Consider the following 115343-nt stretch of genomic DNA (forward strand, 5'->3'; position numbering starts at 1 on the left):
GTGGCCGATAGTACCGACGTTTACGTGCGGTTTGACGCGGTTAAATTTTTCTTTTGACATGACAGCCTCTTAATTTGAACAACTTACTTGGGTTCAACACGTTTATGTATGTATTACGCTAACCGTATACATTGGTGTTTGGCTGGGAGAGAACGTTGAGATTGGACCGAATAAATGGTGCTGATAGGCGGAATTGAACCGCCGACCTCACCCTTACCAAGGGTGCGCTCTACCACCTGAGCTATATCAGCACGACATGTTTTCATGGAGCGGGTAGTGGGAATCGAACCCACATCATCAGCTTGGAAGGCTGAGGTAATAGCCATTATACGATACCCGCTTGCCTTGAATCGGGCCACCTCATACCATTCTGAACTCACCGCATTTAACATCAATGCAAATTGGTGGAGGGGGCAGGATTCGAACCTGCGAAGGCTGAGCCGTCAGATTTACAGTCTGATCCCTTTGACCGCTCGGGAACCCCTCCAGACAAATTTTGAGTTGGTGCCGGCACCAAGAGTCGAACTCGGGACCTACTGATTACAAGTCAGTTGCTCTACCAACTGAGCTATACCGGCACCCCGGTTAGGTGGACGGCATTCTATTGGATCGATTTTATCTATGCAATAGAAAAAGCCATTTTTTTTGCCCTTTGCGGCGTGATCGCTTAATTAGCGAACGGATGCCGCAGAATAATGGTTTCAACGCGGTCTGGCCCGGTTGAAATGATATCCACTGGAACGCCGGTTAATACTTCAATGCGCTTGATATAGGCTAAGGCTTCAATCGGTAAATCTTGATGCCGAGTGATGCCCACCGTGCTCTGCTGCCAACCCGGCATAGTTTCGTAAATTGGCTCGACGTTGTCGTAATCTTCGGCGGCCATAGGCGGGTAATCGGTGACGCTGCCACAGGGTAACTTGTAGCCAGTACAAATTTTCAATTCGGTGAGGCCATCGAGTACGTCTAGCTTAGTCAAACAGAAACCGCTGACGGAGTTGATTTGCACCGCACGGCGAGCCGCTACCGCATCAAACCAACCGGTACGACGTTTACGCCCAGTGGTAGCACCAAATTCGTGACCTTTGACGCCTAAATGCTCGCCTACGGCGTCATCGAGTTCGGTTGGGAATGGGCCACTGCCAACACGCGTGGTATACGCCTTGACGATGCCAAGTACGTAATCGATGTAACGTGGACCAAAGCCAGCACCAGTTGATACGCCACCGGCAGTGGTGTTCGATGAGGTCACGTACGGATAAGTACCGTGGTCGATATCTAACAAGGTGCCTTGGGCGCCTTCAAACATGATGTGCTGACCGTCTTTGCGGGCGTCATCAAGCAATGATGGAATATCGGCAATTAAATCTTTCAGGTATTGGGCGATGCCGCGGCAGTACTCGAGCACTTGCTCGACGTCAACGGCGTCCACTTTGTAGTAGTTGACCAAGGTGAAGTTATGGAAGGCCACCACATCGCGCAGTTTTTCTTCAAACCGCTCAAAATGGCATAAATCGCCAACCCGCAGGCCGCGACGCGCAACTTTATCTTCATAAGCTGGGCCGATACCACGACCGGTGGTGCCAATCGGCTTATCGCCACGGGCTTTTTCACGCGCTTGGTCAAGCGCTACATGGTACGGCAGAATCAGTGGACAGGCTTCGCTAATCAGCAAGCGCTCACGCACTGGCACGCCTTTGGCTTCGAGCATGCCGATTTCTTTCATCAGCGCTTCAGGTGACAGCACCACACCGTTACCGATCACACAGCGCACGTTGTCGCGTAAAACGCCTGATGGGATCAGGTGCAAGACGGTTTTTTGCCCGTCAATAACCAGGGTGTGGCCGGCGTTGTGACCGCCTTGGTAACGCACCACTAATGATGCTTTATCGGTAAGTAAATCAACGATCTTACCTTTGCCTTCGTCACCCCATTGCGTGCCGAGAATTACGACGTTTTTACCCATGATGCTGATACCAGATGTTTGTGACCATTAAAAATGCTAGGTGCTGTTGAAAAAACAGCCGTGGATTTTAGCAGACTATCGCTGTTCACGGTAGCCCGATCAGAGCTGCTGCAAGGCCTTTTTTAGCTGCTGATAATCGCTGGCGTCGTGATATAAGGCAAAGCCAAAGCGCAAGCGGTCACCGCGATAATCGGTTTCAATACCGGCGGCGGCAAGCTGTTGCGCGAGCTCAGTCACCAGCTCAGCAGTTGGTAATTGGTAGGTGAAAAAGTGGCCGTGATCGGCGCCGGCATGATGTAACCGGTTGCTTTCATTGAGTAGCGGGTGATTCAGCTCACTGAGCACCTGTAAACAAGCACGTTGTAGCTGCTGCACATGCTGGTGGATTTGGTCTACGCTGAGGTGATCACCTTGCCACCAATCAAGTACCGCTTGCAGCCGGTACAGCGCGCTGAAATCCATGGTGGCACCTGCAAAGCGATAGCCATCGTTGGCATAACTGACTGGCCCCGCTTGGGGTTTGGCTAAATTGGCAAAATCAGCAAACCAGCCGGTATATTCTGGGCGTAACTGGCAGTGTTTGGGCACCGCCATAAAGCAACAGCCCTCGCCTGCCTGTAAGTACTTATAGGCCCCAGCTAGGTAAAAAACACGGTCGGCCACCGCGCTCAAATCGGTAGGAATAGCACCACAACCATGATAGCCATCAATCACCACTTCGGTACTCGGCTCCACCCATGGCAACCAGTCGCTGACATGGGGTGCAATCACCCCTGAATTGTAAAATACCTGACTGATAAAAATGAGCTGATAACCGCCGGTTTTTACCGCCGCCAGCCAACGCTCAGGAAAACTTGCGAAGGGCTGTGTTGCAATAGTGGTCACGCGCACATTCGGGCGTTCTTGGAGGCGTCGAAGTTGCCGGCTGAAGCTATGAAACTCACTATCGGTGGTCAGTACACGCAAAGGTTGCTCGGCACTGAAACAAGTCATTAAGCGATAGAGTAATTCGTGGGTATTACTGGCAAATACCAATTGTTGCGGGTCAGGGTGGTTCAGCAACTGCGCTAAACCACGCTGCACGGCAGGGATACGCTCGGCAAAAATAGTATCCCATTTGTGGTCAACGCCAGCGGCACTATCGGTCCAATAGTCCAGCTGCGCTTGGCGGGTCACATCAGGCCAATAATGATGGCTGTGTGGCGCCAAGTGCAAGCTGTTTGGATGCTGACTAATAAAGCCCTGATAGTGCTGCTTGTAGCTCACCATGGCCGCTTATCAATTAGCCTTTACCGCTCAACGATTTCAGATAACGGAAGAAATCGCTTTCTGGTTCTAACACTAAAATGTCATTGCCGTTGGCAAAGCTCGCCTCATAGGCTTGCAAGCTGCGCATGAAGGCATAAAATTCAGGGTCGCGATTGTAGGCCTTGGCATAAATACCGGCCGCTTCTGCTTCACCTTCACCACGAATCTGCCGTGATTCACGCTCAGCGTCAGCCAACATCACCGTCACCCGGGCGTCGACATCGGCACGAATGAATTCAGCCTGTTCTTGACCTTCTGAGCGGTGCTCCATGGCTACCGCTTGACGCTCTGCCCGCATACGCTGGAAGATCGATTGACTCACTTCATTCGGCAGGTTGATTTGCATGACCCGCACGTCAATCACTTCGATACCCAGTTCTTGGGCGCTATCAGCACTTTTGATCAGCGCGTCGCGCATCAAGTCATCACGCTCACCAGAAACGATGTCTTTAATGGTACGGTTACCGAATTCAGCACGCAGACCACTGTTAACTCGACGTGTTAACAAGTCTTCGGCTTGACGCTGGTTGCCGCCATTGGTTGATAAATAATAGGTGGCAAAATCAGAAATACGCCACTTCACATAGGTATCAACAATTAAGTCTTTTTTCTCGCTGGTGGTAAAACGGTCGGCTTCGCCATCAAGTGTTTTGAAGCGCGCGTCCATGGCTTTCACTTGCTCAATAAAGGGCAATTTGAAATGCAGGCCTGGCTCAAACACTTTCGGCAAACCGGTATCAGCATCACGCTGTACCTTACCGAATTGCACCACAATAGCGCGCTCGCCTTCATTGACTACAAATAACGATGAAAAGCCAAGTACGGCTGCGACAATCACTAAAACTGCAAATAGATTTTTCATGCGTTAGCCTCTCCCACTGCTACGGTCAACGGTACGACCCATATCGTTCATACCACCACTTTGGGTAGTTGGTTGACGTTGTTGCGGCAGCGTTAAGGGTTGTTCTTTCTGCTGTTGCAACTGATTCTGGGTGGCGCCGCCACGTTGGGTTTCAAGAATTTTATCGAGTGGCAGATAGAGCATATTGTTGCTGCCCTCTACGTCGACCATGATCTTGGCGCTGTTGGCATAGATTTTTTCTAAGGTTTCGATATACAAACGCTCGCGGGTAACCACTGGTGCAGCTTTATATTGCGGCAACAATTGTTCAAAGCGAGCTACTTCACCCTGGGCTTTTAAGATAGTTTGCTCACGGTAGGCTTGCGCATCTTGTTGGATACGGCGCACCTGACCACGCGCTAGCGGCTCGCGCTCACGCGCATAGGCTTCAGCTTCACGAATGTAACGTTGCTCATCTTCTTGTGCTGAAATCGCGTCATCGAAAGCATCTTTAACTGCTTCTGGCGGACGCGCCGGCAGTAAGTTCACGTCAACCACTTGAATGCCCAACTGATAGGGTTGGATCATGGTTTCAAGAAGTTCCAGTGTACGGCTACGCACCACTTCACGGCCAACGGTCAGTACTTCATCCATTGAGCTGTGGCCTACCACATAACGTAAGGCTGAGTCGGTTGCTTGAGCTAAGCTGCGGTCGGCATTTTCCACGGCGAACAAATAATCACGTGGATTAACCACACGGTATTGTACGTCCAGCTCTACCTGCACCACGTTCTCATCCTGAGTCAGCATAAAGCCTTCAGATTGGAACTGCTTGACGTTGTTAACGTCCACCGTTTGTACGCTGTCGATGAACACTGGCCGCCAATGCAAGCCCGACTCGACTAAATCAGAGTACTGACCGAAGCGCAAGACCACGCCACGTTCAGCTTCTTTGACGGTATAAAAACCAGCAATAAACCAGATCGCCACAGCAATAATTGCAATCACACCGAAACCGCGTGATGCCGCACCACCGCTGCTACCGCCGCCATTGGCAGGGCGTTTATTACCGCCACCAAAGCCAAGCTTACTCAGCAAGTTACGAACCGCTTCATCAAGATCGGGTGGACCTTGCTCGCGTCCGCCCTGGTTTTTCCATGGATCACGGTCATTTTGATTGCCGTTTCCCGGTTGGTTCCAAGCCATTGAATACTCCACTTAAGAGTTGATACTACCAGTTAAAAAATCGGGTCTGCTATTCTACAAATGCTTGCAGACTATCGCCATATTCGTCGCTGACCTGCTTACACAAACGCTGCCAGTCTACCTGTGACATACGTACTTGCATGGCCATTTGACCATCATCGCTCGGTTGTTCTGCGGTCACACTGTTTAAGGCGTACAGCTTACCACGTAACTTACCCATTGAGGGCGGAATTCGTAACGACAGATTCACCATCTGCGGCCGCAAGCGTTGTACCAGCGCCTGTTGCACCAGCTCCACGCCAGCGCCAGTTTGCGCCGATAACCACACGCGCATCGGCTTACCTTGCTCATCATAATCAATACGCGGGCTGAGTTCTGGCACTTGGTCAATTTTGTTACAAATGATTAATTGCGGCACTTCATCGGCGCCAATTTCCGTCAATACATCCTGCACTTGCAGCATATTGTCTTGTTGGCGATCGTCGTTGATGTCCATCACATGCAACAACAGGTCTGCTTCTTGGGTTTCTTGCAAAGTAGCCTTGAAGGCAGCAACGAGGTCGTGCGGCAAATGTCGAATAAAGCCAACCGTATCGGCCAAAATCACCGTGCCCACATCAGCAAGTTCGAGCTTACGCAACGTTGGGTCTAGCGTTGCGAACAATTGGTCAGCAGCATACACGCCGGCTTCTGTGATGCGATTAAACAAGGTGGATTTACCGGCGTTGGTGTAGCCCACCAGTGATACCGTTGGAATTTCTGCCCGTTGCCGTGCGCGCCGCCCTTGCTCACGTTGCTTCTGGACTTTCTCCAGTCGGCCAAGAATATTTTTGATGCGGCCACGAATTAAGCGGCGGTCGGTTTCTAGCTGGGTTTCACCCGGGCCACGCAAGCCGATACCACCCTTTTGCCGTTCTAAGTGAGTCCAGCCTCGCACCAGGCGGGTAGAAATATGCTTAAGCTGCGCCAGCTCCACTTGTAACTTACCTTCGTGGGTACGTGCACGCTGGGCGAAGATATCTAGAATTAAGCCAGTACGATCGACCACCCGGCATTGGCAAAGTTTTTCAAGGTTACGTTCTTGCGTGGGGCTTAAGCTGTGGTTGAAGATCACCACGTTGGCACCGAGCAGCTTGACCTGTTCAGCAATTTCTTCGGCTTTACCGCTACCAACAAAATAACGCGAGCTGGGCGTGCTGCGCGAGGCGGTCACCACCCCAAGGGTGGTAACACCGGCAGAGCTCACCAGTAATTTCAGTTCAGAGAGGTCTTCACGATCTATTTCTGCGTGAAAATCAACATGCACCAGGACAGCCTGTTCACCACTTTCAAACCTATCAAACAAGCTATCACTACTCCTGCGTTAGTTAATCAACAGCGTCTTCGCTACCATCTGGGGTCGGCAAATAGTTTGCCGGAATTCGCGCTGGTACAACCGTAGAAATGGCATGTTTGTAAACCATTTGACTGACGGTATTCTTCAATAAGATTACGAATTGATCGAAACTTTCGATCTGGCCCTGCAACTTAATACCATTGACCAAATAAATTGATACTGGAACGCGCTCGCGCCGTAACGCGTTCAAAAATGGGTCTTGTAACGTTTGCCCCTTCGCCATGTCTGCATCCTTTTTTTTGTTGTTATTGTTTGTATCTAGCAGCGATCAACTTCATCCTTTTGCCAGTTCACTATCACTATAGAACAAGCTGCAAAAATTCACAGTGTCGATACAACTATTTTACCAATAGTTTGAATATATGGCTGATTTGCCGCTTTTCAAGGGAGCAAATCGGTAAACTGTTGGCCCGCTTGTTGGCACGCTAACCAAGCTTGCTGCTCGGCATCTGCAGCCAAGCTATCGAGCCATTGCACACCGGGCCATTTGCGTAACCAAGTCAGTTGCCGTTTGGCCAGCTGACGACTGGCAAAAATACCGCGATTAATCATCTCTTCATAAGCGCTAGCGCCGTCACCGTAATCGCCGTCGAGATACTCCCACATTTGTCGATAGCCGACGCTACGAATAGCGGGTAGATCGCGGTGCAGATCACCACGCGCACGTAAGGCTTCAACTTCTGCTTGTAGTCCTGCTGAGACCATTTGCCGAAATCGAAGTTCAATACGTTCATGCAGTAGGGTTCGGCTCACTGGCGCTACAGCCAGCTGTACCACCGGGTACGGCAGGGCGCCATGGCGCTCAGCGGTCAAGCTGGTGAGGCTGCTGCCAGTGGTCAGAAAGACCTCGAGTGCCCGGGTGATCCGTTGCGGGTCATTGGGGTGAATACGCGCGGCGCTAACTGGGTCAACCGCAGCGAGTTGTTGATGTAATAAGGCACTACCCTGCTGGTCGAGGCGCTGCTGTAATTCCGCGCGTATGGCCGGATCAGCAGCCGGTAACTTGGACATGCCCTCGAGCAATGCTTTGAAATACAGCATGGTGCCGCCCACCAACAACGGCGTGCGACCGGCGGCAATAATGGCGTCTATGTGTTGGCGAGCGTCGTGCGCAAACTGTGCCGCTGAATAACTCTCGCTGGGGTCGCAGATATCAATCAGTCGATGCGGCGCCAGCGCCAGTTCTGCCGCGGTTGGTTTGGCTGAGCCAATATCCATACCGCGATAAATCAATGCCGAATCAACGGAAATGATATCCGCCGGTAAACGCTGCGCCAGTGCAATAGCTAAGGCGGTTTTACCCGCCGCCGTGGGCCCGTACAAGCAGATGACTTTGGCGTTAGCGGTCATTTGAGTGGCTCCGCCAAGGTCGGCAGCGTCAGTGCCACGGTATACTGCGGCGGCTGTTGCCACTGCAACCACTGCTGCAACCAATGTTCCGCTTGGGTTGCACTGTACTGCGTAGCGACCTGCAACTGCGCCAACCACAGCCACAAACTTTGCGGCAACTGCTCTTGGTCGGCGGCGCGATCACATAGGCGCGCCAACAACTCCGGCAAGGTCTGATTGATGTTGGTTTGCCGCAGCGCTGAGGGTACTTGCTTCACGATGCACTGTTGCCGTTGCCACTCTAACATTACCCCTAACCGTGCTAGCAATGCTGGTGGAATTTGCTTAGCCTGCGCGATCGCTTCGCTATTGCTCAATTGCACCGGTATCAATAACGGTTGACCGGCTAAACCGGTAGTAAACTGCTCGGCATACTGTGCCGCTAGAGCGCGTTGCTGCACCCGTTGCAAATCAAGTAATAGCAATGGTGCCGACTGCCCCTGCTCGAGTAGCCGTTGTAGCAAGGCAAAACGCTGCTGCACTACGGTCAATACCCGCCACGGCATGCTGGTGTTCGAGCCGAGCGGTACGCTTGCCGGTGGCGTTGTACTTGATGATGCTGGCTCCACTGTGGGCACCGATTTGGGCACCACTGTGGGTTCCATGACGGCCGGCAATGGCGAGCGGTTGAGCGGCTGCAGCGCCTGTAACTGCGCAGCAATATCAGCCGCAGCGGGGCGATACTGATGCTGAGCCCGCTGCCAATCAGGCTGTGCTGTGCTCGCTGCGCTGCTAGTTGCGCTCGTGGTAGCTAATGGCGGTGGCGGTCGCTGCAACAAGGGGCGCAGCGCTTGCATAATAAAGTCATGGATTTGCCGCGCTTGCTGAAAGCGTACTTCGTGCTTAGCCGGGTGCACGTTGACATCAACCTCACTGGCCGGCAGCTCCAAATACAGCACAAAAGTTGGGCTGCGTTCATCGTGCAGTTGATCGCCGTAGGCTTGACGTATGGCATGACCGAGCAAACGGTCTTTGAGCATCCGCCCATTCACGTAAAAATACTGCACATCGGCTTGATGACGACAGGCTTGCGGTGGGCTTATCCAACCCCACAGCCGCCAGCTCGCTGCACTCTCGTCAACATAAGCAGCTTCTTCCACAAAGCCGCTACCACACACCCGCGCCACGCGGTCGGCATAACCGCTGGTGCTTACTGCGGGATACTGACGCACTAATTTATGATTGTGATTGAGGCTAAAACGCACATCAAAACGCGCTAGGGCAAGGCGTTTAACCACTTCATCAATATGCGCGAATTCGGTTTTGTCGGTACGCAAGAACTTGCGCCGCGCCGGGGTATTGAAGAACAAATCTTGCACATCCACAGTGGTACCGTTTGGGTGACTGGCCGGTTGAATATGCGCGGTCATATCGCGCCCTTCTACCCAAGCCTCCCAGGCTTCGCTTTGTGCTGCGGTTTTCGAGGTCAGGGTCAAGCGTGCTACTGAACTGATACTCGCGAGTGCCTCGCCACGAAAACCCATGCTCAGAATGGCTTCTAAATCGGCCAGCGAGCTAATCTTGCTGGTGGCATGACGGCTCAACGCCAGGCTCAGTTCATGCTGAGCAATACCACTGCCGTTATCGCGAATACGAATACGTCGACGACCGCCCTGCTCAATGTCAATAACAATGGCGTCAGCGCCAGCATCTAAACTATTTTCGACCAGTTCCTTGACCACCGATGAGGGTCGTTCGATCACTTCGCCGGCGGCTATCTGATTGGCCAAACTGATGGGGAGTAATTTAATCGGCATAGCGCGCTCCTACCGAGAGCTCGGAATTTGCAGCTTTTGGCCGATACGTACGGTGTCGCTTTTAAGGTTGTTATGTTGCTTGATGGCCGCCACCGAGGTGTTATAGCGCTTAGCAATCACCGACAAACTCTCGCCGCGTTTGACCACATGCTCCATAGAGCGGCTGGTGGCAAACAGGGTACCGTCGGGTGGTTTACGGGTAAAATGCGCGCGCACACCATTATAAATAGCACGAGCAAGTTGCTGCTGATGCTTGTTACTGGCTAATAGCTTTTCTTCATCAGGATTTGAGATAAACCCGGTTTCGACCAGCATGGACGGCACATTACCGGCGGTTAGCACGGCAAAGCTGGCATGCTGCGGTTCGCGTTTGTGCAAGCGAGTGATTTTACCGAGCTCGCTGACCACCTCTTGTGCCGCCTCAAAGCCAATGGTCATGATGCCGTCTAGTTGCACGCCGGCTAAAATACGCTGCAACTGGTTATCTTGATCGGTTTCACTGCTATCGATGCCGGCCAGCACATCACCAAGCCGCTCTTTATCTTCGAGTAAGCGACCTAACTCAGTATTGGCGCGGCGCGTGGATAATACCCACACCGATGCGCCGCGTGGCTGCGGTGAGGTAAAGGCATCGGCGTGAATTGAAATCAACAAATCGGCATTAATTTCTTCGGCTTTGCGTGAGCGCCCGCGCAACCCTACATAATAGTCACCCGTGCGAATTAAATAGGCTTGCATGCCGGGGTCGGCATTGATCATATCGGCTAAGGCTTTGGCGACGCTCAGAACCACGCGCTTTTCTTGCAAGCCGGTGGGGCCAATCGAGCCCGGATCATTGCCGCCATGACCAGCATCAATAGCAATGGTGACCTTGCGCTCTTGCAGTTGATCAACACTCAAGGCCTGTTCGCTGCGTTTGACACTTTGTCCGGGTAAATCCACCACCAGGCGGTGACCAAAGCCATCACCGGGCGGCAACACAAAAAGCGTTGGAGTGAGTTTTTGCGCCAGCTCAAATACCACCCGGGTACCGCCTTTAGTAGCTGGGGTGCTGGTACGAAGTTTATTAATCAGCAACGATTCGGTCGGCACGCTGGCGAGATTCACCGCTAGTTGCGTGGCTTTAAAGTCGATCACCAAGCGGTGCGGCAAATTGTCGTCAATGGTGAAATAGGAATAATCGGGAGCTGCAGATAGGTCAAACACCACCCGCGTTTTGTCTGGCTCTGGGCCAACGCGCACGGCAGCAATACTGGTGCTGCCCCATGCTGGTGACAGGGCTAACAGCAACAGCAGACAAATGAGTAGGCCTAAGCTTCGCTGGTTCACAGTGTTTCGAGTAATCCTCGACCTCGTTCGGTTAGCGCTTCGAGTGTCATTGATCGCGCTGTACCCGCATAATCAATGCTTATGGTTATATCGGCTTTGGGTAACCAGCCGCTACCGCGCTGGGGCCATTCCGCCAAAATGATATGATGTTCACCAAGGTAATCACGAATGCCCATGAATTCAAGCTCTTCTGGGTCGGCCAAACGGTAAAGATCAAAATGATGCAGTTGCCACGGTGGCAGTTGATAACTTTCTACCAAGGTATAGGTTGGGCTTTTGACCTTGCCGCTGTGACCTAAAGCCTGAATAAAGCCCCGACTAAAGGTGGTTTTACCAGCTCCTAGCTCACCATAAAGGTAGAGCGTGAGGGTGGCAGAATTGCCTTGCAGCGACACCTGCTCAGCAAGGCGCGCAGCAATCGCCATTAAGGTTGCTTCATCGAGCGCTAAAAATTGTTTTACGTGCATGCCCTAACCTTTATCACACTTGGTTTACTGGGCTAAGTGTACCATGTTCTGTCAGCTTCGCAGCAGGTGCAGTGCGGCGTTTTGTTTGCTATTTTGTAAGCCTCAATGAGTGGACAGCTAAGGCATGAGCATGGATTTTCAGCAACTCGCAGCAGACATAAAACAGTGGGGTAAAGAACTTGGCTTTCAAAAAGTCGGCATCACTGATCTTGATGTGAGCGCCGAGCAAGCTGCCCTGAAACGCTGGCTCGAGCTCGGCATGCACGGCGAAATGGATTATCTAGCGCGGCATGCTGAGCTGCGCGCTGACCCAGCCTTGCTTCACCCCGGCAGCGTGCGGGCGATTTCAGTACGCATGAATTACCTGCCCGCCGAAGCTGGTTTTGCCCGCACCCTGAAAAATCCACGCTTGGGTTATATCAGCCGCTACGCGCTGGGTCGCGACTACCACAAATTGCTGCGTAACCGCCTCAAACAGCTGGGTCAACGCATTCAACAGGCTTGTGCTGAGCTCGACTATCGGCCATTTGTTGATTCGGCGCCGATTATGGAGCGCCCGCTGGCAGTAAAAGCTGGTCTCGGCTGGACCGGCAAGCACACCTTAGTACTCGATGAACAAGGCGGATCATGGTTCTTTTTAGGCGAGCTGCTGGTTAACTTACCGTTGCCGACGGATCAACCGGTGCAGGAGAAATGCGGTAGTTGCACCGCCTGTATCACCATTTGCCCCACCCAAGCCATTATTGAACCCTATGTGCTAGATGCGCGGCGCTGTATTTCCTATCTGACTATTGAGTTGAAAGGCGCAATTCCCGAACAATTTCGGCCGCTGCTTGGTAATCGTATTTATGGCTGCGATGATTGCCAGCTGGTGTGCCCGTGGAACCGTTATGCCAAGCTTACCGACGAGGGTGATTTTGCTCCACGTAAAGACCTGCATGCACCCGAACTGTTGACCTTATGGCAATGGGATGAAGCACAGTTTTTGCGCCAAACTGAAGGGTCGCCGATTCGCCGCATCGGCTTTGAACGTTGGTCGCGTAATCTGGCTGTGGCGTTGGGTAATGCTACCGCTGCCGAAGATATTATCGCTGCTCTCGAACAGCGCTTGCCGAGTGCGTCTGCACTGGTGGCGGAGCACATTGAATGGGCACTAGCGCGCCAGCGCAGTGGCGTGGCGCAGGTTGAGAAGCAAGTGTTGCGCTTGGTACGGGCGGTGGAGCGTGGCTTACCGCGCGATGCCTAAGCGCACCAGTGCACTACTTGAAACCGCGAGTAAACTGGCGGGTGATGTCAAAGTACAGATCAAACTCGCGCTGCTCATCCTCATAGGTAACGGTCATCACGTCGTACCAACGGTCGTTGTCGCTAATCAGCGCTTGGCTGACCGGTTTAAGCCCCATGAATTCTAGGTAGCTGTATAGCTCTTGCATGTCATAGGTTGTCATGGCTGTAGCAACGGAACTGCCATCGCCGCTGCTATCAATTGACGCCAGCAACCCCCGCACTACCGAATCATGAAAGTCGGCTTGCTGGTTATTACCCAATTCGCGATGGCACACCATGGCCAAAAAATGCCCTTGAAGATGGCCATATTGGCGCGCTAGTACTTTCTCGACGGCCACGAGGCATTCGGCAAACTGCTGTTGCTCGAACAGTTCGATAGCATCATCCACTGAACGCTCGATATAAGGCCTATAGCTAGCAGTGCGGGTAAAGGACTCGCGCAACTTGGCAAAATCAGCTTGGCTGTCTGCGCTTTTAATCCAGGCGATTTGCTGCTCATATTCGGCCGTGGCAGCCAGCTCACTGGCACTCGACGCTGGGTCTTGCACCGACGCACAAGCAGCTAAAAATAGACTGACCGATAGCACTAACCAGCGTTGTATAGGGCGTAATACATTAATCATGGACCTGATTTCCTCCAGCTTTTTTAGCGCGGTACATGGCGCTGTCGGCGTGATGCAATAATGCTTCAGCACTATCACCATGCACCGGGTACATCGCTAAACCAATACTTGCGGGCATCGGTATTCGTTCAGATTTAACGGTAAACGGTTGGCGCAAAGCCTGCACCACTTTATCAGCGATACGGTGAACTTGGTCGCTAGTCTCTACACTATCAATCAGCAATACAAACTCGTCACCACCAAAACGCGCTACGGTATCGGTTTCACGAACCTGATGTTTTAGGCGCTCGGCAACATCAATTAATAACTGATCGCCGACTAAGTGGCCAAACACGTCATTGACCTGCTTGAATTTATCTAAATCAATGAATAGCACAGCCAATTGTCGGGTCTCGCGGCGAACGCGACTCATCGCCATATGTAAGCGATCACGAAACAACTGGCGATTCGGTAGCCCCGTCAACGGGTCAAAAAATGCAATACGCTGCAGTCGTTCTAGGGTTTGTTTTGTGTGTGTGACATCACGCGCTACGGCTACCCGCACTTGATCCGTAGCCGACCATTGCGCCGACCAGAGAATATCCACCACCGAGCCATCTTTACGAATATAGCGATTCTCAAAATCAATCTTGTAATCACCGTGCATAATTTCGCTGGCAGTTTTTAATGTGCGCTCACGGTCATCGGGGTGCACCATGCTGATCATCGGCCGCCCGACCATTTCTTCTGGGCTATAACCGAAAATACGCTCACAACCAGTGCTGACATAAATAAAAATGCCCTCTTTATTGACCACACAAATGGCTTCTAAGAGCACATCTAAATACTGGCTAAGATTAAAGTTTGCTTGTTCCATTAGCTTGGCTGCGACTCCTTCACTGTCTTTAATAATTGCACAAAGAAGTCGGCTCCTTTGCGCCGCGCAAATTCAATATTTCGAGCCACAATATCATCAGCATCATCGGCGTTTTGCATCACTCGGCTGACATCGGCTTCACGCAAAATATGCAGCACCGGGTAGGGTGCGCGATTGGTGTAATTGGCCGGGTCATTGGCGTGGCTACCGGCAAAACAATAGTCAGGATGAAAGCTAGCCAACTGGTAAATGCCTTCGTAACCCTCTAGCGCCAACAATTCGGTGGCCATGTCGAGCAGGTCCAAGTACTGATAAAAGTCATCGTAACCGCTTGGTACTATTAGCAGCGTGGTGGCGGTTTGCGGGTTGTCATCAAGCCACTGACACTCGGCAATGAGCTGCGCTAACACTGACGCTGTATCACTGCTATCCGCTTGCACATAACGAATACTATCGCGCTCTAATTCAGCGCGGGCAAACGGACAAATGTTGTACTTAACAATAACGCCCGCAACCCACGCTTTGGTTTGTGTGATCTCAGCAGACATGGCGGCGGTCTCAGTTATAAAAGTATGTGATAGCCAATAAACTAGCACATAGTCGGCTCAAAATAAGCATTACAACGCAAACTTCCTTTGTAATTTGGCGCTAAAACGAGTAGATTGCGCGCTCAATTTTTGTGCGAGTATCTGTTTGTGATTTCTGCTTCTAATATCACCATGCAATTTGGTGCGAAACCTCTGTTTGAAAATATATCGGTCAAGTTTGGCAATGGCAATCGCTACGGTCTGATTGGCGCCAACGGTTGTGGTAAATCGACCTTTATGCGCATTCTCAGTGGCGAGCAAGAGCCGTCGGCGGGCAATATTTCGGTCGAGCCGAATATGCGCGTAGGTAAATTACGCCAAGACCAGTTTGCCTATGAGCAATACAGCGTCATTGATACGGTAATTATGGGGCACGAGCATCTGTGGCAGGTGAAAGCTGAGCGTGACCGCATATACTCCGACCCAGACATGAGCGAAGAAGACGGCATGAAAGTGGCCGATCTTGAAGTAGAATTTGCCGAGATGGATGGTTACACCGCTGAATCGCGAGCCGGTGAATTATTAATTGGTGTGGGTATTCCAGTCGAACAACACTATGGCTTGATGGCAGCCATTGCGCCCGGCCTTAAATTGCGGGTATTACTGGCCCAGGTGTTGTTCTCTAACCCCGATATCATGTTGCTCGATGAGCCGACCAACAACTTGGACATCAATACCATTCGCTGGTTAGAAGAAGTGCTCAACAGCCGCCAGTGCACCATGATCATTATTTCTCACGACCGCCACTTCTTAAACAGTGTCTGTACGCATATGGCTGACATTGACTACGGCGAATTGCGTGTTTACCCAGGTAACTACGATCAATATATGTTTGCTGCCACCCAAGCGCGTGAGCAGTTACTCAGCGACAACGCCAAGAAACAAGACAAGATTGCTGAGTTGCAGAGCTTTGTGAGCCGCTTCTCGGCCAACGCCTCAAAAGCCAAGCAGGCAACGTCACGCGCTAAGCAAATTGAGAAGATTCAGCTTGCCGAAGTGAAAGCCTCAAGCCGCGTCAGCCCCTATATTCGCTTTGAGCAAGACAAAAAGCTGTATCGTTTAGCACTAGAATTAGAGGGCGTAAACAAAAGCTTTGGTGACTTAAAGGTATTGAAAAACCTCAGCGCCATTATTGAAGTAGGCGAAAAAGTGGCAATTCTCGGTGCCAACGGTATCGGTAAAACCACCCTGCTGAAGTGCCTGATGGGCGATTATCAGGTCGATAGCGGGCTGGTGAAATGGTCTGAGAACGTCAATATTGGCTACTATGCACAGGACCACGCCTACCTCTTCAAAGACCGCATCAGCGTGTTTGATTGGATGGCGCAATGGAAACAGCCATACCATGATGAGCAAGCAGTGCGTGGTGTTCTTGGCCGCATGCTGTTCTCACAAGACGATATCAAAAAGCCGGTGACCATTCTTTCTGGTGGTGAAAAAGGCCGCATGATTTTCGGTAAATTAGCGCTGCAAAAACCCAATGTGCTGGTCATGGATGAGCCGACCAACCACTTGGATATGGAATCGATTGAGGCACTCAACTTGGCGCTTGAGCATTACCAAGGCACCGTGCTCTTCGTCAGCCATGACCGCGAGTTTGTGTCGTCGTTAGCAACCCGAATTATTGAAATTACTGAGCATGGTTTGCGTGATTTCGTCGGCACCTACGACGAATACCTCGCCGCCCAGCAGCGCGCTGGTTAAAACCAATCGCGCTGCATGCTAGCCCAACTGTCATTGAAGCTTTGTAGCTGGGGTAGTTGGGCTTCTGCCAGTGGCAGCTCCCATTCAATTTGGTAGCGGGCAGCGTGCAATTTGCCCTGTAACCATGGGTCATCGGCGCTGCTGCTTGCGAGTGCTTGCTGAGCCATTTCTAGCCATAACCAGCCCACCACATACTGGCTCATTACATCGAGGAATATCGCTGAGTTAGCGAGAGCTTTATCAACCTCACCTTGCTGTAAGGTCTGCCCCAGTGTCAGCACTGTGTGCATAAATTTCTGCAACGATTGACCATACTGGGCGCACAACGGCTGCAACTGCGAATGCTGTTGCGCTTGTTGCAAGGTGGCTTGCATGCGCTGGAACAACAGCTTCTGCCCACGCCCTTGATGTTGCCACAGTTTACGCCCCAATAAGTCCAGCGATTGAATGCCGTGGGTACCTTCGTGAATCGGGTTCAAACGGTTATCGCGATACAACTGCTCCACTGGATATTCGCGAATATAGCCCGCACCGCCAAGAACCTGAATGGCTAAGTCGTTGGCTTTGGGACCGTAATACGACGGATAGGATTTTACAATGGGGGTGAGTAAATCCAATAAGATACCGGCGTCTTCATCGTGGTTGGCTTCGTGATCATCGACTAAGCGCGCCGCCAATAAACACAGTGCAAGGCCGCCCTCCACGTAGGTCTTTTGCTGCAGCAGCATGCGTTTTACATCGGCATGCTCAACAATGGCGAGCGGTTTACTGGCTGGGTCTTTATTGGTTGGAGCACGGCCTTGTGGCCGGTCTTTGGCGTAGGCTAATGATTCGAGGTAGCCACGATAACCAATCATGGCGGCGCCCAAACCCACGCCGATGCGGGCTTCGTTCATCATTTTGAACATATAACTCAAGCCCTGCCCGGCTTCGCCGACTAAATAGCCATGGCAGTCATCTTGCTCGCCAAAACTGAGTACCGTGGAGGTGGTGCCGCGATAGCCCATTTTGTGCAGCAGCCCGGCCAGCTGCACGTCGTTACGCGCCGCCAGCGAGCCATCCTCATGCAGCCGGAACTTCGGCACAATAAACATAGAAATACCCTTCACCCCAATCGGCGCACCCTCAATACGCGCCAGCACCAAATGCACGATGTTCTCGGTGAGATCTTGATCGCCACCGGAGATATACATTTTTTGGCCTTTAATGCGGTAGTTGCCATCACGGTGTTTGATGGCTTTGGTGGTGAGATCACCGAGCGACGAGCCAACGTCAGGTTCGGTCAGCGCCATGGTGCCGGCAAAGCGGCCATCCAGCATAGCGGGAAGATACAGCTGTTGCTGCGCGGAGGAGCCAAAGGCGCGGATCACGTTGGCGGCAGCACTGGTCAAAAATGGGTAGGCCGCGCTGGCGGGGTTGGCCGCCATAAAGTAGGCATTGCAAGCCATATGAACCAGCGCAGGCAACTGCATACCGCCGTGTTCATAGTCTTGCCGTGCTGATAGCAGCCCAGTGTCGGCAAACTGCTGCCAAGCGACTTTCAGCGCTGCAATGGTGGTCACTGTGCTGCCGTCGAACTGCGGCTCGTGGGCATCGGCTTGCTGAAAATGTGGCAGAAAATAATCTTCTGCAACCCCTTTAGCGGTCGCTAAAATCTGCGCGAAACTCTCCCGATCATAATCGCTATAGCGTGGGTATTGGCTAAGTTGCTCAGCACCAAACACCTGATACAACAAAAATTCAAGGTCGCGCTCGGCAACTAGTCGTGACATGGTTAATTCCTTATGTGTTATGGCCGCTGGCTAAGCCGGCCGCTGACTACATCAAATTGATACTGAATAGCTTCTGTTAAGGGCTCACTGCTGCTGGAACGCGCGGAACCGTCATAGTCCAACTCTGCAGTACTGGCAAACTCGAGGGTGTGCCCTTGCCAACCCTGCAGCTCAAAATCACCTGGGTAGGGGTTGAGCTCATGCAGCGCCTGATACACGCCTTGCTCGAGCAACAGGCGTAAATCAATAATTTCCAGCAGCGGGTGCCCTTCGCCAACAGAGATCACCGCCAAATACTGATAATCGCTATTGGCCGCTAACTCGGCAATAAACTGAAAACCGGCCAAATCACTACCGAGCATGCGATTACCGCCATCACCCCCGACCACGTACCAGTGACTGCTGCGATCGGCCAAATTGATCACTAACAGCTCAGCGCTATCGCCCACTTTGGCGGTAATCACGTCATAGCCTTGATTGGTGGCATGGCTACTGCCACTAATAACTAGCCACAAGGCCGCACATAACACAACACAACGGGTCAACATGATGATTCTCCTTGCAGGTTCAGCGCAGGCGCTAAACACTGCTGCAGATGGTGCGCCCAAAACTGCGGCGCATGCGCCATAGTGGCGGTACCAATGGTGATCTCACAACAACTGCAATCGCGCTGCTGTGATCGTGACGGCGGTAACAGCAGAATACCGTGCTGCTCGGCATAATCGACGACCAATGCCAACAATTGCTGCGGCGGAATAGGAATATGCAGATGAAACATTGCCGCTTGGGGTGGCATTGGGTTGATCACCAGCTGGCTGATATCACTGAGTGCTACTGCCAGTCGCTGAGCATAAGCCACCGCCGTGGTCATACTACCCAGATAGAACTGCAACCCTTGTTGCGCTGCTAGCACCAGCGGATACACACTGGCGAGATTACCACCAGCGCGGCGCGCCCAAATCTTCGCCGTGGCAATGAAATCGGCATCAGCGGCCAAAATGGCACCACTAATACCGCCTAAATCTTTATACAAACTAACGTACACGCTATCTGCTAAGGCGGCAATATCGGCTAAACTGCGCTGGTAAAAGCCCGGGCACTGCCACAACCGTGCGCCATCGATATGCACGGCGATACCCTGTTGTTTGGCCCATTGCGCTTGTTGGCACAGATCCTCCCACGGCGGCAATTGGCCACCTATTTCGCGCGCCGGTAATTCCACCACCAGCGCCGCAATAGTCGCGACTTGTGCCGCCGACAGTGCGGTTAAATCGGCGCTCAGAATAGGTCGATCGGCCGCACCTACCCGCTGCGCTGTTAAACCCCACAAGTGCTCCATACCCTGTTGTTCATGCAGCAATAAATGCGAGGTGGCATGCAACGCCACCCCGGTTTGCTGGCGGGCATCGGCATGAATGCGCAGCGCTAACGGCTGCGCTAAAGTACCGCTGGGTAAAAATAACGCTGCCGGTTTGCCTAACAACGCGGCGATATCGTCTTCCAGATCGTTGATCAGCGCACCGCTGCCGTACACATCAGCGTGGCTATAGTGTTCGGCTTGCTGAGCCAGTTGTTTGAGAGTTTCGGCCATACTGCGCCAAGGGTGCCGAAACATGCAGCTACTCGCCTGTTGCTGCGCCTGCTGGTAGCGAGCTAATAACTCCTGGTAGGCACTGTGCTCAAACATTAGTCGGCCAAATCGCAGCTTGATGACTTAAATTCAAGGTCAGGACTTGGACCAACCCAACCACGCGGCATAGTGCTTTTTTTACGCTCAAACTGGACGATGCAGGTTTCGGCATAACGCACCGTGTAATCATCCATCGAGATACTGTTGAGCATATCGCCAACCTCACGGTGTTGGTTGATAAAGTCAATCATCACCTCTAAATCGCGGCGATTTTGCGCATACGGCGGCAATGCGGCTTGGGCGACGGCTATGGTTGCCAAAATTGAGCTCATCATGACCAGTTTGTAACGCATGGGGCGCGCTCCTGTATTGGGTTAGTCTGACGCAACGCTAGTGGATGGCTGTTGACGCTGCCATGAATAGAGGTACAACGCCACTTGCCCAATCACAGTCACGGCGAAGGCTCGACCAAAAAACTCGTTATCGATGAACAACATAATAATGGCAACTACCACAGCTATTGGCATCAACGTAGACCAGTTATGACGCTGATAACGACGCGTCAATACAATAACCGGAGCGCCCAACAACAGCCATCCGATGGCTGATATTGCTGCATAAAATATAAAAAAATAGGGTAGAAACAACAGCCAACCGCCGATTAAATCAGCGAGATCATGGTTCCAGCTCGACACTAAAAAATAGATCAACAAATAGCCGAACCACAGTAACGCGCCCCGGCCGATGGCACCGACCACTGCAACCAATGTTGTACCGCGATCGTTCGCATCAGTGTCAGTCATGGCTTGAAAATACCAATGATGTTGCTGGCGCTGGGTACCGCCTCTGCGGCCTCGGCAGGTTTGCCATCGCGGCCTTCAAAATGGTGACCGCAGGCCACGCAGAGCACCTGCTCATCGCTGCCGCTAACAGTTAATTGCAAGGTATCCGTGGCTTTGCAGGCTGGGCAAGTAGCGCCAGCGATAAAGCGTTTACGTGGTTTACTCATATTCACCTCAAGTGGCTTCGTGTATGATTGTGGCAGATTTTCAGCAAAAGTGTAGCCGCATACGGCAGTTAGGAACGGATATGATCAACATTCGCGCAATGGCGCTGATGCGCGGTGGCAAACCTCTTCTGCAACATACCTCATTGAGTATATTCCCCGGTCATCATGTTGGCCTGGTTGGGCGTAATGGCACCGGCAAATCTTCATTGTTTGCCCTGCTGCGGGGTGAGCTGCAAGTTGAGCAAGGCAGCTGCGACTTGCCCAGCCAATGGCGCATTGCCAGCGTGAAACAAGAAACCCCAGCGCTGCAACGCTCCGCCATTGATTACGTGCTTGATGGAGATACTGAATTGCGCGCATTGGAACAACGTCTTGCCCAAGCTGAAGCTGATCATGACGGCGTGGCGATTGGGGCTCTGCATGACCAATTGGCCACTATTAGTGGCTATGACGCCCATGCCAGAGCCGCCAGCTTGCTCGACGGTTTGGGCTTTAGCCAAGAGCAGATCAACCAACCGGTAGCAGCTTTTTCCGGTGGCTGGCGGATGCGCTTGAACTTAGCCCAAGCGCTGATTGCGCGTGCTGATTTGCTGTTGCTCGACGAACCCACCAACCACTTGGATGTGGATGCGATATTTTGGCTGGAAGACTGGCTAAAACGCTTTCCGGGCACCTTAATTGTGATTTCACACGATCGTGACTTTTTGGATGCGGTGGCCGAACAGATTATTCACATTGACCATCAAACCGCCACCAGTTACAGCGGTAATTACTCCAGCTTTGAGCGCCAACTCAGTGAGCGCTTAGCACAACAACAAGCGCAATTTGACAAAGAACAAGCGCAGCGCAAGCATCTGCAGGCCTACATTGACCGTTTTCGCTATAAAGCCAGCAAAGCACGCCAAGCCCAAAGCCGTATCAAGGCGCTGGAGCGGCTGACTAGTGCGGCGCCATTGCTAGCCGAAAGCGGCTTTCAGTTTAGTTTTCGTGAACCACTGGCGCTACCCAACCCGCTGCTGACCTTAGCCCGCGTGCAAGCTGGGTATGGCGACAAAGTAGTGCTGCGTGACATCAAATTTAACTTAGTGCCAGGCAGTCGCATTGGCTTGCTGGGTCGTAACGGCGCCGGTAAATCCACCTTAGTGAAATTATTAGCCGGCGAGCTCAAAGCTCAGGCTGGTGTGGTGGAGCTTAGTAGCGGCGTGCGCTTGGGCTATTTTGCCCAACATCAGCTGGAATTGCTGGACGTCAACGCCAGCCCCTTGCTGCATTTACAACGCCTTGATGAGCAGGCCAGCGAGCAGCAACTACGCGACTTTATTGGTGGCTTTGGTTTTTCGGGCGATCAGGCCTTAAGCCAAGTAGGCCCAATGTCAGGCGGCGAAAAAGCCCGCTTGGTGCTGGCCTTGATTGTTTACCAACGGCCTAATCTGTTGTTGCTGGATGAACCCACCAACCACTTAGACAGCACCATGCGTGAAGCCTTGGTGTACGCCTTGCAAGATTATCAGGGTGCCATGGTGATTGTGTCGCACGATCGGCACTTGCTGCGCACCACCGTGGATGAATTCTATTTAGTGGCTAATCAGCAGGTGCAGCCGTTTGCCGGTGACCTTGATGACTATCATGATTGGTTGAAACAGCATGTCGCACAACCACTGTTAACTAGCGCCGCGCAAAATGCCAGTGCACCATCACGTAAAGATGAAAAACGCGAAGCGGCGCAGCGCCGGCAAGCATTGAAGCCGCTCAAAGACGCGTTACAAAAAGCCGAGCAAACTATGACCAAGCACGAACAAGCGTTGGCTGTGGTGACTGCGCAACTCGGCGACAACGATATCTACCATGCCGATCGCAAAGCGCAACTGACGCAACTGCTGGCGCAACAAGCGCAGTTACAACAGCAGCTAGAGCAGGCGGAATTAGTCTGGATGGACGCCGCTGAGGCCCTACAACAGGCCGAGGCTGAGTAAATGGAAATTCCATGGCAACAATTAGACCCAGATACCCTCACCAATGTGCTGGAAAGCTTTGTACTACGTGAAGGTACCGATTACGGTGAAGAGGAAAAAACCCTCGCCGAGAAAGTTGCTGACGTACGCGCGCAATTGGCCCGCAACGAAGTGGTGTTAGTGTATTCGGAGTTACACGAAACGCTGACGATTATGCCACGCCAGGGCCGCTAAACACCTGCTGCCATGGCACCTGCTGATCACCGAGCACCATAAAGTTGGGATTGCCCAAGTTGGCTTCTTGGTTGTACGTCAATGGCTTAAATTGGTCGCTGACAATGCGCCCACCGGCTTCGCCGACAATCACTTCGGCGGCTGCGGTATCCCACTCACCCGTGGGGCCAATGCGCATAAAGCAGTCGGCACTGCCCTCCGCCACCATACAGGCTTTGAGTGAACAACTGCCGCGTGCAACTTGCTGATAGCTGCGATTAGGGTTGAGATGGGCGAGCACCTTCTGCTGTGCTTGACGGCGACTGATGGCAACCACGACAGGTTCTTGCTCGGGTTGCTGAAATGGGCGGACCGTCAAACGCTGTTGCCCCTGCTGGTCATAACGCCAAGCCCCCGCTTCACGTTGCGCCGCCCACAAACTATCGTGCACGGGTGCATAGATCACCCCGATAATCGGCTGATGGGCTTCAACCAGCGCAATCACCACAGCAAAGTCGCCACTGCCGGCAATAAACTCTTGAGTGCCATCAATCGGGTCGATCAACCAATAGCGTGGCCACTGCTGCCGTTCGGCAAAGCTTAAGTGACTGCCCTCTTCAGACAATACCGGAATATCGGGTGCCAGTTGCTGCAGGGCGTCGACAATCAGCCGGTTGGCGGCAAAATCCGCACTGGTGACTGGCGAATCATCAGTTTTGGCGAAGGTTTCAAAGCTTTGGTCTTGGTACAGCTCCAGTACCAAGGCACCGGCTTCACGGGCAATTTGCATGGCGCCTTGCAGCCATAATTGACGTTGCGCCTCGGAACTTGGGCTTGCGCTAAACATCAGCGTTGTTGCTCGCGCTGACGCAGCATCAGCAACAACGCGGCAATACTGCGCGCTTCGGTAAAATCGTCTTGCTCCAGCAGCGCCTCTACCTTGTCTAAGCGCCACGGCACTAATTCCAGCGGTTCGGGCTCATCACCGGGCAGCTGCTCGGGGTATAAATTGCGGGCGATATAAATATGCATGGTGGCGGAAAAAAACTGCGGCGCCATGGTGACACTCTTAAGCGGCACTAACTCACGCGCACCGTAGCCAATTTCTTCTTTTAATTCACGGTTGGCAGCTTGCTCTGGAGTTTCGCCCTCATCAATCAACCCTTTCGGGAAGCCGAGCTGATAATTGTGGAGGCCGGCGGCGTACTCGCGCACCAGCAATAAGGTGTCATCATCGAGAAACGGAACCACCATAACCGCACCACGGCCACTGCTTTGCATGCGCTCAAACTGCCTTTCCACGCCATTGCTAAAGCGTAAATCAATGGCTTCGATACGCAATAAGCGGCTGCGCGCCACTACGGTTCGGGTCAATATCTCAGGGATCTGTTTATGCGCCATAATGATTCCGTAATGCTGGCTCAACGGCTGTTTTTAGTGACTGATGTTGGTTACTATAACGACAAAATCAGTGACCGTACAATGATTAACAACCCGAAAAGGATAACCACCATGAGCCAAGCGATAAGCGACTATGATGCAGTAGTCATTGGCAGTGGCCCGGGCGGCGAAGGCGCGGCCATGCAACTGGCCAAAAATGGCCGCCGCGTGGCCATGATTGAGAAATATGAAGCCTTAGGTGGCGGTTGCACGCACTGGGGTACGATTCCTTCAAAAGCCTTGCGCCACTCAGTCAGTCGCCTGATTGAATACAACAATAACCCATTGTTTAGCTTGGATAGAGTTCAGAGAACCATGCCGTTCTCGCAAATTTTGCAACATGCCCAAGGGGTGATCCGTAAGCAAGTGCAGTTGCGCAGCAGCTTTTATGAGCGCAATGGCGTGGTGGTAATGCATGGCACCGCCAGCTTTAATAGCCCGCATGAAATTGCCGTGACCCAAGCAGATGGCACAGTGGAATTGATTCGCACCAAACAGGTGGTGATTGCCACCGGCTCGCGCCCTTACCACCCCGACGATGTCGATTTTAGCCATTCACGGGTGTATGACTCCGACACCGTGCTGAACCTACACCACGAACCGCGCAGCATTATTATTTACGGTGCTGGGGTGATTGGGTGTGAATATGCCAGCATCTTCCGCGGCCTTGGGGTAAAGGTTGATCTGATCAATAGTCGTGAGCGCTTACTATCATTTCTAGATGCCGAAATATCTGATGCTCTGTCGTATCATCTACGCAATAGCGGGGTGGTGATTCGGCACAATGAAGAGTATCAGCGTATTGATGCTCACGATAACGGTGTCACTTTATATACTCAGTCGGGTAAACGTATTGATGCCGATTGCTTGCTATTTGCCAACGGCCGCTCCGGGAATATTGAAGATCTCAAGGTTGAGCGAATTGGCTTAAAGCCAAATCATCGCGGTCAGCTAGAGGTGTCGCACCTTTATCAAACCAGCATTGAGAACGTTTATGCGGTTGGCGATATTATTGGCTACCCATCACTGGCCAGCGCCGCTTACGACCAGGGCCGAATTTGTGCCACTGCAATGCTGCACGGTGAATGTACGCAACGCCTAAATAGTGATATTCCAACCGGTATTTATACCATTCCGGAAATCAGTTCTGTGGGTAAAACCGAAGAAGAGCTGACGGCACAAAAAGTGCCTTATGAGGTTGGCCGTGCACAATTCAAGCATCTAGCGCGAGCGCAGATTTCTAACATGGCGGTGGGTAGCCTGAAGATTCTATTCCATCGTGATAGTAAAGAGGTGCTGGGTATTCATTGTTTTGGTGAGCGCGCGGCAGAAATTATTCACATTGGCCAAGCCATTATGGAACAGAAAAATGGCGGCAATACCATTGAGTATTTCGTCAACACCACGTTTAACTACCCGACCATGGCAGAAGCGTTTCGGGTGGCCGCACTCAATGGTCTAAACCGCATTCGTGGCTGAGGATGTGGGTAATTCTACCCGCACCTCAAGACCACCCAGATAAGCACTACGACCGAAACTGATGCGGCCCTGATGACGCTCAACAATGCGTTTCACAATGGCTAGACCGAGGCCTGAGCCGCGGCTAGCGCGAGCACGATCGCCTTGGGTGAACGGTTGCACTAAGCGTTCAATGTCAGCCGCGGCAATACCCGGGCCGTTATCCGCAACGGTAAACCACACCCGTTTGGCAGCACGGTTGTATCCGCTGATGATATGGATTTTACCCTGACCATAACGTTCAGCATTTTCCAATAAGTTCACCAATACGCGTTTAATGGAAATAGCGCGCACACAGGCTTGTGGAATATCGCCATAATCCACCGCAATGTCACTTTGCCAGGATTCAGGCACATGACCGACCACATCCTCAATCAGGTAGTTAAGGTTTTCGGTGTCATTATCCGATGAGCTATCAATGCGCACATAGTCAATAAACTGGTCAATGATGGCGTTCATATCATCAATGTCATTGATGATACCTTCTGCTAAATAGTCTTCATTGGGAGGCATCATTTCGGTTGCGAGCCGAATGCGGGTGAGTGGCGTGCGCAAGTCATGGGATACGCCAGCCATTAATAGCGCACGATCCTGCTCTAGTTGCTGCACACCCTTGGACATTTGGTTAAACGCGCGGGTTACTGCAATCACCTCAGTAGAACCGCGTTCGGGCAACTGTTCTGGAAACTCGCCTTTACCGATTTGTAGTGCTGCTGCTTGTAACGCTTTCAGCGGGCGGTTCTGCCAGTTGGTAAACACCATTCCGCCGAGCACCGACAGCACACCAATTAGAATGAGATAAAACAACAGCGGAGAAAAACGCGCTTCATCGAAACTATCAAGATCCATGCGCAACCAGTAGTCGGGCATGTTATCGGTGCGGATCCAGACTTGATAATAGGCACCTTGGGATATGCGCACTTCACTGTCGGCATCGAGTAACTGACTCATTTGTGCGGATAAAAAATTGTAACTGACGGTTTGCGCTAAACCTTGCTGCAACGCTTCGGCTTGGTTGAACACTTTAATACCGGCGGCATTACTGTACTTTATCGCGAGGTCGCGTTTTTCCGCCGAGTTAAGACGGCTATTAGTCAGCCATTCATCCAGCAATAGTACGCCCTGCACCTGCCGCGCCACCACCGAGCTAATTTGCTGCATGCTCGGTTTCACCACATACAGGCCAACCATCACATAGGAGATGACTTGGTTAATTAATAATAGGCAGGCAATCAGCGCTACGGTACGAGCAAAGGCCGAGCGCGGCAATATACGCATTTAGCTCTTATTCTCACCATCAGGGACAAACACATAACCTAAGCCCCACACGGTTTGGATATAGCGTGGGTTGACTGGGTCCACTTCGAGCATGCGCCGCAAGCGCGATACCTGCACGTCGATGCTACGCTCCAAGGCGCTATAATCGCGGCCACGTGCTTGATTCATTAGCTTATCGCGCGACATGGGTTGACGTGGGTGGGTGACTAGGGCCTTTAATACTGCAAACTCACCGCTGGTGAGCGGCATCGGTTGATCACCCTTAAACATTTCGCGGGTGCCTAGATTCAGACGAAACTCGCCGAAGCTGACCGTTTCATCGGTACCTGCAGGTGCGCCTGGGATTTCCTTACCACGCCGACGTAATACCGCACGGATACGCGCCAGCAGCTCGCGGGGATTGAACGGCTTGGCTAAATAGTCATCAGCGCCGAGTTCGAGGCCAATAATACGATCGACTTCGTCGCCCTTGGCGGTCAGCATGACGATTGGAATATCATTGTTCTTTTGCCGTAAGCGCCGGCAAATCGATAAGCCATCTTCACCGGGAAGCATCAAGTCGAGCACCATCAAGTGGAAATTTTCGCGCTCTAGCAAACGGTCCATTTGCTCACTTTGCGCCGCTGAGCGAACATAGAAACCTTGCTCGGCAAGGTAGCGCTCAAGCAAACTACGTAGCCGCGCATCATCGTCAACGACCAGCACTTTAAAGGTTTCTTGTGTCATTCCCTGCGCTCCAAAAAGTAGCTCCGATGAGCCTCATGCACCCACTATAAAAGAAGCGTTGCTATTTGCAAACAACGCCTTGTAACAGTGCATAGGAATTTGTATCTAAATGTTGTCTGGTGCAATCCAACGTCAATGCATTAGACGTATTCACTACACTTCCAGCATGACATGAGCTCTGACGTTGTGACTATGATAAAAAAGCAGCATCTGCCAAGCAAGGTATGTGTGGTGTGTGAACGGCCGTTCAGTTGGCGTAAAAAGTGGCAGCGCGATTGGGAGCAGGTGAAATACTGCTCCCAACGCTGTGCCAGTCAACGCAAGAAAGTGACTAGTTCTTAACGAACTCGTCGAGCCAGGTGACGGTTTCCCAGAGCATATGCAACACCGACTCACGAGCGCGGTAGCCATGTGACTCGAGCGGCAACATCACCAATCGCGAGGTACCGCCTAGGCCTTTGATGGCTTGATATAAGCGCTCGCTTTGCATGGGGAAGGTGCCCGAATTGTTGTCGTTCATACCGTGAATCATCAACAGTGGCTCGTTGATTTTGTCGGCGTGGAAAAACGGCGACATGCGCACGTACAAGTCGGCATCATCCCATACTGTGCGTTCTTCACGCTGAAAACCAAACGGCGTCAAACTACGGTTGTAAGCGCCGCTGCGAGCAATACCGGCTTTGAATAAGTCACTGTGAGCCAAAATATTGGCAGTCATAAAGGCACCATACGAATGCCCTCCTAGAGCAACCCGCTCAGGGTCGAGAACACCCCGTTCAACACCGGTCTTAATCACTGCCTCGCCATTTAAGATCAGCTGCTCAATAAAGGTATCGTTGGGCAATGCATCGCCTTCACCAACAATCGGCATAGTCGCACTATCAAATACTGCATAGCCTTGCGTAGCTAAAAACTGCGGCGCCCAATAACTAATGCGATTGAAGCGATACGGTGACCCACTGACTTGCGCGGCGGCGGCAGCACTGCGATATTCACGCGGATACGCCCACACAATACCCGGTAATGGACCATCACGCTCAGCCTCATAACCCGCTGGTAAGTACAAAGTCGCCGACATAGCCAAGCCATCAGCACGCTTGTAGGTGATCAGCTCGCGGCTTATACCTAAGGTATGCGGCATTGGATGTGCGGTTTCGGTTAACGCGCGCAGGCTATTATCCGTCACGCTACGCAGATAAAAATCAGCGGGTTGATCGGTGGCTTCACGCTGGGTCAAAAAATGTAACTTGGTGGCATCTATCAGCGCTATCGCATCTTCATAATACGGCGCTTCTGAACGCCATAAACGCTCGCTGCTACCATCAGCTAGGTTATAGCGATCAATAAACGGACGATCACCTTCGGCTGAGGCGCCATTACCGGTTAACAGCAGCTGCTGGCCATCGAGTTGCAATAACCGACGACCATTGCGCATCACCGTAAACGGCTGGCCGGGGTCGTTATAACGGTCTTCCCATGAGCGCTCCCACACCAATTTCGGTGCTTTTTTACCAGTACTGTCAAGCAACCACAGCTTCTCATTACGATCGGCCCACCAACGCTCCCACACCAAGACATTCTCGGCATCCGCAGCTAATAACCGCGCGTAGCGCTTGCTCATGTCGAGCAGCTTTTGCGGCTCACCGTCGAACGGTGCTGGCAATTGGAACAATTGGTCGCGAACCTCGGCTGCGACAGCTGGGTCGCCGCCATCAGTGGCTTGTGCCCACACTAGGGTAGCATCTGCATCATTGCGCCAGCTAATGCTGCGGCGGGTATCCACCACTGCGTCAAAGGCAATCGGTAAATTGTCGGCTAACGGTTGATCAACCACTTGATATACCGGCTTACCGCGTTCGGTCCAAACATCCGTAGTACGAGCAAAGCGTGAGCTCGGTACCGCGTACGAATACGGCGCTTTGAGGCGCGTAACCAATAAATATTTAGCATCTGGTGACAGGCTGAAATCGTTGATCAACGCCGGTTCACCGATAAAACGCTCTTTCGCATTGACGCTGACATAAGTCAGTTGTGAGGTGAAATAGTGCTCAAATAACGCTTCATCATGCTTGCTTTGCAGCAAGTCTTGATAGGTCCGCCCCGGCGCTGTGCGGCCGCGGCTCTCAGTGATCACTGGCCCTTGTGGCACAGGGTTGGCTTTAGGTTCAGCGGGATAATCTTTCGGAACCCGCAACACGAACATACCTAAGCTGTCGCTGCGCCATTCAATTTGTGCGCCCCAGGTGGCATTCACACTATCACCGCCTAGCTGCCGCGCCCGACCCAACTTAGCATCCACATACCATAAATGCACTGCGGTTGGGTTCATCTGCAAGAATGCGAAACCATTACCGTTGGGAGCCCAAGCTAAACCAATTGCTTTGAGATCTTTGGGTAAACCAGTGATAGCTTTACTGTCGCCGCTAGCTACATCGACCAAACGAAAGTTGTTGATGTAGCGCGCTTGGCTCACGGTAAAGTTAGCCGGGTTAATACGGCGCCCAGCAAGTTTGTACTCACTCACGGCTAAATCAGCAATTTCCGGCAGTGCCGGATAATCGGTGACTAATAAAGTTTTACCATCCGGGCTTAAACTACCGCCTGGCGATGGGGCAGCATCGACGATATCGATAATTTCCTGCGCCGGCTTTTGATAGTCGATCTTGACTGGGTTAGCCGTCGCCAAAGTGGTACTGAGCAATAGTGCGGTGGCACCAAACACAGCAAAAGTTGAACGTAGCATCACAAACTCCAAACGCTGTGGTCAGCGCGTTAAACGGAATACAGCCCTAGGGGCAGATTATTGTACAAGTTTAAGCTACCATAATTTACTCATAAGTCAGCCCTAAAAAGGTCACATAGACCGCAGCAGAGAGGGCATTGACCGCATACCCGCGGTGATCTAGCGCGGCCGATTGTACGTAACCGCCAACACGCAACGATTCAGGACGATTCTGCTATGTCGACGCAATTATTTACCCAAACTGATATTAGCCAACTGCCTTCGCGCTACCGTGCCCATTTCATCAATAGTTTGTCGGGCTTTAAAAGTGCTAATTTACTCGGCACCGTCGACACCCAGGGGCGCACCAATTTGGCGATGATCAGTTCGGTGGTGCATTTGGGGGCTGACCCCGCTTTGATGGGTTACATCACGCGGCCGCACACGGTCACTCGCCACAGTGTCGAGAATATCGTTGCCACCGGCGTGTATACCTTTAATCAAGTCAACAGTCTGATGCTGCCGGCGGCGCATCAATGTGGTGCCAAATACCCACGCGAGCTATCAGAGTTTGATGCGACCGGTCTGAGCGAAGGCTATGTCGCCGGCTTCGCCGCACCCTATGTGCAACAAAGCGCCATTAATATTGGTTTACGACTGGTGGAAAAGGTACCGATCAAACACAACGGCACCGAGTTAGTGATTGGCCAGATTGAGTGGGTTCGCCTACCTTCGGCGGTGGTCGCCGAAGATGGCTACGTTGCGCTGGAACTACTCGACACCTTGGCGGTATCAGGCCTCGATGGCTATCATCGTACCCAGCGCATCGCCCGCTTCAGCTACCCAGAACCTGACCAGCAGCCACAGGAACTGGATTCGCTGTAGACGCTATTACCAGGTGAGATTGGTCTGGCAATTCTGCCAAGAATCGATCCAACCCCATTCAGTAGCGGGCTTCACACGTAAAGTGTTGTGCCCCGATGTCCGGAAGAAAATCGATGCGTAGCCAACCCACGTCTTCTGACCTGGCTCAATACGGTAGATCTCTCGATAATGATAGTTATCGGCGCTAATACTTGCAAAATCTAGTCGAAAGCAAAGTGTCTTTGAGCGATTGTTAGTAACATAAAAGTCAAACTTTGAGCCCACGTGAGCGCCGCTAAAATTGTCATAAGTATCGGTTTGATACTGTTCTATATACATACCGTTGCCTGACGTGCTTGATTGCAGAAAGGTGTTCTCGCTCCAAGCTATATCTTCCATGACTTCACACCCCATCAGAACAATCGAGGAAACTCCAATAATGAACCTACGCCGCATTGCTTCTTCTCCAAAATGAATAATTACTAAAGATATAGTTTATACCGCCCAAAATATACAACTGGTTCATGCACAAATCTTAAGTTTTCGCTAAGAATTCATCGCTACTATCGCCTAACTCCTTAACCCAGCAGCTGCGTGGAGCGCATTTTTTATCGACGATATCTCCACCGCAGTTATTTGTAGCGTTGTGGCATGGCTAATTTTCAATGGTAACACTCATGATAAAACGACCCTTTAACCTGAAAGCTTGGCAAGTAATCATTGTCATTTCGCTGTGGCTGACGTTTACCTACAATGGTGCCTTACTGTACGCCATGCAGGAACACTATCAATTGACCAGCGCCGCCCCAGTGATCGCTTTGACTGCGGTTATGCTGCTGCTCAACGGACTGTTCGCCACCTTGATGATCTGGCCGAAAATTTGGCGATTTAGCGTCGCTGTCGTGGTGTTTTCGTCTGCTCTAGCGCTCTATTTTCAGCAACATTACGGCATCTTGATTGACGCTGATATGCTTATCAATGTGCTTGAAACGGACGCTTCAGAAAGTTCTTCGCTGGTGACTCTGTCGCTGCTATTTACTTGTGTGCTCTGGGGCGTTGTACCAAGCTTGTTGTTGCGCCTGATAACCATTGAATGGCCGTCGAGAAAGCGCCATGTAGTGCTTCACCATACGCTTTTGCTGAGCGCACTCTTGGTTGGCTTGATGAGCGTTATTATGGTCTGGTATCAGCCGCTGGCCTCGCTGGTACGAAATCATCGTGAACTCAAACATCAAGTTATCCCTGTCAATTGGGTCAGTGCCGCGGTCAGTGTGGCTAATTCTCAATTTCATAGCGCTCCCAGTTACATCGACCTGACCGCGACTGCTGAAAAAATATCAACCATGACGGCAACTAATCATCGCGTTTTGGTCTTAGTGATTGGTGAGACGGCCCGCGCTGATCATTTCTCTATCAATGGCTACGCTCGCGATACTACACCACGCTTAAAGCAGCTGAGTGAGCAGCATAAACTCATCAATTTCGGGGCTATAGCTGCTTGTGGCACGGCAACTGCCACCTCGGTGCCGTGCTTGTTGAGCTACCAAACTCGTGAGGCGTTTGATCCTGAAAGCGCTCGCAACTCGTCCAATGTGTTGGATATCGCGCAGGCCGCCGGCTACTCAGTGATTTGGATTGATAACAACTCTGGCTGTAAGGATATGTGTAACCGTGTTGCCACAGTCAACACCAGCGATCACCGTGACGACCCATTGTGCGTAGACTCCGATTACTGCAATGATGGTATTTTGGTCAAACAACTACAACACCAGCTTGCGCACATTAGCAGCGATACGGTGATTGTCCTGCACATGATCGGCAGTCATGGACCCGCCTATTATCGGCGCTCTTTACCGAGCGATAAAATCTTTAGTCCGGAATGCACAAGTAGCAATTTTGAACAATGCAGTACAGCAGAGCTGGTTAATAGCTACGATAATTCATTACGCACCACAGATGATGTTATTGCTGACAGTATTGCCGTGCTAAACAACAGTACCTACGAGAGTGCGCTGCTGTATGTGTCCGACCATGGTGAGTCACTGGGTGAGAACGGAACTTACTTGCACGGAATGCCCTACTGGCTTGCTCCGGCAGCACAGCGAGAAGTACCGATGGTACTATGGTTGTCAGATTCTTACGCCCAACAAACGCAGCTACGGCCTGAATGTCTCTCGCCTAGTGCCGACCAAGCGCTAAGCCATGACCATATTTTTCATAGCTTTTTAGGGCTCTTACAGGTGACAAGCTCGCTGTACCGCGCTAGCTTAGATGTCACTACATGGTGTGGATAGACAAATGCGCATACTACTCGTTGAAGATGATCAGTTGATTGCGATTGGCATTGTCAATGGCCTGACCCAGCTCGGTTATCATGTTGATCATTGTGTGACTGGCAAACAAGCCGAAGCGGCCCTACGTAGCGACCAGTTTCAATTGCTTATTTTCGACCTTGGCTTGCCCGATGGCCTAGCCATACCACTGATCCATCGACTGAAGCAACAGGGGCTCGTAGCGCCTATCTTGGTGTTAACAGCGTGGGATCAAATCGAACGAAAAGTCGCTGCACTAGATGCCGGAGCTGACGATTACATGGTCAAACCATTTGATTTACGCGAACTCGAAGCTCGTATTCGCGTTTTGGTCCGGCGCCAACAAGCTCGCCCAGATGATTTATTAGAGTATGGTGGTGTGGTTATGGATCTCGCCCAGCAACACGTTAGCTACCAAGGTAAAAATATTGTGTTAACGCGACGCGAATGGTTGTTATTGAAGGAATTCTTACTTAATCCAAAGCGAATATTGAGTCGCGAACGACTGGAGTCGGTTTGCTATGGCTGGGATGGTGACGTTGAAAGTAATACCGTAGAAGTTCACATCCATCATTTACGCAAAAAGACCGATAAAAACTTGATCCGTAACATCCGCGGTATGGGCTATATGCTTGCTGCTGAGACTCTTCATGATGACCATTAAATCGTTACGAGCGGCACTACTCATTGGAGTCAATACTGTTGTCATTAGCATTTTGGCCATTACGGCGTGGGCGAGCTATCGCAACACGGTGCACGAGCTAGATGAGCTATTTGATGCTGAACTGGCGCAAACCGCCCGTTTGATTAAAAGCCTGACCCATGACCAACAATTTCTGAATGAGGATCAGCAACTGCTGATTATCGAGCTACCAAAATTTATTGACGATGATCTGTTATCCAACGATGGTGATGGCTATCGAACCTTAGATGGGCACAAATACGAGACCAAACTTGGCTTTCAAGTGTGGCGTGATGCCAACCTAATTCTGGCGTCGGAAAATGCCCTTGGGGAACCGTTGGCACGCTTTAGCCCTGGCTATCAAGAGCATCTGCGAGAGCAACAAACCTGGATTAGTTTTAGCCATTATGACAACACCACCGGGCTGTGGATATTTACTGCGCAACGCGAGGATATTCGTTCGGAACTCAGTGGCTACTTAGCCCGTGATCAGCTCTTGGCATTGTTTATGACCTGGGTACCCATTTCACTTGGCATCCTTTGGTTGGTCAACCGTGTATTACAACCCGTTCGGCGCTATGCCAAGACACTTGGTCAGCGTCGTGCCGATCAGCTGCAGCCAGTGATTGAATCACTACCGGCAGAAATCGAGCCAATTCGCATAGCGGTGAATAGCCTATTGCAGCGCATCACCGAACAACTTGAACGGGAGCGACGCTTTATCAACGATGCCGCCCATGAATTAAGAACGCCATTAGCGGCGTTGAAATTACACGCTGAGCAGTTGCCCGATCGGCAGCACCCAAGTTGCAAAGCAGTTCGTCAAGTATCTCAACGCATGAATCATTTGATTGAACAACTGCTGATCTTGGCTAAGGCAGATTCTCCCAGCGCCCATTTAGGGGCTTTACAGGCGTTTAACCTCGCTGAACTGGTTGAGCAAGTCATCAGTGACTTGCCCATTGACGCGGTGGAAACTGCCGAATGGAATCTGAGTATCTCAAGTCAGCTGAACGGTCGCGGATACCCAACACTACTCGGTTCGGCATTGCGTAACCTGATAGAAAATGCCCTCAAGTACAGTGGCGATCAACCGATGATTAAGATTGTCGCCGAAATCCACGATAATCACTTGCAGATCATGATAGCCGACGACGGCCCGGGCGTAGATGCTGGGCAAATTGCGCATTTAACAGAGCGTTTTTACCGTGCCGAGCAACACCGTCAATTAGCCAATGGTGCCGGTTTGGGTCTGTCAATTGCTGCGCGCGTAGCACATTTACATGGTGGCGAGTTAATCTTTGAGCCCAACCAGCCGCATGGTCTGCGGGCGATTTTATCTATTCCGAATTAAAACAGTGCGATAACCCGTTAAGTTTACCTTAAGTTTACCTTAAGTTTTTAGCGACATCATGAGGCATTCTCTTTCACTAGGAATGCTTCATGACATCATTTCGTGCCGCTATTGCGCCTTATCGACCTCTGCTTACGTTATTAGGGGTGGGTTTAATTATTCTGACCCTCAGTCGCGGCGTACTGTTTACCCTGTATAGCGATCGGGTTAGCGCCGCGGGGTGGTGGCCACTGCTGATGCTGCAGGGTATTCGTGCCGATCTGATCATGCTCGGCTACTGGAATCTGCTGGCATTACTGGTGCTGCCCATTTTTATCCTGCTGAAGGCAGAGCTTGGCTGGCGACAATTTAGCCGTTGGTGGTTGATTGCTGTATTGGGTGTGACGCTTGCCATGGAGCTCATGACACCAGCCTTTATTGCCCAATATGATGTCCGCCCCAATCGTCTTTTTATCGAATATTTGGGCTACCCAGCGGAAGTATTCAGCACCTTGTGGAACGGCTTTCGTGGTTGGTTGCTGATAAGTATTGCCGGTATCAGCGTGGGCTGGTTTAGTTTGCAAAAGCTAGCACAACGAAGCGCTGCCAAAACAACGCTGCGCAACCGTGCTGGCAGCCTCTGGTTATGGCCGGTTGTCGTGCTGCTTACCATCATGAGTATTCGCTCCAGTTTTGATCATCGCCCAGCCAACCCCGCACTATTCGCTGTTACTGCTGATCCACTGGTTAATTCATTGCTATTGAGCTCCACCTATTCGGTGCAATTCGCGCTCTACAATATGCGTCACGAGGCCGATGCTAGCCGTATTTATGGTGAATTATCCGATCAGCAACTTGTCGAATTTGTGCGTCAACTGCCTTACTTTAACGGCGCTCAATTTATTGACCCGGAACTACCCACGTTGCATTGGCAAACACCCAGTCGAAACCGCGACAAGCCACTCAATATCGTCATTATTTTAGAGGAGAGCTTAGGCTATGGTTTTGTTGAGCGTGGTTTGACGCCAAACCTAGCCGCTTTAAGTGAACAGGGTTGGTGGTTCGAACAGATGTATGCCACTGGCACTCGCTCGGTACGCGGTATCGAGGCTGTAGTAGCCGGTTTCCCGCCGTCGCCGGCACGCAGTACGGTGAAATTATCAGGTTCGCAACAAGGCTTCTTCACCATCGCTGATACGCTCAAGCAACAAGGCTACTTTACCGAATTCGTATACGGCGGCGAAGCGCATTTCGATAATATGCGGAGCTTCTTTACTGGCAACGGCGTGCAGTCAATTATCGACCAAAATAGCTTTGTTGACCCGCAGTTTGTCAGTAGCTGGGGCGTTAGTGATGAGGATCTTTTTGCCATGGCACATGAACGCTTGAGCACGCTGCATCAGCAAGGGCAACCATTCTTCAGCTTGATTTTTAGCTCCTCAAACCATGAGCCTTTTGAGCTACCAGAGGGCAAAATCGTTGCGCCTGATGGACCACTGCAATCGGTTGATAACGCCGTCCGTTATGCCGATTTAGCACTGGGACAGTTTATTCAGCAAGCGCGCAGCAGTGCCTATTGGCAGGACACCTTGTTCTTAATTGTGGCAGATCATGATAACCGTGTTTATGGTGACCAACTTGTTCCTATTGATAAATTTCACATCCCTGCGGTGATTGTCGGGGCTGATCTTGAAGCGAAACGGTTGGCAGCGATAACCAGTCAAATTGATCTGGCGCCAACGCTGCTATCTTTGGCCGGAGTTGCCGCAGCAATCCCAACCATCGGGCAAGATTTAAGTGCACCTAATGCGCAACCCGCTAATCGTGCACTGTTACAGTTTAACCAAACCTTTGCGCTACTTGAGGGCGATGTAGCAACCATATTGCAGCCTGAAAAACCGCCAGTCAGCGGCCGTTACGACCTGTCCTCGCGGCGTTTAACGCCGACGGCATTGAATCCGCAACAGGCAGAGCGCGCGCTGCACTATGCGCTGCTCGCGAACTGGCTGTATCAACGAAAAATTTACCACAGCCGCGCGGATACGGCTGAGAAATCGCAATAAAGCATTGAGCTAGCACCGACAATTTCGCACAATAGCGGCTCTGAAATAATTGAGCTGCTATGTGCTATGCCTACTTCGTTAATTACCCGCGCCGGTTTTGAGCGGTTACAACGTGAACTCGACCAGCTCTGGCGGGTTGAGCGTCGTGAAACGACTGAGAAAGTGGCCTGGGCAGCAAGCTTGGGCGACCGCTCAGAAAACGCCGACTACAAATACAATAAGCAAAAGCTGCGACAAATCGACAAGCGCATTCGCTTTTTGCAAAAGCGCTTGGAGCAGCTGAAAATTGTCGACCCTGCACCCAGTCAAGCCGGCAAAGTGTACTTTGGCGCGCATGTTGAGTTGCAAAACGACGCCGGCGACACTCTCGCCTTTCATATTGTCGGGCCTGATGAAATTTACGGGCAAGCCAATGTGGTGTCTATTGATGCACCAATGGCGCGCGCTGCACTCGGCAAACAGGTTGACGATGTGGTCACGGTGACTACCCCAAGCGGTCACAAAACGTGGTACATTAGCGCCATTCATTACTAACCATTTTCGATTCGACATGGCCGCGTTGGGTCTCAGTGCCGCGCCGCCGTCAGCAAGGATTCAATGACACCCTCTATGCACAGTTCTCAATTAGCTATCAGCCAACAAATCGCCCGTGAATTAGCGGTTAATCCTCAGCAAGTGCAGGCCGCTGTGGCGCTACTCGACGATGGCGCCACGGTGCCATTTATTGCCCGTTACCGCAAAGAAGCGACGGGTGGTTTAGATGATACGCAATTGCGCAATTTAGCTAGTCGCTTAACCTATTTACGCGAACTCCATGACCGCCGCCAAGTCATTTTGGCCAGCATCAATGAGCAAGGCAAACTCACCCCCGAGCTGCAACAGGCTATTCAAACCTGTGAGTCGAAAACTGAATTAGAAGATTTATATTTGCCGTTCAAACCCAAGCGTCGCACTAAGGGGCAAATTGCCATTGAGGCGGGCTTAGAGCCGCTGGCCTTGAGCTTGCTTGAAGACCCAACTCAGCAGCCGGAACAACTGGCCGAAGCTTATCTGAATGCCGATGCTGGTTTCGCTGATAGCCGCAGCGTTCTGGAAGGTGCGCGGTTTATTCTGATGGAACGCTTTGCTGAAGATGCGGCATTGCTGAAAAAGGTCCGTGATTACTTATGGAACAACGCTGAAATTGTCAGTGTAGTCAGCCCAGGTAAAGAAACCGAAGGGGCTAAATTCCGTGATTATTTTGCCTTTAATGAAGCGATTAAGAAGATTCCATCGCATCGTGCCTTAGCCTTATTTCGTGGCCGCAACGAGGGCATGCTACAACTCAAACTCAATGCTGACCCGCAGCAAGATGACCCCAAAGCTCGCAGTTACGGCGAACAACTGATTGCTAGCCACGTTGGTATTAGTGACCTCGGTCGCGCTGCTGACGCCTGGCTCCAGCAAACCGTGCAGTGGACCTGGAAAGTCAAAATTCTGCTGCACATGGAAACCGAGTTGTTCGGCACCGTGCGTGAACGCGCTGAAGCCGACGCCATTCAAGTATTCGCCAATAACCTCAAAGATTTATTGATGGCGGCACCAGCGGGTAACAAAGTCACTATGGGCCTAGACCCAGGCGTGCGCACTGGGGTAAAAGTTGCGGTCGTCGATAGCACCGGTAAGGTGCTGGCCACCAACACCGTGTTCCCGTTTCAGCCGCAAAACCAAATGGATAAGTCGATGCGCACCTTGGCGACCCTGTGTAAGCAATACAAGGTTGAACTGATTAGCATTGGTAACGGCACCCACTCCCGTGAAACCGACAAAATGGTGGCTGACATGCTCAAGGCCAACAGCGACATTCGCGCCGCTAAGATTATTGTCAATGAAGCCGGCGCTTCGGTGTATTCAGCTTCTGAGCTAGCTGCACAGGAGTTTCCTGATCTTGATGTGTCGTTACGGGGCGCGGTTTCTATTGCCCGGCGCTTACAAGACCCGCTGGCTGAGCTGGTGAAAATTGAGCCTAAATCAATTGGCGTTGGCCAATACCAGCATGACGTCAGTCAAGCACAGCTGGCAACCAGCCTTGATGCAGTGGTGGAAGATTGCGTAAACGCCGTCGGGGTTGATTTAAATACCGCCTCGGTGGCGTTACTGGCGCGAGTGGCGGGCTTGACTAAAACCATGGCGCAGAACATCGTTGCGCAGCGCGATCAACAAGGGCGTTTTGAGCGCCGTGAGCAATTGCTCAAAGTCGCCCGCTTAGGTCCTAAAGCTTTTGAGCAAGCCGCCGGCTTCTTACGCATTATGCATGGTAGTGAACCGCTCGATAGCTCAGCGGTTCACCCTGAGGCCTACCCACTGGTGCAGCGCATTGCCAGCCAATTAGGTAAGCCCGTGGCAGCCTTGATTGGCGATAGCAGCGCCCTGAAGCAGGTCGATGCCAAGAGCTTTGTTGACGACACCTTTGGTTTACCGACTATCCAAGATATTCTGCGCGAGCTGGATAAACCCGGCCGTGACCCGCGCCCTGAATTTAAAACTGCCACCTTCAAAGACGGCGTGGATAATATCAACGACCTCAAGGCCGGCATGACGCTAGAGGGTGTGGTGACTAACGTCGCCGCTTTTGGTGCGTTTATTGATATTGGTGTGCATCAGGATGGTTTGGTGCATGTGTCCGCTTTAGCTGACAAATTTGTCAGCGACCCACGCGAAATCGTCAAGACCGGCGACATCGTTAAAGTAAAAGTACTGGAAGTAGATGTACCGCGTAAGCGCATTAGCTTGACCATGCGCTTACACGATGAGGTGACTGCAGCGGCGCCAGGCAAACCAGCCACGGCAAAAAACACCACCCCAGCTACGCCACGCGCAACCGGCAAAGCAGCCCAGCCAGTTGCCGGTTCAGCCATGGGGTCGGCCTTCGCCGACGCCTTTGCTAAGCTAAAGAAATAGTCATGAAGTAACGCTTTTGCGCGCTCACTGCACGACGTAAATAGGTCACCTGTTGCTGCAATTCGGCAACAGTTGGCCAGTGCATTTGGTCTTTTAAGGCTTGTGCACGCGCATCAAATAGTTTCTTGCGGAGTTGATAATACTCTCGCAACCGCTCCACCAAGGCATCATATTCGGCTTGAATACGCGCCATACTGTCGGCACAGCGACTACCAATGGTGCTCTGCGCCTTTTTCAACGCCATTTCAAGCCGCGCTCGCTCAATTTGGTATGGATTCGTACGTTTCAAATTACGCGTTAGACCAATCCACGAGCAGGCTCGAATCAACCACTTGGTCGGGTCAAAGTGCCACCAGCGAATACCATTACGGTAATCGGCCGAGAAGATGTGATGGTAGTTGTGATAGCCCTCGCCGAAGGTGAGCAGCGCCAACACGCCGTTATCGCGCGCTGAATTGCGATCGGTATAGGTTTGCTTACCCCAAATATGCGCCAACGAGTTGATAAAGAAGGTGGTGTGGTGATTGATCACCAGCCGCGCAAAGCCGACTAGCAAAACGCCACCCAGCATGTCACCGAGCAACCAACCAATCAGCATCGGCCAGCCAATGGCGGTCAGCAGCGTCAGCGTTAGATAGTTGCGATGTTGCCACATAACGATTGGGTCTTGCTGCAAGTCTTTGACATTATTGTAATCGTGGTAACGATTGGCTTGATACTCACGCAGCATCCAACCAATGTGTGAATACCAGAAACCACGGCTAGCCGAATATGGGTCATGCTCATCGTGGTCAACATGCTTGTGATGCTCGCGGTGATCAGACGACCAATGCAGCGCACTATTTTGCACCGCTAAGGCGCCACCTAAGGCAAATAAGATCCGCAGTGACCAATGCGCGTCATAGGTTTTGTGCGCCCATAACCGATGATAGCCAGCGGTGATGGAAATACCGGCAAACACAATAGTACCGAGCATAGCCAACCACAAGCCGGTGGATAGACCATGGCTGAAGGCATACCAAGGCACACCAATCACAGCAACGCCAAAAGTAATAATGAACAATAGGCTATTCAGCCAAATAACAGGGGGTTTTTCAGTAGATTTCATACAACTCAAACATTTTAGCTAACACGTGTACGCTCAATGTACTCGGGATTGCCTTTTCCTGCAAGTAACTTTACCCCAATCTCACGACTGTTGGTCGTGATTGCACTTGTGCCAGAGCACCGCCATAATGATTGCCCAACTAAGGATGTGGTATGACCGGTATTCGCGCTCAACAAAAAGAAAAGACGCGCCGCTTATTGATTGAAGCGGCCATGAATCAGCTCTCGGCTGAGCATGGCTATGCCAGTTTAAGCTTACGCGAAGTAGCTCGCGAAGCCGGTATTGCGCCGACCAGTTTTTATCGCCACTTTCAAAACATGGAAGAGCTCGGCTTATCGTTGGTGGATGAGGGCGGCTTGGCGCTGCGCCAGTTACTGCGGCAGTCACGCTTACAAATTGCCCGTGGTGGTTCGATTATTCGCTCGTCGGTGACCACTTTTATGGCCTTTGTGGCCAATCAAACACCGATTTTTCGCTTACTATTACAAGAGAAATCCGGTAATTCCCGCGCCTTTCGTTTGGCAGTGCAACGCGAAGTGGACCATTTTACCGCTGAGCTAGTGGATTATTTAGTGGCCGAGCAGCACTACCCGCGCGAACTCGCCGAGCTACAGGCCGATGCTATCGTACGAATTGTTTTTGGCGCTGGGGCTGATGCCATTGACGCTGACGCGACCGAGCGCCAGCGACTGACCGAACTCACCATTGCCCAAGTGCGTATGGTCGCTCGTGGCGCCGATGCTATCCGGCAATTGGGAAGGCCCACAAAATAATTGGAATAGCCACCGCTACCATCAATATTGACAATGGTAAGCCGAGCTTCCAATAATCACCAAACCCATAACCGCCCGGGCCCATCACCAAAATGTTGGACTGATGGCCAATGGGCGTTAAAAACGGTAAGGCAGCGCCCATACCTACAGCCATCAAGAACGGGTCTATAGAAACCGCCAAGCTGGCCGCCATACTCACCGCAATAGGTGCCATCAGCACTGCCGCAGCAGCGTTGTTAATCACGTTCGAGAGCAACATAGTCACCACCATGAGTACCGTAATGGCGACCGCGATTGGGGCATCTTCACTGACTGCCAAGGCTAGCCCGGCTAGGGTGTCAGCGGCACCAGTGCTCTCCAGCGCCCCACCCAATGGAATGGTCGCACCTAACAGCACCACAATCGGCCAGTCTATGTTCTCGTACAACTCGCGCAGGGCAATCACGTTGGTCAACACCATCATGCCGGCGGCAATGGTAAAGGCCACCGGAGCGCTCAGAATATTCATCGCGGTGAGGGTGATGGCACCGGCGAAAATTAATAACGGCCGCCAGATGTTTTTCGGGGTGCCGATACGAATACTCCGCTGCGCCAGCGGAAAGCAACCAAAACGCCGGAAAATATCATCCAAAACATCAGCGTTGCCTTGCAGCAGCAATACATCGCCGGGCTTAAAGCGTACGTTGGATAAGTTGGGTGTTAACGTTTGCCCTTCGCGGGCAACCGCTAAAACGTTGACGCCAAAGCGATGACGCAAGCGGAGATCTGCGGCTGACCGGCCAATAAGCCGGGAATCATGACCGACGATACCTTCAATCACTTTAATCTCATCGCTGGTGAGAAAGCGTTCTTCAAATTCTTCTTCGGCATTGAGCTCTAAGTTGGTGGCATCGAGTACTTGTTGCAAGGTATCGGCATCGGCCTCAACAATCAGGACATCTTCGACCCGCAGACGCTGGTGACGGGGCGGCGCGGTAATTTGTTTACCATTACGTTTAAGCGCCACAATAACGAAGTTTTCTTTACTTTTACTTTCTAGCTCATAAAGTGTCTCGCCCACTAGTGGGTTGCCTTCAGGAATATACAGCTCGGTTAAATAGGCACTGACATCGTAAGGGGTATTGGCGGAACTGCGGGTGTTGTTCGCTGGCACCAGCCAACGGCTGGCGATCCACATAAAGATCAGACCTGCCGCCGCCAGCGCTAAACCGACCGGGGTAAAATCAAACATGCCAAAAGCGGTGCCCGTCACCTGCTCACGGACATCGGCCAAAATAATATTCGGCGGCGTACCAATCAAGGTTAGGGTACCACCAATTAGTGAACCAAATGCCATTGGCATCAATACCTGTGAAGCATTGCCATTACCGCTGCGCGCCAGCTGCAATGCCACTGGGATCATAATCGCCATAGCTCCGGTATTGTTCATAAAGGCAGATAACAAGGTGGTTAACAGGGTCAGCGCCACCAATTGCAAAAAAGGGCGTTTCTCAACCCGCTTCATCATGCCAGCTAAGGCATCTACCACGCCGGAGCGCCACAGCGCATGGCTGATCACCAAAACCGCAGCGACGGTAATCACCGCCGCATTGCCAAAACCAGTAAACACCTGATCACTGGGCACTAAGCCCAACACTGCGGCTAACAATAGCGCCATCATGGCGACTAAGTCATAGCGCCATTTGTCCCACACAAACAAAACTAAGGCGCCAATGAGCACTGCGCCAATCAAAATTTGATCAAGCATTCGCCATTCCATGTATAAAAATTGTATCTGCTCAACAGATTGGCTGGATTTCTTAGGAAGTCAATAAATTTACTGCTAATATTGCCGCGACTCTTATTTATCAACAAGGAGAAAACCATGGGGCAATCGATGTTTTCGAAGCTCGGGATCAGTGCGGTGTTGGTGCTGATCAGCATGCCATTACTGGCACGTGAACTCACCTTACCTGAAACCGTTACCTTAAAAACCATCAATAGCGCTGCGGTATCTGCCGATGGTCAACTGACTGCGTTTACCCGCGTCACGCCGCGCACTCCGTATGTTGACGATGACGGTAGCGCATTCATTGAGCTATTTACGGTTCGTGGCGAAGCCGCGCCAATCGCTTATATCAGCAATAAGACCCCGGTCAGTGCGATACAATTTCATGGCGATAGCATTTATTTCTTAAGTAAGCGCGGTGACGACAAATACACCAGCTTGTATAAGATCGCTACCAGCGGCGGTGAAGCACAACGGGTGTTCGCCCACACCAACAATATCGTCAGCTACGCATTGAGCAGCGATGGCCGTTATCTTGCCTTCCGTGCCCGCTCGAAAGCCGATGATCAACAAGCTAAGCTAGCCAAAAAGGGCTTTAAAGCAGAAATTTACGAAGAACAACATGAGTTTACCCATGCTTGGTTAGTTGATTTTGAACAAACTGAAGCAACCGCAACGGCGGTCACCAGTGACCGGCAAGTGCTGTCCGTGGCGTTTCGCCCAGGTCAATCGCAGCTATTAATGCGCACCGCGCCAACGCCATTAGTCGATGACAACTACATGAGCAGCCAATATCAGCTGTTCAGTTTTACCGGCGAAGTAGTCAGCAGTTTTGCTTCTGTGGGTAAATTAGGCCAAGCAGAATTTTCCCCTGATGGTCGCTATTTAGCGGTGATTGGTGCAGCCGATTACAACGACCCAGCCGATGGTCGCCTATTCGTTTACGATACCCAACAAGATAACCAAGTACGTGAGGTGTTACCGGACTATCTGGGTCATGTACAAGACATCGCTTGGCGTCGTAACGATGAGTTGATTTGGTTAGGTCATCGTGGCACTGAAAGCGAAGTACAAGCGCTGACCATGCAGTGGCTTGAGAGCCGCAGCTTGCTCGAACCAGGCCGCGCTATTGTGGTGGATATCGAGACGGCGCCAGGTACCAGCGAAGTCATCGCCCGTGCCCACACTGCCGAGCATCCGACTGAGTTGTTCCGGATTGAAAACCAAGATTTGATTCGGCTGACTGACTCGAATCCGCTGCTTGCTGAAGTGACCATGCCCAAGCAAGTCAGCATCAGCTATGAAGCGCGCGATGGTCTGCAGCTTGACGGTATTTTGGTCTACCCCACCAACTATCAAGAAGGCCAAACCTACCCGCTGATTATGGTGGTGCACGGTGGCCCCGAAGCACACTACAGTAATGGCTGGTTAGACCGCTACAGTAGCCCAGTGAAGTACGCCGCTAATAACGGTTTTGCGCTGTTCTTCCCGAACTATCGTGGGAGCACTGGTCGTGGCGTAGAATTTTCCAAATTGGGCCAAAACGACTATGCCGGTAAAGAATTCGACGATTTAGTCGATGGCAAAAATCATCTCATTGAACTGGGTATTGTTGATGCCAAGAAGGTCGGTATTACCGGTGGCTCATACGGCGGTTTTGCCTCCGCGTGGGGCGCTACTGCGCACACTGAGCATTATGCGGCCAGTGTGATGTTCGTGGGTATTAGCGATAACATCTCCAAATTCGGTACCACCGATATCGCCAAAGAGATGCACGCCGTGCACGCCCGTAGCTATCCGTGGGAAAAATGGCAGTGGTATTTAGAGCGCAGCCCTATTTACTATGCCGAACAAGCACGTACACCGATTTTGATCATGCATGGTAAAGAAGATACCCGCGTGCATCCGAGTCAATCCATGGAGTTGTATCGCTACTTAAAAACTCATGGCAAGGTGCCCGTGCGCTTGGTATTGTATCCAGGTGAAGGACACGGTAATGCACGGCCAGCTGCTCAGCTCGATTATTCCATGCGCTTAATGCGTTGGATGCAGCACTTTTTGGTCGATGGCGGTACCGCTGCTCCAGCCCATGAACTTCCACATGCTGAGCAATTAAAGTAGATGAAACCATGGCTCCATGGCTGGTGGCATAGCCGCCATCATTATGACCGCGAGGACCCGCAATTTCGGCGGGTCCAGCTAATCGAGACGATACTTGCCCTGCTGCAAGTTTATTTCTTCGCTATCGGCGTCATGAATATCACGGTGTTTGATCTACCCGCCATGGCCGTGGTTGATTTTATCGGCTGTGCTATTGCCACAGTGATTATGGTGTACTTTCGCTACCGCAATAACGTTGAGCTTGTTGCTTGGCTGATTGTGGTGCTTATTGGCGCCATTCTGGTGATTTTTATACAGAGTGCTGAAGGTCGAAACTATGCCCTCTATTGGTTGACCATCTTCCCGCCCGTCGCCTTCTTCTTATTGGGTCGCAAGGTTGGGTTTTATCTCTCTGTGGTGTTTTTTGTCTATTGCTTTAGCTTTATTGCCATTGAGTCGCCGTATTGGCGACCAGCAATATTTAAAGCCGAGTCGCTATCTAACATGCTGCTCGCCACCACTATTCTGATTCTACTGTTTCGCCACTTTGAGTTGACGCGCGCTGAGGCCTTCGAGGCATTGGAGCGAAAAAACACTCAATTGCAGCACTTGTCCACCACCGACTCATTAACTGGTTTAATCAATCGCAGTAAGCTCGATCAAATTCTTGGTGAGCAACTTGCGCAAGCACAATTAAAATCAACGCCATTGTGCGTGATGTTGATGGATATTGATTTTTTCAAGCAAATCAACGATAGCTATGGGCACTTAACGGGTGACCAAATGCTCATTCAAGCAGCTCAATTGTTGCAACGTCATACCCATGAGAACTGTGCGATAGGCCGCTGGGGTGGTGAAGAGTTTATGTCGATTTGCCCACACACCGATGCAGTCAGTGCTGGGGACTTAGCCGAATCGCTGCGCGCCGCTATGGCCGCCCACGTCTTTGCTAACGAGCTGACGCTCACGGTCAGTATTGGTATTGGCCGTTTTCGCCACGGCGATAGCGTCACCGCACTGGTGCGGCGCGCCGATGAAGCGCTGTATCAAGCTAAAGAAGACGGTCGTAACTGCGTCCGCATGTTATAACAAAGCCCGCCATACACTGCTGTATGGCGGGCTTTGTTGAATGCTTTCAGCTTGTAGAGCCGTTTAAATCTGCGGGCCGGCTGCTACTAACGCCGCGCCATTAGCGGTATCGGTAAACTTAACAAAGTTCTCTACAAAACGCTTCGACAAGTCGTACGCTTTTGCTTCCCAATCCTGCGCTGCCTCATAGGTGTTGCGTGGATCAAGAATGTGACTATCCACACCAGGCAACTGCGTTGGTACCGCCAAATTAAAGTACGGCAACTGCACAAATTCAGCATTTTCAATGCTGCCATCTAAAATGGCATCAATGATAGCGCGTGTGGCTTTTAGCGAAATACGCTTACCGGTACCGTTCCAACCAGTGTTCACCAAATAAGCTTCCGCGCCTGAAGCTTCCATGCGCTTACGCAGCACTTCGGCGTATTGAGTTGGGTGAAGACTTAAAAATGCCGCACCAAAACAGCTTGAGAAAGTTGGCGTTGGTTCCGTGATACCACGCTCAGTACCGGCTAACTTGGCGGTAAAACCCGACAAGAAATAATACTCGGTTTGCGCTTTGGTTAACTTAGACACTGGCGGTAGCACACCAAAAGCGTCAGCCGTTAAGAAGATCACTTTCTTAGCATGCCCAGCCTTCGAAACCGGCTTGACGATGTTGTCAATGTGGTGAATTGGGTAAGACACCCGGGTATTTTCGGTTTTTGAGCCGTCGTTAAAGTCGATGCTACCGTCAGCCAATACTGTGACGTTCTCTAACAAGGCATCGCGGCGAATGGCGCGATAGATATCCGGCTCTTGTTCTTCTGACAGGTTAATAGTTTTGGCATAGCAACCGCCTTCAAAGTTGAACACCCCATCATCATCCCAACCGTGCTCGTCATCGCCAATTAAGCGACGTTTTGGATCGGTTGATAACGTGGTTTTACCGGTACCTGATAAGCCAAAGAATACCGCCACATCGCCCGCTTCACCGACGTTGGCTGAGCAATGCATCGAAGCAATACCTTGCAACGGCAGGTAGTAGTTCATGATCGAGAACATGCCCTTCTTCATTTCGCCGCCGTACCAGGTGCCGCCAATTAATTGGATGCGCTCAGTCAGGTTGAAGGCAATGAAGTTTTCCGAGTTTAAGCCGTGCTCTTGCCATTTGGCGTTGGTGCACTTGGCACCATTCATCACCACAAAGTCTGGCTTGAAGGTTTTCAGCTCTTCGTCGCTTGGGCGAATAAACATGTTTTTGACGAAATGAGCCTGCCATGCAACTTCCATGATGAAGCGCACTGACAAGCGAGTATCGGCATTGGCGCCGCAAAAAGTATCGACAACAAACAAACGTTTGCCTGAAAGTTGCTGTGTCACGGTCGATTTCAGATCAGCCCATACCTCTGGGCTAATGGCTTTATTATCGTTTTTGCCTTGATCAGACCACCAAAAGGTATCTTTGGTGGTGTCATCACGGACAATGTATTTATCTTTTGGTGAACGACCGGTGAAGATTCCAGTATCGACTGATACAGCGCCTAATTGGGTTACTTTGCCTTGCTCGTAACCTTGCAAGTCACTCCGCGTTTCTTCTGCGAACAGCATCTCATATGACGGGTTATGCACAATTTCGGTAACGTCGGTGATGCCGTACTGGCGTAAATCCAGATCAGTCATTAGCGGACTCCTGCGGGTCTGATCATTTGAAAAAAGAAATTCATCACGGGTATTACGTGTTTGGTGCGCGATTCTACTCTGAAAAGCGCAAAAAAAATAGTCTAAGCGTGGTTAAAACGGCTAGAATGACCGCTTTTAGCGGGGGGCTGTATGCGCGATAGTTTTCACACTAGGCTTGGTTTTGTCTTAGCTGCAGCCGGTTCTGCCGTGGGTTTGGGCAACATTTGGGGCTTCCCAACGCAAGTTGCCAATCACGGTGGCGCTGCATTTATTCTGGTGTATTTAGCAGTGGTCGTACTGCTCGCTATTCCGGCGCTTTATACCGAACTCAGTTTAGGCCAGCAGGCACAAGCAAACCCCGTCACCGCGTTGGAGCAACTGAGCCAGACCAAGCACCCTATAGGCCCATTGGCAGGCCGTGGCATGGGCTATCTCAATGTGCTTGGTGCCGTGCTGATGCTGAGTTTTTATCATTTGGTGGCCGCATGGATGGTCGCCCAAGGGCTCGCCGCGCTTGCCACTGGGCTTGCATTACCGGGCGCTGCAAACTGGTTAGCCAACGATAGTACCGGTCGTGATTTGCTGCTATTGGGGCTGTTTATTAGCCTCACATTTAGCGTGGTTGCTCGAGGGATCTCAAACGGTATCGAAGCTTGGTCAAAGCGCTTGATGCCGCTGCTGGTAGTGCTGTTACTCGGGTTGATTGTGTTTATTGCCTTACAGCCGGGTTCTGCAGAGGGTTTTCGCGCTTATTTAGTGCCTGATTTTAGTACCTTGAGCGATCCGAATATACTCGTCGCCGCCATGGGGCAGGCATTCTTCTCACTATCCATTGGTTTAGGCGGCATGTTGATTTATGGCAGCTACCTCGCCCCTAGCACCCGCTTAGGCCGCCTCACCGTTAGCGTTGCTGCACTGGATACGGTCATTGCCCTGCTGGCCGGGCTGTTGATCATTCCAGCGCTTTATGTAGCCATGGCCCAAGGTATGACTGTTACCGCTAATGGTGAATTAATTGGCGAAGGGCAATTAATTTTCCAGGTACTCCCTGAGTTATTCAGTCGTTTAGGTAACGCTGGTCCGTGGGTTGGTTTTGCCTTTTTCAGTCTATTATCGGTGGCAGCACTGACCTCCACCATTGCTGTGGCGGAAATTCCGTTGGCCTATTGTATTGAACGGCACCACCTTGCTCGGCCCCGCGCAGCAGGGTTGCTCGCCTTATTAATCATGGCCTTAGCTACCGTGTTGGTGTACTTTTTTGATCCTCTGTTTGGCTGGGTGGTGAGCTACGTTACACAGTTTCAATTGCCGCTCAGTGGGCTCTTCTATTTTCTGGTCATTGGCTGGCTGTGGACCCGCAGCAACCGCGTTCGTGAGCTTGCCAGTAAGCAGCTGCGTTATCGCTTGCTGTTCTGGCATTTGCGCTTGGTGTGTCCGCTATTACTCAGCTGGGTGTTTATTGACGTAGCGTTCTAAACCCTTACTGGTCGCGCTGGCGTTGCTTGATTTTTGCTTGTAACGCCGCCGCTACAACGGGATCAGTGAACTGACTGACATCACCATGATGCAGCGCGACTTCTTTGACCAGGGTTGACGAGATAAATGAGTTCTCTTCGGCTGGGGTCAAAAATACACTCTCTAAATCGTGATACAAACGGCGATTCATGTTGGCCAACTGAAACTCATATTCAAAATCAGACACTGCGCGCAGTCCTCGGATCAGTACGGTTGCACCTTGCTGCTTGGCAAAGTCCACCAACAAACCACTGAAGCCAACCACCGTGACATTGGCCAAATCGCGCGTCACCTGACGCACCAACTCAACCCGCTCATCAAGGCTAAATAGCGGGTTTTTACTGGGACTTTTGGCGACTCCAACAACAATTTCACTGAATAAATTAGAAGCCCGCTCAATCAGATCAGCATGGCCATTGGTGATGGGATCAAAGGTGCCTGGATAAATCGCTCGCTTGTGCATGATTATCTCCTGCTGCATAAATGAGGATGCGCAGCGCCCCTCGAATCGGTTAAACTATAGCACTAACTTTGCCACGTAATAATAGCAGCCAACCTGTGGTTGTTATGACAAGCCTTAGCGCGCGACTGGAGAATTACATGAAGCACGATTTTTATCAACAGCTTGAGCAGCAACTTGAGGAGCTCAAGCAAGAGGGGCTGTACAAGCAAGAGCGGATCATCACCAGCGACCAAGATGCTGAGATTACCGTGGTTGGCGGCCAGCATGTACTCAACTTTTGCGCCAATAATTACCTTGGTTTGGCCAACAACGATGCGCTGATTGCCGCTGCTAAACAAGGCCTTGATGAGCACGGTTTTGGTACCGCCTCAGTGCGCTTTATTTGCGGCACGCAAGATATTCACAAAACCCTGGAAGCGAAACTCAGCAGCTTTCTGGGTACCGAAGATACCATCTTGTACTCATCGTGCTTTGACGCCAACGGTGGTTTGTTTGAAACACTGATGGGCCCAGAAGACGCCATTATCAGTGATGAACTCAACCACGCTAGTATCATTGATGGTATTCGCTTGAGCAAATCCAAGCGGTATCGCTACAAAAATAACGACATGACCGATCTTGAAGCGCAGCTTAAGCAAGCCAAGGCCGATGGTGCACGGCACATTTTGATTGCCACCGACGGCGTATTTTCAATGGATGGCGTGATCGCCAACATGAAGGGTGTGTGCGACTTAGCCGACCAATACGGCGCCTTGGTGATGATGGACGATTGCCACGCGACTGGCTTTTTAGGCGCTAACGGTAAAGGTACTCACGAATATTGCGGCGTACTGGGGCGTATTGATTTTCTTACCGGTACCCTCGGTAAGGCTTTAGGTGGCGCCTCGGGTGGCTATATTTCTGGCAAAAAGGCGGCTATCGACTGGTTACGTCAGCGCTCACGCCCCTACTTGTTCTCCAACTCTGTGGCGCCAGCGATAGTGCAAGCCTCTATTCGGGTGCTGGAGTTATTAGAGAATGGTGATGCCCTACGCGCTCAATTATGGGACAACGCCAATCATTTCCGCACGCAAATGACTGCGGCTGGTTTCACCTTAAGCGGTGCCGGCCATGCCATTATCCCAGTGATGATTGGCGACGCTCGCTTAGCCGCCGAAATGGCCGAACGTTTGCTTAAAGAAGGTATTTATGTGGTTGGGTTCTCGTTCCCAGTGGTACCACGTGGCAAAGCGCGTATTCGTACGCAAATGTCAGCAGCCCACAGCCGCGAGCAACTAGACCGGGCTATTGAAGCCTTTATCCGCATCGGTAAAGAACTCGGCATTATTTAAGTTTTTGGTGGAGACTATTTCAATGAAAGCATTAGCGAAATTACATGCCGAGCCAGGCATTTGGATGACCGACGCGGAAAAACCAGAGTATGGCTACAATGATTTATTAATTCGTATTAAAAAATCCGCCATTTGTGGCACCGATATTCACATCTATAAATGGGACGAGTGGTCACAAAAAACCGTGCCAGTACCGATGGTGGTGGGCCATGAGTACGCCGGTGTGGTTGAAGCCATGGGCGACGGTGTCAAAGGCTTTAACGTTGGTGACCGGGTATCTGGTGAAGGCCATATTACCTGTGGCCATTGCCGTAACTGTCGTGCTGGCCGCCGCCACTTGTGCCGTAATACCTTGGGAGTTGGTGTTAACCGCCCAGGCAGCTTTGCTGAATACTTAGTGATTCCTGCCGACAACGCGTTCAAATTACCCGACGACATCAGCGATGATATGGCGGCTATTTTTGACCCCTTTGGCAACGCTGTGCATACCGCACTGTCGTTCGATTTGGTCGGTGAAGACGTACTCATCACCGGTGCTGGCCCAATCGGTATCATGGCCGCCGCTATTTGCCGTCACGTTGGCGCGCGCCACGTGGTGATCACCGACGTAAACCACTATCGCTTAGACTTAGCCAAGAAGATGGGAGCTACCCGCGCTGTGGACGTCAGCAAAGAAAACCTGCGCGATGTGATGGCTGACCTGGGTATGAAAGAAGGTTTTGATGTTGGCCTAGAAATGTCGGGCGTACCATCAGCTCTGAATCAAATGTTAGACACCATGAATCACGGCGGCAAGATTGCCATGCTCGGCATTCCGGCCAAACCGATTGCTATTGATTGGAACCTTGTGATCTTCAAAGGTTTGATTATCAAAGGTATTTATGGTCGTGAAATGTTTGAGACCTGGTACAAAATGGCGGCGTTATTGCAGTCAGGCTTGAATCTTGAGCCAATTCTGACCCATCAGTTCCACATTGATGATTATCAAGCTGCATTTGAGTTGATGGCGTCAGGCCAATCAGGCAAAGTAGTGATGAATTGGGAGTAACAGCATATGGCCGACTTTAAACGAATCAATGCAGCAACCGCGCACGCACTCTGGCAACAGGGTGCGGCGGCGTTTGCCGATATCCGCGATGAGCGGTCGTTTGCGCTCGGCCATATTCCCGGCTCAGTCCATTTAACCAATAGTAACTTAGGGCAATTTCTCGACAGCCTTGATGATGCCACTGAAGTCGTGGTGGTGTGTTACCACGGTAACAGCAGCCAAGGTGCAGCCCAATACCTCGCCCAGCAAGGCGTGGAGCCGGTCAGTAGTTTAGACGGTGGGTTCACCGCATGGGGCCAACAATTTCCAGAGGCTGTGGAGCGACGCTAAATGCAAAAACTGTACACCAGCCGCGATCACAGTAGCATGGAAAAACTTTACGGGTTCCTGCAACAACGCGGCATCCCGGTGACAGTGAGCGAACACGGCGAGCAACTTGAGCTTTGGCTGATTCAAACCAGTTATGCGGCGCTAGCCAAAGAGTTAGTGGCAGAATTTAAAGCCAACCCCAGTATTGCTGATAGCCCCCAACATGAGCCGGCGCTGAGCGCCTTTGCCGCTGACCGTAGCCCACGTATACCACGTGGAACACCTACTATCCTGAACAACTTATTAAGCCAAGCTGGGGTCGTGACCATCAGTTTTGCGGTACTGGTCATTGCGGTGTTTTTAGGGCAGCTATCGCCTTTGCGTGACGGCCTATTTGAATTACTCCGTATCAGCGACAACTTCGCGGCTATTCCGTGGCATCAACCGTGGCGGGTAATCACCCCGGCCTTATTGCACTTTAGCGTGCTCCATATCTTATTTAACGTGTTTTGGTGGTGGTATTTAGGCGGCCGCTTTGAGCGCCTTTATGGCAGCGTGTGGCTAGTGGTCGCACTGGTGGTCTGCGCCAGCATTTCCAATGTCGCTCAATTTATCGTCAGTGGCCCCTATTTCGGCGGCCTTTCCGGTGTGGTGTATGGCTTATTCGGAATTGCCGTGGTCATGGCTTGGCAGCGCCCAAGCCACCCTCTGTACTTGCCGCCAGGGCTGATTGGCTTTTTGTTGTTCTGGTTAGTACTCGGCTATACCGACCTATTGTGGGTGAACGTTGCCAATACTGCTCACACCGCTGGCCTCATCAGTGGTTTGTTGGTTGGGGCGGTGATGCGCGGGCTGGGCCGTTAATGCTGGCGTTTCCCATTGTCTCTGTGGGCGGCGAAGCGCACTGGCAAGCAGCAGAAGCTTGGGGCGAGTTACTCTCGCCCCTACAGTGCCAATGGCTGCTAGATAACAGTTCGCTCACCGCGAAATTAAAAGCTCAGTGTCAGCATTTTCAGGTGCAATTACTCGGTCAACAGCAAGCGAGTATGCTCGCTGACGAGGCGCGCTGGTTACCCGAAGACAGCACGGTGACTGTGCGTGAAGTGATTCTCCACTGCGATCATCAGCCTTGGGTGTTTGCCCGCAGCGTATTTCCACAACAGGCGTTACAAGCCAGTCAACTTAACCTGGCTGAACTGGGCACGCGACCACTGGGTGAACATTTGTTTAGCCAGCCTGATTTGCAGCGCTCGGATATCGAGGTATCGGCTTTTCCTGCTCACAGCCGGGTCGGTCAGCTGCACCAACAGTTGGGCTTTGCCGCACAGACACTGTGGGGTCGGCGGAGCTGCTTTAGCGCCGCAGGGCAACAGATTCTGGTGGCAGAAGTGTTTATTGGCGCGGCGCCGCTCTATCACACCGAAGGCGCGGAGTAAGCACATGAGCCGTGGTGCGATGATCAGTCAACGCAGTTCAGCCTACTGGCGTTTGATGCGTGCCGACCGCCCGATTGGCACCTTACTGTTACTCTGGCCGACCTTAAGCGCGCTGCTGATAGCCGGCGCTGGTAACCCACCGTTAAAAATTCTGGTGATTTTTTTACTCGGCGTGTGGGTGATGCGCTCTGCCGGCTGTGTCATCAATGATTACGCAGATCGCCACATTGATGGCCAGGTTAGCCGTACCAAGCAACGTCCATTGGCGCGGGGTGAAGTGCAGAGCTGGGAAGCGCTGCTGTTATTCGCAGGGCTACTGCTGGTCGCTTTACTACTGGTGCTGCAACTGAATAAAACCACTATCTATTTGAGCTTTGCGGCAGTGGGTGTGGCGACCTTGTATCCGTTTTGTAAGCGTTTTACCCAGTTACCACAAGTGGTACTTGGCGTGGCTTTTAGCTTTGGCATTTTGATGGCTTTTACCGCGCTGGAGCAAGGCTTACCGTTGCCGGCATGGTTATTATTATTCGCCAATGTCAGCTGGACGGTGGCCTATGATACCCAATATGCCATGGCCGATCGTGATGATGACCGACAAATTGGGGTGAAGTCGACGGCGATTTTATTTGCTCAGTACGACCGGCTAGCTATTGCTGCGCTGCAACTTATTACCTTGGTATTGTTGGCAGGGTTGGGAGCGGTGATTAACGCCGCCTACCCGTATTACCTGGGCTTAGTGGTCATTGTTGGCTTATTTGCATGGCAACATCGGCTGATTTGGCAGCGCCAACCCAGCGCGTGTTTCCAAGCTTTTCTGCACAACAATCACGTGGGTTGGGTGCTTACCCTCGCCATCGTGATTGAGTTTTGGTTTTTCCGTTAGCGTTAGGTTGACCGCGAGGCCAGCCATTGTTGTACCGATTGCCGAATGGTTTGTAATACCGCAGGTTCGAGCAAACTATCAATACGATCACTAAAGGCACCCACGCGCTGATCAGCAATCAGCTGCCCTTGAGCATCCACATCAATGTAGTTCTGTGCTTTCAGAGTGGCAATCAGACCGGTCAGTACTTTTTTATCAAAAAACTCTGGGGCGCTAATGCCATGCAGGGTACTTAAGCGCTCAGCCAAGGCTACGGCTTGTTGCTCTAACTCTGAGCGACCGAGTGGCTGCGCCTGTTGCAATAGCTCCAAAATAATCGAGTAACGTTGCAAGGTTTCACTGGCGCCACGCGCCAGCAGCTGCAACTTGAAGTAGCACTGCGAATCACGCGCAGGAGCGCTATAACTGGTGTCGCTAAGCTGTCGAATTAAGCCCATTTCAGTGAACTGTTGCAACAATGCTGCTACCCATAGCGCCATGCTATCGCTATCGTGACTAATAAACAGCTCATCCTGCAATAACGGCTGTAATTGTTGTAATAAACTGACCACCTGAGCCTGCTTAAATTGGCCATGGCCCACCGCAATCGCTGCCACAATAGCCGGCACAATCACCATATGCATGATGTTGTTACGGTAGTAGGTCATGGCGATAGCTTTATTGCCCTCAAGCCGAATCACCTCACCAATGCTGTCACTGACAATGGTGAACTTGTCTTGCTTGCTGGCCAGCTGCCACAGTTCTGTCCCGCTTTGCTCCGGCACATAACTATCCAAGCTGTAGGGGACCTCACGCAAAATAGTGGTGTAAACCTCCATTTGGCTGATCAGTTCTTCGCGGGTCAAACTGTGTTGCTCGGCACTGAGGAGGGCGAGCGCGGACAAATTGATACTATTTAATGCTGCGGCATTATTAATACGCTGCATAATTTGTTCGGCCAGCAAATTCACCGTCGGCGTTAACCATTTTGGCCGTGCCGGTTCTTCGGCACCAATGGTGATGCTCTCGCGCCAGCTCGGCTGCAAGCTATCAAGAGCCTCACCCACGTTAATCGGTTCACCAAAGGTAACGTAACCATCACCGAAGTTTTTTAAATGGCGCAAGGTACCAAGCACCTGAAAGATGGACTCTTTTTGCTTGCTTGAGCCTTGTAGCTCTTTCAGATAGGTGGCGACTTCCATGACGTGTTCGTAGCCCAAATAAACTGGAACAATTGACATGGGCCGGGTTTGACCACGCAACATACCCTGAATGGTCATAGCAATCATGCCAGTTTTGGGCGGCAGTAGGCGGCCGGTGCGGCTGCGCCCACCCTCGGTAAAATATTCCACCGGATAGCCCTTTTGGAACAACCGATTGAGGTATTCGCGGAAGACTTCTGAATAGAGCTTATTACCCTTGAAGCTGCGCCGCAGGAAAAACGCACCACCGCGACGGAATAATGGTCCCGCTGGAAAAAAATCAAGATTAACCCCAGCGGCAATGTGTGGTGGCACTAAGCCTTCTTTATAAATGGTGTAACTCAGCAATAGATAATCCATGTGGCTGCGGTGACAGGGCACATAAATAATTTCATGCCCGGCCTGCGCCAACGCGCGGATACGGTGACCACCTTCAACGTGCACGCCATGGTATATCTTGCTCCACATCCAGCCCATAAAACGATCCAACACACGAACTAAGGTGTCGCTGTAATTAGCGGCTATTTCGTCGAGATATTTATAGGCACTGCGTTCGGCATCGGCACGACTGATACGCTTGCTCTTGGCTTCGTCAGCAATCGCTTGTTGCAACGCTGGGGTGGCTAACAAACTGCGAATGACTTCGCTTCGCTCGGTGATTTTAGGGCCCGCCACAGCGTGCCGTAAGCGCACAAAATGCACCCTGGCAACGCGTGCTAGCTTGTGCGCAATGCGCCGATCAACACCATTTTCATCGGTCATTTGGCGCAACTGTACCGGGGCACTGCCGCGCACTAAGATATGTCGACCAGAAAATACCACAAGCCAGAATTTGCGCCATTTGCCGGGATTATCGAGATCGGCCACCATGGCCTTGCCTTCACGCCGCTCTTGGCCGGGTTTACGCCCCCAAAACAGCCCCAAGGGCAGCACTTGCACCCGCAACGATGGGTCTTTTTGGTGCGCCTCAAGTAGCGCCAATAACTCATCCACCGCCGCCGCAGCACTGTCATCTTTACCCTTGGCCAAGTACATCACCCGGGGAAATTCACGGCCGTTGAGTAACAGTGGTTGGTTCGGATCAGGCAGCCCAATACGCAGCAATGCGCGCTGGGCAACGATAAAATCGGTCAATGACGTCGAGCGCATTACGTACACCACGTGATCGCTGCCGATGACCGACTGTGCCGCTTGATCGAGAATCACCTCAAAGCGCGTCAGCCAGCGTACCGGCCAGTATAAGACCGAACGCCACAAGCCTCGTAGACTCATGCAAAACCCTCTGCTTAGTTATCTAATGCAAGCATACCACTGTCATTGTGGTTATGCCGCCTGAAAAAAATACCAAAAAAAAAGTTGCCAAAGCAAAACACCTGTATATACTCACAGTATCACTGTATAGATAAACAGGTATTTACATGCGCCCTTTAACGCCCCGTCAGCAAGAAATTCTGACCCTAATCAAAGATGCTATTGACGCCACTGGCATGCCGCCAACCCGCGCCGAAATAGCCTTACAACTGGGTTTTCGTTCTGCCAATGCGGCGGAGGAACATCTCAAGGCGCTGGCGAAAAAAGGCGTTATCGAGCTACTACCCGGTATGTCGCGCGGCCTTCGCTTAGTCGGCGGTATGGATGAAGAAGTTCCAGAAGGGTTGCCACTTATTGGTCAAGTTGCCGCTGGCGAACCTATTTTAGCCCAGCAACACATCGAGAGTCATTATCGCGTCGATGAAAACCTATTTCGACCGCATGCTGACTTTTTACTGCGCGTAAACGGCATGAGCATGAAGAATATCGGTATTCTCGACGGTGACCTATTGGCTGTTCACAAAACTCAAGATGCACGTAACGGCCAAATTATTGTCGCACGGGTTGACGAAGACGTTACCGTGAAGCGCTTTGAACGCAAGGGCAGCACCGTATTGCTGCACCCAGAAAATGAAGAATTTTCGACTATCAAGGTCGACCTCGCTCAGCAATACTTCACCGTAGAAGGGCTGGCCGTAGGTGTCATTCGAAATGGAGCATGGCTATGAGATACGATTATCAACCAAGTAAAAACGCCAGCCTCGTGGCTGAGCATGCAGAAACTAGTTTAGGCGACGCGCGTTTTGATGACGTATTGTATCGCGTGCAGTCACTCGCATTACGCACATCACAGTGGATCACTGTGATCGGCGGTTGTCGTGAAACCATCGCACAATTAGTCGCTGCGGGCGTGAGCCGTAATCGTATTCGTTGGATTGGCGGTCGCGATCATGACCATCGCGAATGGGCGACTGAACAAGCGTTGTTGGCTGGTACCAGTAGCTTAGTGCTGAGCTTTCTTGAGCAAATCTCGCCGCGCATGCAGCAACGCATCAAAATGGCTAGTAAGATGAGTCAAACGCACAGTTTTGTTTTTAATGAATTACCTTCTCGTACGCCACTCCACTAATCCCCGTACCGAAGGTTTCCCCGAAGGGCTGCTCATGCAGCCCTTTTTTTTAAAAAATCTTAACTTAAGCGGTGGCAATTTAATCGTTACATGGTATTTTGGAGCAGCAATAAATACTGCTAACACAACTAAAATAATAATTATTGATATATAACAACAACAAAGAGTTAGTAGGGAAAGCGATTTTTCACTTCTAGGAATGCTGTTCCTTTTTCTGCTTACCTCTTTGTTCTTCAGGCTCGCACTTCGGTGTATTCGTGGGCGACCACGTCGGAAGAATGAGAGGAGACGTCCGTGAGAACGAGACTTATCGCGGCACTAACAGCGGCAATGCCGTTTGCTGCCAGTGCACAATCGCAGTTGAACCTGACTCAAGGTGTTACCGAGATCAGCAACCGCGTCTATGACCTTCACATGACCATACTTTACATATGTATTGTGATTGGTATCGTGGTTTTCGGGGCCATGTTTTGGTCCATGATTGCCCACCGCAAATCACGCGGTCACAAGCCAGCAACTTTCCATGAAAATGTCAAAGTTGAAATTCTCTGGACAGTGATCCCGTTTTTAATCTTGATTGGAATGGCCATCCCAGCCACCTCTACCCTGATTGCCATGGAAGACACCAGTGAATCTGATGTCACCGTGTTAGTTACCGGGTCGCAGTGGAAATGGCACTACCGCTACTTTGAGCATGATGTTGAATATTTCTCTCTGTTGGCGACCCGTCCCGATCAAATCAATAATAAATTACCAAAAGGCACCAACTACTTACTTGAAGTCGATCGCCCCTTGGTGATCCCGACAGGTAAAAAAGTACGCTTTTTGATCACCTCAGATGATGTTATCCACTCATGGTGGGTGCCCGATTTTGCGGTTAAGAAAGATGCTAACCCAGGCTTTATTAACGAAGCATGGACTAAGGTTGATGAACCCGGTATCTACCGCGGTCAGTGTGCTGAGCTCTGTGGTAAAGACCACGGCTACATGCCGATTGTGGTCATCGCTAAAGAGCCAGCTGAATACGAAGCGTGGATTACTGCACAAGAAACTGCGCAACGTGAAGCCAAAGAAGAAGAGCAACGCTTATTAGCTATGTCGATGAGCGAAGCCGAGCTGATGGAATTAGGCGAGCGCGTTTACCTCGGTAACTGTGCGGCTTGTCACCAGCCAAATGGTCAAGGTATTCCCGGCGTATTCCCAAGTTTAGTCGGTACTGAAATGGTTACCAACGACATCAATGGCCACATTGATATTGTACTTTACGGTAAACAAGGCACCTCCATGCAGGCGTTCGGTAATATGCTGACTCTGCGCGAGATTGCTGCAGTAGTTACCTATGAACGGAATGCTTGGGGCAATAACACGGGCGAGCTAATTCAAGCCGCTGATGTCAACGCTCGGACGAAGAATTAAGGGGAGTACCGACTATGAGCTCTGCTGCTGGAACGATGGATCATCACGATCACGATCATCACCATCACGCGCCGTCGGGTATTACCCGGTGGTTATTTACTACCAACCATAAAGACATTGGTTCAATGTACTTATGGTTCTCGTTCATTATGTTTTTGTTGGGCGGCTCTATGGCACTGGTTATCCGGGCCGAGCTGTTCCAACCTGGTCTGCAATTAGTGGATCCGCACTTCTTCAACCAGATGACTACCGTTCACGGTCTGATCATGGTGTTTGGTGCAGTTATGCCAGCCTTTACCGGGCTTGCTAACTGGATGGTACCAATGATGATTGGTGCGCCAGATATGGCCTTGCCACGAATGAATAACTGGAGCTTCTGGATTCTGCCATTTGCCTTCGCTATTCTGCTTGCTTCGCTATTTATGGAAGGCGGCGGTCCAGCGTTTGGCTGGACCTTCTACGCGCCGTTATCAACCACCTACAGTAGCGATTCCACCGCGTTATTCGTGTTCTCGGTACACATTATGGGTATCTCGTCCATTATGGGCGCGATTAACGTGATCGTGACCATCATGAACATGCGCGCACCTGGCATGACCTACATGAAAATGCCATTGTTCGTGTGGACCTGGTTTATTACCGCCTTCTTGCTGATAGCTGTCATGCCAGTTCTAGCCGGTGCGGTCACCATGGTACTGACCGACAAATACTTCGGCACCAGCTTCTTTGATGCCGCAGGTGGCGGTGACCCAGTTATGTTCCAGCATATTTTCTGGTTCTTTGGGCACCCCGAAGTGTACATCATGATCTTGCCATCGTTCGGTATCGTGTCGGCTATTATTCCCGCGTTTTCGCGCAAACCGTTATTTGGCTATGCGTCCATGGTTTATGCCACCGCCGCTATTGCCGGTTTGTCGTTCCTGGTTTGGGCGCACCACATGTTTACCACCGGTATGCCGGTGGCCGCAGCATTGTTCTTTATGTACTGCACCATGTTGATCTCGGTGCCGACCGGGGTGAAAGTGTTTAACTGGGTAGCTACCATGTGGCGCGGTTCAATCAGCTTTGAAACGCCTATGTTGTTTGCTTTAGCCTTTGTGATTCTGTTCACCATTGGCGGTTTCTCAGGCTTAATGTTGGCTATCACACCGGTTGACTTCCAGTATCACGATACCTACTTCGTGGTTGCACACTTCCACTACGTGCTGGTGAGTGGTGCGATCTTCTCGATTATGGCTGCCGCTTACTACTGGTTACCAAAATGGACCGGGCATATGTACAACGAAACGCTGGCAAAATGGCACTTCTGGTGTTCATTAATCAGCGTCAACGTGTTGTTCTTCCCGATGCACTTTGTTGGCTTGGCCGGTATGCCACGTCGTATTCCAGACTACGCCCTGCAATTTGCCGATATTAACCAAATTGTCAGTATTGGCGCCTTTGCCTTCGGCTTGTCGCAACTGATTTTCTTAGCGGTTGTGGTGAAGTGCGTACGCGGTGGCGAAAAAGCGCCAGCGAAGCCATGGGAAGGTGCAACAGGCTTAGAGTGGACGGTACCATCACCGGCGCCATACCATACCTTTGATACCCCACCTGAGGTGAAATAACGCTCATGAGTGACCACCAATCAACCCCAAACCGCCCCGATAACGGGCGGGTCGTTAAGCGCCTACTACTGGTCGTAGTAGGCATGTTCGGCTTTGGTTTTGCGTTGGTACCGCTGTATGAAGTGTTTTGCGAAATCACTGGGTTTAACGGTCGTACGTCGAACGAGGCGGCTGCCGTTAATACCCGTGCAGTGGATACCTCTCGGAGCATCAACGTACAATTTATCACTCGGGTTAACCAAGGCATGCCTTGGGATTTTCAACCTGAAGTGAAGATGGTTCGGGTGCACCCTGGTGAAACTAAGGTGGTGAACTTTTTGGTTGAGAACCGCACCGGGAACAATATGGTGGCGCAGGCCATTCCTTCTGTTTCGCCGGGTGAAGCGGGTTTATATCTGAACAAGACAGAATGCTTCTGTTTTGAACAGCAGCCGCTGGCAGCCGGTGATACCACCGCCATGCCCATGCAGTTCTATCTCGACCCAGAAATTCCAGCGCACATACATACATTGACTCTGCAATATACGCTGTATGACATTACAGCCAATGCGACACCCGATGTGCTAGCAACCATGCTAGCGAACTAAGGACTTGTTATGGCAGCACAACAACACGAAAAATATTATGTTCCAGCAAGTAGCCCATGGCCAATTGTTGGTGCAGTAGCACTGGGCCTGATTGCTTTTGGCGCAGGCCATACCGTTATTGAATCGAAGAACCAAGTGGATGGCTGGGGAACAACAGTATTGTTCACCGGGCTGGCAATTTTGGTGGTGATGTTGTTTGGTTGGTTCCGTGACCAAATCAACGAATCCATGTCTGGCCTTTATAGCAATCAGCTCAGCGCCTCGTATCGACAAGGTATGAGCTGGTTTATCTTCTCCGAGGTCATGTTCTTTGCGGCGTTCTTTGGCGCGCTTTTTTATGCTCGCGTGATTGCTGTGGAATGGCTTGGCGGGGCGAGTAACAACGCCATGACCAACGAGGTGCTATGGCCGCACTTTGAAGCGATGTGGCCACTCACCGAAACCCCAGGCGGCACCACCACGCAAGCAATGGGCTGGATGGGCTTACCGCTGTACAACACCATCATCTTGATTGTGTCGTCGTTTACCTGTCACTTTGCTCATGTTGGCTTAGAAAAAGGTAATCGCACTCAGTTAAAAGTATGGCTAGGTATTACCATTGTATTGGGTTGTATCTTCTTGTACCTGCAAGGTGCGGAGTATGTTCACGCCTATCAAGATTTAGGCTTAAAACTTGATTCTGGGGTATATGGCAACACCTTCTACTTGCTGACTGGCTTCCACGGTATGCACGTGACACTCGGTACACTGATGCTGATTGTGATGTTCTTCCGCGTGATGAAGGGGCACTTTACCCACGACAACCATTTTGCTTTTCAAGCGACCAGCTGGTACTGGCACTTTGTTGACGTGGTGTGGGTCTGTTTGTTTATCTTTGTATACATCCTATAACCACGAGCCACTGCGGTCGTACTGAGCAACACTCAGTACGGCCGTGGATTCGACGGTAACAACCCGGTAGCTAATAGAATAATAATAATCACCATGGCAATTGCTGAAAACATCACGCGTTTGCCAAGATAATGGGTCATGGATGGTTTGGTCGCATCGTTACGCAGCATGGCAAACATGGCGCGAAACAAATTAAAGACCATGAACAACATGAGTAGTACCAGAATGACTTTTGCACTGAACGTTAGCATCGCTATGTCCTTTTCGGATTCTCTATTATGAGTCGCAGTACCATTATTGCGACGCTCATAACTGTGCTTGCAATTTCGGGCTTGGTCAAGCTGGGATTGTGGCAACTTGATCGCGCCAACGAAAAACAGGCACTGTTTGATGATTTCGAGCGCGCTCAGCAACAACAGCAATGGCAACCATTAGGTCTTGGCGCGCTTCCTGATCGCTATCAGGGCGTTAGCGTGCGCGGAGAATTTCAACCGCAGCAATACTTCTTACTGGACAACCAAATTCAACAAGGGCAAGTGGGTTATCACGTGATTGGCCTACTCCAAGCTGATTTTCAAAGCGCCAAAATTCCCGTTAATTTGGGCTGGGTGAGCCTTGGTGACAGTCGTCAACAGCTGCCCGCAGTGACCTTACCTGAAGGTCCAATTACCGTCACCGGTTGGTTTTATCAACCCAGTGAAAGCCGGTTTGTTGCCGCTGACCAACTGCTTGAGAAAGGCCCTTGGCCGATGCGCATTCAACACTTAGACAGCGAGCTGTTGAGTGCTGCCCTAGAGCTTTCCATAGCCCCATATGTGGTGCTACTCTCAGAGACTGAAACCTATGGCTTTCCGCGGCAATGGCAACCTAACTTAATGCCACCCGAAAAGCATCGCGCTTATGCCGTGACATGGTTCTCGTTAGCCTTGGCGTGCCTGATTATTGCGTTAATTGCAGGTCGTTCCAAAACAACAACAACAGAGGAATGAGCATGACATCTGTAAAAAAATCCCGCGCTACCCTCATTGGTGTGGTCCTCGCCTTTCTGATCCCAGTAATTGGCGCCAAATTGGTGCTCGACCAAAGCTGGTACCAGGGTGCGGTCACCAATCGCGGTACGATGTTGGTGCCACCCTATGAACTCGGCGATTTTGCCAACGAGTTACCAGCTGGCTGGCGGGTGGTCTTGGTTGACCAAGGCGATTGCAGCGATGCCTGTATGCAAGGTCTGTATGCTATTAATCAACTTGATGTGGCGCTCGGTAAAGAAACTCAACGCGTGGTACCGGTGTATATCAGTGCCGCCAGCTCACAGTTAGCATTAGACCAGGTGCCACTCGTTACCCATGTCGAGAACGCTGGCCTGGTGGCTCACTTAGCCAGTTTACCGTCACAACGGCTGATGATTGTCGACCCGTGGGGCAATGTGGTGTTGCACTACCCGACCTTTAGCGACGAAGAGCAAATGCGTGCCGAAGCGAAGAACTTGCTCTCCGATTTACGTAACTTACTGAAACTATCCAGAATAGGTTAAGCTCATGCGCGCTTTTGTAAAATTCAGCATCATTCTCACCTTGTGCGTCATTATTATGGGCGCCTATACCCGCCTCACCGACGCTGGTTTAGGCTGTCCTGATTGGCCGGGCTGCTATGGTTTTTTGACGGTACCTAGTGAAGCAGAACAAATTGCTCAGGCACAACAGTTATTCCCAGATGCTCCACTTGAGAACCAGAAAGCCTGGAACGAAATGATTCATCGCTACATTGCCGGTTTACTTGGCATAGTGATTTTAGTCATTGCCATTTGGTCATTAATTCGAGTGCGTCATGACCCGGCGCAACCGGTGAAATTGCCGTTATTACTGTTGATCTTAGTAACCTTCCAAGCCGCTCTCGGCATGTGGACGGTAACCATGAATCTACAACCGCTGATTGTCATGGGGCATTTACTCGGTGGTTTCAGCACGCTGTGTTTATTGTATTTACTCAGCTTACGCCTCGGCCGAGTTCACAATCCCATGGGTGATATCAACGCGCGCAGTCTGCGCGGCTTAGCCTTGATTGCCTTGCTGGTGGTGTTTGGACAAATTGCTCTAGGGGGCTGGGTGGCTGCCAACTATGCGGCGATGACCTGCACGGCATTGCCGATCTGTGAAGGTGATTGGCTGAATCGTCTTGATGTTGCCGGGGCCTTCTCGGTTCCGGAAGCCTCCACCTATCAGTATGGTACGCACGACTTTGAAGAGCGCATGACCATGCATGTAGCCCACCGTTTTGGTGCTATTGTGGTGATGTTGGTGGTCGGTTGGTTGCTCTGGCAAGGCTATCGTCGGGCACAATCAAAAGTCATTCGTAACAGTTTAAATTGGGTGGCGCTGCTACTGGTTGTGCAGGTCGCATTAGGCATTAGCAACGTGGTGTTCTATCTGCCACTCAGTGTCGCCGTACTGCACAACTTGTTCGGGGTAATGTTGCTAGCCAGCTTAGTCGGCTTGAACTATAAATTAGCGCGTAACGCGTAAGGCACGGATGTATTATGGTGAACTCAACGCAACCTGAATCAGCAGAAATGAGCTACAAAAGTCAGGCCCATTGGCGCGACTATCTCGAGCTTACTAAACCCAACGTGGTACTGCTGCTATTGGTGACTGCGGTGGTCGGTATGTGCATGGCCGTGCCTGGTTGGGTTGGTTGGCAGGTATTTGTACCGGCGATGATTGGTATTGGGCTAATGTCTGGCTCAGCGGCCGCCATCAACCATTTGGTCGACCGTCACATTGACGCACGGATGGCACGAACGCTGCGGCGCCCACTGCCATCAGGGGCGTTATCGCCACGCCATGTGCTCACGTTTTCAGCCTTGATTGGCAGCATTGGCTTTGTGGTGTTAGCGCTGTGGGTCAACATGCTAACCGCTTGGCTAACCTTCGCCAGTTTAATTGGCTACGCGGTCATCTACACCATGTATCTGAAACGCGCGACGCCACAAAACATCGTCATTGGCGGCCTCGCCGGTGCAGCACCACCGTTGTTAGGTTGGACGGCGGTAACCAATGAGATCCATCCTTTTGCGGTGTTGCTGGTGATGATTGTGTTCACCTGGACCCCGCCGCATTTTTGGGCACTGGCGGTGCATCGCGCCAACGATTATGCCAAAGCCAATATTCCTATGCTACCGGTCACCCACGGTGTGGAGTTCACCAAAACCTGCATTTTGTTGTACACCATTTTGCTTGCGGTGATCTGCCTGCTGCCCTACGTGGTCGGTATGTCGGGAGTGATTTATTTACTCGGTTCAAGTGTGCTGAGTATTTGGTTTTTGGTGTACGCCTGGAAACTCAAGTTTTCGCCGAACAAGCACACCGCCTATAACATGTTTAAATTTTCGATTTGGCAGTTATTTGCGCTGTTTATCTTGTTGCTCGTCGATCACTATCTGGTCACGCCGCCGCTCGCTTAAGAGGATACTTGCATGCAAAAATTACTTATCGCTGTGGTCGCCCTTGCTGCACTTGTCGCCGGCTTAGTCGTGTTCAACTTAATACCACAACCGCAACCACAAGCTCTGGTTTACAATCCACCGCGCGCGCTAGCACCTTTTGCGGTGACCGGACAAGATGGTGCCACCGCCAGTAATGAGCAACTACGCGGGCAATGGACTTTACTATTTACCGGTTACACGTTTTGCCCAGATATTTGCCCAACCACCATGGCTGACTTGCGCCGCATCATGCCGCAATTAGTGGCCGCGTCGGAACAACCGGTGAAGGTGTGGATGATTTCGGTCGATCCGCTACGCGATGATGTTGAGCGCGTGAACAACTACGCTAGCTTCTTTGGCGAGAATTTCTATGGGGTGCGCGCCGAGCACCCGCAGCTCTACCCGTTTGTCACCGATTTAGGCTTGATGTATTCCATTCCAGATGAAGGTGAGACCGATTACTTGGTCAATCACAGCGCCGCTATTGTATTGGTCGACCCTAATGGCAATCGCCACGCCATCTTCAATGCTGAGCACCAATTAGGTGAATTACCGACCGTTAATATGGACAAACTAGTGAGTGATTTTCAGATCCTCGCCGAACGCTTCCGCTAATGGCTGTTAGTCGGGCCAGCTGCCTTGTGCATCAGGCCTGACCAACGGTTGTGAATACCAATAAAACCGCCCAGCTTGGCTACGGCTAGGTACCGTGCAATTCACCCGTGAACGGCCAATCGGCAAATCCACCGGCAAGGTCAGCGAAAAGCTTTGCTGCTGCCATTGTGGCACCAGTACCTCACCGGCATAAAAGCAATTGAGCTGACTGCTGCGAAAATCCTCAAGATTAGCCAAGTTCACCGTGATGGTTGGCCGCAGCTGCTCATGAGCCACTATCATCGACTGCGGTTGCGCCGACAGCACCGGCAACGGCAAACTCAGCAACTTAGTCGCCAAGGTCGTTAAATTGGCATATTGCCCCGCCGCCGGAAAGCGCGGTATGGCAGTGGTTGGGGTAAGCGGGCCCCACACCCCAGAATGCTGCCCAAAAGCAATAAAGTCATGCTGTTCGAGTAACTGCTGCAAGGTTGGGTCAAATTCGCCATACGGGTAGGCAAACAACCGCGGCTGCGGGCTACCGAGCGCCGTGTCAATATCTTGCTGGGCGGCCAGTATTTCGTTTAGCTGACGCTGCTGCCATTGCGCTTCGGTTTCGCCTGGTAAGCGCCGCGTCATGTGCTCATGCGACTGTGAGTGATTGGCGATTACCGCACCGTACTGTTGCAGTTCGCGTAATTGCTCCCAGCTCATATATAAGTGTGGTGCTTCGCGCATCAATTTGGGGTTTACAAAAATAGTGAACGGCAGCTGGTACTTGGCAAACAATGCTTTGCCATTGTCGTACACATTGCGCCAGCCATCATCGATGGTAATTGCCGCGGCGCGCGGTGGCAGTGCCTTGCCCTCAGCTAACATCGTACTGATGGTAGATAAATCAAGGACGGTAAAATCATGTTCAAGCAAATACTCGAGGTGTTGCTGTAATTCCGCGGCTGTTACTGAAGTCACCCGTGGCGTATCATCACCAATATGATGATATTGCAAAATAGCCACCCCCGCGTGCGCTGCTAACGGAATGACCAGCATGCCCGAAACCACCATCACACAGCCGAATAGACGCATTTTGGCGATTGCCTTACCGATGATTTTGTCCAACATTGCGGCTCCACTACTTGGCTTAGTTGATACTGCCATCATAGGCCATCTACCCGACGCAATCTACCTGAGCGCGGTGGCTTTAGGAGCTACTGCGGTGAGCTTCATGGTGTTGCTAACGGTGTTTTTACGCATGACCACTACCGCTGAAATGGCCGCTGCGTTTGGTGCTAATGACCGCCAGCAACAACAACAAATTACCGTACACTCACTAACCTTGGCGGTCACCATTGGTGTGCTATTAACTGCGCTGAGCCCGTGGCTGATAAGCCTGAGTTTAAGCGTGATCAACGCCGAATCGAGGCTATCTGAACTGACCGCTACCTATATGCACATACGATTACTGGCATTGCCCGCTACCCTCATCAACTTGGTGGTACTGGGGATCTTGTTAGCACGCCAGCAAGCGCGACTAGCCATGCTGATGGTGATCAGTATTAATGCCATCAATGTCGTGGCCAATTTAGTATTGATTGTTGGCTTTAAACTGAATGTCGTAGGTGCAGCTTGGGCCTCGGTCATCGCTGAAGTATCCACCGCCCTGGTTGGGTTATGGCTGCTGCGCAGCTTACTGCCTGCGCTTCGCAATTGGCGCATTGAACCACTCAGCATGAAACGGTTTATGGCGATGAACAGCGATGTGATGCTGCGCAGTTTACTGTTACAACTATGCCTAGCTATGATGACCATTTACGCCACGCGCTTTGGTACCGATGTGGTGGCGGCCAATGCGGTACTCATGCAGTTCTTATTGCTGATCTCGCTTGGCTTGGACGGTATCGCCTACGCCATCGAAGCGCTGGTGGGTGCAGCTCGCGGGCAACGCAACACCAACTTGATACGCTTTTGGCTCCGCCACGGATTGCGTTGGTCATTGCTGTTTGCGTTGGTTTATAGCGCAGTATTCTGGCTCTTCGGCGACGGCATCATTAGGCTATTAACCAATATTCCCGCGGTGATTAGCGAGGCGCAACAGTATTTGCCCTGGTTATGGCTGATGCCACTAGTCGCCCATTGGAGTTATTTCTTTGACGGCGTGTACATCGGCCTAGGGCAGACCAAAGCGATGCGCAACACCATGGCGATTAGCGCTCTCGGGGTTTTTTTACCGAGCTGGTACGCGGCACAGCACTGGCTCACAAACGACAACGCCAACCACGGGCTGTGGTTGGCGTTGTTACTGTTCATGGCTGCCCGAGGGCTAAGCCAAGCCTTATGGTTGCGCTACAAAATCATCCAGTAGAATCAATTGCAATGGCGCACCACCACCATCGGCATCGACAGCAATTGCAGTATAGATATTACCTGCTGCTAAGTTGACCGTGACCGGGCCAATTGCTGCGTCTTTGCTGCCAGTCGGCGTCACCGTAACCACATATTCGCCTTCGGCCAGTTGTACATAACCGGTAGAGGCTAGTGCTGTAGTATCAAACGGGACATTGCTAAAGACTGGATCAGCAGTGCTAATGTCAGCCGTTGCTGTGACATAAATGTCAACTGGGCCAGCCGCTGCTGAAGCGTGGACAATTTGTACTTGTGCGGCAGTCGCAATACGACGCTGTTGGTCTTCAACTAACGCTAAGGTAATGCCATCACCGGTCAATTCGCCGACCGCATAGACCGAAAAACTATCACTCGTAGCTAAGGTCAAGGCAGCGTCATCAATCACCACGGGGGTACCGCCAGCAGCAGCAACATCCACTAAATAGTCACCCGCCGCTAAACCGATAAAGTCAGTAGCTTGACGGAAGGCTAAGTCAGCAATGGCTGGAGTATCAGCATTATTCAAGGTGACATCGACGTTGGGCGCATCAGCGACCGCATGTACGACGCGAATTTCCGCGCCAGCATTGGCATCAGCCAAGACCGTTGCCGACTCACCATCAGCGACCTGTAGCATCACAGGTGATTCACCTGTTTGGGTATTTTCGATGGCAGCAATGACCAAGTCAGCACCAGCGGCCAATGGCAAAGTACCACTATCGAAGGCCACGGCAGCCGGATCACCGGCAACGGTTACCCGTACGCGGTAATCGCCTGCTGGCACATCGATTTGCGGGGTGAAGTCACCAAATTCTAACGTCGCTGCTGCTTGTTCAGCCGCTAGGTCGGCATCGGGAGCAGTCAAATAAATATCGACCATAGGGGCGTCAGGTGCTGCATGCACAACTTGCAAACGCAGATTGCCGGCAGCGATGTCGGTGACTGGGTTTTCGATAATCAGTGGCGCAATAGAGGCATCGCCCACTTTACCCACCGCAAATACTTCGTAGCGGTTATTACCGTTGAGTGCCACGTCGGCTGGGCCAATTACCGTGGCAAATGAGCCATCGGGTAAGATACCATCGACTTGAATAGAGTATGTGCCTTCGTCGAGTTCGAGTACACCCGATGACGCTGTGTATGGCACTTCAGATAATACCGTGTCACCATTCACCAGTACATTAACGTCTGGTGCATCAGCAACACTGTGGTGCACCCGCACAAAACTTGATTCGGGCGGTGGCGGAGGTGGTGGTGGCGTTACGCTGATTTCTTCGTTGTTGCTACCGCCATCGCAAGCGGCTAAGATCAGAGCAGCAGATGCTGCGAGACCAAATTTAGTGATCCCATTCATAGATTTATCCTCGTTTGTTGTATTGGCGTACAAACTTACGAGGAGACCATCGGGATGGGATCACTTCCTTAACTCAATTTTTACTCATGGCTCTATGACATTAGTAATAGGAATGCTCGCCGCGTTGATGCTCAGTGATATCACGAACACCGGTTAATTCGTTCGGAAAACGCGCTAACAATTCTTTCTCGATACCCTCTTTTAGAGTCACATCGACCATGCTACAGCCATTACAACCGCCGCCAAATTGCAGCACGGCAATACCGTCAGCGGTGATTTGATTGACCGAGACTTTGCCACCATGATTGGCCAACTGCGGATTCACCTCAGCTTGAATCATATATTCAACGCGCTCAATGAGAGGTGCGTCGTCGTCGACTTTTTTAGCTTTAGCATTCGGTGCTTTTAAGGTCAGCTGTGAGCCGAGCTCCTGCACTTCAAAATCAATCACGGCATCGGTTAAAAATGGTGCGCTGGATGAATCAACAACTGCATCGAAGCCGCTAAACGGTAATAATTGATCGTCAGTTTCTACCGAATCAGGTGGGCAATAGGATACGCCACACTCAGCAGATGGAGTGCCAGGATTCACCACAAAAACCCGAATATTGGTGTTATCAGGTTGATCGGCAAGCAATTTGCGAAAGTGCGCCTGCGCGCTTTCAGTAATACGAATCATGGACAGTACACCTCATGGCTATACTTGAGTAAAATAGTAGGGTATATCTTATCGCAAAAATTAGGCGTTGCATAGTAACAGGCTTGGTGTAGCCAATAAGTTCTGCTAGCTTGTTGACTACCATTTTGCGTTAAGGAAATCATTATGCGTCGTTTCATTCACGCCTTGCTCAGCTTATCTTTGGGGCTGATGACTTGGGCCTCAGTAGCTCAACCATTGAGCGCCTATTTACCCACTGATGTCGACTACGATCCCAGTGTACCCACACCACAATCGGTGTTGGGCTATGAGGTGGGTGAATGGCATGTTCGCCACGACCAGCTGGTCCGTTACATGGAGGTGCTCGCCGCTCACTCCGACCGAATCGGCATTGAATACACTGGCCGCACCCATCAACAACGGCCATTGCTGTTATTAACCGTCACCGCGCCAGAAAATCATGACAACATCGAGCAGCTGCGGCAGCAGCATATCGCTGTGTCTGACCCAACCAGCAAAGCGGACACTAAAAGCGCGCCATTAGTGCTCTACATGGGTTACAGTATTCACGGTGATGAACCGAGTGGCAGTAACGCCGCGCTATTATACGGTTATTACTTGGCTGCGGCACAAGGTGAAAAAATCGAACAACTGCTGCGCGATACCATCATTTTGTTCGACCCAAGCTTGAATCCCGACGGCCTATCGCGTTTTGCTGAGTGGGCAAACCAGCATAAGAGCATGAACTTGGTCTCTGATCCGCAGCATCGCGAACATGTGCAAGGCATTCCACGCGGCCGCGTCAATCATTATTGGTTCGACTTGAACCGTGATTGGTTATTATTGCAACACCCAGAATCACGCGCCCGTATCGCGAATTTCCAGAAGTGGAAACCGAACGTACTCACCGATTTTCATGAAATGGGTACCGACAGCACGTTCTTCTTTCAGCCAGGTATTCCAAGCCGCCGGAACCCCAACACCCCAGAGGAAAACGTGACTCTGACGGCGAAGTTGGCCGACTATCACGCCGCTAAATTGGACCAAGAAGGCCGCTTATATTTCACCGAGCAAGCCTTCGATGACTTCTACGTGGGTAAGGGCTCAACCTATCCCGATGTGCAAGGTGCTATTGGTATTTTGTTCGAGCAAGCTTCGAGCCGTGGCCATGCGCAAGATTCTATCAATGGCTTGTTAGAATTCCCGTTTACCATTGAAAATCAATTTATGACCTCGCTGACCACCATGTATGGTGCTCACGAAAACAAAGAGCGCTTTTTAGACTATCAGCAGCGCTTCTATCGCACTGCCCTTGAGCAAGCTAAAAAAGCTGACTTTAAAGGCTATGTGTTTGGCGACGGTACCGACCCAGCGCGTTTGCAAGGCATGCTCGACATCCTGCAGCAACATGGTATTCAGGCTCACCCATTAACCGCAGATGTCACCATCGATAAAGTCACCTATCGCGCTGCTAACAGCTACTATGTGCCGCTGGCACAGCCGCAATACACCTTGATCAGAGCGATCTTCAACAGCGACCAAAACTTCCGTGATAACACCTTTTATGATGTCTCGGGCTGGACGTTGCCAATGGCTTTCAATGTGCCATTTGCGCAGTTTGATGGCCGCTCTATTAAGTACGCTGAACAAGCCTATCAAGCTGCACCAGTCGTTAGCACTAGCGCACTACCAGCAGATGCCTACGCCTATGCCTTCAGCTGGCATGGTTATTTTGCACCGCGCGCACTGCAGCAACTGCTCAGCGCCGGTATTCATGTACGCCAAGCCGATCAGCCATTTAGCGCCCGCACAACCAATGGTGAGCAGAGCTTTGATATGGGCGCTGTGGTGGTCACCCGCGCCTATCAACAGCATGATTGGGCTGATGTGCAGCAGCAATTGAGCGCCATTGCCGCCGAAAATCAACTGACCGTGCACGCTATAACCACTGGCTTGACGCCAACGGGTATTGACCTCGGTAGCCGCGATTTACGCCCAGTTGAGCCTATTTCGGTGATGATGCTAGTGGGTAATGATGCCGACATGTACGAGGCCGGTGAAGCGTGGTATTACCTTGATCGTCACGTCGGTGTACCAGTGAGCCTCGTCGATACCGACCGTTTCAATCGCATTGATCTGAACCGCTACAGCCACATTATCCTCGTTGACGGTAGCTATCGCTCGCTCGGTAACAGCGGTGCCAATCGCCTCCAGCAATGGGTCAATCAGGGTGGTGTGGTGATTGGGCAGAAAGGCGGCGCGCGTTGGCTTGCTGAGAATGACATTTTGGCCGCTAAGTTTGTTGCCAATGATGCCTTTGATGCTAAGTTCGACACCAGCACGTTAAGCTTTGCCGATCGCGATAGTTACTATGGTCAGCGCCGTGTTGCTGGGGCTATTTTTGGCCTTGACCTCGACCTTAGTCACCCATTGCTAGCCGGTTTCCCGCGCGCTAACTTGCCGATCTTTAAAGATAGTCTGTTGGCTATGGAAATTCCTGAGCAGCCATTCTTAGTCGCCGCACGCTATCAGCAACAGCCGTTACTGAGTGGTTACGCAGCGGTCGAAAACCGTGAAGTTCTCAGCCAGAAAGCGGCTATTGTTGGTCACCGTAAAGGCCAAGGGCGGGTGATTGCCTTTACCGACGATGTCAACTTCCGCGCTTATTTCTGGGGCACGGCTAAGTTACTGAGTAATGCTATTTTTATGGCACCCGCAGTTAGCCCAAGTGCCAATGCTGACGAAGATGCCGCTGATGCAGAAGCAGCAGCGGCTGAAGCAGCACATGCGCACTAGCGGTTAACCTACCAAGGTTAACTAAGCAACCTCGTTGCGCGGTTGATGCGGCTCGGTATACGCCAGCGTCCACGCATCAACCGCTTTCGCCCCACGTCGCAGCAGCGCATCTGCCGCTGCTGATACCGACGCCCCAGTGGTCAACACATCATCAATCAAAGCAATGGTTAAGCCCTCAACTGAGCGAGTACAGTGCATGCTATTGGCCATGTTTTGCCAACGTTCGCCGGCCGCAGATCGATGTTGTTGCTGCCCTTGTTGTTGCAAGCGTCGCAATAGTCCTGGAGCAAATGGAGTCTGTAACATAGGTTGCAGTTGTCGCGCCAGCAACGCGGCTTGATTATAGCCACGGCTCAACCAACGCTTGCGGGTTATAGGCATGGCGACCAGCAAATCAGGCCATTGCTGCGGCCGTAGCCGATAGCAATGCTGTACGTGCGCCGCCAATAACGGTGCCAAGATTGCCGCCAGCTCGGTAGCGCCATGAAACTTAAAGCGGTGCACCAACTGCGCCACCTCGGGCTGCCAACTCAACGCCGCAAACCAATAGCGCCCAACCGCCAAATCGGGTTGCTGACAGCGCCAGCGCAAGCAGCTGGGAGGTAAGCGCGGCATATCACGCAAACACGGCTGGCAAAACCCGCCATGCTCGCCCACCAGTAAACTCTGTTGACACACCCAACAGCAACCGATGGGCAACTTGGCAAAGTAATCGAACAAGGCTACCATACGCTCCTCCTTGAGCGGTGAAAGGTAGACCTATGGTAACCCCTGTGTGGCAATCCGTCAGTGGCGCTGGAACGGATCTTGTTGTACTCCATGGCTGGGGCTTAAACGCGTCTATCTGGCAGGCTGTCGCCGCGCCGCTTCAGGCTCACCGACGGCTGCATTGTATCGACCTACCCGGCTACGGTGAATCACCATGGCCAAGTGCTGTGCCCATCAGTTTTGATCAGTTGGTCGAATTAACCGCCGCAGCGCTGCCAGCGCGTTGCCAATTGCTGGGTTGGTCGTTAGGTGGTTTGGTGGCTACTGCTATCGCTCTGCGCTACCCAGAGCGTGTCAGTCAGTTGATTACTGTGGCGTCATCGCCCTACTTTCCTGCCGCTGACCAATGGCCAGGCATCGACCCGCATATCCTCAATACCTTTGCTCGCCAATTGAGTGCTGACTTTAAGCGCACCGTTGAGCGCTTTCTCGCCTTGCAGTCACTCGGTAGCCAAAGCGCTAAAGCCGATGTGAAGCAAATCAAAGAATGGCTATTTAGTAAGCCGATGGCGAAGCCCGAAGTGCTGGATGCCGGCCTAGATATGTTATCAAGCGTAGATTTACGTGCTGAGCTAGCGCGTTTAAGCATGCCGATGCTGCGTATTTATGGGCGCCTTGATTCACTGGTACCGGCTGCAGTGGTGCCCTATGTAGACCAGTTAGCGCCGACTAGTAAAGCGATTATATTGCCGCATTGCAGCCATGCGCCGTTTGTTAACGAACCTGAGGTGTTCTGCCAAGCGCTACTCGACCATACCCCGTCTTAGCGCTGGCAGACTGGGCAATACACGGTACTGCGCTGACCCAGACGAATTTCTTTGAGCTCAGTGGCACAGGTTAGGCAGGGGCGCCCGCCGCGGCCATACACCATCAGTTCTTGCTTAAAATAGCCCGGTAAGCCATCGGGGTTAGTAAAGTCGTTCAGAGTCGTGCCGCCCTGCTCAATCGCCTGCGCCAGCGTCTGCTGGATAATCGGTGCCAGCGCTAAATAACGCTGTTTACTGACCTTACCGGCTGCGCGTTTAGGGTGAATACCCGCTTTAAATAGTGATTCGTTGGCGTAAATATTACCTACCCCAACCACCACATGGTTGTCCATGATAAAGGTCTTAATTGACTGGCTTTTGCCTTGCGCTTGCTGGTGCAAATAGTCACCGCTGAATTGTTCGGTCAAGGGCTCTGGGCCGAGCGTCTGCATTAACACATGATGCTGACGCGGGTCCTCGGCGCTATACAGCCAGCAGCCGAAGCGACGCGGATCATTGAAGCGCAACAGAAAGCCATTGTGCAGCACCAGATCAACATGATCATGTTTCACCACCAGGGCATCATGCGGTAATACCCGCAACGATCCCGACATACCCAAATGAATCAGCAAGTAGCCCTGGTTGGTGGTGATCACGATATATTTTGCGCGACGTTCAACGCTGCTAATGGTGGCGCCAACCAACTGCTGAATACTGTCCGGAATAGGCCAGCGTAAACGCTTATCACGGACAGTGACGGCACCAATAGTTTGCCCCTGTAGGTGCGGTGCTATACCGCGACAACTCACTTCAACTTCAGGTAACTCTGGCATACGGACTCACTCATAGGGTGCTTGTTTTACGCATCATTCTACCCTATATTCGCGCACACTAGCGATGAGGATCAGTGGCACCATGCAGACCACCCAATTAACGCCACAACTCGACCATTTGGTGCAACACGGCTATGTGATTGTGCCTAACTTTTTAGGCGCCGACAGCAGCGCGCAGCTGTATCACTACGCCCAACAATTAGCTCATCACGACTGGCAGCAGGCCGGTATTGGCCGCGCTGATCAATACACCACCAATACCACCGTGCGGCAGGATAAAATTCGCTGGCTAAGCCGCGATTATAATGCCGAAGCCAGTTACCTGGCGGTCATGGATGAGTTGCGGCTACTGATCAACTATGAATTGTTTATGGGGCTGTTTGACTACGAGTGTCACCTTGCCCACTACCCACCCGGCGCGTTTTATCGCAAGCATGTGGATGCCTTCAAGGGCCGCAGTAACCGTATCCTCACCAGTGTGCTGTACTTGAACCCAGACTGGCAGGCTAACGATGGCGGTGAATTGGTGATCTATGCCAGTGATGGCAGTGTGCTGGAGACGGTGTTACCTGAAGCCGGCAAATTGGTGCTGTTTCTGAGTGAAAAATTTGTCCACGAAGTGCTGCCGGGGCAGCGTGACCGCTTCAGCATTACCGGCTGGTTTCGTCACAATAACAGTATCGGTGGCGTGATAGACCCGAGCCGTTAGCTGATTTCTTTGGCACCCCAATGCGGGAAATGTCGCCGCACCCAACGATTTAACCAGCGCTCAAACGCCGAGGTCTGATGCACTACGGTGCTGCTGGTCACTAACGGCTGTTCAATCATGCCGGCCCCAACGGTGGCATGGGTGACACGGTCAATAATAATAAACGCACCAGTTTTGCGATTGATTGGATACTTATCGAAGACCACCGGCTCTTGCACGCTAAAATCCAGCAAACCGATTTCATTGAGCTCTAGCCGTTCAGCAGGTAGTTCGTTCAAACTATTCACATCAACGCGATAGTGAATCATGTCGACTTCACCACTGGTTAGCTTGCTACCAAGCTTAATGTAGTAACTGCGCTGGATCTCCAGCGGCTGCTCATGCATCCACACCACCTTAGCGCGGAAATTACTGGCGCTATGCGGCAAGGCGTTCTTTTTCACAATCATGTCACCACGGCTAATATCAATAGCATCATTGAGTGTCAGCGTGATAGCTTGCGGCGCTTGCGCCTGGGCTAAAGACCCATCAAAGGTAACAATCTCTTTGACGATGGAAATTTTACCACTGGGCATCACCCGAATAGTTTCACCCACCCGAATTTGCCCTGAGCTGATGCTACCGGCGTAACCACGAAAATCAGCGTTCGGGCGGTTGACATACTGCACCTGAAAACGAAAATCATCATGCTCTGCAGCGCTACTGATACTAATGGTTTCTAGATAGTCCATTAAGGTGCGGCCACGGAACCAGTCCATGGCACTGCTGCGGGTTACAATATTGTCGCCAGCCAGCGCTGAAATCGGCACAAAATAGATATCTGGGCTGTTCAATTGTCCGGCTAATTTCAGGTAGTCATCTTGAATCGCTTTGTAGACCTGCTGGCTATAACCCACCAGATCCATTTTATTCACCGCGACAATCACATGCTGAATCCCCAACAAGCTGACAATATAGCTATGTCGGCGGGTTTGGGTTTGTACGCCACGGCTCGCATCTATCAAGATAATGGCCAGATCACAGGTGCTAGCGCCGGTGGCCATATTACGGGTGTACTGCTCGTGGCCGGGAGTATCGGCAATAATAAATTTACGCTTGTCGGTGCTGAAATAACGATAGGCGACGTCAATGGTAATGCCTTGTTCGCGTTCCGCTTGTAAGCCGTCCACCAGTAGCGATAAATCAAGCTCATTACTGGCGCCCTTGCTGGCTTGCTTAATGGCGGCCAATTGATCCTCATAGATCAACTTACTATCATGCAGTAGTCGGCCAATCAGCGTGCTCTTGCCATCATCCACACTACCGCAGGTAATAAAGCTCACCAGCTCTTTGTTCTCGTGCTGTTCCAGGTAGCGCAAAATATCCTGCTCAATCAACGGCGAGGCGTGGCTCATGTCAGAAATACCCTTCTATTTTCTTTTTCTCCATGGAGCCCGAACTATCATGGTCAATGGCACGGCCTTGGCGCTCTGAGGTGGTGGTTAGCAACATTTCTTGGATAATTTCTGGCAGTGTTGCCGCGGTCGATTCAATCGCTCCGGTGAGCGGGTAGCAGCCGAGGGTACGAAAGCGAATTGACTTCAGCTGCGGCGTCTCACCCGGCTGCAATGGCATACGCTGGTCATCGACCATAATCAGTTGACCATTACGCTCCACCACTGGCCGTGGTTTGGCCAAATACAGGTCGGGAATAGCAATATTTTCACTGTAAATATATTGCCAGATATCTAGCTCGGTCCAGTTACTCAGTGGAAACACGCGGATACTCTCGCCTTTATGTACTTTACCGTTATAGATATTCCATAATTCTGGGCGCTGATTTTTCGGGTCCCAGCGGTGTTTGGTATCGCGAAAACTGAACACACGCTCTTTCGCTCGCGATTTTTCTTCATCACGACGCGCGCCACCAAAAGCCGCATCAAATTGATAGGTATTAAGAGCCTGTTTGAGCGCCTGGGTTTTCATAATATCGGTATGCACAGCACTGCCGTGAGTGAACGGATTAATACCCTGCTTGAGCCCGTCGGGATTGGTGTGAGTCAACAATTGCAGACCGTGTTGCGCAGCAATGCGATCACGAAAGGCGATCATTTCGCGGAATTTCCAGGTGGTATCAATGTGCAGCAGTGGGAATGGCAGCGCTGCTGGAGCAAAGGCTTTACGGGCCAAATGCAGGAGTACCGAGCTGTCTTTACCGACCGAATATAGCATCACCGGGCGCTGAAATTCGGCTGCGACTTCACGGAAGATGTGAATCGATTCGGCTTCCAGTTGTTTTAAATGGGTCAGCTTTGGCGCCATGGCTTGTTAGTTCTGCTCTAAAGTGCAATGCATCTAGCTTAGCGGTTCTGCCCAGCGAGGGGAAGCGGCAGCGCCTATTTGTCAGTGAAATGCTGTTAGCGAATAAACTGCTGCTGACTGAGGTAGTCGATCACCTGTTGCGCGGCTTGCTCACTGCTGAGCGTCATGGTGTTGAGCTGCAATTCTGGCGTCAGTGGCGGCTCATAAGGTGAACTAATTCCGGTAAAGTCGCTGATATCGCCACGCCGTGCACGTTGATACAGCCCCTTGCTGTCACGCTGTTCACATACCGCCAATGAAGCGTCAACAAAGACTTCAACAAAGCGCCCCTGTGGCAGCCGTTGTCGTACCGCATCACGGTCAGCACGTAACGGGCTTACGGCAGCAACTAACACGATTAAGCCAGCATCGATGAAGAGCTGACACAGCTCACCGATACGACGGCAATTTTCACTGCGATCAGCAACACTGAAGGATAAGTCGCGATTGAGGCCATGGCGAAGGTTATCACCATCTATGACATAGCTGTGATGCTGGCGCTGCAGTAACAGCTGATCGACCGCGTTAGCAAGGGTCGATTTGCCCGCGCCACTGAGGCCGGTAAACCATATCACCAGCGGCTGCTGCTGCTTCTGCTGGGCGCGCTGCTCGGCGCTCACTTGATGATTATGCCAGACAATGCTTGCGGTCATTGCCGATTCCTTTTATCAGCCTTTGATTGGGTTATCATAACGAGGATTTTGCCAGATAACAGCAACAAAAAAGCCAGTCGCTAAGAACTGGCTTTTTCGGTACGAGCTGATTAAAAAGCAAATCAATTACTTGATTTTGGCTTCTTTGAAAATCACGTGTTTACGAACCACTGGATCGAATTTTTTGATTTCCATTTTTTCAGGCATAGTACGTTTGTTTTTGTCGGTGGTGTAGAAGAAACCAGTACCGGCAGAAGAAACTAAACGGATCTTATCGCGCATGGTCTAACTCCTTACACTTTAACGCCGCTGGCGCGCAAATCTGCAAGCACAGCGTCGATACCATTTTTATCGATAATGCGCATTGCTTTGGTAGAAATACGCAGCTTAACCCAACGCTTTTCTGATTCTACCCAGAAGCGGTGAGACTGAAGGTTCGGCAGGAAACGACGCTTGGTCGCGTTGTTTGCGTGCGAACGGTTGTTACCTGTTACTGGGCCTTTGCCTGTAACTTGACATACTCGTGACATCGTTTTTTACTCCAAAATTGCTTCAAGCTCGCCTGTCGCCCATCGCGGCCTTGCCTTGAATCCGAGGGCGCATTTTATACAGCAAATCGGCCCAGCAATCAAGTGATCGCGGCTTTTTTTTGATCTTTTCTGATCATTCTGTTCATCAAGGTATACAGCCGCGCTACTTTACTCGAAAGCGCACAAAAGCGCTAGTATTTCTATAGCAATCCGCGTTCAGCAAAGGATACCGGGTGACCCGAGCCAATCACAAAATGATCCAGCAGTGCCACATCGATCAGCCCTAGTGCACGTTTTAAGCGCTCTGTGACGCGTTGATCCGCCTGGCTTGGTTCCGCCACTCCCGACGGATGATTATGTGCCAAGATCACCGCTGCGGCGTTGTACTGCATTACCAGTTTAATGATTTCGCGCGGGTACACTGGAGCCGCATTAATGGTGCCATGAAATAGCTCAACGTATTTCAATAAACGATGCTGACTATCAAGCAGTAACACCACAAACACTTCACGTTCTTGGTGGCGTAATTGTGCGGTCAGATAGTCACGTACCATGGACGGCTGGGTAAAACCATCGGCACGGCGCAATTGCCAAGCTAAATAGCGCCGTGAGATTTCCATCACCACCTGTAACTGCATGACCCGGGCTGGGCCCATGCCCGGCTGTTCTAGCAAGGCTGAGGCGGGGGCGGCGAGCATACCTCCTATACCATCAAAAGCGGCTAGTAAGTCACGGGCGTAGGTCACTACATCTTTGCCACGCATTCCGGTGCCTAATAAAATCGCCACCAGTTCGGCATCGGATAGCGTCGCCACGCCTAATTCTGCCATTTTCTCGCGGGGTCTTTCCTGCTGCGGCCATTGGTTAACTGTTGTCATCTTGCTCTCCCTGCATCGATTGCTTCCATAGCGGCCCAAAAAAAAGCCACCGAACGGTGGCTTAGTTAGCGCGCTGGTCTGCACCAGTATACTAGTTTTGTACAGGGGTTAGCATTTGCCCTTGATAGTACTGCATGAACTCTTGCGCATCTTCACGATCTTGTTCAAGTTGCTTCAACGAGCGGCAGCTACGCTTTTTAAAGTTCGTACCGACAGTTTGTTCGCTACGACAGATATGCGTGACTTCTCCTGCGGCATTTAAAGTCCGAGAATAACCGTCCTCTAATTGCTCTTCTGTAGTGCTTGAACAGCCTGCTAACAGCAGAACTGCACTGACTATTCCAATAGTTGCTTTCATAGTTTCGTCCTAATTGATTTAAGCCCTCTTACCTTACTTGTACTTTTAGATCAATACCAGCATTAATATGTAACAAAACACTAACATTCCTTTTTTTCAAGCCTGTGTTATCTTAAGTAACGACTAAAAATGTAAGGACTTACTATGAGTGTATGTCAGGCCCAACCCTTACTGAATCGAAAAATCATGATTGGTATTAGTGGTGGCATAGCGGCTTATAAAATCCCAGAACTCGTGCGGCGCTTAAAAGATTGGGGCGCCGATGTGCGCTGCGTGATGACGCAAGGGGGGCAAGCCTTTATTACTCCCCTTACCCTACAAGCGGTATCGGGTAACCCGGTACACCATGACTTGCTCGACCCGAACGCTGAAGCGGCCATGGGCCATATTGAATTAGCCAAATGGGCCGACCTAGTGCTGATCGCACCGGCCAGCGCCAACACTCTCGCGCAATTAGCTCATGGTCATGCCAGCGACTTACTGACTACTATTTGTCTGGCCACTGCGGCACCATTGCTGGTCGCACCCGCCATGAATCAACAAATGTGGGCCCATGCCGCAGTGCAAGCGAACTGCGACACACTGCGCAGCCGTGGTGTACAAATCATTGCGCCGGATAGCGGCAGCCAAGCCTGTGGCGATGTCGGTGCTGGCCGCATGCCGGAGCCGCTGACCTTGCGTGATGTGATTGCCGCAGCATTAACTCCGGTTACCCCGGTGTTGGCTGGCAAACAGGTGGTAATCACCGCAGGACCTACCCGCGAAGCTATCGATCCGGTGCGTTATCTCAGTAACCATAGCTCGGGCAAAATGGGCTTTGCCTTAGCCGCCGCAGCGCAGCAACTGGGTGCCACGGTGACCCTAGTGGCAGGCCCGTGTCAGTTGCCTACGCCAGCGCAGGTTAAGCGCATTGATGTGATATCCGCCACAGATATGCTGGCAGCCGTTGAACAGCATATTGACGCGGCAGATATCTTTATTGGCTGTGCTGCCGTTGCTGATTATCGGCCACGCCAGGTTGGCGCTGACAAAATTAAAAAGCAACATGACCAGATGCACATTGAGTTGGTCAAGAACCCCGATATATTAGCTACCGTCGCGGCCCGTAAAAATGCCCCGTTTACCATTGGCTTTGCTGCCGAGACACAGCAGCTTGAACACTATGCCACGGGTAAACTGCAGGCCAAAAAACTCGCCTTAATTGCTGCCAACAATGTCAGCGATAGCAGCATTGGCTTCAATAGCGACGACAATGCCATGCAATTATTTTGGCACGACCCAGCCGGTCAAATACAACAACGCACATTAGAGAAAGCCAGCAAGTCTGCTATTGCTATCGCTATTTTGCAGCACGCCGCTGGCTTAATGGCAGCCACTTCATCTCAACCATAAGGAGTTTTGCGTGGTCGCGAAACAAGATAAAAAACAGCAAATTCTCGGCGCCCTAGCGACTATGTTAGAGACTAGCCCTGGCCAACGTATCACCACCGCTCGCTTAGCCGCCGAATTGGGTGTATCAGAAGCAGCGCTATACCGACATTTCCCATCTAAAGCGCGGATGTTTGAGGGTCTGATTGAGTTCACCGAAAGCGCTATTTTAGCCAACATCAACCAAATCATGGAACGCGAGAAAGATACCTTAGTACGCTGCGAACTGATGGTTCGGGTGCTGCTCACCTTCGTTGAGCGCAACCCTGGCATTACCCGCGTGCTCACCGGCGATGCCTTACTCGGTGAACATGAACGGTTACGTAGCCGCGTAGGCGGCTTATTCGACAAGATCGAAGCCAACATCAAACAAGCATTGCGCGAACGGCGCCTGCGCGAACAGGTACAAACCAGTGTCGACGAGGGCTTGCTAGCTAATCTGTTGATGGCTTATGCCGAAGGTAAAATTGCCCAGTTTGTGCGCTCAGAGTTTAAGCGCCCGCCAACCGAGCACTTTGCTGAGCAATGGCAGGTTATGGCTCGCCAATTACTGGCGTGATCGGCGTATTGGCTGGGCTCGCAACGGTTTCAGAGGTGCGCGCCCGGCTAAGCAAATTCATCGCAGCTTGTTGCGGTGTGGTATCGCCATACAGCACATTGTACATCTGTTCACAGATTGGCATTTCCACACCGTGGCGTTTTGCTAACGCCAACACTTCACGGGTGTTACGATAGCCTTCCACGGCTTGGCCAATTTCTTTCATGGCTTGCTGAACGCTTTTACCCTGACCCAGTGCCAAGCCTAAGCGCCGATTACGCGATTGGTTGTCGGTGCAGGTTAAAATCAAATCACCTAAGCCTGCCATACCGGTAAAGGTTTCTGGCCGTGCGCCTAACTTCAGGCCTAACCGCGTCATTTCGGCTAAACCGCGGGTGATCAGTGCCGTACGGGCGTTGGCGCCAAAGCCAATGCCATCGGCCATACCGGCACCAATGGCAATCACGTTTTTGATCGCGCCACCGAGCTGCACGCCAATGAAATCATCGTTGGTATACACCCGAAAGCTTTTATCGCAATGCAGTAATTCGGATAAATCATCGACAAAGCTTGGATCAGTTGACGACATAGAAATAGCGGTCGGCAAGCCTTTGGCCATTTCCATAGCAAAGGTTGGCCCAGACAACACGGCTAAGGCATGCTCAGTACCGAGGATCTCTTCTGCCACCTCAAATAACAAGCGTCCAGTTTCGGGCTCCAGCCCTTTGCTGGCCCAGGCGATGCGGGCGTCGGCAGCAATATGCGGTTTGATATCTTGCAGCAATTGTTTGAAGGCGCTGCTTGGCACCACCACCACAATGTTGCGAGCATCTTTCACCGCGTCCACCAAGTCATCGGTGACGGTGAGGGTATCAGGGAATTGCACGCCGGGCAGGTAACGGGCGTTTTGCCGATGTGCCGCCATAGCAGCAATTTGGTCGCTATCACGACCCCACAAACAGGTCGGCGTACCCCGTCTGGCAAAGCAAAGTGCTAGGGCGGTTCCGTAAGAACCGGCGCCTAGCACGGTGACTTGCGTATTACGCATAAGCGGCGTAAAGAGCCAATTGCTTAGGCGTCAAGCTTAGCAGCTTCAGCTTGTTGTTGTGCACGCTGTTGCAAATGCTGAGCATACACAGCGTCAAAGTTAACCGGCGCTAAGTTCAATTGCGGGAAGCTGGCACGGCTTACTAAGCTAGCAAGACACTCACGCGCATATGGGAACAAGATGTTCGGGCAGAATGCACCTAACAACTGCGCCACTTGCGCTGGCTCTAAGCTATCTGAAATGGTGAAGATACCGGCTTGATGAACTTCGGCCAGGAAGGCTACGTCATCACCAATTTTGTTGGTGGCAGTCACTTTCAGGACCACTTCGTACACGTTGTCTTCAATTTTGGTGTTTTTAACGTTGAGGTCTAAACCTAACTCTGGCTGCCACTCTTTACGGAAGATACTTGGCACGTTAGGTGCTTCGAAGGATACATCCTTGGTATAGATGCGTTGAATTGCGAATGCTTGTTGCTGTGGTTGTGCGTTTGCTTCTGCAGCGCCATTTACTTGCTGTTCGTCAGCCATGCTCATACTTCCTATAGATAAATTAAAATTAAAAATGGGTGTGGCCTAAAGCCTTTGGTTATTTCTTAACCAATGGAAAACTAGCACCTTGCCAAGCTGAAATACCGCCTTGCAGGACCGCCACTTTTTCAAAACCAGCTTTGCTCAACGCAGTTGCAGACGCTTTGGCCGTCATTCCGGTTGCACATACCACAACAATGGGGGCTGATTTATACTTCTCAAGTGCGTTGGTGTCATTTTTCCGGATCCGCTCAGCGGTGATGTTGAGGGCGCCAGAAATATGCCCCTTACGAAACTCATCGATTGAGCGAATATCAACAAACACGCCATTGTTGCGGTCGACCGCCAAGGTAGCTTGCTGCGGTTGCAGTAATTGCACCGGCGACAGCTTCGCTTGAATGGTGGTGACAATGATTGCAAGCAGTAACACCACCCACAAAATACTCATAAAATAGTGGTCGGCGGCGAAAGCGAGGATTTGCTCCATCGATGAATAACTCCAGCTGAAAAAATCACGCAGAAGAGTATACCTGCTGCAATCGCCAATACCAGCAAAATTTGGCGGCATTTAGCTCCGACAACGGGTGCGTTAGCAGCGAAAATCACATAAAATGGTGGCCTAATTTGATGCTTTGTTGAGCGCTGAGGATGTCATGGCTAAATCTCACACCCCATTAGCACTACTGATTTTGGATGGCTGGGGCTATCGCGAAGAAACTCAAGACAACGCCATTGCGGCGGCCAACACCCCCAACATGGACGCGCTGTGGGCGCGTTACCCGCGCACCTTGGTGGACGGCTCAGGCATGGCCGTTGGCTTGCCTGATGGGCAAATGGGTAATTCAGAAGTAGGCCATGTCAATTTAGGCGCTGGTCGCATTGTCTATCAAGACTTCACCCGTATCAGCAAAGCCATTGCTGATGGCGACTTTTATAGCAATCCAGTACTCACCAAAGCGGTCGATGACGCCATTTTAAACGGTGGTGCAGTGCATATTATGGGCTTGTTATCGCCAGGTGGCGTGCATAGTCACGAGGACCATATCGTGGCGATGATTGAATTGGCGGCACAACGCGGTGCTAGCCAAATCTACTTGCATGCCTTCCTGGATGGCCGCGATACCCCGCCGCGTTCAGCACTTGCCTCAATCGAGCGCTGCGAAGCCACGTTTAATCGCCTTGGTGTGGGTCGCTTTGCCTCGGTGTGTGGCCGTTACTTTGCTATGGACCGTGACAAGCGTTGGGACCGCGTTGAGCAAGCCTGGCGCTTATTGGTGGATGCCGACGCGGCGCTAAATGCCGAGAGCGCAAGTAGTGCCCTGCAGCAGGCTTACCAACGCGATGAAAGTGATGAATTTGTCAAACCAACATTGATTGCCGGTGGTGCGCCGATTGTCGATGGCGATAGTGTGGTATTTATGAACTTTCGCGCCGACCGCGCGCGCGAAATCAGCCAAGCCTTTTTACATCGCGACTTTAGCGGCTTTGAACGGCAACGGCAGCCAGCCTTGGCGCATTATGTGATGCTGACCGAGTATTCCAGCGATTTAACCGGTGCTATTGCCTACCCGACTGAGAACCTCAATAACGTATTAGGTGATTGGCTGGCACAGCATGACTACAGTCAATTACGCATTGCCGAGACCGAAAAATATGCCCACGTCACCTTTTTCTTCAGCGGTGGCCGCGAGCAGCTGTTTGACGGTGAAGAACGTATTTTGGTGCCATCACCCAATGTCGCTACCTATGACTTACAGCCTGAAATGAGCGCCGAACAAGTCACCGATGCGCTGGTGGATTCTATTCTAGCGCGCCGCCACGACGTGATTATTTGTAACTATGCCAACGGCGATATGGTCGGCCATACCGGCAATTTTGCCGCAGCAGTTAAAGCCATTGAAGCGGTCGATCAGTGTGTTGGCCGCGTGGTTGCTGCGTTGCAGCAAGTGGGCGGTGAATGTTTGATTACCGCCGATCACGGTAATGCCGAGCAAATGCACGACCATAGCACCGGTCAATCGCATACTGCGCATACCTGTGAGCTGGTGCCATTTATTTATGTCGGCCGCGAGGCGCAAGTACGTGATGGTGCGCGCTTGTCTGATGTAGCGCCTACCATGCTGCACTTACTAGGCTTACCGCAGCCGCCAGAAATGACTGGCTCGCCTATTATGGTTGTGAAGTAGCCCATGCGCACTGTGGCGCTGTCACTGCTAGTCTGTGCACTTCTGGCGCAGCCAGGTGTTGTCCTGGCACAAACGCCCAGCAGTGCCGAACAGGCAGCCACTGAAGCGCAACTGAAAGCCATCGCCGATGCACTGAAGCAGCGCGAAGCTGCAATGGGCCAGCGTAATCAGCAACTGACCTTGACCGAACGCGAATTACAGCAGTTGGAGCGGCAAATCAGTACCGTTGCTGCTGAACTCAACGGCACCGAACAGCAGTTACGCAGCAGCCGCAGTAAGCTCACCGAATTGGCCCAGCAGCAGCTGGTTTTAGAGCAGCAACAGCAGCAGCAAGTGGCGCTATTGGCGCAGCAGTTAGACCGTGCCTATCGCATTGGCCAGCATGATTTTCTCAAGCTCATTTTAAACCAAGAAGACCCAGCCAAACTTGAGCGTATGCTCGGCTACTACGGCTATTTTAACCGCGCCCGTATGGCCGAACTACAGGCCTTACAAACCATCGAGCAAGAGCTCGAGACGGTACGCACACAGACTACCGAACAACAGCAACAACTGGAACAACAACTGGCAACACAGCGCCGCCAACAAGGCGTACTGCAAGAACAGCAACGTGAACAAAAAGCGCTAATCACCCGCCTGCAACGGGAGCAATCGGCCGATCAGCAGCAGATCGAAAAGCTACGTCGTGACCAAGAAGAATTAGAACAGGTGTTAGCGGCAATTATTGCCGCCTTGCGTGATGAACCACGCTTGGTGGGCTTAAGCGCTTTGAAAGGGCGTTTAGGCTGGCCGGTTCAAGGCCGCGTGCAACGATTATTTGGCACTCAACGCAGCAGCGGCGTGAGCTGGAAAGGCGTGATGATTGAAGCCGCTGCTGGTACTCCCATCACCGCAATTGCCGACGGGCGTATTTTATTCGCCAACTGGATGCGCGGCTTTGGCTTACTACTGGTGGTAGATCATGGCGATGGTTACCTAACCCTCTACGGCCACACCCAAACGGTGATCCCAGCGGTTGGTGCCACGGTGCGCAAAGGCGATACCATTGCCTTAGTTGGACAAAGCGGCGGGCAAACCGCACCGGCGTTGTATTTTGAGATACGGGTCAATGGCAATGCCGTAAACCCGACCCAGTGGGTGCGTTAATGGTGCGTTGGCTGCTTTTAGTTATCGCCTTGCATAGCCTACCGGCCATCGCCACCAATATTCGTATTGCCGTAGTTATTGATGATCTCGGTAATAGCCAACAGCATCAACGATTCGCCAGCTTACCTGGGCCACTGACACTCGCTGTGTTACCGCACACCCCCTATGCCGAGAGCATTGCTACCACAGCCCAAGCGCAGCACGAAATTATTGTGCATATGCCGATGCAGCCGCGCGGTAGCGCCGATGCCGGTTCCGGCATGCTCTCAAGTGGCCATAACCAACCGGAACTATTAGCCACTCTTGATGCTGCGCTTGCCACCGTGCCCTTTGCCCGCGGTATCAACAATCATATGGGTAGCGAGCTAACCGCTGATAGCACGGCTATGTATTGGCTAATGGCGGGGCTTGCCGAGCGTGGTTTGTATTTTTTAGATAGCCGTACCCATGCCGATACGGTAGCCGAGACTGCCGCTGATCAATTGGGATTACCGGTAGCGCGGCGCCATGTGTTCTTAGATAACGAGGCCACCACTGAAGGGCTCAATGTGGCGTGGGCGGAACTGCTCAAACAAGCGCAGCAACAGGGCTTTGCCATTGCCATTGGCCATCCGCACGAGGCGACATACCAATTACTTAAGCGCGAGTTACCGCGCTTAAGTGAACAACAGATTGAATTGGTCAAGGTATCAGCGCTGCTGCGCTGATTAGGCCATAGCGTTGCGGAGTTTCTTCATGGCGTTGGCTTCGAGCTGACGGACGCGCTCAGCAGAAACCTGATATTTGTCGGCAAGGTCTTGCAGAGTGGTCTTGCTGTTATCGTCTAACCAGCGCGAGCGTAAAATGTCTTGGCTACGCTCATCAAGGGTGTTGATGGCGGCAAACAAGCGCTGTTGGGTTTGTGCTTCCCACTGCTCGTTTTCAATTTCTTCAGCCAAATCAGAACGCTTGTCTTCAAGGTACTGGGCTGGCGAATAGTTGTTGCTCTCACGGCTATCGTCGTCGTCGGAACTGAGCTCAAAGGCTTGATCATACGAGCTCATTCGCGCTTCCATTTCTAGCACGTCTGAGGTACTGACACCGAGGGTTTCGGCTACAGTGTTGACTTCTTCTGGGGTGAACCAGCCTAAGCGTGACTTCATTTTGCGTAAGTTAAAGAATAACTTGCGCTGCGCCTTGGTGGTGGCAATTTTGACCATGCGCCAGTTTTTCAGCACATACTCATGAATTTCTGCTTTGATCCAATGCACAGCGAATGATACTAGCCGCACGCCCATGCTTGGGTCGAAACGACGCACCGCTTTCATCAAACCAATATTACCTTCTTGAATGAGGTCGGCTTGCGGTAAACCGTAGCCTGAATAACTGCGCGCAACATGCACCACGAAGCGCAGGTGTGACATGATCAGCTGGCGCGCAGCTTCTAAGTCATCCTGTTCCACTAAACGTTCGGCGAGCTCGCGCTCTTGTTCGGCAGTCAACATTGGAATGCGATTGACTGACTGCACGTACGCTTCAATGCTGCCGCTACTTTGCGGTAGTGCTAAGGCCATACTCGTCATTTCAGTGCTCATTCAACAACATCCTCTTCTACTGTGCGCTGAGTTTCAGCAACACACATCAGACCAGTTCCGGCCTGAAAAGTTCCCTTATTCTAGCAAAATTGACGCTGCTGACAACGTTTGATCATGCTGATCTTATCTGATCATATGGGGACAAATTATTGCGGTTCAATGGCGGCAACATGTTTTCTTACCGCTAAATAAGAACCCAGCAAACCTAAGCCAATGGCCAGCAGCCACAATACCATCATTTCGTTCAAAGTCAGCCCTTGCAGGCTGAACTGACTCTCATACAGCTGACTGATGTTACGCACCGCGCTATCAAGCCACCATATCAATACGGCTGTTGCCAACCAAGCGATCAAGCCACCAACAATGCCGTACCACACACCGGTGTACATAAACGGCCGCTGAATATAGCTATCGGTTGCGCCCACCAGCTTCATCACCATGATCTCATCGCGCTTGCTGCTAATATTGAGCCGTATGGTATTACCCACTATCAGCACCACCGATACACACAACAGCAGGGCTAACGCCAAAAAGCCATCGCGCACCAACTGAATCAGTGCGGCAAACTTCTCCAGCCAGGCGACATCCAGCCGCGCCTCTTCAACTTCGCGCTCTTGCTGCAAGCTGGCCAGTAATTGCCGCGATGCGGCAGGCGAGCGTTGGTCCGCCGCCGGTGTCACTAACAACACATCGGGCAACGGGTTTTCGCTGAGCGAATTCAGCGCATCACCAAACCCAGAAGCGTCCCGAAATTCCGCTAACCCAGTATCGCGGTCTATCCACGTCACATTCTCAATCGCCGCCGATAAACTCAACCGCTTAGTAAACGTAGCGACTTCTTGAGCCGACAAATCTTTGCGCAAAAATAGCGTGATTTCTGATGCCTGCTGCCAATTGGCACCAACCGTATCGGTATTTTTCACCACCACATATAAGGTTGCCGGTAGGGTTAAACTTAATCCTAATACCGCCATGGTCATCATGCTGGCAAAGGGATAGCGCACTAATTCACCCAAACTAGCTATGGCTTGTTGGGCATTATGCACCCAGAACATGACAAAACGACGAAAGCCCGAAATTTTAACCTGCTGAGCACCCTGATTACGCGAACGGAATAGTAAACTCATGGTTAATTCTCCGCCAAACCGTCGTTGATCATACGGCCATCTTTCAAACTCAAGGTGCGATAACGTAACCGCGAAATAAGCCCCAAATCATGGGTTGCAATAAGCACGGAGGTACCTAGGCGGTTAAAGTCCTCGAACAAGCGAATGATTTCTAACGATAGCTTAGGGTCGAGGTTGCCGGTGGGTTCGTCGGCTAACAGTAACGGCGGCTTATTGACGATAGCGCGGGCGATACCAACACGTTGCTGTTCACCGCCCGACAGCATCATCGGGTAGTGGCGTAATTTGTCACCAAGGCCTACTTTTTCTAGCGCAGCGGATACCCGTTTACGCGCCTCCTGCATGCTGTAGCCTTCAATCAGCAGCGGTAACGCCACGTTATCGAGAATGGTTTTGTCCATCAATAAGCGATGGTCTTGAAAAATCATGCCAATGTCACGGCGCACGTAGGGAATTTCGCGGCGGCCAATTTTGCGCAAGTCATGACCATTGATCATCACTCGCCCGGCAGTTGGCCGCTCCATCATGCTAATGAGCCGCAACAAGGTACTCTTGCCGGCACCCGAGTGGCCGGTGAGAAACACCATTTCACCCGGTTCAACGTGAAAACTGACCTGGTTGAGGGCTTGAAAGCCACCTGGGTAAGTTTTACTGACCTGCTCGAATTTAATCATGGACCAGCCTATTCCTCGGTCTCGCTCGCGCGTTGAAACAATGCATCAACGAAATTTTGCGCCACGAACGGGCGCAAATCATCAATGCCTTCACCGACACCAATATAGCGGATCGGAATGGCAAATTGATCGGCAATGGCAAAAATAACCCCACCTTTGGCGGTGCCATCCAGTTTGGTCAGGGTAATACCGCTCACGCCCACCGCTTCGGTGAATAATTTAGCTTGGCTGATGGCATTTTGGCCGGTGCCGGCATCGAGGGTAAGCATCACTTCATGAGGCGCTTGCGGGTCGAGCTTCTGCATCACTCGAACCACTTTTTTCAGTTCGTCCATCAGGTGCGCTTTGTTCTGCAGCCGGCCTGCGGTATCGGCAATTAACACGTCCACGCCACGGGCTTTAGCCGCTTCTAGCGCATCATAAATCACCGACGCGCTGTCGGCACCAGTATGTTGTGCCACCACCGGAATATTGTTGCGCTCGCCCCACACTTGCAACTGCTCAACTGCGGCGGCACGGAAGGTATCGCCAGCCGCTAACATCACCGATTTACCTTGCTGACGAAATTGCTGTGCGAGCTTACCAATGGTGGTGGTTTTACCGACACCATTCACGCCTACCATTAAAATCACGAATGGCCCTTTTTGCTCCGCTGGAATAGTCAACGGCGTGGCCACCGGGGTTAAGATCTCGGTCAGTTGCTGTTGTAGCAGTTGGTAGAGAGTTTCGGCATCTTGTAACTGGCGGCGGTCGGCTTGCTCAGTTAAGCGCTGCACAATACGCGTGGTGGTGGGCACACCCAAATCCGCCATCAGCAGTTGGGTTTCCAGCTCTTCAAACAGCTCATCATCAATTTTTTTGCCGTTGAAAATACCCCACAAACCATCGCCAATAGCGCTGGAGGTTTTTTTCAAACTCTCACGCAGACGCTTCCATAGGCTTGGCTTCTGCTGATAGGTATCTGCTTTTTTAGCCCGCGCTTCAGCGGTGACTTGCGCACAAATTTCTGCGGCATCAGGTGCCACTACTTCTGCCACCGAGGGTGGTTCTGGAGCCTGTTGCTGTTGTGCCGCTGGCTGGTTTTTACGGAACAACGAAAACAATCCTTTAGCCATGCCGGTTTTACCTTTGAAGTTCACTACACCTAGGGTTTACACTATGCACAGAGTTTACCATGAGATGACCCGAAAGGCGTACTGTAGCATGCCGCGAAGTGCACACAAACAAAACCGCAGTCAGCCGCAAGGCAGCGGCGAACTGCGCATTATTGGTGGCCAATTACGTGGCCGCAAGCTGAGCGTGGCTGATGTACCGGGGCTGCGCCCAACCACCGACCGCGTGCGTGAAACCTTGTTTAATTGGTTGCAGTTTGAGTTGCAGGGGCAACGCTGTCTGGATTTATTTGCCGGCAGTGGGGCCCTGGGTTTTGAGGCGTTGTCACGTGGTGCCGATTTGGTGTTGATGATTGAAAAGGATACCAAGGCCGCTCGTCTGTTAAGCCAACATGCGCAGACCTTGAATGCGGCTAGCCACGGCAGCGCCTTAGTACAGCCCGGCGATGCGCTGCAATTTTTACGGCAACAACCGGCGGCGCCATTTGATGTGGTGTTTATTGACCCGCCGTTTCGGATGGGCTTAGCCGAGCATTGCTGTCAATTACTGGAGCAATACCGCTGGTTGCATGCCGGCAGTTGGGTGTATGTCGAAACCGAACAGGAATGGCAAGGCCACGCACCGCCGCACTGGCGCTTGCATCGCGATAAAAACGCCGGCCAAGTGAGCTATCAACTTTATCAGATTGAGGAATCAGCATGACAGCAGCCATTTGGCTTGGGCGGGCATTATTTGCCTTGGTGTGGGGTGCTATGTTGGCGAATTTGGTGTGGCCATTTCCCGGCAAGGGCTATGCGTTATTCTTGATTCTGCTGCTGATCTTGGTGGCTGTGCATCTGCTGCAATTGCTGATGTTCCGCACCGTTTACGCCAGCCAGCTGCAATGGCGCAGCGGTGATTCGTGGCAAATCATCGCCTTTGGTGTGGTCGGCTGGATGGCCATTTTGCAGGCACAGCCGCAGCGCCAAAATGGTCGCTAGTCGGCGAGGCTGACGCCAATATTCGAACAGCCCTCTTCAGCCAGCATAGCGCGCATTTGCTGTACCATAGTTTGGCTGGGTTGCGCGGCAGTAGGTGCCACGGTTTCAAGGTAGCTGACTAGGGCCTGCTGCACGTCAATTTCATACTGCGTCAGTTCATGCTCACGCAACAATTGCTGCCGCGCCTCAGCGCTTAACTCGGCGCCTTCGGTTAACTCTAAAAATTTCGCCACACTGGCTTGCGATACTTTGGCTACATCGACCAAATAGCTGCTTTCTTTGTCGAGTAAGCCTTGTAACAAGGTGCTCAAGGCCGTACAGGCGTCCATAGCTGGGTATACGCCGAGCATATCGTGGCCGTGTTCGCTGGGGGTCACTTCATCGACCTTTTCTTGCCAGCGCCCAACGTTGACTTTGGCCTTGCTAGGCTGCCACGACCAATCCCACAACGCATTTAACGCACCGCGCAGCGGCGCTGGGTCACCAAAGCCGGTCACCTGATGAAACAGCTCGTAATTGGGTAGCATGCGCTCACACAGATACAAACCCAATAGCGTTTGATAGGCAAACGGGAGTGCACGAATACGTTCAAAGGTGTTCAATACCGCCATGGAATTCCTTGCTCCGAAAAGCCTTGCTATGATGAGCGCGTTGCGGCCCACAATTTAGGTAAATAAGTATACATGGAATTATCACTGGATCAGCACTTTTCCGAGCTTCAAGCGGCGGCGCAGCGCATTGCGCCCATGCGCGCGCATACCCCAGTGCTGCATAGCGAAGCGCTTAACCACGCACTGGGTTGCCGGCTATTTTTGAAAGCTGAACATCACCAGCATACCGGTGCCTTTAAGTATCGCGGGGCCTGCAACGCCTTGCTGCAACTCAGCCCAGAGCAGCGTGACGCTGGGGTGTTCACGGTGTCATCGGGCAATCATGGCGCCGCTCTCGCGGCAGCGGGTCAACAGTTAGGTATTGCTGTGCGGGTTGGCGTGGCCAGCAATGCGTCAGCGGTAAAACGTGCCAACATGGCGCGCTATGGCGCCGAGCTCATCACTATTGAACCAGGTATGGCGGCGCGCGAAGCCTTTGCCGCCGAGCAACAGCTCAGTGGCCGAGTGTTTATTCCGCCCTACAATCATCCGCATATTATTGCTGGTCAAGGCAGCGCTGCGCTGGAGCTCCTGCAAGCCGCTGAACCACTTGATGTATTGCTAGCACCACTGGGTGGCGGCGGGCTGTTATCGGGCACCGCCATTGCCGCACGGGCCTATGGGGTGGCGCAGGTGTTTGGCGTAGAGCCGGAACTGGCGGCCGATGGCTGGGCGTCATTACAACAAGGCAGTATTCAGCCGGCTATGCCACCGCTCAGTATTTGCGATGGCCTACTCACTAGTTTGGGTTCACACACCTTTGCGGTGCTACGCGAGCTGATCGATGGCGTGCTGCTAGTTAGTGATGCAGAAGCACTCACAGCGCAGCAATTGTGTTACACCACCACCGGCGAATGGATCGAGCCATCATCGGCCACGGTGATCGCCGCTATCATGCGTTATGCTGAGCAATTTAAAGGCTTACGGGTGGGTGCAATTATCAGTGGCGGTAATGTCGCACAGCCACCGAATTAGGCTTGGTGGGCCGGGCTACTTGGCAAACAACTGGCCGATATCTTCGAAGGCTTTGAACTCTAGCGCGTTACCGCTGAGGTCATAGAAAAACATGGTGGCTTGCTCGCCTACTTGGCCTTTAAAGCGAATATGCGGTTCAATCACAAAAGCCTGCCCTTTCGCTTGCAGGCGCTCAGATAACTGATACCAATCAGGCATACTCAGCACCACACCAAAATGCGGTACCGGCACGTCATGGCCATCCACGGGGTTGTGGTGGGCTTTGGCGATACGCTCGGGGGCTACGTGAGTGACCAGCTGGTGACCGAAGAAGTTCCAGTCAATCCAATGGTCGGCGCTGCGGCCTTCTTCGCAACCAAGCAGGTCGCCATAGAAAGCCCGCGCTTTGCTCAGGTCATCAACCGGAATAGCAAGGTGAAACGGCTGTAATGCAGAACCCATAAATGACCAAGCGCCTCTTAATACTGATTTTTCATCGCCACCAGCGGCGCAGATTTACGCCATAACCGCGCACCTACAGCCACCAGTAACACAATCCAATTCACCGGTGGTATGGCACCACAGGCTAACACGGCAAGCATATTCCACAGCGGCTGGTGGTGATGACGCGCCACCAGCACATAAAATAACAACGCCGCCACCAAACCTTGCAAAATAAACAAGTTGAGAGGCATAACGGTATTCCCTTGTTGATAGTTATTGTTCTGGGAATAAGCCTACCTGAACTTCATGAAATTGTAAAAGAGTGTAAATACTGCTGTCACAAAACCATGATTGTTAAGCCTTTAATGCCTTATCAAGTGCTGCAATTAGGTCGTTTGTATCTTCAATACCGACCGAAATACGCACAAAATTATCCAAAATACCGAGTTTTTCGCGGTTCTCTTTCGGAATTGAGGCATGGGTCATAATAGCCGGATGCTCAATCAAGCTTTCCACCCCACCGAGGCTCTCGGCGAGGGCAAAAATCTCGATGTTTTCTAGGAATCGCCGCGCTTTGGCTAAATCACCCTTCAGCAAGATAGAGATCATACCGCCAAAACCGCTCATTTGCCGCTTGGCTAACTCATGTTGTGGGTGACTTGGCAGGCCCGGGTAAATCACCTTCTCTACCGCTGGGTGCTGATCCAACCACTGGGCAATTTCCAGCGCTGCCGCGTTGTGATGGCGCATGCGCAGCGCTAAGGTTTTCACTCCACGCAAGGCCAAATAGCTATCAAATGGCCCGGCGATAGCGCCCACAGCGTTTTGCAAAAAGGTCATTTTCTCCGCCAGTTCGGCGTTATCACCCACCACCGCAATGCCACCCACCATGTCAGAGTGACCATTGAGGTATTTAGTCGCAGAGTGCATCACCATATCCACGCCCATTTCTAGCGGCCGTTGGTTATAAGGTGTGGCAAAGGTATTGTCGACCACGGTGATGATGCCGTGCTGCTTGGCAATGCGCACCATGGCGGCAATATCCACCAACTTCAGCATGGGGTTACTGGGGGTTTCGACCCAGATCATCTTGGTGTTCGGTCGAATGGCGGCTATAACCGCAGCTTCGTCGGTCAAGTCCACGTAGCTAAATTGCAGCCCAGCTGAGCGCCCGCGTACTTTATCAAACAAGCGAAACGTACCGCCGTACAAGTCGTCCATGGCGATCACATGGTCACCACTGTTGAGCACTTCCATCATGGTTGAGGTAGCCGCCATACCCGAGGCGAAGGCATAGCCATGCTTGCCACTTTCGAGGTTCGCTACCGCGCGCTCCCAGGCAAACCGCGTTGGATTATGCGAGCGCGAGTACTCAAAACCCTTGTGTACACCGGGGCTTTCTTGAATATAGGTTGAGCTGGTGACAATAGGCGGCATTACCGCGCCAGTTACCGGTTCAGGGGCTTGGCCACCGTGAATAGCGCGGGTGGCGAATTTTAAATCATGCTGGTCAGCCATTGCTTAACGCTCCAATAAATTACGTTCGTTCATCCACTCGTCGTTATACAGTTTTGATAAATAACGATTGCCGGTGTCACAAGCTAGAGTGACCACGCGTTTTGGTTCGGTTTGCTCGCGACAATAACGCAACGCCGCAGCAATCAGTGTGCCGCTGCTTGAGCCAACCATCACGCCCTCTTTCACTAACACCTCGCGGGCGGTATTTAAGGCTTCTTTGTCGCTAATCGCGTAGGCTTTATTCGCCAGCTTGATGTCGCAAATATCGGGCACGAAATCTTCACCGATGCCCTCAACCAACCAACTACCGGCTTCAACCACTTCATTGCGGTTCACCAGTGGTTCCAAAATAGAGCCTTCTGGATCGGCGAGGACTAAGTCAACGGCTGGGTTTTGTTCACGTAAATAGCGGCCAATTCCGCTTAAAGTGCCGCCGGAGCCAACGCCACACACAAAGGCATCGATGTTACCTTGCATTTGCTGCAAAATTTCCGGGCCAGTGCCCTCATAATGGGCCGCCACGTTAGCTGGGTTGGCAAACTGGTTAACGTAAAAATAGCCGTTTTCTTGAGCCAGCCGCGCCGCCATATCTTGATAATATTCAGGGTGGCCTTTTTGTACGTCTGAGCGGGTGCGGATCACCTCGGCACCCATGGCCTTCAAGTTATTCACTTTTTCGGCCGACATTTTGTCAGGCATCACAATCTTGAGCGGATAGCCTTTGCTGGCCGCCACTAACGCTAAACCAAGACCGGTATTGCCGGCGGTAGCTTCAATAATGGTCATGCCTGGGCGCAACGCACCACTTTGCTCGGCAGCAGCAATCATGCTGACGGCGATGCGATCTTTAATAGAACCGCCCGGATTCATCAATTCCATTTTGAAATACAGCTCACAAGGGCCAGTGTCGAGGTTGCTGACGCGCAACATAGGCGTGTTGCCAATCATGGCAAGGACAGTTTGAAAAACTTGCATTGGTTACGTACCCATTTGGTTTGGTGACGCTAATGGTCATGAAAACAGTTGTGGCATTATCGCACGATATGGCACAGTAAGGCGACACTTCAGGAGTAAACAACATGACTCTTCATCGTTCATTCATTGCCGCCAGTCTCACTAGCTTGGTGTTGCTCGCAGGCTGCCAGCCAGCAGCAGAAAACACCACCACAGAGACTGTGACAGCGCCCGTGGAAGTTGCCCAGAGCAATCCACAACAAGCGTTTATGGCTGCCTTTGCACCATTCTGTGGTCAGGCCTTTAGCGCGAAGATTGTGCAAGATAACGCACCATCACCCGCTTGGGATCACCCGTTAGTGGTGCACGTACGCGATTGCGAGGACAATGTGGTGCGCATGCCGTTGCATGTCGGTGACGACCATTCCCGTACCTGGGAATTGACGCTGTATGCTGATTACATTGATTTTCAGCATTATCATCGCTACCCCGATGGTAAACTCGACGCCACCTCACCCTATGGTGGCCGCACCCTTGACGCCGGCTCCGCCACAGCGCAAGCATTCCCCGTCGATGAGGGTAGTAAAGGGCGTTTTATAGCCAACGGTTTAGACGTATCAACCACCAACACCTGGTCCATTCGCTTTATTGATGCCAATACCATGGCCTACCAGCTGAGCCGCCCTGGCCGGTTGTTTGAAGTACACGTGGATTTATCCACGCCGATTGATTTACCACCTCCTGCTTGGGGTTATGAAGGAAACTAATGGCTATGCTGATTGACCTACGCAGCGATACCGTCACGCAACCTTGTGCTGCCATGCGTGCAGCTATGGCTGCCGCACCAGTGGGCGACGACGTGTTCGGCGATGACCCCACCATCAACACGCTACAACAGCGCGTTGCCGCCATGGCCGGCAAAGAGGCAGCGCTCATTGCAGCAAGTGGCACGCAAACCAACTTGCTGGCACTGCTGAGCCATTGCCAGCGCGGCGAGGAATACTTGGTTGGGCAGGAATACCACACCTACCGCTATGAAGCCGGCGGCGCTGCGGTATTAGGCGGTATTGTGCCGCAACCGTTTGAAGTAGAAGCCGATGGCACGTTAGATTTGGCGCGGGTGGAAAAACGCATTAAGCCCGATGATCCACATTTTCCGATTACTCGGCTGTTGGCGCTAGAGAATACCCATACTGGCCGGGTTATTCCGCAAGCGTTCATGCAGCAAGCGCGCAAATTAGTCGATAAGCACGGCTTGAAATTGCACCTTGATGGCGCCCGTATTTTTAACGCAGCGGTTGCCACTGGGTTGTCGTTACAAGAACTCTGCGCGCCGTTTGATAGTATTTCGATTTGCTTTTCAAAAGGTCTCGGCACGCCCATTGGCTCGGTGCTAGTTGGCTCGAAAAAGTTTATTGCCCGTGCCCATCGCTGGCGCAAAATGCTCGGTGGCGGTATGCGCCAAGCCGGTATTGTGGCTGCAGCCATGGATTATGCACTCGACCACAACGTGGCACGGTTGGCTGACGATCACGCCAACGCTGCCCGTTTACATCAAGGATTACACGGCCTACCCGGCTTAACCTTAGAACCGCAGCACACCAACATGGTGTACATCAACTACGGTAGCTTAGAAGACGCATTGAAAGTAAGTGATTACTTACGCGAGCACGGCGTACTAGTGTCACGAGCGCAGCGCCAGCGCCTAGTCACACACCTCAACGTCAGCGCCGCCGACGTAGAACGGGTGATTGGGTTGTTTGCCGAAGCATTGAGTTAAACGATTTTAAACTTATGGATACATACCAATGAGGAGATCATGAAACACAGAACGAAATTGATTCACCAACTAATTGCTAATTGCTTGGCATTGATGGTTATCTTTCCCACCATCAATTACTTAGCATCGCTCATCTACATCTGTTTTGCAGTGGTTTTAACGCGAGATTTAATTTACCACAATCATTCCACTTTCGGGACCAATGGCATAATTCTTTGGCTCTGTTTTATTTTCGGGAGCGCTCAAAGTAACTTCACTTTTAAAGACCCTTCTGATATTCACATCAATGCAACTAGTGCCGGCGCAGTTTTCGTGCTAGGAGCTTATTTTTTTATTGTATACATTATCGAAAGACGGAGAATCGATATCAATGAAAAGCTTTAATTACCTTGCCTTGCCTTGCCTTGCCTTTATTATTAGTTTCTTCTTTTCCCCTCGAGTTTTCGCATCCGAAAACTTAGGCCAGATTATTTGTACATTCTGTGACTCCACCCAAATGGAGCAGGCCTCAATAGATTATGTTCGCTCTGCAGGATCTCGTGAGGGAGAATTCACTATTACTGTCGCTGACTTTGGTACAGAGACAATCCGTTCTTATACAATTATTCAAACCTACGAGCCTGGTTTGCCTGAGTTTATGATTTTTCCCGAACCAACAGAAATGTCGATAGCTGCTGGGTTCACTGAAGCAATAAATATAAAGACGGACATTCAAACATTACTGACTGATATAGAAGTACCAATTGAACTTTCTGACAGTGCATATAAGTTAGTAAATAATTCATTTAATCAAAATAGTGTTGTTGGGCGAAGCCACTTTGGCTCAAACCAGTCTTGGCCCGAATCGCCTGAACTTCCATCAGCGGAAATTCAGTCACTCGACCCGGCTGCATCTTACCCTTCATGATTAGGTCAGCCTGCTGACTACTTTCAACAAGTTGCTCAAACAATTTAATGTCCATTAGCTCCAATCCTTAACCAGCTTTTTCAGAACAGCTAGCTTTATCAATTATACGCCATTAGCGTAGTTATACGAGCTATAATTACAGTTGCTTTAGCTGTTGAAGCAGCCGGTCGAGGGCGCGAAAGCTGAGCGCTTCGGCGAGGTGCTTGCGCATAATGGTGGCACTTTGATCGAGATCGGCGATGGTGCGCGCGAGCCGCAATAAGCGGTGGTAGGCGCGATGCGACAGGCTGAATTGTTCGATGGCGCGGACTAGGAAGTCATGATCGTCGCCGCTAAGTAAGCAGTGTTCGGCTAATTGGGCGGGACGCATTTCGCTATTCAGGCAGTGTTGACGCTGGTGCTGTAGCGCCCTGCAGGCAATAACCTGCTGTCGCCACTGCGGCGATATTGGCTCGCTGACACTGACCTGCTGCTTGAGCACCTCAGGTTGCCGTGGTACCTCCACTTGCATATCAATGCGATCCAGTAACGGTCCTGACAAACGGCCCAGATACTTAATGATTTGGTCCGGGCTAGCGCGAGCGCTGCTGAGGTTGCCGTCAAAGTGGCCACAGGGTGATGGATTCAGTGCGCAGACCAACTGAAACTGCGCCGGAAAGGTAATTTGATGGGCAGCGCGGCTAATAGTTACCTGCCCAGATTCTAACGGCTCACGCAGCGAATCGAGCACATGCCGCGAGAACTCCGGAAGTTCGTCTAAAAATAGCAGCCCTTTATGCGCTAGCGAGATCTCGCCGGGCTGGGGTGGCGAGCCACCACCCACCAACGCCGCGGCAGAGCACGAATGATGCGGATTACGCAGCGCACGCTGGCGCCAATCCTGTTGCTGCTGTGCGCCACCACTGATCGATCGTACCGCTGCCACCGCCAAACCTTCACTCTCACTCAGCGCTGGCAACAGCCCCAGTAAACGTTGCGCCAACATAGTTTTGCCGGTACCCGGAGGGCCGACAAAAAGCAGATGATGGCCACCAGCCGCCGCCAGCAACAATGCCCGTTTCGCTTGCTGCTGACCAATCACATCAGCCACATCTAAATGGCTATCGGCCAGTTCACCGCTGAGCTGCAGCGGCTTGATGTAAGGGAGTGGGTGTGGCGTGATCAGATGGTCCACCACATCACGCAAACTAATCGCCGCCACACACTGCTGCTGTTGCAACACCGCTGCTTCGTTGTGGTTATCGGCCGGGATAACTGCTTCGCGGCCTTCATCGCGGCATGCCATCATGGCTGGCAAAATGCCACTGACACCACGTAAATCGCCATTTAAAGTAAGCTCGCCATAAAACTCGCGACCCACCACGGCCTTTTCAGGAATTTGCTCGGCGGCCACCAAAATGCCAATGGCAATTGCCAAATCGTAGCGTGCACCATATTTGGGTAAATCGGCAGGGGCTAAATTTACGGTGATTTTCACCGCTTTCGGAAAGTCGTACTGGCTGGCCAGAATAGCCGAGCGCACCCGGTCACGCGCCTCTCGCACTCCGGTTTGCGGTAACCCAACCATGGAAAATGCCGGCAAGCCACCGGCTAAACACACCTCGACCGTAACTAACGGTGCGTCAATGCCTTGTAGCGCACGGGTATATACCCGCGCTAATCGTAATGCTCGTGCGCCCATCTGCCATCCTTTGCAATTCAACGAACCAACCACAAGGCTAGTCGGTCACAGCGCTGAGGACAACAGCGTGAAAACGTATTTTAATTGGGGATATATCTTAATGGTAAATTAGCTAAACCTTATAATACCAACAAAAAGAATGATAATTATCCTTGGGGTCACATTAGCAATGAATCAGACGGCCAGAAAGGGTTTAATTGAAGGTGGGAATGGCACCAGCGTCTTTAATCCTGTTCCTTCTTTTTTAATTCTATACAGATCTTTTTAAAAGTATCACTAATACTAAAGATTAAAGCTCCAGAGAATGAAACCATCGATATTCTCAGGTGCTCATCAAGCGTGAAGTTGCGTTGATTATCCCACTCTAAAATCAAGGATAGGATCGTGATAATGTGTATCGCTCCAAGAAATATTAACCACCATATCACTGTCAACTTAAAAAAATAATAGATCCGTCGCCCCACTACGCACTCCTCATCATTTATGGAATATCCCATGTGGTCGAGTCAAAGTTCCAGTCATTATAGTAGTACTGCATTTCGAATTGAGCGAATGGTGCTACTAAATCATTCACTGAAAAAGGTCCGTTTAATACATCAACAGCATAATCTGAACATACGATAAAAGTACTGCAATCCATCGGCTGGTCGACGTTATAGGTTCCGGGACAATTTAATGGATTGCCACCACAATGCTCCTTAATAAAATCATTATAGTTTACGGGGTTGCTTTTGTAATAATTAGCCCAGTCTTGCCAGCTCATTGAGCACTCTGCGCTGCGACTATAAACACCTTCTGTTGCTATATCGTACAATTCAAAAGCAGTAAAGGTGGCGGTCGCTGCACGAACCCCAGCTGCCAGTGAAGATACCCCAACTATTGCTGCATCCATGCCTTTACATAACACATCAAGACCAGTGCTATCTACATAACCCTCAGGTAGCTCGGACTCTGAAGCTAACCCTCTACAGGGATTAACTAAAATAAAAAGGGTTATCACGATCGTGGTTAATGTCGAAAGATATTTCATAAGGCCCCTTTTCTCCATATTCTATTTGATGACCGTAACAGAAAGGGAGACACAATGAATATTTAATTCAACTTTCTTTTACTTTTAATATGCCTTTTGTATGGATGACTATCTTAACTACACCGGTACTTGGAACTTGACCAATCCTGAAATATATTAACTTCATAGAAGATTTTTAGATGTACGTGCTATAGCGAAATTTATCACTAACTTTATGACCTTACCAGTAATGCTCGATGGTGACGTTGCCGGGGGTGCGTCGCAGGTTTTTCGGTAAGCCTTTGCTGGCGAGCAGTTCGCGGGCATCGCGAATCATCTCGGGGTTGCCGCAGAGCATCAGTTGCGAGCGTGGGGTCAGTGGGCAGCCGACTGCGGCTTCAAGTTCGCCACTGCTGATCAGCGCTGGAATACGGCCACGCAGGGCGCCTGCATGGTCTTCGCGGCTCACCACCGGTTGATACACAAATTGTCCGGCGCGTTCAGCCAACAACTCGGCGATGAGCGGCTGATAGGCTAGATCTTCGGCATGGCGAACCGCATGCACGAGGTGAATACGTTGAAAGCGTTGCCATGGCTCGGCAGTGGTCAGCATGGAAAAATACGGACCAATACCGGTACCGGTGCCAATCAGCCACAAATCATCGCCATCAGGCACTTCGTTCAAAGTGAAAAAGCCACTGGCTGGCTGCGATACTTCAATATGTTGGCCGGCTTTGAGCTGATGCAGAGCCGGTGAAAATAGCCCGTCATGCACGCGGTTGACCAAAAAATCGAGCACTGGGTCGGCTGGGCCATTCACCAACGAATAGGCGCGTTGAACCCGCTGCCCCTCAATGGTTAACCCCAGCCGGACAAATTGACCGGCGGTAAAGGTAAAGGGCTCGGTGCGCACCCGCAAACTGAACAGCTCGCTGTTCCAGGCAAAATTTTCAATCACTTCACCGCTTAACCACTGCGCCATTGCAATTAGTCCTTACGTGCTGGGGTTTGTAGCGCAGCTAATTGCTGTTCAAGCTGATCCACACGCTGGCGTAAGCGCAGTAATAACTGTTGCTGAACGTCTAATTCTTCGCGGGTGACCACGTCTAATTTGCTCAGCTGTTGCTGCAAAATTTGCTTAATACGCTGCTCTAAGCCACCGGCGAAATCTTTCACCCCAGCAGGAATGCTGTCGTTGATTTGGCGGGCAATATCTTCAATCTTTTTGGCGTCCATAACGGCTCCTTCGGTGACTACAGGCAGTCACTGTGTTATTTGCATTTAGCTTAGCAGTTCTTTGCGGTAAAATCTGCCGCTCGTTCACGCTAAACCGTGATGGTCATTACCTGCCAAGGAAGCTCATGCTGCAACTCAACCCTAGCCAACAACAAGCGGTACGCGCCATAGATGGGCCGGTGCTGGTGTTGGCTGGTGCCGGTAGCGGCAAGACCCGGGTGATCACCGAAAAAATCGCCTATTTGATTACCCGCTGTGGCTATTCCGCACGTAATATCGCGGCGGTGACCTTTACCAATAAGGCCGCGCGCGAAATGAAAGAACGCGTGGGTCACACCTTGGGCCGCGAGCACACCCGCGGCTTAACAGTATCGACCTTTCACACCTTGGGCCTTACTATTATTCGCAAAGAAGTGACCCGCTTAAATATGAAGCCGGGCTTCTCGCTATTTGACGACCAAGACAGTTTTGCGCTACTCAAAGCACTGACCGAAGACGACTGGGACGATGACAAGCAGCTGGTGAAAATGCTGCAAAGCCAGATCAGCAACTGGAAGAATGCCATGCTGTCGCCGGAGCAAGCGTTAGCGCAAGCCCAACTGCCCGACGAAAAGCTGTTTGCCGAGATCTATCAGCGTTACAGCCAAAACATGCGCGCCTGCAATGCGTTGGATTTTGATGATCTGATTTTGCTACCCACACTGCTGCTGAAAAATAACGAGGCCGCGCGTAGCCGCTGGCAAGCTAAGTTTAAGTACCTGCTGGTGGATGAATACCAAGACACCAACACCTCACAGTATGAACTGGTGCGGTTGCTGGTGGGTGAACGGGCGCGCTTTACCGTGGTGGGTGACGATGACCAGTCAATCTACTCGTGGCGCGGCGCCCAACCGCAGAACTTGGCGCTGTTACAACGTGATTTTCCGCAGCTTGAAGTGATCAAATTAGAGCAAAACTATCGCTCCCACGGCCGTATTCTGAAGGCCGCCAACATCTTGATTGAAAACAACCCGCACGTGTTTGAGAAAAAGCTATTCTCAGAAATGGAATACGGGGTACCGCTACGGGTGATTTATGGCAAAAATGAAGAGCATGAAGCCGACCGCGTGGTCGCTGAAATTGTCCGTAAGCGCTTTTTAGAGCGTACACCGTACAGCCATTTTGCTCTGCTCTATCGCGGTAATCATCAGGCGCGGCTGTTTGAAAAAGCCATGCTGACGCACCGTATTCCTTACAAAATTAGCGGCGGCCAGAGCTTTTTTGCCCGCGCAGAAGTGAAAGACATGATGGCCTACCTACGGCTGTTGGTGAACCCCGACGATGACACTGCGTTGATTCGGATCATCAACGTACCGAAACGCGGCATTGGCCCCAACACTGTGGAGCGTATTGGCGAACTGGCGAACGAACTTCGCGTCAGCATGCTGGAAGCTGCCCAGCACCAAGCGCTGAAAACCCGTTTGGGGAGCCGTGAATATCAATCGGTACAGTACTTCACCCAACTCATCACGACCACTGTGCGCAAGTGCCTGCATGCGGATGATGCCCCAAGCGCGCTGTACGATTTGCTGCGTAATATCGCTATGGAAGAGTGGCTGTACGAAACCAGCCCCAGTCAGGCGGCAGCGGAAATGCGCTACAAGAACGTCAGCGAATTATTGCGCTGGGTGGTAGAAATGCTCAAAGGTGACGATGAGCACGAAGCGCTAGCCCTTGATGACGCGATTGCCAAGCTCTGTTTGCGCGACCTGATGAGCCGTAACGAAGAAGAAGAGCAAGGTGACCAGGTGCAGCTGATGACCTTACATGCCTCCAAAGGCTTGGAATTTCCCCACGTGTTTATGGTGGGTATGGAAGAAGGCTTATTGCCCCATCAATCCAGTATCGATAGCGATATGGTGGAAGAAGAGCGGCGCCTCGCCTATGTAGGCATTACTCGCGCACAGCAGTCACTGACCTTTACCATGGCTCGCGAACGCCGCCAATATGGCGAAGTGATCCGCCCTGAAGCGAGCCGGTTTCTGCATGAGTTACCGCAAGACGATGTGGAATGGGAAGACCAAAAAGTAGTGACCGAAGAGAGCAAGGAGCAGTCACGTTTGAGCGGTGTGGCGCTGCTGCGTAAGGCGTTAGAGCAGCAACGCTAATAGTTTGCTGCCGCCGACTCAGAGGAAGTCGGCGCTGCAGAACCTTGCAACTTTACCGATTGGGGTTCTCCGTACAAGATACCCTGGCCAATTTTAACCCCTGCCTTTTGCAACGCCTGCTGTTGTTCTTGGGTATTGATACCCGCTGCACAGACCTCAATTTTCAATTCATGACACAAGTTCACCAAATGGGTAATGGTGGCATGACCGCGACTGCTCAAAGCAATATCGGCAACAAAACGTGAATCGAGTTTCACATGGGTGAACGGATAATTCAGGATATAGTGCAAGGCGCCAGCGCTGCGGCCAAACTCATTCAGCGCTAAGCCAACACCGGCATCAGCCAATTGCCGTAAACAACTCAACTGACGCTTGGATGAATCGTGCAATTCGGTCTCGCTGAACTCCAATACCAAGCGCTTCGGATCAATTCCAGCCTGCTCAATAATACTCAGCAATGCTTTGGTGTCCGCCAGCTTGAATAAATGCTTGGTGGACAAGCTCACATACACCGGAATATCGCAGCCATCGGCGAGCAATTCGCAACAGCGTGTCAGCAGCCATTGGTCCAGTGCCATCACCATGCCGGCCTTTTCGGCAATACTCAAAAACCGTTCAGTAGGCAGCAAGGTATCGCCACGACGCCAGCGCACCAGCACTTCGCGCGCTTGCGGAGTCTTATCGGCTAGGTTCAGCAAGTCATGATGCTGCAGCACAAAATCTTCATCAAAGTGAGCATGACGCAATTCGGTTTCGCGATTCAAGCTGGCCACTAAGTCTTTGTGAATACTCTCATCGAATACCACATAACGACCACGGCCCATGCTCTTTGCTTGGTACATGGCAGCGTCAGCATCGCGTAACAAGCGTTCAGCGGTATCGTTAAGCGCCTTGCACTCGGCGATGCCCACGCTGGCGCCAGAATAATGCTCGGTTTCACCATACACAAAGGGTTTGCGCATTTTTTCAATGATGCGACTAGCAACATCGCGAGCGTCATCAGTATGCCGTATCAAGTTCAACAAGATCACGAACTCATCACCACCTAGGCGTGCCACGGTATCGTTATCACGCACACACTCGCCAATACGGCGGCTTGCTTCGAGTAAAAATTCGTCGCCGGCCGAGTGGCCCAGGGTGTCGTTGATATCTTTAAACCGATCGAGATCGACAAACAACACGGCGAAATTATGGCTCGGGAAACGCCGCTTTTGCTTTAACGCTTGTTGCAAGCGCTCGGTAAACATGGAGCGGTTAGGCAGCCCAGTCAAGGTGTCGTGGTGAGCATCGTAGAACAGCTTTTCTTCAATTTTTTTACGCCGCTCTATTTCATTGACCAACTCTTCGGTGCGCTCGGCAACTTTGCGCTCTAAATAGTTGTTAATTCGCTTCACTTCATCGGCATTACGACGGCGCTCAATGGCCACGGCCACGTGCTGCGAGACAAAGTTGAGTAGTTCTAAATCGTCTTGCTTGTATTTGATGCGGTCAGAATAGGTTTGTACCGAAAGCACGCCGATCACTTGCTCATCAACAATCAACGGTGAGCCCATCCATTGCTTCGGGCGAGTACCGTAATGGGCGCCCTCACCAGCCACTTCGCCTTTTGCGGCCAAGCGATTAAATTCGTCTTCATCAATAAAAACTGGCCGACGACTGCGAATAACGTACTCAGTCATACCGCGACCGATGGGTCGGCTTACCGCGGTACGTTGGTCAAATTGGTCAACATAGTAGGCAAACTCAATATTGCGCTGATCATCATCTAACAATGCCACGAAGAAATTATCATTGATCATCAGCTTACCCACCTGCTTGTGCAGCTGGGCAAAGAAGGTATCCATGCTTTCGGAGGTATTGGTCAACTCAGAAATCGCATAAAGCACCGATGCCACTTGTTCAGCACGTTTGCGCTCGGCAATTTGCAGCTCTAAATCCGTGTTAATGTCGCGCAAACTGGCCGTTTGCCGAGTAATTTCAGCTTGCATAAACTCACGCTGACGAATCCGTTCGAGAGCGTTGATAATGTGCTGAGATACGAATTGCAATAACTCGCGGTCGGCACGAGTATAGGTCACACCCTCGGTGTAACTTTGCACCACCATGGCGCCAATGACCTGATCACCCACATGCAACGGCACCCCAAGCCAATCCACTGGCGCTGCACCTAAGTCACGAATTTCGCCGCTGGCAACCAGCTCGGCAAAATTCTCATCGGTCAGCAAAAACGGTTTACCGGTGCGCATAATAAAACCAGTTAAACCTTGCCGCAGGATCTCCGCCGGAAACTGTTCAAGGGTGGGCGCATCATCATATTCATCGACGAAGTACACGAATTTAAAGGTGTCGTTACTGTCATCGTAGAGGCAAATAAAGAAGTTCTTAGCCATCATCAGTTCACCGATGATGCTATGCACAGCCGGATAGAAATCACTCATTTCGCGAGCTGACGAAGCTAGCTCCGAGATCTTGAATAAGGCTTTTTGAATGACTTCAGATTCGCGGTATTTTAAAGCGAGTTTTTGCAGGCGTGACAAGGCCTTACGCAGTCGCGCAATTTCCGTGGCCGATGACCTCTGCTGTAACTGCTTTGCCATATTTTAGTGGTTCAATAGAGTAGCGCGTTGTTTATCACATGGTTTTGTAAATATTTTGCAAAGAAGTATATCTTTACAAATCCCGTCAGGAAAGGTTTTTACCCGTTTTGTCCCCAATAAAAAAACCGCCGAAGCGGTTTTTTTATACAATTCATGTGCCTAGCGCTGATTACAGTTCAGCAATCATGTAATCAATGGCGGCTTGAATTTCATCATCGCTACAGTTACCACAGGTGCCTTTAGCTGGCATAGCGTTGTAGCCTTCAATCGCATGACGTAATACCGTGTCCATCCCTTGAGCTAAGCGTGGTTCCCAATCGGCGGCATTATTCAATTTTGGTGCGTTCAATACACCGCTGGTGTGGCAGGCGGCACAGAACTGGTTGTATACCGCATCGCCACTACGTGCTTGTTGAGCACCAGCGTCTGCTTGCGGGCTAGAACCGGCTACGCGTACCTTGCCAATTGGCGCAATACGATCTTCTAATGAACTGGTTGATTTAGCCTGTGGCATCATAGCTGCACTGGCAGTACCGACCACAACCGCTAAGGCGGCGACTAACAAACGACTGGTATTCACAACATTTACTAGCTTCACAGTACACTCCTAAGATGAGCTGACGAGCTTGCACGCTCGAATCGTTGCTGAGATTATAGCCACATTCCGTTCGAGGATAAACACTTCCGTGCATGTCTTTTACTACGCGTAAAATAGCGCTTTTAGATCTCGATGCTTTCTTTGCCAGCGCCGAGGTTCTGCGCGACCCCAGCTTACAGCACCGACCCTTTGCCGTTGGCGGCGGCGGCGAGCGCGGCGTAGTCGCAACAGCGAACTATTTGGCGCGGCAATTTGGTGTTCGTAGCGCCATGTCGGGTGCTTATGCGCGGCGCTTGTGTCCTGATTTGCATTTTGTCGCGCCAGACCACGGCTACTATCGACAGCTATCGCGGCAGGTGTTGGCAATTTTGCAAGAATTCACCGACCAAGTCGAGCCGGCCTCAATTGATGAGTTTTATCTTGATTTAACCGCTAATAGTGCCTTTCAAGGCAGTGCCAGCCGCACCCTTGAGGCGATTCGTGAGCGCCTTCGTGCCATTGGTTTGAGTGCCTCCGCCGGAATCTCCTGCCAAAAAATGGTCGCAAAAATTGCCAGCGAAGAGCGCAAACCCGATGGCCAATATGTGGTGCCCCCCGATCAGGTGGTTGATTATATTGCGCAACTCACCCTGAAACGCATTCCCGGCGTGGGCCCGAAAAGCTTAGAACGGTTGAATTTACTCGGCTTCTATCATGGCCGTGATGTACAACAGGCTGAAGTAACGCAATTACAGCAGATTCTCGGTGACAAAGCCGGTTGGCTATTGCATCAACGTTGTTTGGGTAATGACCCTCGCGCAGTAGTGACTGAGCGAGTACGTAAAAGCGTTGGGGTGGAAGAAACGCTGCGGCATGACCTCTTTCAACTACGAGGGGTTGAGCAATTTCTCGATGAAACCTTGTTACCCCAGTTGCTCAAACGGCTTGGTTGCCAGCGCTGGCAAGAAACCGCCATTAAGAGCCAAACGGTCAAGCTAAAGTTTACTGATTTTCAGCAAACCACGGTATCGCGCACCGGCAGCAAGGCCTCACCAAGTCTGTTTTATCAACTACTGCGTGAAGCGTGGGAGCGCCGTGAGCAGCGCGGTGTGAGGCTGATTGGCTTAAGCGTCATGCTGCCTGATCCCGATGATTATTTACAGCTAGAACTGGCGCTAGAATAACGGTAACTACCGAGTTCTAACACCTGATTACTGGCTTTTATTAACGCCAGCGCGCGTTGCACGTTGGCATCGTCTAAATGCCCCTCTAGCTCAATAAAAAAGTGATAAGCCCCAAAGCGTTGTCCGGTTGGCCGTGATACCAACGCGGTTAAGTTGACTCGAGCCAGCGCAAAGGCCTGCAAATGCTCGACCAATAAGCCGGGATGATCGGCATCATCAACAATGATAATGGCCGTTTTATAGTGCTGACTCGGTTCACGTACCGCTAACGGCTGGGGTTGCTGGAGCACAATAAACCGCGTTTCGTTATGAGGCACATCCGCGACATCGTGCACTACCTCGACAAAACTATGCTCACCAATAGCATGCTCAGGAACCAATGCCGCAGCAGGTTGATCTTGCGCCAATAGCAAGTGCAACGCTTCGGTATTGCTAGCGGTGGTGATAATTGGCGCATTCAGCCGCGCCAATGCCTCACTGCATTGCCCTTGCGCAACAAACTGAGCAAACACTTTTTGTGGTTTGTGATGGTTAGCCACCAGCGAAAAACGCACCGGTATACTCAGTTCGGCGATGATCTGTAACGGCTGTTTGAGCAAGCCGTCAATAACCGGAGATACCACCCCTTCGACGATATTTTCAAGCGGCACTACGGCAACTGAACACTCGCTACCCACAGCCGCCAGCGTACGTGCTAATGACGGATAAAATTGTAAGCTGGTCGGCACCGCTGCACTGGCGGCAAATTCTGCTGCAGCGAGTTCCGAGAATGTTCCGGCTGGCCCTAGCGTGGCGATGTTCACAGTCCCTTTACCTCACGTGATCAATCAATAAGGCATTCAACTTACTGCTTTTTTCAAGCCTATGCTAGACTAGTTCGACAAACTTCCGGAAGGCGCAAAGACATGAGTTGGCTTGCTATTCTGCCGCCCTTGGTGGCCATTATTGTGGTGTTTTGGCGTAAAGAGGTGATTGGCGCCTTGTTGCTCGCGGTATTTTGCTCGGAGCTGCTGTTAAGCCTAGGCGCTGAGCAAAACGTCGGTTATGCCTTTATTGGCACGCTAGAACGTATTGTTGACGTATTTAGCTCGCCGGGAAACACCCGCATTCTTATTTTCAGCCTGCTCGTGGGCGCGCTATTAGCCTATATTCGCGAGTCTGGCGGTGTGGCGGCTATGGTTGAAGCGCTATTACGCCGTGGCTTTGGTAAAACCAAACGCAGCGCCAGCTTGATGACGGTATTTACCGGCGTATTTGTGTTTGTTGAATCTAACTTAAGCGTGCTAACTGCCGGTATTTTGTCCCGCGGCTTGTTTGAAAAACTCGGCATGAGCCGTGCTCGCTTGGCCTACTTAATTGATAGCACCAGCGCGCCAATTTGTATTTTGATTTTGCTCAACGGCTGGGGCGCTTATGTGCTCGGCATGCTGGAACAACAAGACCTACCTGGCAATGCAGTCACCACGCTTTGGGCCAGTGTGCCCTTCAACTTTTACGCCTTAGT

At 51.5% G+C, this 115343-nt stretch carries 113 protein-coding genes and 4 tRNA genes (1 of these 117 cut by a window edge); 52 read left to right on the forward strand and 65 right to left on the reverse strand.

What is annotated here, in order from left to right; translation table 11 throughout:
• Window positions 1–175: 175 nt before the first annotated feature.
• From EFO84_RS05815 to tsaE, 14 genes are all read right to left on the reverse strand, one after another.
• A tRNA-Thr gene (locus EFO84_RS05815) sits at window positions 176–251 on the reverse strand.
• A gap of 14 nt (window positions 252–265) precedes the next feature.
• A tRNA-Gly gene (locus EFO84_RS05820) sits at window positions 266–340 on the reverse strand.
• Between the two features lie 62 nt (window positions 341–402).
• Window positions 403–487, reverse strand: a tRNA-Tyr gene (locus EFO84_RS05825).
• Between the two features lie 15 nt (window positions 488–502).
• Window positions 503–578: transfer RNA gene (locus EFO84_RS05830), tRNA-Thr, on the reverse strand.
• Window positions 579–667: 89 nt separating this feature from the next.
• A complete protein-coding gene (locus tag EFO84_RS05835) occupies window positions 668–1966 on the reverse strand; it encodes an adenylosuccinate synthase (RefSeq protein ID WP_127347120.1) in 1299 nt (432 codons plus the stop codon).
• Between the two features lie 99 nt (window positions 1967–2065).
• Window positions 2066–3235, reverse strand: coding sequence for an aminotransferase class V-fold PLP-dependent enzyme (locus tag EFO84_RS05840; RefSeq protein ID WP_127347121.1), 1170 nt, complete (start codon window positions 3233–3235; stop codon window positions 2066–2068).
• A 13-nt stretch (window positions 3236–3248) separates the two neighbouring features.
• Window positions 3249–4136: a protease modulator HflC gene (gene hflC / locus EFO84_RS05845; protein WP_127347122.1), complete on the reverse strand. Its 888-nt coding sequence runs from the start codon at window positions 4134–4136 to the stop codon at window positions 3249–3251.
• Window positions 4137–4139: 3 nt separating this feature from the next.
• Window positions 4140–5321 (reverse strand): FtsH protease activity modulator HflK, encoded by a 1182-nt coding sequence (gene hflK, locus EFO84_RS05850; RefSeq protein WP_127347123.1) that lies wholly within the window; start codon window positions 5319–5321, stop codon window positions 4140–4142.
• Between the two features lie 49 nt (window positions 5322–5370).
• On the reverse strand, window positions 5371–6666 hold the full coding sequence (hflX, locus tag EFO84_RS05855; RefSeq protein WP_127347124.1) for a ribosome rescue GTPase HflX: 1296 nt from the start codon (window positions 6664–6666) through the stop codon (window positions 5371–5373).
• A 22-nt stretch (window positions 6667–6688) separates the two neighbouring features.
• A complete protein-coding gene (gene hfq / locus EFO84_RS05860) occupies window positions 6689–6940 on the reverse strand; it encodes an RNA chaperone Hfq (RefSeq protein WP_127347125.1) in 252 nt (83 codons plus the stop codon).
• Between the two features lie 158 nt (window positions 6941–7098).
• On the reverse strand, window positions 7099–8067 hold the full coding sequence (gene miaA / locus EFO84_RS05865) for a tRNA (adenosine(37)-N6)-dimethylallyltransferase MiaA (protein WP_127347433.1): 969 nt from the start codon (window positions 8065–8067) through the stop codon (window positions 7099–7101).
• Window positions 8064–9863 (reverse strand): DNA mismatch repair endonuclease MutL, encoded by a 1800-nt coding sequence (gene mutL, locus EFO84_RS05870; RefSeq protein WP_127347126.1) that lies wholly within the window; start codon window positions 9861–9863, stop codon window positions 8064–8066. Before mutL ends, miaA begins: the two co-directional genes overlap by 4 nt.
• A gap of 9 nt (window positions 9864–9872) precedes the next feature.
• Complete coding sequence (locus tag EFO84_RS05875; RefSeq protein WP_127347127.1) at window positions 9873–11192, reverse strand: N-acetylmuramoyl-L-alanine amidase; 1320 nt, start codon at window positions 11190–11192, stop codon at window positions 9873–9875.
• The gene (gene tsaE / locus EFO84_RS05880) at window positions 11189–11659 is read right to left on the reverse strand and encodes a tRNA (adenosine(37)-N6)-threonylcarbamoyltransferase complex ATPase subunit type 1 TsaE (protein WP_127347128.1); all 471 of its coding nucleotides are present in this window, start codon (window positions 11657–11659) and stop codon (window positions 11189–11191) included. The genes EFO84_RS05875 and tsaE overlap by 4 nt, the downstream gene beginning before the upstream one ends.
• Window positions 11660–11783: 124 nt before the next feature.
• Here tsaE and queG point away from each other — a divergent pair, with 124 nt between their 5' ends.
• Window positions 11784–12905, forward strand: coding sequence for a tRNA epoxyqueuosine(34) reductase QueG (gene queG, locus EFO84_RS05885; RefSeq protein ID WP_127347129.1), 1122 nt, complete (start codon window positions 11784–11786; stop codon window positions 12903–12905).
• Between the two features lie 13 nt (window positions 12906–12918).
• On the opposite strand, the gene EFO84_RS05890 is transcribed toward queG, so the two are convergent.
• The 3 genes from EFO84_RS05890 to EFO84_RS05900 are packed head-to-tail and all read right to left on the reverse strand — an operon-like array spanning window position 12919 to window position 14973.
• Window positions 12919–13569 (reverse strand): DUF4919 domain-containing protein, encoded by a 651-nt coding sequence (locus EFO84_RS05890; protein WP_127347130.1) that lies wholly within the window; start codon window positions 13567–13569, stop codon window positions 12919–12921.
• A complete protein-coding gene (locus EFO84_RS05895) occupies window positions 13562–14425 on the reverse strand; it encodes a sensor domain-containing protein (protein WP_127347131.1) in 864 nt (287 codons plus the stop codon). The genes EFO84_RS05890 and EFO84_RS05895 overlap by 8 nt, the downstream gene beginning before the upstream one ends.
• Window positions 14425–14973 carry a DUF1415 domain-containing protein gene (locus tag EFO84_RS05900; protein ID WP_127347132.1) on the reverse strand — a complete coding sequence of 183 codons (549 nt, stop codon included), beginning with the start codon at window positions 14971–14973 and terminating at the stop codon, window positions 14425–14427. Before EFO84_RS05900 ends, EFO84_RS05895 begins: the two co-directional genes overlap by 1 nt.
• A gap of 147 nt (window positions 14974–15120) precedes the next feature.
• On the opposite strand from EFO84_RS05900, the gene EFO84_RS05905 reads away from it, so the two are divergent.
• Window positions 15121–16716 (forward strand): ABC-F family ATPase, encoded by a 1596-nt coding sequence (locus tag EFO84_RS05905; protein ID WP_127347133.1) that lies wholly within the window; start codon window positions 15121–15123, stop codon window positions 16714–16716.
• Here the strand turns inward: EFO84_RS05905 and EFO84_RS05910 are convergent.
• The 6 genes from EFO84_RS05910 to EFO84_RS11880 are packed head-to-tail and all read right to left on the reverse strand — an operon-like array spanning window position 16713 to window position 21127.
• Complete coding sequence (locus EFO84_RS05910) at window positions 16713–18488, reverse strand: acyl-CoA dehydrogenase (RefSeq protein WP_127347134.1); 1776 nt, start codon at window positions 18486–18488, stop codon at window positions 16713–16715. The genes EFO84_RS05905 and EFO84_RS05910 overlap by 4 nt on opposite strands.
• Before the next feature lie 17 nt (window positions 18489–18505).
• Complete coding sequence (locus EFO84_RS05915; RefSeq protein WP_127347135.1) at window positions 18506–19036, reverse strand: hypothetical protein; 531 nt, start codon at window positions 19034–19036, stop codon at window positions 18506–18508.
• On the reverse strand, window positions 19030–20175 hold the full coding sequence (locus EFO84_RS05920; protein ID WP_240642651.1) for a threonine aldolase family protein: 1146 nt from the start codon (window positions 20173–20175) through the stop codon (window positions 19030–19032). The genes EFO84_RS05915 and EFO84_RS05920 overlap by 7 nt, the downstream gene beginning before the upstream one ends.
• Complete coding sequence (locus EFO84_RS05925) at window positions 20175–20471, reverse strand: ssr3402 family protein (protein ID WP_127347136.1); 297 nt, start codon at window positions 20469–20471, stop codon at window positions 20175–20177. The genes EFO84_RS05920 and EFO84_RS05925 overlap by 1 nt, the downstream gene beginning before the upstream one ends.
• A 21-nt stretch (window positions 20472–20492) precedes the next feature.
• Complete coding sequence (locus tag EFO84_RS05930) at window positions 20493–20921, reverse strand: hypothetical protein (RefSeq protein ID WP_127347137.1); 429 nt, start codon at window positions 20919–20921, stop codon at window positions 20493–20495.
• Entirely contained in the window at window positions 20918–21127 is a 210-nt protein-coding gene (locus tag EFO84_RS11880) for a YheV family putative zinc ribbon protein (RefSeq protein ID WP_127347138.1), read from the reverse strand. Before EFO84_RS11880 ends, EFO84_RS05930 begins: the two co-directional genes overlap by 4 nt.
• Window positions 21128–21207: 80 nt before the next feature.
• On the opposite strand from EFO84_RS11880, the gene EFO84_RS05940 reads away from it, so the two are divergent.
• Together EFO84_RS05940 and EFO84_RS05945 are read left to right on the forward strand one after the other, a co-directional pair.
• Complete coding sequence (locus EFO84_RS05940; protein WP_127347139.1) at window positions 21208–23100, forward strand: ATP-binding cassette domain-containing protein; 1893 nt, start codon at window positions 21208–21210, stop codon at window positions 23098–23100.
• The gene (locus EFO84_RS05945; RefSeq protein WP_127347140.1) at window positions 23101–23313 is read left to right on the forward strand and encodes a YheU family protein; all 213 of its coding nucleotides are present in this window, start codon (window positions 23101–23103) and stop codon (window positions 23311–23313) included.
• Here the strand turns inward: EFO84_RS05945 and cysQ are convergent.
• Entirely contained in the window at window positions 23291–24139 is an 849-nt protein-coding gene (cysQ, locus tag EFO84_RS05950) for a 3'(2'),5'-bisphosphate nucleotidase CysQ (protein ID WP_127347141.1), read from the reverse strand. The genes EFO84_RS05945 and cysQ overlap by 23 nt on opposite strands.
• Complete coding sequence (nudE, locus tag EFO84_RS05955; RefSeq protein WP_127347142.1) at window positions 24139–24693, reverse strand: ADP compounds hydrolase NudE; 555 nt, start codon at window positions 24691–24693, stop codon at window positions 24139–24141. Before nudE ends, cysQ begins: the two co-directional genes overlap by 1 nt.
• Window positions 24694–24804: 111 nt before the next feature.
• On the opposite strand from nudE, the gene sthA reads away from it, so the two are divergent.
• On the forward strand, window positions 24805–26211 hold the full coding sequence (gene sthA, locus EFO84_RS05960) for a Si-specific NAD(P)(+) transhydrogenase (protein ID WP_127347435.1): 1407 nt from the start codon (window positions 24805–24807) through the stop codon (window positions 26209–26211).
• On the opposite strand, the gene envZ is transcribed toward sthA, so the two are convergent.
• Window positions 26191–27528, reverse strand: coding sequence for a two-component system sensor histidine kinase EnvZ (gene envZ, locus EFO84_RS05965; RefSeq protein WP_127347143.1), 1338 nt, complete (start codon window positions 27526–27528; stop codon window positions 26191–26193). The two genes, sthA and envZ, sit on opposite strands and share 21 nt — an antisense overlap.
• Window positions 27529–28254, reverse strand: coding sequence for an osmolarity response regulator transcription factor OmpR (ompR, locus tag EFO84_RS05970; RefSeq protein ID WP_127347144.1), 726 nt, complete (start codon window positions 28252–28254; stop codon window positions 27529–27531).
• A gap of 195 nt (window positions 28255–28449) precedes the next feature.
• On the opposite strand from ompR, the gene EFO84_RS05975 reads away from it, so the two are divergent.
• Window positions 28450–28596 carry a DUF2256 domain-containing protein gene (locus EFO84_RS05975; protein ID WP_127347436.1) on the forward strand — a complete coding sequence of 49 codons (147 nt, stop codon included), beginning with the start codon at window positions 28450–28452 and terminating at the stop codon, window positions 28594–28596.
• Here EFO84_RS05975 and EFO84_RS05980 read toward each other — a convergent pair.
• The gene (locus tag EFO84_RS05980) at window positions 28586–30997 is read right to left on the reverse strand and encodes a S9 family peptidase (RefSeq protein WP_127347145.1); all 2412 of its coding nucleotides are present in this window, start codon (window positions 30995–30997) and stop codon (window positions 28586–28588) included. The two genes, EFO84_RS05975 and EFO84_RS05980, sit on opposite strands and share 11 nt — an antisense overlap.
• Window positions 30998–31213: 216 nt before the next feature.
• On the opposite strand from EFO84_RS05980, the gene EFO84_RS05985 reads away from it, so the two are divergent.
• From EFO84_RS05985 to EFO84_RS06015, 7 genes are all read left to right on the forward strand, one after another.
• Entirely contained in the window at window positions 31214–31861 is a 648-nt protein-coding gene (locus EFO84_RS05985; RefSeq protein WP_127347146.1) for a flavin reductase family protein, read from the forward strand.
• A gap of 656 nt (window positions 31862–32517) precedes the next feature.
• A complete protein-coding gene (locus tag EFO84_RS05990) occupies window positions 32518–34134 on the forward strand; it encodes a phosphoethanolamine transferase (RefSeq protein WP_164742391.1) in 1617 nt (538 codons plus the stop codon).
• A 4-nt stretch (window positions 34135–34138) separates the two neighbouring features.
• Entirely contained in the window at window positions 34139–34816 is a 678-nt protein-coding gene (locus EFO84_RS05995; RefSeq protein WP_127347148.1) for a response regulator, read from the forward strand.
• The gene (locus EFO84_RS06000; RefSeq protein WP_127347149.1) at window positions 34803–36188 is read left to right on the forward strand and encodes an ATP-binding protein; all 1386 of its coding nucleotides are present in this window, start codon (window positions 34803–34805) and stop codon (window positions 36186–36188) included. The genes EFO84_RS05995 and EFO84_RS06000 overlap by 14 nt, the downstream gene beginning before the upstream one ends.
• Window positions 36189–36277: 89 nt before the next feature.
• Window positions 36278–38230: an LTA synthase family protein gene (locus EFO84_RS06005; RefSeq protein WP_127347150.1), complete on the forward strand. Its 1953-nt coding sequence runs from the start codon at window positions 36278–36280 to the stop codon at window positions 38228–38230.
• Between the two features lie 66 nt (window positions 38231–38296).
• Complete coding sequence (gene greB, locus EFO84_RS06010; RefSeq protein WP_127347151.1) at window positions 38297–38764, forward strand: transcription elongation factor GreB; 468 nt, start codon at window positions 38297–38299, stop codon at window positions 38762–38764.
• 75 nt (window positions 38765–38839) lie between these two features.
• A complete protein-coding gene (locus EFO84_RS06015; RefSeq protein ID WP_127347152.1) occupies window positions 38840–41170 on the forward strand; it encodes a Tex family protein in 2331 nt (776 codons plus the stop codon).
• On the opposite strand, the gene EFO84_RS06020 is transcribed toward EFO84_RS06015, so the two are convergent.
• Window positions 41154–42278, reverse strand: coding sequence for an acyl-CoA desaturase (locus EFO84_RS06020; RefSeq protein WP_127347153.1), 1125 nt, complete (start codon window positions 42276–42278; stop codon window positions 41154–41156). The two genes, EFO84_RS06015 and EFO84_RS06020, sit on opposite strands and share 17 nt — an antisense overlap.
• 152 nt (window positions 42279–42430) lie before the next feature.
• Here EFO84_RS06020 and fabR point away from each other — a divergent pair, with 152 nt between their 5' ends.
• Window positions 42431–43051 carry an HTH-type transcriptional repressor FabR gene (gene fabR, locus EFO84_RS06025; protein ID WP_127347154.1) on the forward strand — a complete coding sequence of 207 codons (621 nt, stop codon included), beginning with the start codon at window positions 42431–42433 and terminating at the stop codon, window positions 43049–43051.
• On the opposite strand, the gene EFO84_RS06030 is transcribed toward fabR, so the two are convergent.
• The gene (locus EFO84_RS06030; protein WP_127347155.1) at window positions 43020–44798 is read right to left on the reverse strand and encodes an SLC13 family permease; all 1779 of its coding nucleotides are present in this window, start codon (window positions 44796–44798) and stop codon (window positions 43020–43022) included. The two genes, fabR and EFO84_RS06030, sit on opposite strands and share 32 nt — an antisense overlap.
• Window positions 44799–44915: 117 nt before the next feature.
• Between EFO84_RS06030 and EFO84_RS06035 the strand changes: the two genes are divergently transcribed.
• Both EFO84_RS06035 and EFO84_RS06040 read left to right on the forward strand, forming a co-directional pair.
• Complete coding sequence (locus EFO84_RS06035) at window positions 44916–46940, forward strand: S9 family peptidase (RefSeq protein ID WP_240642652.1); 2025 nt, start codon at window positions 44916–44918, stop codon at window positions 46938–46940.
• Window positions 46941–48008, forward strand: coding sequence for a GGDEF domain-containing protein (locus EFO84_RS06040; RefSeq protein ID WP_127347156.1), 1068 nt, complete (start codon window positions 46941–46943; stop codon window positions 48006–48008).
• A gap of 63 nt (window positions 48009–48071) precedes the next feature.
• Here the strand turns inward: EFO84_RS06040 and pckA are convergent, their stop codons facing one another.
• The gene (pckA, locus tag EFO84_RS06045) at window positions 48072–49670 is read right to left on the reverse strand and encodes a phosphoenolpyruvate carboxykinase (ATP) (RefSeq protein ID WP_127347157.1); all 1599 of its coding nucleotides are present in this window, start codon (window positions 49668–49670) and stop codon (window positions 48072–48074) included.
• A 150-nt stretch (window positions 49671–49820) separates the two neighbouring features.
• Between pckA and EFO84_RS06050 the strand changes: the two genes are divergently transcribed.
• Window positions 49821–51146 (forward strand): sodium-dependent transporter, encoded by a 1326-nt coding sequence (locus tag EFO84_RS06050; protein ID WP_127347158.1) that lies wholly within the window; start codon window positions 49821–49823, stop codon window positions 51144–51146.
• A 4-nt stretch (window positions 51147–51150) separates the two neighbouring features.
• Here the strand turns inward: EFO84_RS06050 and coaD are convergent, their stop codons facing one another.
• The gene (gene coaD / locus EFO84_RS06055) at window positions 51151–51648 is read right to left on the reverse strand and encodes a pantetheine-phosphate adenylyltransferase (RefSeq protein WP_127347159.1); all 498 of its coding nucleotides are present in this window, start codon (window positions 51646–51648) and stop codon (window positions 51151–51153) included.
• Between the two features lie 137 nt (window positions 51649–51785).
• Between coaD and EFO84_RS06060 the strand changes: the two genes are divergently transcribed.
• Genes EFO84_RS06060 through ubiA form a run of 6 tightly spaced genes read left to right on the forward strand, consistent with a single transcriptional unit; the run spans window position 51786 to window position 56655 of the window.
• Window positions 51786–52979: a glycine C-acetyltransferase gene (locus EFO84_RS06060; RefSeq protein ID WP_127347160.1), complete on the forward strand. Its 1194-nt coding sequence runs from the start codon at window positions 51786–51788 to the stop codon at window positions 52977–52979.
• 22 nt (window positions 52980–53001) lie between these two features.
• Window positions 53002–54027: an L-threonine 3-dehydrogenase gene (gene tdh / locus EFO84_RS06065; protein ID WP_127347161.1), complete on the forward strand. Its 1026-nt coding sequence runs from the start codon at window positions 53002–53004 to the stop codon at window positions 54025–54027.
• 6 nt (window positions 54028–54033) lie between these two features.
• Complete coding sequence (gene glpE, locus EFO84_RS06070) at window positions 54034–54357, forward strand: thiosulfate sulfurtransferase GlpE (RefSeq protein ID WP_127347162.1); 324 nt, start codon at window positions 54034–54036, stop codon at window positions 54355–54357.
• Entirely contained in the window at window positions 54358–55200 is an 843-nt protein-coding gene (locus tag EFO84_RS06075) for a rhomboid family intramembrane serine protease (RefSeq protein ID WP_127347163.1), read from the forward strand.
• The gene (locus tag EFO84_RS06080; protein WP_127347164.1) at window positions 55200–55772 is read left to right on the forward strand and encodes a chorismate--pyruvate lyase family protein; all 573 of its coding nucleotides are present in this window, start codon (window positions 55200–55202) and stop codon (window positions 55770–55772) included. Before EFO84_RS06075 ends, EFO84_RS06080 begins: the two co-directional genes overlap by 1 nt.
• A 4-nt stretch (window positions 55773–55776) precedes the next feature.
• On the forward strand, window positions 55777–56655 hold the full coding sequence (gene ubiA, locus EFO84_RS06085) for a 4-hydroxybenzoate octaprenyltransferase (RefSeq protein ID WP_240642653.1): 879 nt from the start codon (window positions 55777–55779) through the stop codon (window positions 56653–56655).
• Window positions 56656–56657: 2 nt separating this feature from the next.
• Here the strand turns inward: ubiA and plsB are convergent, their stop codons facing one another.
• Window positions 56658–59108: a glycerol-3-phosphate 1-O-acyltransferase PlsB gene (plsB, locus tag EFO84_RS06090; protein WP_127347165.1), complete on the reverse strand. Its 2451-nt coding sequence runs from the start codon at window positions 59106–59108 to the stop codon at window positions 56658–56660.
• 146 nt (window positions 59109–59254) lie between these two features.
• On the opposite strand from plsB, the gene lexA reads away from it, so the two are divergent.
• From lexA to EFO84_RS06120, 6 genes are all read left to right on the forward strand, one after another.
• Entirely contained in the window at window positions 59255–59875 is a 621-nt protein-coding gene (lexA, locus tag EFO84_RS06095) for a transcriptional repressor LexA (RefSeq protein ID WP_127347166.1), read from the forward strand.
• On the forward strand, window positions 59872–60276 hold the full coding sequence (locus EFO84_RS06100) for a hypothetical protein (RefSeq protein WP_127347167.1): 405 nt from the start codon (window positions 59872–59874) through the stop codon (window positions 60274–60276). Before lexA ends, EFO84_RS06100 begins: the two co-directional genes overlap by 4 nt.
• Before the next feature lie 330 nt (window positions 60277–60606).
• Window positions 60607–61692, forward strand: coding sequence for a cytochrome c oxidase subunit II (gene coxB, locus EFO84_RS06105; protein ID WP_127347439.1), 1086 nt, complete (start codon window positions 60607–60609; stop codon window positions 61690–61692).
• 14 nt (window positions 61693–61706) lie between these two features.
• Complete coding sequence (gene ctaD, locus EFO84_RS06110; RefSeq protein ID WP_205701950.1) at window positions 61707–63299, forward strand: cytochrome c oxidase subunit I; 1593 nt, start codon at window positions 61707–61709, stop codon at window positions 63297–63299.
• A gap of 5 nt (window positions 63300–63304) precedes the next feature.
• On the forward strand, window positions 63305–63886 hold the full coding sequence (locus EFO84_RS06115) for a cytochrome c oxidase assembly protein (RefSeq protein ID WP_127347168.1): 582 nt from the start codon (window positions 63305–63307) through the stop codon (window positions 63884–63886).
• A gap of 9 nt (window positions 63887–63895) precedes the next feature.
• Entirely contained in the window at window positions 63896–64777 is an 882-nt protein-coding gene (locus tag EFO84_RS06120) for a cytochrome c oxidase subunit 3 (RefSeq protein ID WP_127347169.1), read from the forward strand.
• 32 nt (window positions 64778–64809) lie between these two features.
• Here the strand turns inward: EFO84_RS06120 and EFO84_RS06125 are convergent, their stop codons facing one another.
• Complete coding sequence (locus EFO84_RS06125; RefSeq protein WP_127347170.1) at window positions 64810–65028, reverse strand: DUF2909 domain-containing protein; 219 nt, start codon at window positions 65026–65028, stop codon at window positions 64810–64812.
• Window positions 65029–65055: 27 nt separating this feature from the next.
• On the opposite strand from EFO84_RS06125, the gene EFO84_RS06130 reads away from it, so the two are divergent.
• Genes EFO84_RS06130 through EFO84_RS06150 form a run of 5 tightly spaced genes read left to right on the forward strand, consistent with a single transcriptional unit; the run spans window position 65056 to window position 68873 of the window.
• Window positions 65056–65766 (forward strand): SURF1 family protein, encoded by a 711-nt coding sequence (locus EFO84_RS06130; RefSeq protein ID WP_127347171.1) that lies wholly within the window; start codon window positions 65056–65058, stop codon window positions 65764–65766.
• 2 nt (window positions 65767–65768) lie between these two features.
• Complete coding sequence (locus EFO84_RS06135) at window positions 65769–66311, forward strand: hypothetical protein (protein ID WP_127347172.1); 543 nt, start codon at window positions 65769–65771, stop codon at window positions 66309–66311.
• 4 nt (window positions 66312–66315) lie between these two features.
• Window positions 66316–67299, forward strand: coding sequence for a COX15/CtaA family protein (locus tag EFO84_RS06140; protein WP_127347173.1), 984 nt, complete (start codon window positions 66316–66318; stop codon window positions 67297–67299).
• Window positions 67300–67313: 14 nt separating this feature from the next.
• Window positions 67314–68237, forward strand: a complete 924-nt coding sequence (cyoE, locus tag EFO84_RS06145; RefSeq protein ID WP_127347174.1) for a heme o synthase — start codon at window positions 67314–67316, stop codon at window positions 68235–68237.
• A gap of 12 nt (window positions 68238–68249) precedes the next feature.
• Entirely contained in the window at window positions 68250–68873 is a 624-nt protein-coding gene (locus tag EFO84_RS06150; RefSeq protein ID WP_127347175.1) for an SCO family protein, read from the forward strand.
• A 6-nt stretch (window positions 68874–68879) separates the two neighbouring features.
• On the opposite strand, the gene EFO84_RS06155 is transcribed toward EFO84_RS06150, so the two are convergent.
• Window positions 68880–69938: a polysaccharide deacetylase family protein gene (locus tag EFO84_RS06155; protein ID WP_127347176.1), complete on the reverse strand. Its 1059-nt coding sequence runs from the start codon at window positions 69936–69938 to the stop codon at window positions 68880–68882.
• On the opposite strand from EFO84_RS06155, the gene EFO84_RS06160 reads away from it, so the two are divergent.
• Complete coding sequence (locus EFO84_RS06160) at window positions 69901–71214, forward strand: MATE family efflux transporter (protein ID WP_205701951.1); 1314 nt, start codon at window positions 69901–69903, stop codon at window positions 71212–71214. The two genes, EFO84_RS06155 and EFO84_RS06160, sit on opposite strands and share 38 nt — an antisense overlap.
• On the opposite strand, the gene EFO84_RS06165 is transcribed toward EFO84_RS06160, so the two are convergent.
• A complete protein-coding gene (locus EFO84_RS06165; RefSeq protein WP_127347178.1) occupies window positions 71185–72588 on the reverse strand; it encodes a DUF4397 domain-containing protein in 1404 nt (467 codons plus the stop codon). The two genes, EFO84_RS06160 and EFO84_RS06165, sit on opposite strands and share 30 nt — an antisense overlap.
• A 100-nt stretch (window positions 72589–72688) precedes the next feature.
• The gene (nfuA, locus tag EFO84_RS06170) at window positions 72689–73267 is read right to left on the reverse strand and encodes a Fe-S biogenesis protein NfuA (protein WP_127347179.1); all 579 of its coding nucleotides are present in this window, start codon (window positions 73265–73267) and stop codon (window positions 72689–72691) included.
• Window positions 73268–73411: 144 nt separating this feature from the next.
• Between nfuA and EFO84_RS06175 the strand changes: the two genes are divergently transcribed.
• Complete coding sequence (locus EFO84_RS06175) at window positions 73412–76042, forward strand: M14 family zinc carboxypeptidase (RefSeq protein WP_205701952.1); 2631 nt, start codon at window positions 73412–73414, stop codon at window positions 76040–76042.
• A 21-nt stretch (window positions 76043–76063) separates the two neighbouring features.
• Here the strand turns inward: EFO84_RS06175 and EFO84_RS06180 are convergent, their stop codons facing one another.
• On the reverse strand, window positions 76064–76771 hold the full coding sequence (locus EFO84_RS06180) for a ComF family protein (RefSeq protein WP_127347181.1): 708 nt from the start codon (window positions 76769–76771) through the stop codon (window positions 76064–76066).
• Window positions 76772–76803: 32 nt separating this feature from the next.
• On the opposite strand from EFO84_RS06180, the gene bioH reads away from it, so the two are divergent.
• On the forward strand, window positions 76804–77577 hold the full coding sequence (bioH, locus tag EFO84_RS06185) for a pimeloyl-ACP methyl ester esterase BioH (protein WP_127347182.1): 774 nt from the start codon (window positions 76804–76806) through the stop codon (window positions 77575–77577).
• Here the strand turns inward: bioH and mutM are convergent.
• Complete coding sequence (mutM, locus tag EFO84_RS06190; protein WP_127347183.1) at window positions 77574–78389, reverse strand: bifunctional DNA-formamidopyrimidine glycosylase/DNA-(apurinic or apyrimidinic site) lyase; 816 nt, start codon at window positions 78387–78389, stop codon at window positions 77574–77576. The genes bioH and mutM overlap by 4 nt on opposite strands.
• Before the next feature lie 82 nt (window positions 78390–78471).
• On the opposite strand from mutM, the gene EFO84_RS06195 reads away from it, so the two are divergent.
• Complete coding sequence (locus EFO84_RS06195) at window positions 78472–79098, forward strand: 2OG-Fe(II) oxygenase (RefSeq protein WP_127347184.1); 627 nt, start codon at window positions 78472–78474, stop codon at window positions 79096–79098.
• Here the strand turns inward: EFO84_RS06195 and cysN are convergent.
• The 7 genes from cysN to EFO84_RS06230 form a co-directional block, all read right to left on the reverse strand.
• Complete coding sequence (gene cysN, locus EFO84_RS06200) at window positions 79095–80492, reverse strand: sulfate adenylyltransferase subunit CysN (RefSeq protein ID WP_127347185.1); 1398 nt, start codon at window positions 80490–80492, stop codon at window positions 79095–79097. The genes EFO84_RS06195 and cysN overlap by 4 nt on opposite strands.
• 1 nt (window position 80493) lies before the next feature.
• Window positions 80494–81399 carry a sulfate adenylyltransferase subunit CysD gene (gene cysD / locus EFO84_RS06205; RefSeq protein WP_127347186.1) on the reverse strand — a complete coding sequence of 302 codons (906 nt, stop codon included), beginning with the start codon at window positions 81397–81399 and terminating at the stop codon, window positions 80494–80496.
• A gap of 95 nt (window positions 81400–81494) precedes the next feature.
• Window positions 81495–82091: an adenylyl-sulfate kinase gene (gene cysC / locus EFO84_RS06210; protein ID WP_127347187.1), complete on the reverse strand. Its 597-nt coding sequence runs from the start codon at window positions 82089–82091 to the stop codon at window positions 81495–81497.
• 126 nt (window positions 82092–82217) lie between these two features.
• Window positions 82218–82373 (reverse strand): 50S ribosomal protein L33, encoded by a 156-nt coding sequence (gene rpmG, locus EFO84_RS06215; RefSeq protein ID WP_086433484.1) that lies wholly within the window; start codon window positions 82371–82373, stop codon window positions 82218–82220.
• An 11-nt stretch (window positions 82374–82384) separates the two neighbouring features.
• Entirely contained in the window at window positions 82385–82621 is a 237-nt protein-coding gene (rpmB, locus tag EFO84_RS06220; RefSeq protein ID WP_127347188.1) for a 50S ribosomal protein L28, read from the reverse strand.
• A gap of 200 nt (window positions 82622–82821) precedes the next feature.
• Complete coding sequence (gene radC, locus EFO84_RS06225) at window positions 82822–83499, reverse strand: RadC family protein (protein ID WP_127347189.1); 678 nt, start codon at window positions 83497–83499, stop codon at window positions 82822–82824.
• A 91-nt stretch (window positions 83500–83590) separates the two neighbouring features.
• Window positions 83591–83857 carry a hypothetical protein gene (locus EFO84_RS06230; protein WP_127347190.1) on the reverse strand — a complete coding sequence of 89 codons (267 nt, stop codon included), beginning with the start codon at window positions 83855–83857 and terminating at the stop codon, window positions 83591–83593.
• Window positions 83858–84001: 144 nt separating this feature from the next.
• On the opposite strand from EFO84_RS06230, the gene coaBC reads away from it, so the two are divergent.
• Window positions 84002–85249 carry a bifunctional phosphopantothenoylcysteine decarboxylase/phosphopantothenate--cysteine ligase CoaBC gene (gene coaBC, locus EFO84_RS06235; protein WP_127347191.1) on the forward strand — a complete coding sequence of 416 codons (1248 nt, stop codon included), beginning with the start codon at window positions 84002–84004 and terminating at the stop codon, window positions 85247–85249.
• Between the two features lie 61 nt (window positions 85250–85310).
• Entirely contained in the window at window positions 85311–85844 is a 534-nt protein-coding gene (gene slmA / locus EFO84_RS06240) for a nucleoid occlusion factor SlmA (RefSeq protein WP_127347441.1), read from the forward strand.
• Here the strand turns inward: slmA and gpsA are convergent.
• From gpsA to EFO84_RS06255, 3 genes are read right to left on the reverse strand one after another with little or no spacing between them, the layout of a single operon-like run.
• Entirely contained in the window at window positions 85819–86871 is a 1053-nt protein-coding gene (gpsA, locus tag EFO84_RS06245; RefSeq protein WP_127347192.1) for an NAD(P)H-dependent glycerol-3-phosphate dehydrogenase, read from the reverse strand. The two genes, slmA and gpsA, sit on opposite strands and share 26 nt — an antisense overlap.
• A 23-nt stretch (window positions 86872–86894) precedes the next feature.
• Window positions 86895–87401, reverse strand: coding sequence for a protein-export chaperone SecB (gene secB / locus EFO84_RS06250; protein ID WP_127347193.1), 507 nt, complete (start codon window positions 87399–87401; stop codon window positions 86895–86897).
• Between the two features lie 58 nt (window positions 87402–87459).
• The gene (locus EFO84_RS06255) at window positions 87460–87969 is read right to left on the reverse strand and encodes a rhodanese-like domain-containing protein (protein ID WP_240642654.1); all 510 of its coding nucleotides are present in this window, start codon (window positions 87967–87969) and stop codon (window positions 87460–87462) included.
• Window positions 87970–88054: 85 nt separating this feature from the next.
• On the opposite strand from EFO84_RS06255, the gene gpmI reads away from it, so the two are divergent.
• From gpmI to EFO84_RS06270, 3 genes are read left to right on the forward strand one after another with little or no spacing between them, the layout of a single operon-like run.
• Window positions 88055–89587: a 2,3-bisphosphoglycerate-independent phosphoglycerate mutase gene (gpmI, locus tag EFO84_RS06260; RefSeq protein ID WP_127347194.1), complete on the forward strand. Its 1533-nt coding sequence runs from the start codon at window positions 88055–88057 to the stop codon at window positions 89585–89587.
• Window positions 89588–89590: 3 nt separating this feature from the next.
• Complete coding sequence (locus EFO84_RS06265) at window positions 89591–90733, forward strand: murein hydrolase activator EnvC family protein (RefSeq protein WP_127347195.1); 1143 nt, start codon at window positions 89591–89593, stop codon at window positions 90731–90733.
• On the forward strand, window positions 90733–91440 hold the full coding sequence (locus tag EFO84_RS06270; protein ID WP_127347196.1) for a divergent polysaccharide deacetylase family protein: 708 nt from the start codon (window positions 90733–90735) through the stop codon (window positions 91438–91440). The genes EFO84_RS06265 and EFO84_RS06270 overlap by 1 nt, the downstream gene beginning before the upstream one ends.
• On the opposite strand, the gene rpoH is transcribed toward EFO84_RS06270, so the two are convergent.
• From rpoH to ftsY, 4 genes are all read right to left on the reverse strand, one after another.
• Window positions 91441–92307 carry an RNA polymerase sigma factor RpoH gene (gene rpoH, locus EFO84_RS06275; RefSeq protein WP_127347197.1) on the reverse strand — a complete coding sequence of 289 codons (867 nt, stop codon included), beginning with the start codon at window positions 92305–92307 and terminating at the stop codon, window positions 91441–91443.
• 146 nt (window positions 92308–92453) lie between these two features.
• On the reverse strand, window positions 92454–93434 hold the full coding sequence (gene ftsX, locus EFO84_RS06280) for a permease-like cell division protein FtsX (protein WP_127347198.1): 981 nt from the start codon (window positions 93432–93434) through the stop codon (window positions 92454–92456).
• A 2-nt stretch (window positions 93435–93436) separates the two neighbouring features.
• Window positions 93437–94108, reverse strand: coding sequence for a cell division ATP-binding protein FtsE (ftsE, locus tag EFO84_RS06285; protein WP_127347199.1), 672 nt, complete (start codon window positions 94106–94108; stop codon window positions 93437–93439).
• A gap of 8 nt (window positions 94109–94116) precedes the next feature.
• Entirely contained in the window at window positions 94117–95223 is a 1107-nt protein-coding gene (gene ftsY / locus EFO84_RS06290; RefSeq protein WP_127347200.1) for a signal recognition particle-docking protein FtsY, read from the reverse strand.
• Between the two features lie 88 nt (window positions 95224–95311).
• Here ftsY and rsmD point away from each other — a divergent pair, with 88 nt between their 5' ends.
• Both rsmD and EFO84_RS06300 read left to right on the forward strand, forming a co-directional pair.
• Window positions 95312–95923, forward strand: coding sequence for a 16S rRNA (guanine(966)-N(2))-methyltransferase RsmD (gene rsmD, locus EFO84_RS06295; RefSeq protein WP_127347201.1), 612 nt, complete (start codon window positions 95312–95314; stop codon window positions 95921–95923).
• A complete protein-coding gene (locus tag EFO84_RS06300) occupies window positions 95920–96201 on the forward strand; it encodes a DUF1145 domain-containing protein (RefSeq protein WP_127347202.1) in 282 nt (93 codons plus the stop codon). The genes rsmD and EFO84_RS06300 overlap by 4 nt, the downstream gene beginning before the upstream one ends.
• Here EFO84_RS06300 and EFO84_RS06305 read toward each other — a convergent pair.
• A complete protein-coding gene (locus tag EFO84_RS06305) occupies window positions 96198–96812 on the reverse strand; it encodes a YjaG family protein (protein ID WP_127347203.1) in 615 nt (204 codons plus the stop codon). The two genes, EFO84_RS06300 and EFO84_RS06305, sit on opposite strands and share 4 nt — an antisense overlap.
• A gap of 72 nt (window positions 96813–96884) precedes the next feature.
• Between EFO84_RS06305 and EFO84_RS06310 the strand changes: the two genes are divergently transcribed.
• The gene (locus EFO84_RS06310; protein ID WP_127347204.1) at window positions 96885–97826 is read left to right on the forward strand and encodes a pyridoxal-phosphate dependent enzyme; all 942 of its coding nucleotides are present in this window, start codon (window positions 96885–96887) and stop codon (window positions 97824–97826) included.
• Between the two features lie 15 nt (window positions 97827–97841).
• On the opposite strand, the gene EFO84_RS06315 is transcribed toward EFO84_RS06310, so the two are convergent.
• The 4 genes from EFO84_RS06315 to EFO84_RS06330 all read right to left on the reverse strand — a co-directional run bounded on the left by EFO84_RS06315 (window position 97842) and on the right by EFO84_RS06330 (window position 100742).
• Complete coding sequence (locus tag EFO84_RS06315; protein ID WP_127347205.1) at window positions 97842–98267, reverse strand: VOC family protein; 426 nt, start codon at window positions 98265–98267, stop codon at window positions 97842–97844.
• Between the two features lie 17 nt (window positions 98268–98284).
• Window positions 98285–98500, reverse strand: a complete 216-nt coding sequence (locus EFO84_RS06320) for a hypothetical protein (RefSeq protein ID WP_127347206.1) — start codon at window positions 98498–98500, stop codon at window positions 98285–98287.
• 103 nt (window positions 98501–98603) lie between these two features.
• Window positions 98604–99767, reverse strand: coding sequence for a cystathionine gamma-synthase (locus EFO84_RS06325; RefSeq protein ID WP_127347207.1), 1164 nt, complete (start codon window positions 99765–99767; stop codon window positions 98604–98606).
• A gap of 3 nt (window positions 99768–99770) precedes the next feature.
• Window positions 99771–100742: a PLP-dependent cysteine synthase family protein gene (locus tag EFO84_RS06330; RefSeq protein ID WP_127347208.1), complete on the reverse strand. Its 972-nt coding sequence runs from the start codon at window positions 100740–100742 to the stop codon at window positions 99771–99773.
• A gap of 104 nt (window positions 100743–100846) precedes the next feature.
• Here EFO84_RS06330 and EFO84_RS06335 point away from each other — a divergent pair, with 104 nt between their 5' ends.
• From EFO84_RS06335 to EFO84_RS06345, 3 genes are all read left to right on the forward strand, one after another.
• Window positions 100847–101488: a hypothetical protein gene (locus tag EFO84_RS06335; RefSeq protein WP_127347209.1), complete on the forward strand. Its 642-nt coding sequence runs from the start codon at window positions 100847–100849 to the stop codon at window positions 101486–101488.
• The gene (gene ltaE / locus EFO84_RS06340) at window positions 101488–102501 is read left to right on the forward strand and encodes a low-specificity L-threonine aldolase (protein WP_431355322.1); all 1014 of its coding nucleotides are present in this window, start codon (window positions 101488–101490) and stop codon (window positions 102499–102501) included. The genes EFO84_RS06335 and ltaE overlap by 1 nt, the downstream gene beginning before the upstream one ends.
• 370 nt (window positions 102502–102871) lie before the next feature.
• Window positions 102872–103408 carry a hypothetical protein gene (locus tag EFO84_RS06345; protein WP_127347210.1) on the forward strand — a complete coding sequence of 179 codons (537 nt, stop codon included), beginning with the start codon at window positions 102872–102874 and terminating at the stop codon, window positions 103406–103408.
• A 136-nt stretch (window positions 103409–103544) separates the two neighbouring features.
• On the opposite strand, the gene EFO84_RS06350 is transcribed toward EFO84_RS06345, so the two are convergent.
• The 4 genes from EFO84_RS06350 to ubiK all read right to left on the reverse strand — a co-directional run bounded on the left by EFO84_RS06350 (window position 103545) and on the right by ubiK (window position 107334).
• On the reverse strand, window positions 103545–105089 hold the full coding sequence (locus EFO84_RS06350; protein WP_127347211.1) for a YifB family Mg chelatase-like AAA ATPase: 1545 nt from the start codon (window positions 105087–105089) through the stop codon (window positions 103545–103547).
• Window positions 105090–105570: 481 nt separating this feature from the next.
• Window positions 105571–106119 (reverse strand): hypothetical protein, encoded by a 549-nt coding sequence (locus tag EFO84_RS06355; protein ID WP_127347212.1) that lies wholly within the window; start codon window positions 106117–106119, stop codon window positions 105571–105573.
• 220 nt (window positions 106120–106339) lie between these two features.
• Window positions 106340–107080, reverse strand: a complete 741-nt coding sequence (locus tag EFO84_RS06360) for a ferredoxin--NADP reductase (RefSeq protein WP_127347213.1) — start codon at window positions 107078–107080, stop codon at window positions 106340–106342.
• A 5-nt stretch (window positions 107081–107085) separates the two neighbouring features.
• On the reverse strand, window positions 107086–107334 hold the full coding sequence (gene ubiK, locus EFO84_RS06365) for a ubiquinone biosynthesis accessory factor UbiK (RefSeq protein WP_127347214.1): 249 nt from the start codon (window positions 107332–107334) through the stop codon (window positions 107086–107088).
• 128 nt (window positions 107335–107462) lie between these two features.
• On the opposite strand from ubiK, the gene rep reads away from it, so the two are divergent.
• Window positions 107463–109481, forward strand: coding sequence for a DNA helicase Rep (gene rep / locus EFO84_RS06370; protein WP_127347444.1), 2019 nt, complete (start codon window positions 107463–107465; stop codon window positions 109479–109481).
• Here rep and EFO84_RS06375 read toward each other — a convergent pair.
• Both EFO84_RS06375 and EFO84_RS06380 read right to left on the reverse strand, forming a co-directional pair.
• Window positions 109478–112078: a sensor domain-containing phosphodiesterase gene (locus tag EFO84_RS06375; protein ID WP_127347215.1), complete on the reverse strand. Its 2601-nt coding sequence runs from the start codon at window positions 112076–112078 to the stop codon at window positions 109478–109480. The genes rep and EFO84_RS06375 overlap by 4 nt on opposite strands.
• Before the next feature lie 169 nt (window positions 112079–112247).
• The gene (locus tag EFO84_RS06380; protein ID WP_240642655.1) at window positions 112248–112676 is read right to left on the reverse strand and encodes a c-type cytochrome; all 429 of its coding nucleotides are present in this window, start codon (window positions 112674–112676) and stop codon (window positions 112248–112250) included.
• 92 nt (window positions 112677–112768) lie between these two features.
• On the opposite strand from EFO84_RS06380, the gene dinB reads away from it, so the two are divergent.
• A complete protein-coding gene (dinB, locus tag EFO84_RS06385) occupies window positions 112769–113839 on the forward strand; it encodes a DNA polymerase IV (RefSeq protein ID WP_127347216.1) in 1071 nt (356 codons plus the stop codon).
• Here the strand turns inward: dinB and EFO84_RS06390 are convergent.
• Window positions 113809–114642, reverse strand: a complete 834-nt coding sequence (locus EFO84_RS06390; protein WP_127347217.1) for a prephenate dehydratase — start codon at window positions 114640–114642, stop codon at window positions 113809–113811. The two genes, dinB and EFO84_RS06390, sit on opposite strands and share 31 nt — an antisense overlap.
• A 102-nt stretch (window positions 114643–114744) precedes the next feature.
• Here EFO84_RS06390 and EFO84_RS06395 point away from each other — a divergent pair, with 102 nt between their 5' ends.
• Window positions 114745–115343 carry the 5' end (the start) of a Na+/H+ antiporter NhaC family protein gene (locus EFO84_RS06395; protein WP_127347218.1) on the forward strand. The gene runs 775 nt beyond the window's last position, so only the first 599 of its 1374 coding nucleotides appear in the window; it begins with the start codon at window positions 114745–114747; its stop codon lies beyond the right edge, outside the window.

It is taken from the genome of Pseudidiomarina mangrovi (assembly GCF_003999375.1).
GTDB lineage: Bacteria > Pseudomonadota > Gammaproteobacteria > Enterobacterales > Alteromonadaceae > Pseudidiomarina > Pseudidiomarina mangrovi.

Bases quoted from the DNA above. Each gene is read 5' to 3' on its own strand.
- EFO84_RS05835 (WP_127347120.1), bottom strand. From the start codon at position 1,966: ATGGGTAAAAACGTCGTAATTCTCGGCACGCAATGGGGTGACGAAGGC.
- EFO84_RS05840 (WP_127347121.1), bottom strand. From the start codon at position 3,235: ATGGTGAGCTACAAGCAGCACTATCAGGGCTTTATTAGTCAGCATCCA.
- hflC (WP_127347122.1), bottom strand. From the start codon at position 4,136: ATGAAAAATCTATTTGCAGTTTTAGTGATTGTCGCAGCCGTACTTGGC.
- hflK (WP_127347123.1), bottom strand. From the start codon at position 5,321: ATGGCTTGGAACCAACCGGGAAACGGCAATCAAAATGACCGTGATCCA.
- hfq (WP_127347125.1), bottom strand. From the start codon at position 6,940: ATGGCGAAGGGGCAAACGTTACAAGACCCATTTTTGAACGCGTTACGG.
- miaA (WP_127347433.1), bottom strand. From the start codon at position 8,067: ATGACCGCTAACGCCAAAGTCATCTGCTTGTACGGGCCCACGGCGGCG.
- mutL (WP_127347126.1), bottom strand. From the start codon at position 9,863: ATGCCGATTAAATTACTCCCCATCAGTTTGGCCAATCAGATAGCCGCC.
- tsaE (WP_127347128.1), bottom strand. From the start codon at position 11,659: ATGCACGTAAAACAATTTTTAGCGCTCGATGAAGCAACCTTAATGGCG.
- queG (WP_127347129.1), top strand. From the start codon at position 11,784: ATGAGCATGGATTTTCAGCAACTCGCAGCAGACATAAAACAGTGGGGT.
- EFO84_RS05890 (WP_127347130.1), bottom strand. From the start codon at position 13,569: ATGATTAATGTATTACGCCCTATACAACGCTGGTTAGTGCTATCGGTC.
- EFO84_RS05895 (WP_127347131.1), bottom strand. From the start codon at position 14,425: ATGGAACAAGCAAACTTTAATCTTAGCCAGTATTTAGATGTGCTCTTA.
- EFO84_RS05900 (WP_127347132.1), bottom strand. From the start codon at position 14,973: ATGTCTGCTGAGATCACACAAACCAAAGCGTGGGTTGCGGGCGTTATT.
- EFO84_RS05910 (WP_127347134.1), bottom strand. From the start codon at position 18,488: ATGTCACGACTAGTTGCCGAGCGCGACCTTGAATTTTTGTTGTATCAG.
- EFO84_RS05915 (WP_127347135.1), bottom strand. From the start codon at position 19,036: ATGTTGACCCGTTGTGTTGTGTTATGTGCGGCCTTGTGGCTAGTTATT.
- EFO84_RS05920 (WP_240642651.1), bottom strand. From the start codon at position 20,175: ATGTTTGAGCACAGTGCCTACCAGGAGTTATTAGCTCGCTACCAGCAG.
- EFO84_RS05925 (WP_127347136.1), bottom strand. From the start codon at position 20,471: ATGCGTTACAAACTGGTCATGATGAGCTCAATTTTGGCAACCATAGCC.
- EFO84_RS05930 (WP_127347137.1), bottom strand. From the start codon at position 20,921: ATGACTGACACTGATGCGAACGATCGCGGTACAACATTGGTTGCAGTG.
- EFO84_RS11880 (WP_127347138.1), bottom strand. From the start codon at position 21,127: ATGAGTAAACCACGTAAACGCTTTATCGCTGGCGCTACTTGCCCAGCC.
- EFO84_RS05940 (WP_127347139.1), top strand. From the start codon at position 21,208: ATGATCAACATTCGCGCAATGGCGCTGATGCGCGGTGGCAAACCTCTT.
- EFO84_RS05945 (WP_127347140.1), top strand. From the start codon at position 23,101: ATGGAAATTCCATGGCAACAATTAGACCCAGATACCCTCACCAATGTG.
- cysQ (WP_127347141.1), bottom strand. From the start codon at position 24,139: ATGTTTAGCGCAAGCCCAAGTTCCGAGGCGCAACGTCAATTATGGCTG.
- nudE (WP_127347142.1), bottom strand. From the start codon at position 24,693: ATGGCGCATAAACAGATCCCTGAGATATTGACCCGAACCGTAGTGGCG.
- sthA (WP_127347435.1), top strand. From the start codon at position 24,805: ATGAGCCAAGCGATAAGCGACTATGATGCAGTAGTCATTGGCAGTGGC.
- envZ (WP_127347143.1), bottom strand. From the start codon at position 27,528: ATGCGTATATTGCCGCGCTCGGCCTTTGCTCGTACCGTAGCGCTGATT.
- ompR (WP_127347144.1), bottom strand. From the start codon at position 28,254: ATGACACAAGAAACCTTTAAAGTGCTGGTCGTTGACGATGATGCGCGG.
- EFO84_RS05980 (WP_127347145.1), bottom strand. From the start codon at position 30,997: ATGCTACGTTCAACTTTTGCTGTGTTTGGTGCCACCGCACTATTGCTC.
- EFO84_RS05985 (WP_127347146.1), top strand. From the start codon at position 31,214: ATGTCGACGCAATTATTTACCCAAACTGATATTAGCCAACTGCCTTCG.
- EFO84_RS05990 (WP_164742391.1), top strand. From the start codon at position 32,518: ATGATAAAACGACCCTTTAACCTGAAAGCTTGGCAAGTAATCATTGTC.
- EFO84_RS05995 (WP_127347148.1), top strand. From the start codon at position 34,139: ATGCGCATACTACTCGTTGAAGATGATCAGTTGATTGCGATTGGCATT.
- EFO84_RS06000 (WP_127347149.1), top strand. From the start codon at position 34,803: ATGATGACCATTAAATCGTTACGAGCGGCACTACTCATTGGAGTCAAT.
- EFO84_RS06005 (WP_127347150.1), top strand. From the start codon at position 36,278: ATGACATCATTTCGTGCCGCTATTGCGCCTTATCGACCTCTGCTTACG.
- greB (WP_127347151.1), top strand. From the start codon at position 38,297: ATGCCTACTTCGTTAATTACCCGCGCCGGTTTTGAGCGGTTACAACGT.
- EFO84_RS06015 (WP_127347152.1), top strand. From the start codon at position 38,840: ATGCACAGTTCTCAATTAGCTATCAGCCAACAAATCGCCCGTGAATTA.
- EFO84_RS06020 (WP_127347153.1), bottom strand. From the start codon at position 42,278: ATGAAATCTACTGAAAAACCCCCTGTTATTTGGCTGAATAGCCTATTG.
- fabR (WP_127347154.1), top strand. From the start codon at position 42,431: ATGACCGGTATTCGCGCTCAACAAAAAGAAAAGACGCGCCGCTTATTG.
- EFO84_RS06030 (WP_127347155.1), bottom strand. From the start codon at position 44,798: ATGCTTGATCAAATTTTGATTGGCGCAGTGCTCATTGGCGCCTTAGTT.
- EFO84_RS06035 (WP_240642652.1), top strand. From the start codon at position 44,916: ATGGGGCAATCGATGTTTTCGAAGCTCGGGATCAGTGCGGTGTTGGTG.
- EFO84_RS06040 (WP_127347156.1), top strand. From the start codon at position 46,941: ATGAAACCATGGCTCCATGGCTGGTGGCATAGCCGCCATCATTATGAC.
- pckA (WP_127347157.1), bottom strand. From the start codon at position 49,670: ATGACTGATCTGGATTTACGCCAGTACGGCATCACCGACGTTACCGAA.
- EFO84_RS06050 (WP_127347158.1), top strand. From the start codon at position 49,821: ATGCGCGATAGTTTTCACACTAGGCTTGGTTTTGTCTTAGCTGCAGCC.
- coaD (WP_127347159.1), bottom strand. From the start codon at position 51,648: ATGCACAAGCGAGCGATTTATCCAGGCACCTTTGATCCCATCACCAAT.
- EFO84_RS06060 (WP_127347160.1), top strand. From the start codon at position 51,786: ATGAAGCACGATTTTTATCAACAGCTTGAGCAGCAACTTGAGGAGCTC.
- tdh (WP_127347161.1), top strand. From the start codon at position 53,002: ATGAAAGCATTAGCGAAATTACATGCCGAGCCAGGCATTTGGATGACC.
- glpE (WP_127347162.1), top strand. From the start codon at position 54,034: ATGGCCGACTTTAAACGAATCAATGCAGCAACCGCGCACGCACTCTGG.
- EFO84_RS06075 (WP_127347163.1), top strand. From the start codon at position 54,358: ATGCAAAAACTGTACACCAGCCGCGATCACAGTAGCATGGAAAAACTT.
- EFO84_RS06080 (WP_127347164.1), top strand. From the start codon at position 55,200: ATGCTGGCGTTTCCCATTGTCTCTGTGGGCGGCGAAGCGCACTGGCAA.
- ubiA (WP_240642653.1), top strand. From the start codon at position 55,777: ATGAGCCGTGGTGCGATGATCAGTCAACGCAGTTCAGCCTACTGGCGT.
- plsB (WP_127347165.1), bottom strand. From the start codon at position 59,108: ATGAGTCTACGAGGCTTGTGGCGTTCGGTCTTATACTGGCCGGTACGC.
- lexA (WP_127347166.1), top strand. From the start codon at position 59,255: ATGCGCCCTTTAACGCCCCGTCAGCAAGAAATTCTGACCCTAATCAAA.
- EFO84_RS06100 (WP_127347167.1), top strand. From the start codon at position 59,872: ATGAGATACGATTATCAACCAAGTAAAAACGCCAGCCTCGTGGCTGAG.
- coxB (WP_127347439.1), top strand. From the start codon at position 60,607: ATGCCGTTTGCTGCCAGTGCACAATCGCAGTTGAACCTGACTCAAGGT.
- ctaD (WP_205701950.1), top strand. From the start codon at position 61,707: ATGAGCTCTGCTGCTGGAACGATGGATCATCACGATCACGATCATCAC.
- EFO84_RS06115 (WP_127347168.1), top strand. From the start codon at position 63,305: ATGAGTGACCACCAATCAACCCCAAACCGCCCCGATAACGGGCGGGTC.
- EFO84_RS06120 (WP_127347169.1), top strand. From the start codon at position 63,896: ATGGCAGCACAACAACACGAAAAATATTATGTTCCAGCAAGTAGCCCA.
- EFO84_RS06125 (WP_127347170.1), bottom strand. From the start codon at position 65,028: ATGCTAACGTTCAGTGCAAAAGTCATTCTGGTACTACTCATGTTGTTC.
- EFO84_RS06130 (WP_127347171.1), top strand. From the start codon at position 65,056: ATGAGTCGCAGTACCATTATTGCGACGCTCATAACTGTGCTTGCAATT.
- EFO84_RS06135 (WP_127347172.1), top strand. From the start codon at position 65,769: ATGACATCTGTAAAAAAATCCCGCGCTACCCTCATTGGTGTGGTCCTC.
- EFO84_RS06140 (WP_127347173.1), top strand. From the start codon at position 66,316: ATGCGCGCTTTTGTAAAATTCAGCATCATTCTCACCTTGTGCGTCATT.
- cyoE (WP_127347174.1), top strand. From the start codon at position 67,314: ATGGTGAACTCAACGCAACCTGAATCAGCAGAAATGAGCTACAAAAGT.
- EFO84_RS06150 (WP_127347175.1), top strand. From the start codon at position 68,250: ATGCAAAAATTACTTATCGCTGTGGTCGCCCTTGCTGCACTTGTCGCC.
- EFO84_RS06160 (WP_205701951.1), top strand. From the start codon at position 69,901: ATGCCCGAAACCACCATCACACAGCCGAATAGACGCATTTTGGCGATT.
- EFO84_RS06155 (WP_127347176.1), bottom strand. From the start codon at position 69,938: ATGCGTCTATTCGGCTGTGTGATGGTGGTTTCGGGCATGCTGGTCATT.
- EFO84_RS06165 (WP_127347178.1), bottom strand. From the start codon at position 72,588: ATGAATGGGATCACTAAATTTGGTCTCGCAGCATCTGCTGCTCTGATC.
- nfuA (WP_127347179.1), bottom strand. From the start codon at position 73,267: ATGATTCGTATTACTGAAAGCGCGCAGGCGCACTTTCGCAAATTGCTT.
- EFO84_RS06175 (WP_205701952.1), top strand. From the start codon at position 73,412: ATGCGTCGTTTCATTCACGCCTTGCTCAGCTTATCTTTGGGGCTGATG.
- EFO84_RS06180 (WP_127347181.1), bottom strand. From the start codon at position 76,771: ATGGTAGCCTTGTTCGATTACTTTGCCAAGTTGCCCATCGGTTGCTGT.
- bioH (WP_127347182.1), top strand. From the start codon at position 76,804: ATGGTAACCCCTGTGTGGCAATCCGTCAGTGGCGCTGGAACGGATCTT.
- mutM (WP_127347183.1), bottom strand. From the start codon at position 78,389: ATGCCAGAGTTACCTGAAGTTGAAGTGAGTTGTCGCGGTATAGCACCG.
- EFO84_RS06195 (WP_127347184.1), top strand. From the start codon at position 78,472: ATGCAGACCACCCAATTAACGCCACAACTCGACCATTTGGTGCAACAC.
- cysN (WP_127347185.1), bottom strand. From the start codon at position 80,492: ATGAGCCACGCCTCGCCGTTGATTGAGCAGGATATTTTGCGCTACCTG.
- cysD (WP_127347186.1), bottom strand. From the start codon at position 81,399: ATGGCGCCAAAGCTGACCCATTTAAAACAACTGGAAGCCGAATCGATT.
- cysC (WP_127347187.1), bottom strand. From the start codon at position 82,091: ATGACCGCAAGCATTGTCTGGCATAATCATCAAGTGAGCGCCGAGCAG.
- rpmG (WP_086433484.1), bottom strand. From the start codon at position 82,373: ATGCGCGATAAGATCCGTTTAGTTTCTTCTGCCGGTACTGGTTTCTTC.
- rpmB (WP_127347188.1), bottom strand. From the start codon at position 82,621: ATGTCACGAGTATGTCAAGTTACAGGCAAAGGCCCAGTAACAGGTAAC.
- radC (WP_127347189.1), bottom strand. From the start codon at position 83,499: ATGACAACAGTTAACCAATGGCCGCAGCAGGAAAGACCCCGCGAGAAA.
- EFO84_RS06230 (WP_127347190.1), bottom strand. From the start codon at position 83,857: ATGAAAGCAACTATTGGAATAGTCAGTGCAGTTCTGCTGTTAGCAGGC.
- coaBC (WP_127347191.1), top strand. From the start codon at position 84,002: ATGAGTGTATGTCAGGCCCAACCCTTACTGAATCGAAAAATCATGATT.
- slmA (WP_127347441.1), top strand. From the start codon at position 85,311: ATGTTAGAGACTAGCCCTGGCCAACGTATCACCACCGCTCGCTTAGCC.
- gpsA (WP_127347192.1), bottom strand. From the start codon at position 86,871: ATGCGTAATACGCAAGTCACCGTGCTAGGCGCCGGTTCTTACGGAACC.
- secB (WP_127347193.1), bottom strand. From the start codon at position 87,401: ATGGCTGACGAACAGCAAGTAAATGGCGCTGCAGAAGCAAACGCACAA.
- EFO84_RS06255 (WP_240642654.1), bottom strand. From the start codon at position 87,969: ATGCCGCCAAATTTTGCTGGTATTGGCGATTGCAGCAGGTATACTCTT.
- gpmI (WP_127347194.1), top strand. From the start codon at position 88,055: ATGGCTAAATCTCACACCCCATTAGCACTACTGATTTTGGATGGCTGG.
- EFO84_RS06265 (WP_127347195.1), top strand. From the start codon at position 89,591: ATGCGCACTGTGGCGCTGTCACTGCTAGTCTGTGCACTTCTGGCGCAG.
- EFO84_RS06270 (WP_127347196.1), top strand. From the start codon at position 90,733: ATGGTGCGTTGGCTGCTTTTAGTTATCGCCTTGCATAGCCTACCGGCC.
- rpoH (WP_127347197.1), bottom strand. From the start codon at position 92,307: ATGAGCACTGAAATGACGAGTATGGCCTTAGCACTACCGCAAAGTAGC.
- ftsX (WP_127347198.1), bottom strand. From the start codon at position 93,434: ATGAGTTTACTATTCCGTTCGCGTAATCAGGGTGCTCAGCAGGTTAAA.
- ftsE (WP_127347199.1), bottom strand. From the start codon at position 94,108: ATGATTAAATTCGAGCAGGTCAGTAAAACTTACCCAGGTGGCTTTCAA.
- ftsY (WP_127347200.1), bottom strand. From the start codon at position 95,223: ATGGCTAAAGGATTGTTTTCGTTGTTCCGTAAAAACCAGCCAGCGGCA.
- rsmD (WP_127347201.1), top strand. From the start codon at position 95,312: ATGCCGCGAAGTGCACACAAACAAAACCGCAGTCAGCCGCAAGGCAGC.
- EFO84_RS06300 (WP_127347202.1), top strand. From the start codon at position 95,920: ATGACAGCAGCCATTTGGCTTGGGCGGGCATTATTTGCCTTGGTGTGG.
- EFO84_RS06305 (WP_127347203.1), bottom strand. From the start codon at position 96,812: ATGGCGGTATTGAACACCTTTGAACGTATTCGTGCACTCCCGTTTGCC.
- EFO84_RS06310 (WP_127347204.1), top strand. From the start codon at position 96,885: ATGGAATTATCACTGGATCAGCACTTTTCCGAGCTTCAAGCGGCGGCG.
- EFO84_RS06315 (WP_127347205.1), bottom strand. From the start codon at position 98,267: ATGGGTTCTGCATTACAGCCGTTTCACCTTGCTATTCCGGTTGATGAC.
- EFO84_RS06320 (WP_127347206.1), bottom strand. From the start codon at position 98,500: ATGCCTCTCAACTTGTTTATTTTGCAAGGTTTGGTGGCGGCGTTGTTA.
- EFO84_RS06325 (WP_127347207.1), bottom strand. From the start codon at position 99,767: ATGGCTGACCAGCATGATTTAAAATTCGCCACCCGCGCTATTCACGGT.
- EFO84_RS06330 (WP_127347208.1), bottom strand. From the start codon at position 100,742: ATGCAAGTTTTTCAAACTGTCCTTGCCATGATTGGCAACACGCCTATG.
- EFO84_RS06335 (WP_127347209.1), top strand. From the start codon at position 100,847: ATGACTCTTCATCGTTCATTCATTGCCGCCAGTCTCACTAGCTTGGTG.
- ltaE (WP_431355322.1), top strand. From the start codon at position 101,488: ATGGCTATGCTGATTGACCTACGCAGCGATACCGTCACGCAACCTTGT.
- EFO84_RS06345 (WP_127347210.1), top strand. From the start codon at position 102,872: ATGAAAAGCTTTAATTACCTTGCCTTGCCTTGCCTTGCCTTTATTATT.
- EFO84_RS06350 (WP_127347211.1), bottom strand. From the start codon at position 105,089: ATGGGCGCACGAGCATTACGATTAGCGCGGGTATATACCCGTGCGCTA.
- EFO84_RS06355 (WP_127347212.1), bottom strand. From the start codon at position 106,119: ATGAAATATCTTTCGACATTAACCACGATCGTGATAACCCTTTTTATT.
- EFO84_RS06360 (WP_127347213.1), bottom strand. From the start codon at position 107,080: ATGGCGCAGTGGTTAAGCGGTGAAGTGATTGAAAATTTTGCCTGGAAC.
- ubiK (WP_127347214.1), bottom strand. From the start codon at position 107,334: ATGGACGCCAAAAAGATTGAAGATATTGCCCGCCAAATCAACGACAGC.
- EFO84_RS06375 (WP_127347215.1), bottom strand. From the start codon at position 112,078: ATGGCAAAGCAGTTACAGCAGAGGTCATCGGCCACGGAAATTGCGCGA.
- dinB (WP_127347216.1), top strand. From the start codon at position 112,769: ATGTCTTTTACTACGCGTAAAATAGCGCTTTTAGATCTCGATGCTTTC.